This window comes from Streptomyces sp. NPDC003027 (genome assembly GCF_053591435.1).
In genome coordinates this window covers 224,513-335,123 of record NZ_JBSFTU010000001.1, presented here as the reverse complement: position 1 = coordinate 335,123, position 110,611 = coordinate 224,513, and the positions used below count along the sequence as shown (strand labels likewise).

At 72.6% G+C, this 110,611-nt stretch carries 112 protein-coding genes, 1 tRNA gene, 1 other RNA gene, 4 pseudogenes and 1 riboswitch (2 of these 119 cut by a window edge); of the genes and pseudogenes, 64 read left to right on the top strand and 54 right to left on the bottom strand.

Translation table 11 applies throughout. From position 1 onward, the window contains the following. Both map and ACWDX6_RS01625 read left to right on the top strand, forming a co-directional pair. Positions 1-87: the end of a type I methionyl aminopeptidase gene (gene map / locus ACWDX6_RS01630; protein ID WP_451482921.1), read on the top strand. It extends 771 nt beyond the left edge of the window; the window shows 87 of its 858 coding nt (coding positions 772-858); its start codon lies beyond the left edge, outside the window; it ends in the stop codon at positions 85-87. Between the two features lie 120 nt (positions 88-207). Beyond that, the gene (locus ACWDX6_RS01625; protein ID WP_451482920.1) at positions 208-858 is read left to right on the top strand and encodes a biliverdin-producing heme oxygenase; all 651 of its coding nucleotides are present in this window, start codon (positions 208-210) and stop codon (positions 856-858) included. A 75-nt stretch (positions 859-933) separates the two neighbouring features. Here ACWDX6_RS01625 and ACWDX6_RS01620 read toward each other — a convergent pair whose 3' ends face one another. Beyond that, positions 934-1,623, bottom strand: coding sequence for a PhzF family phenazine biosynthesis protein (locus tag ACWDX6_RS01620; protein ID WP_451482919.1), 690 nt, complete (start codon positions 1,621-1,623; stop codon positions 934-936). A gap of 171 nt (positions 1,624-1,794) precedes the next feature. Here ACWDX6_RS01620 and ACWDX6_RS01615 point away from each other — a divergent pair, with 171 nt between their 5' ends. Beyond that, positions 1,795-2,790, top strand: a complete 996-nt coding sequence (locus tag ACWDX6_RS01615; RefSeq protein WP_451482918.1) for a hypothetical protein — start codon at positions 1,795-1,797, stop codon at positions 2,788-2,790. Between the two features lie 90 nt (positions 2,791-2,880). On the opposite strand, the gene ACWDX6_RS01610 is transcribed toward ACWDX6_RS01615, so the two are convergent. Next, entirely contained in the window at positions 2,881-3,657 is a 777-nt protein-coding gene (locus ACWDX6_RS01610) for a bifunctional DNA primase/polymerase (protein ID WP_451482917.1), read from the bottom strand. A 125-nt stretch (positions 3,658-3,782) separates the two neighbouring features. Beyond that, complete coding sequence (locus ACWDX6_RS01605) at positions 3,783-4,421, bottom strand: TetR/AcrR family transcriptional regulator (RefSeq protein ID WP_451482916.1); 639 nt, start codon at positions 4,419-4,421, stop codon at positions 3,783-3,785. A 196-nt stretch (positions 4,422-4,617) separates the two neighbouring features. Between ACWDX6_RS01605 and ddaH the strand changes: the two genes are divergently transcribed. Then, a complete protein-coding gene (gene ddaH, locus ACWDX6_RS01600) occupies positions 4,618-5,442 on the top strand; it encodes a dimethylargininase (protein WP_451482915.1) in 825 nt (274 codons plus the stop codon). 24 nt (positions 5,443-5,466) lie between these two features. Here ddaH and ACWDX6_RS01595 read toward each other — a convergent pair whose 3' ends face one another. Both ACWDX6_RS01595 and ACWDX6_RS01590 read right to left on the bottom strand, forming a co-directional pair. Continuing rightward, positions 5,467-6,441: a small ribosomal subunit Rsm22 family protein gene (locus ACWDX6_RS01595; protein WP_451482914.1), complete on the bottom strand. Its 975-nt coding sequence runs from the start codon at positions 6,439-6,441 to the stop codon at positions 5,467-5,469. Between the two features lie 47 nt (positions 6,442-6,488). Next, on the bottom strand, positions 6,489-7,754 hold the full coding sequence (locus ACWDX6_RS01590; RefSeq protein ID WP_451482913.1) for a Bcr/CflA family multidrug efflux MFS transporter: 1,266 nt from the start codon (positions 7,752-7,754) through the stop codon (positions 6,489-6,491). A 78-nt stretch (positions 7,755-7,832) separates the two neighbouring features. Between ACWDX6_RS01590 and ACWDX6_RS01585 the strand changes: the two genes are divergently transcribed. Continuing rightward, positions 7,833-8,849: a Gfo/Idh/MocA family protein gene (locus ACWDX6_RS01585; protein ID WP_451482912.1), complete on the top strand. Its 1,017-nt coding sequence runs from the start codon at positions 7,833-7,835 to the stop codon at positions 8,847-8,849. Here ACWDX6_RS01585 and ACWDX6_RS01580 read toward each other — a convergent pair. After that, positions 8,836-10,467 (bottom strand): alkaline phosphatase D family protein, encoded by a 1,632-nt coding sequence (locus ACWDX6_RS01580; RefSeq protein ID WP_451482911.1) that lies wholly within the window; start codon positions 10,465-10,467, stop codon positions 8,836-8,838. The two genes, ACWDX6_RS01585 and ACWDX6_RS01580, sit on opposite strands and share 14 nt — an antisense overlap. Before the next feature lie 135 nt (positions 10,468-10,602). Here ACWDX6_RS01580 and ACWDX6_RS01575 point away from each other — a divergent pair, with 135 nt between their 5' ends. After that, on the top strand, positions 10,603-11,346 hold the full coding sequence (locus ACWDX6_RS01575; RefSeq protein WP_451482910.1) for an SDR family oxidoreductase: 744 nt from the start codon (positions 10,603-10,605) through the stop codon (positions 11,344-11,346). Between the two features lie 96 nt (positions 11,347-11,442). Here ACWDX6_RS01575 and ACWDX6_RS01570 read toward each other — a convergent pair whose 3' ends face one another. Further along, complete coding sequence (locus tag ACWDX6_RS01570) at positions 11,443-11,766, bottom strand: nuclear transport factor 2 family protein (RefSeq protein WP_451482909.1); 324 nt, start codon at positions 11,764-11,766, stop codon at positions 11,443-11,445. Positions 11,767-11,887: 121 nt separating this feature from the next. On the opposite strand from ACWDX6_RS01570, the gene ACWDX6_RS01565 reads away from it, so the two are divergent. Continuing rightward, on the top strand, positions 11,888-12,202 hold the full coding sequence (locus ACWDX6_RS01565; protein ID WP_451482908.1) for a MazG-like family protein: 315 nt from the start codon (positions 11,888-11,890) through the stop codon (positions 12,200-12,202). 309 nt (positions 12,203-12,511) lie between these two features. Continuing rightward, positions 12,512-13,156, top strand: coding sequence for a TetR family transcriptional regulator (locus ACWDX6_RS01560; protein WP_451482907.1), 645 nt, complete (start codon positions 12,512-12,514; stop codon positions 13,154-13,156). 115 nt (positions 13,157-13,271) lie between these two features. On the opposite strand, the gene ACWDX6_RS01555 is transcribed toward ACWDX6_RS01560, so the two are convergent. The 3 genes from ACWDX6_RS01555 to ACWDX6_RS01545 form a co-directional block, all read right to left on the bottom strand. Beyond that, positions 13,272-14,027 carry an SDR family NAD(P)-dependent oxidoreductase gene (locus tag ACWDX6_RS01555; RefSeq protein ID WP_451482906.1) on the bottom strand — a complete coding sequence of 252 codons (756 nt, stop codon included), beginning with the start codon at positions 14,025-14,027 and terminating at the stop codon, positions 13,272-13,274. Between the two features lie 83 nt (positions 14,028-14,110). Beyond that, positions 14,111-15,010: an NAD(P)H-binding protein gene (locus ACWDX6_RS01550; protein ID WP_451482905.1), complete on the bottom strand. Its 900-nt coding sequence runs from the start codon at positions 15,008-15,010 to the stop codon at positions 14,111-14,113. After that, a complete protein-coding gene (locus tag ACWDX6_RS01545) occupies positions 15,007-15,636 on the bottom strand; it encodes a ScbR family autoregulator-binding transcription factor (protein ID WP_451482948.1) in 630 nt (209 codons plus the stop codon). Before ACWDX6_RS01545 ends, ACWDX6_RS01550 begins: the two co-directional genes overlap by 4 nt. Before the next feature lie 120 nt (positions 15,637-15,756). On the opposite strand from ACWDX6_RS01545, the gene ACWDX6_RS01540 reads away from it, so the two are divergent. Further along, complete coding sequence (locus ACWDX6_RS01540; protein ID WP_451482904.1) at positions 15,757-16,776, top strand: ScbA/BarX family gamma-butyrolactone biosynthesis protein; 1,020 nt, start codon at positions 15,757-15,759, stop codon at positions 16,774-16,776. A 276-nt stretch (positions 16,777-17,052) separates the two neighbouring features. On the opposite strand, the gene ACWDX6_RS01535 is transcribed toward ACWDX6_RS01540, so the two are convergent. Continuing rightward, entirely contained in the window at positions 17,053-17,406 is a 354-nt protein-coding gene (locus tag ACWDX6_RS01535) for a hypothetical protein (protein WP_128983462.1), read from the bottom strand. 16 nt (positions 17,407-17,422) lie between these two features. Continuing rightward, on the bottom strand, positions 17,423-18,679 hold the full coding sequence (locus tag ACWDX6_RS01530; RefSeq protein WP_451482903.1) for a helix-turn-helix domain-containing protein: 1,257 nt from the start codon (positions 18,677-18,679) through the stop codon (positions 17,423-17,425). Between the two features lie 347 nt (positions 18,680-19,026). Between ACWDX6_RS01530 and ACWDX6_RS01525 the strand changes: the two genes are divergently transcribed. The 6 genes from ACWDX6_RS01525 to ACWDX6_RS01500 all read left to right on the top strand — a co-directional run bounded on the left by ACWDX6_RS01525 (position 19,027) and on the right by ACWDX6_RS01500 (position 22,758). Next, complete coding sequence (locus ACWDX6_RS01525; RefSeq protein WP_451482902.1) at positions 19,027-19,233, top strand: hypothetical protein; 207 nt, start codon at positions 19,027-19,029, stop codon at positions 19,231-19,233. A 79-nt stretch (positions 19,234-19,312) separates the two neighbouring features. Next, positions 19,313-19,573 carry a putative ATP-grasp-modified RiPP gene (gene tgmA / locus ACWDX6_RS01520; protein WP_351101981.1) on the top strand — a complete coding sequence of 87 codons (261 nt, stop codon included), beginning with the start codon at positions 19,313-19,315 and terminating at the stop codon, positions 19,571-19,573. A gap of 5 nt (positions 19,574-19,578) precedes the next feature. After that, positions 19,579-20,538 (top strand): ATP-grasp ribosomal peptide maturase, encoded by a 960-nt coding sequence (gene tgmB / locus ACWDX6_RS01515; RefSeq protein ID WP_451482947.1) that lies wholly within the window; start codon positions 19,579-19,581, stop codon positions 20,536-20,538. Beyond that, a complete protein-coding gene (gene tgmC, locus ACWDX6_RS01510) occupies positions 20,535-21,698 on the top strand; it encodes an ATP-grasp peptide maturase system methyltransferase (RefSeq protein WP_451482901.1) in 1,164 nt (387 codons plus the stop codon). The genes tgmB and tgmC overlap by 4 nt, the downstream gene beginning before the upstream one ends. A 17-nt stretch (positions 21,699-21,715) precedes the next feature. Then, positions 21,716-22,012, top strand: a complete 297-nt coding sequence (locus ACWDX6_RS01505) for a DUF6087 family protein (protein WP_451482900.1) — start codon at positions 21,716-21,718, stop codon at positions 22,010-22,012. 98 nt (positions 22,013-22,110) lie between these two features. Then, the gene (locus ACWDX6_RS01500) at positions 22,111-22,758 is read left to right on the top strand and encodes a hypothetical protein (RefSeq protein WP_451482899.1); all 648 of its coding nucleotides are present in this window, start codon (positions 22,111-22,113) and stop codon (positions 22,756-22,758) included. A 63-nt stretch (positions 22,759-22,821) separates the two neighbouring features. Here ACWDX6_RS01500 and rnpB read toward each other — a convergent pair. Next, positions 22,822-23,225: RNase P RNA component class A (rnpB, locus tag ACWDX6_RS01495), an RNA gene on the bottom strand. Between the two features lie 89 nt (positions 23,226-23,314). On the opposite strand from rnpB, the gene ACWDX6_RS01490 reads away from it, so the two are divergent. The 3 genes from ACWDX6_RS01490 (at position 23,315) to ACWDX6_RS01480 (ending at position 24,948) form a co-directional block, all read left to right on the top strand. Further along, positions 23,315-24,079, top strand: coding sequence for a MerR family transcriptional regulator (locus ACWDX6_RS01490; protein ID WP_451482898.1), 765 nt, complete (start codon positions 23,315-23,317; stop codon positions 24,077-24,079). Positions 24,080-24,166: 87 nt separating this feature from the next. Then, positions 24,167-24,460 carry a hypothetical protein gene (locus tag ACWDX6_RS01485; RefSeq protein WP_451482897.1) on the top strand — a complete coding sequence of 98 codons (294 nt, stop codon included), beginning with the start codon at positions 24,167-24,169 and terminating at the stop codon, positions 24,458-24,460. Then, complete coding sequence (locus tag ACWDX6_RS01480; protein ID WP_451482896.1) at positions 24,409-24,948, top strand: hypothetical protein; 540 nt, start codon at positions 24,409-24,411, stop codon at positions 24,946-24,948. The genes ACWDX6_RS01485 and ACWDX6_RS01480 overlap by 52 nt, the downstream gene beginning before the upstream one ends. Here ACWDX6_RS01480 and ACWDX6_RS01475 read toward each other — a convergent pair. Continuing rightward, positions 24,893-26,335 (bottom strand): RNB domain-containing ribonuclease, encoded by a 1,443-nt coding sequence (locus ACWDX6_RS01475; RefSeq protein WP_451482895.1) that lies wholly within the window; start codon positions 26,333-26,335, stop codon positions 24,893-24,895. The genes ACWDX6_RS01480 and ACWDX6_RS01475 overlap by 56 nt on opposite strands. A 155-nt stretch (positions 26,336-26,490) precedes the next feature. On the opposite strand from ACWDX6_RS01475, the gene yaaA reads away from it, so the two are divergent. Further along, positions 26,491-27,255, top strand: coding sequence for a peroxide stress protein YaaA (gene yaaA, locus ACWDX6_RS01470; protein WP_451482894.1), 765 nt, complete (start codon positions 26,491-26,493; stop codon positions 27,253-27,255). Positions 27,256-27,317: 62 nt separating this feature from the next. Next, positions 27,318-27,968 carry a bifunctional 4-hydroxy-2-oxoglutarate aldolase/2-dehydro-3-deoxy-phosphogluconate aldolase gene (gene eda / locus ACWDX6_RS01465; RefSeq protein ID WP_451482893.1) on the top strand — a complete coding sequence of 217 codons (651 nt, stop codon included), beginning with the start codon at positions 27,318-27,320 and terminating at the stop codon, positions 27,966-27,968. Between the two features lie 181 nt (positions 27,969-28,149). On the opposite strand, the gene ACWDX6_RS01460 is transcribed toward eda, so the two are convergent. The 4 genes and pseudogenes from ACWDX6_RS01460 to ACWDX6_RS01445 all read right to left on the bottom strand — a co-directional run. After that, positions 28,150-29,736: a bifunctional RNase H/acid phosphatase gene (locus ACWDX6_RS01460; RefSeq protein ID WP_451482892.1), complete on the bottom strand. Its 1,587-nt coding sequence runs from the start codon at positions 29,734-29,736 to the stop codon at positions 28,150-28,152. Next, positions 29,736-30,479, bottom strand: a complete 744-nt coding sequence (locus ACWDX6_RS01455) for a zinc ribbon domain-containing protein (protein ID WP_451482946.1) — start codon at positions 30,477-30,479, stop codon at positions 29,736-29,738. The genes ACWDX6_RS01460 and ACWDX6_RS01455 overlap by 1 nt, the downstream gene beginning before the upstream one ends. Next, positions 30,476-31,291, bottom strand: coding sequence for a Nif3-like dinuclear metal center hexameric protein (locus ACWDX6_RS01450; protein ID WP_451482891.1), 816 nt, complete (start codon positions 31,289-31,291; stop codon positions 30,476-30,478). The genes ACWDX6_RS01455 and ACWDX6_RS01450 overlap by 4 nt, the downstream gene beginning before the upstream one ends. A 159-nt stretch (positions 31,292-31,450) precedes the next feature. Further along, a pseudogene (locus ACWDX6_RS01445) lies at positions 31,451-31,726 on the bottom strand (hypothetical protein); the annotation flags it as partial. Between the two features lie 191 nt (positions 31,727-31,917). On the opposite strand from ACWDX6_RS01445, the gene ACWDX6_RS01440 reads away from it, so the two are divergent. Further along, positions 31,918-33,069, top strand: coding sequence for a hypothetical protein (locus tag ACWDX6_RS01440; RefSeq protein WP_451482890.1), 1,152 nt, complete (start codon positions 31,918-31,920; stop codon positions 33,067-33,069). 270 nt (positions 33,070-33,339) lie between these two features. Here the strand turns inward: ACWDX6_RS01440 and ACWDX6_RS01435 are convergent. Both ACWDX6_RS01435 and ACWDX6_RS01430 read right to left on the bottom strand, forming a co-directional pair. Then, positions 33,340-33,564: pseudogene (locus ACWDX6_RS01435) on the bottom strand (SDR family NAD(P)-dependent oxidoreductase); the annotation flags it as partial. 130 nt (positions 33,565-33,694) lie between these two features. Beyond that, a complete protein-coding gene (locus ACWDX6_RS01430) occupies positions 33,695-34,549 on the bottom strand; it encodes a MaoC/PaaZ C-terminal domain-containing protein (protein ID WP_451482889.1) in 855 nt (284 codons plus the stop codon). Positions 34,550-34,915: 366 nt separating this feature from the next. Here ACWDX6_RS01430 and ACWDX6_RS01425 point away from each other — a divergent pair, with 366 nt between their 5' ends. Continuing rightward, the gene (locus ACWDX6_RS01425) at positions 34,916-35,560 is read left to right on the top strand and encodes a LysE family translocator (RefSeq protein WP_451482888.1); all 645 of its coding nucleotides are present in this window, start codon (positions 34,916-34,918) and stop codon (positions 35,558-35,560) included. A gap of 49 nt (positions 35,561-35,609) precedes the next feature. Here ACWDX6_RS01425 and ACWDX6_RS01420 read toward each other — a convergent pair whose 3' ends face one another. Continuing rightward, positions 35,610-37,040: an MFS transporter gene (locus tag ACWDX6_RS01420; RefSeq protein WP_451482887.1), complete on the bottom strand. Its 1,431-nt coding sequence runs from the start codon at positions 37,038-37,040 to the stop codon at positions 35,610-35,612. A gap of 267 nt (positions 37,041-37,307) precedes the next feature. On the opposite strand from ACWDX6_RS01420, the gene ACWDX6_RS01415 reads away from it, so the two are divergent. Further along, positions 37,308-38,372 (top strand): hypothetical protein, encoded by a 1,065-nt coding sequence (locus ACWDX6_RS01415; protein WP_451482886.1) that lies wholly within the window; start codon positions 37,308-37,310, stop codon positions 38,370-38,372. Between the two features lie 65 nt (positions 38,373-38,437). On the opposite strand, the gene ACWDX6_RS01410 is transcribed toward ACWDX6_RS01415, so the two are convergent. The 3 genes and pseudogenes from ACWDX6_RS01410 to ACWDX6_RS01400 form a co-directional block, all read right to left on the bottom strand. Beyond that, the gene (locus ACWDX6_RS01410; RefSeq protein ID WP_451482885.1) at positions 38,438-38,872 is read right to left on the bottom strand and encodes a hypothetical protein; all 435 of its coding nucleotides are present in this window, start codon (positions 38,870-38,872) and stop codon (positions 38,438-38,440) included. Between the two features lie 53 nt (positions 38,873-38,925). Next, positions 38,926-39,210, bottom strand: a complete 285-nt coding sequence (locus tag ACWDX6_RS01405) for a DUF397 domain-containing protein (protein WP_451482884.1) — start codon at positions 39,208-39,210, stop codon at positions 38,926-38,928. Then, positions 39,170-39,669: pseudogene (locus ACWDX6_RS01400) on the bottom strand (Scr1 family TA system antitoxin-like transcriptional regulator). The gene ACWDX6_RS01405 and the pseudogene ACWDX6_RS01400 overlap by 41 nt, the downstream one beginning before the upstream one ends. 84 nt (positions 39,670-39,753) lie before the next feature. Here ACWDX6_RS01400 and ACWDX6_RS01395 point away from each other — a divergent pair. From ACWDX6_RS01395 to ACWDX6_RS01380, 4 genes are all read left to right on the top strand, one after another. After that, positions 39,754-40,161, top strand: coding sequence for an ATP-binding protein (locus ACWDX6_RS01395; RefSeq protein ID WP_451482883.1), 408 nt, complete (start codon positions 39,754-39,756; stop codon positions 40,159-40,161). Positions 40,162-40,211: 50 nt separating this feature from the next. After that, complete coding sequence (locus ACWDX6_RS01390; RefSeq protein WP_451482882.1) at positions 40,212-40,859, top strand: class I SAM-dependent methyltransferase; 648 nt, start codon at positions 40,212-40,214, stop codon at positions 40,857-40,859. 352 nt (positions 40,860-41,211) lie between these two features. Next, positions 41,212-42,552, top strand: a complete 1,341-nt coding sequence (locus ACWDX6_RS01385) for a peptidase inhibitor family I36 protein (RefSeq protein WP_451482881.1) — start codon at positions 41,212-41,214, stop codon at positions 42,550-42,552. 94 nt (positions 42,553-42,646) lie between these two features. Beyond that, positions 42,647-43,873: a glycosyltransferase gene (locus tag ACWDX6_RS01380; RefSeq protein ID WP_451482880.1), complete on the top strand. Its 1,227-nt coding sequence runs from the start codon at positions 42,647-42,649 to the stop codon at positions 43,871-43,873. A gap of 102 nt (positions 43,874-43,975) precedes the next feature. Here ACWDX6_RS01380 and ACWDX6_RS01375 read toward each other — a convergent pair whose 3' ends face one another. After that, on the bottom strand, positions 43,976-44,560 hold the full coding sequence (locus ACWDX6_RS01375; RefSeq protein ID WP_451482879.1) for an RICIN domain-containing protein: 585 nt from the start codon (positions 44,558-44,560) through the stop codon (positions 43,976-43,978). 174 nt (positions 44,561-44,734) lie between these two features. Here ACWDX6_RS01375 and ACWDX6_RS01370 point away from each other — a divergent pair, with 174 nt between their 5' ends. From ACWDX6_RS01370 to ACWDX6_RS01360, 3 genes are all read left to right on the top strand, one after another. Next, positions 44,735-45,586, top strand: a complete 852-nt coding sequence (locus ACWDX6_RS01370) for an N-acetylmuramoyl-L-alanine amidase (RefSeq protein ID WP_451482878.1) — start codon at positions 44,735-44,737, stop codon at positions 45,584-45,586. Positions 45,587-45,676: 90 nt separating this feature from the next. Continuing rightward, a complete protein-coding gene (locus ACWDX6_RS01365; protein WP_451482877.1) occupies positions 45,677-46,531 on the top strand; it encodes a DUF5336 domain-containing protein in 855 nt (284 codons plus the stop codon). Positions 46,532-46,784: 253 nt separating this feature from the next. After that, on the top strand, positions 46,785-47,078 hold the full coding sequence (locus tag ACWDX6_RS01360; RefSeq protein ID WP_356895709.1) for a hypothetical protein: 294 nt from the start codon (positions 46,785-46,787) through the stop codon (positions 47,076-47,078). A gap of 183 nt (positions 47,079-47,261) precedes the next feature. Here the strand turns inward: ACWDX6_RS01360 and ACWDX6_RS01355 are convergent, their stop codons facing one another. From ACWDX6_RS01355 to ACWDX6_RS01345, 3 genes are all read right to left on the bottom strand, one after another. Next, the gene (locus ACWDX6_RS01355) at positions 47,262-48,338 is read right to left on the bottom strand and encodes a prenyltransferase (protein ID WP_451482876.1); all 1,077 of its coding nucleotides are present in this window, start codon (positions 48,336-48,338) and stop codon (positions 47,262-47,264) included. Further along, on the bottom strand, positions 48,335-49,099 hold the full coding sequence (locus ACWDX6_RS01350) for a class I SAM-dependent methyltransferase (RefSeq protein WP_451482875.1): 765 nt from the start codon (positions 49,097-49,099) through the stop codon (positions 48,335-48,337). The genes ACWDX6_RS01355 and ACWDX6_RS01350 overlap by 4 nt, the downstream gene beginning before the upstream one ends. A 151-nt stretch (positions 49,100-49,250) precedes the next feature. Then, positions 49,251-50,570, bottom strand: a complete 1,320-nt coding sequence (locus ACWDX6_RS01345; protein WP_451482874.1) for a glycosyltransferase family 4 protein — start codon at positions 50,568-50,570, stop codon at positions 49,251-49,253. A gap of 227 nt (positions 50,571-50,797) precedes the next feature. On the opposite strand from ACWDX6_RS01345, the gene ACWDX6_RS01340 reads away from it, so the two are divergent. From ACWDX6_RS01340 to ACWDX6_RS01295, 10 genes and pseudogenes are all read left to right on the top strand, one after another. Beyond that, entirely contained in the window at positions 50,798-51,421 is a 624-nt protein-coding gene (locus tag ACWDX6_RS01340; RefSeq protein ID WP_451482873.1) for a TetR family transcriptional regulator, read from the top strand. A 91-nt stretch (positions 51,422-51,512) separates the two neighbouring features. Beyond that, positions 51,513-51,629: pseudogene (locus ACWDX6_RS01335) on the top strand (MBL fold metallo-hydrolase); the annotation flags it as partial. A 121-nt stretch (positions 51,630-51,750) separates the two neighbouring features. Continuing rightward, positions 51,751-51,821: riboswitch (cobalamin riboswitch) on the top strand. Between the two features lie 98 nt (positions 51,822-51,919). Further along, positions 51,920-53,185 carry a prenyltransferase/squalene oxidase repeat-containing protein gene (locus ACWDX6_RS01330; protein WP_451482872.1) on the top strand — a complete coding sequence of 422 codons (1,266 nt, stop codon included), beginning with the start codon at positions 51,920-51,922 and terminating at the stop codon, positions 53,183-53,185. Next, a complete protein-coding gene (locus tag ACWDX6_RS01325) occupies positions 53,182-53,901 on the top strand; it encodes an SCO2322 family protein (protein ID WP_451482871.1) in 720 nt (239 codons plus the stop codon). Before ACWDX6_RS01330 ends, ACWDX6_RS01325 begins: the two co-directional genes overlap by 4 nt. Then, the gene (locus ACWDX6_RS01320) at positions 53,898-54,986 is read left to right on the top strand and encodes an energy-coupling factor transporter transmembrane protein EcfT (protein ID WP_451482870.1); all 1,089 of its coding nucleotides are present in this window, start codon (positions 53,898-53,900) and stop codon (positions 54,984-54,986) included. The genes ACWDX6_RS01325 and ACWDX6_RS01320 overlap by 4 nt, the downstream gene beginning before the upstream one ends. Positions 54,987-54,992: 6 nt before the next feature. Further along, the gene (locus tag ACWDX6_RS01315; RefSeq protein ID WP_451482869.1) at positions 54,993-56,795 is read left to right on the top strand and encodes an ABC transporter ATP-binding protein; all 1,803 of its coding nucleotides are present in this window, start codon (positions 54,993-54,995) and stop codon (positions 56,793-56,795) included. Further along, the gene (locus tag ACWDX6_RS01310) at positions 56,792-57,661 is read left to right on the top strand and encodes an ECF transporter S component (RefSeq protein WP_451482868.1); all 870 of its coding nucleotides are present in this window, start codon (positions 56,792-56,794) and stop codon (positions 57,659-57,661) included. Before ACWDX6_RS01315 ends, ACWDX6_RS01310 begins: the two co-directional genes overlap by 4 nt. Before the next feature lie 285 nt (positions 57,662-57,946). Then, positions 57,947-58,348: an aggregation-promoting factor C-terminal-like domain-containing protein gene (locus ACWDX6_RS01305; protein WP_451482945.1), complete on the top strand. Its 402-nt coding sequence runs from the start codon at positions 57,947-57,949 to the stop codon at positions 58,346-58,348. A gap of 340 nt (positions 58,349-58,688) precedes the next feature. Beyond that, complete coding sequence (locus ACWDX6_RS01300; RefSeq protein WP_451482867.1) at positions 58,689-59,747, top strand: DUF2330 domain-containing protein; 1,059 nt, start codon at positions 58,689-58,691, stop codon at positions 59,745-59,747. Further along, positions 59,744-60,412, top strand: a complete 669-nt coding sequence (locus ACWDX6_RS01295) for an O-methyltransferase (RefSeq protein ID WP_451482866.1) — start codon at positions 59,744-59,746, stop codon at positions 60,410-60,412. The genes ACWDX6_RS01300 and ACWDX6_RS01295 overlap by 4 nt, the downstream gene beginning before the upstream one ends. Positions 60,413-60,440: 28 nt before the next feature. Here the strand turns inward: ACWDX6_RS01295 and ACWDX6_RS01290 are convergent, their stop codons facing one another. Continuing rightward, positions 60,441-61,544, bottom strand: coding sequence for a serpin family protein (locus ACWDX6_RS01290; protein ID WP_451482865.1), 1,104 nt, complete (start codon positions 61,542-61,544; stop codon positions 60,441-60,443). A 12-nt stretch (positions 61,545-61,556) separates the two neighbouring features. Between ACWDX6_RS01290 and ACWDX6_RS01285 the strand changes: the two genes are divergently transcribed. Next, on the top strand, positions 61,557-61,907 hold the full coding sequence (locus ACWDX6_RS01285) for an antibiotic biosynthesis monooxygenase family protein (protein ID WP_451482864.1): 351 nt from the start codon (positions 61,557-61,559) through the stop codon (positions 61,905-61,907). 70 nt (positions 61,908-61,977) lie between these two features. Further along, complete coding sequence (locus ACWDX6_RS01280; RefSeq protein WP_451482863.1) at positions 61,978-62,454, top strand: GNAT family N-acetyltransferase; 477 nt, start codon at positions 61,978-61,980, stop codon at positions 62,452-62,454. An 84-nt stretch (positions 62,455-62,538) separates the two neighbouring features. Here the strand turns inward: ACWDX6_RS01280 and ACWDX6_RS01275 are convergent, their stop codons facing one another. Then, positions 62,539-64,593 carry a DHA2 family efflux MFS transporter permease subunit gene (locus ACWDX6_RS01275; RefSeq protein ID WP_451482862.1) on the bottom strand — a complete coding sequence of 685 codons (2,055 nt, stop codon included), beginning with the start codon at positions 64,591-64,593 and terminating at the stop codon, positions 62,539-62,541. 804 nt (positions 64,594-65,397) lie between these two features. On the opposite strand from ACWDX6_RS01275, the gene ACWDX6_RS01270 reads away from it, so the two are divergent. Together ACWDX6_RS01270 and ACWDX6_RS01265 are read left to right on the top strand one after the other, a co-directional pair. Next, positions 65,398-66,213 (top strand): peptidoglycan-binding domain-containing protein, encoded by an 816-nt coding sequence (locus tag ACWDX6_RS01270; protein ID WP_451482861.1) that lies wholly within the window; start codon positions 65,398-65,400, stop codon positions 66,211-66,213. 134 nt (positions 66,214-66,347) lie between these two features. Next, on the top strand, positions 66,348-67,016 hold the full coding sequence (locus tag ACWDX6_RS01265; RefSeq protein WP_451482860.1) for an HAD-IA family hydrolase: 669 nt from the start codon (positions 66,348-66,350) through the stop codon (positions 67,014-67,016). Between the two features lie 76 nt (positions 67,017-67,092). On the opposite strand, the gene ACWDX6_RS01260 is transcribed toward ACWDX6_RS01265, so the two are convergent. Continuing rightward, positions 67,093-67,836 carry an ABC transporter permease gene (locus ACWDX6_RS01260; RefSeq protein WP_451482859.1) on the bottom strand — a complete coding sequence of 248 codons (744 nt, stop codon included), beginning with the start codon at positions 67,834-67,836 and terminating at the stop codon, positions 67,093-67,095. Between the two features lie 195 nt (positions 67,837-68,031). On the opposite strand from ACWDX6_RS01260, the gene ACWDX6_RS01255 reads away from it, so the two are divergent. From ACWDX6_RS01255 to ACWDX6_RS01240, 4 genes are all read left to right on the top strand, one after another. Next, positions 68,032-68,694, top strand: coding sequence for an HNH endonuclease family protein (locus ACWDX6_RS01255; protein WP_451482858.1), 663 nt, complete (start codon positions 68,032-68,034; stop codon positions 68,692-68,694). 170 nt (positions 68,695-68,864) lie between these two features. After that, entirely contained in the window at positions 68,865-70,634 is a 1,770-nt protein-coding gene (locus ACWDX6_RS01250; RefSeq protein WP_451482857.1) for a DUF7800 domain-containing protein, read from the top strand. Positions 70,635-70,783: 149 nt separating this feature from the next. Then, the gene (locus ACWDX6_RS01245; RefSeq protein WP_451482944.1) at positions 70,784-71,233 is read left to right on the top strand and encodes a DoxX family protein; all 450 of its coding nucleotides are present in this window, start codon (positions 70,784-70,786) and stop codon (positions 71,231-71,233) included. 251 nt (positions 71,234-71,484) lie between these two features. Continuing rightward, on the top strand, positions 71,485-72,096 hold the full coding sequence (locus tag ACWDX6_RS01240) for a DedA family protein (protein WP_451482943.1): 612 nt from the start codon (positions 71,485-71,487) through the stop codon (positions 72,094-72,096). Here ACWDX6_RS01240 and ACWDX6_RS01235 read toward each other — a convergent pair. Continuing rightward, positions 72,056-72,349: a DUF2277 domain-containing protein gene (locus tag ACWDX6_RS01235; RefSeq protein ID WP_451482856.1), complete on the bottom strand. Its 294-nt coding sequence runs from the start codon at positions 72,347-72,349 to the stop codon at positions 72,056-72,058. The two genes, ACWDX6_RS01240 and ACWDX6_RS01235, sit on opposite strands and share 41 nt — an antisense overlap. A 236-nt stretch (positions 72,350-72,585) precedes the next feature. Continuing rightward, positions 72,586-72,810 (bottom strand): hypothetical protein, encoded by a 225-nt coding sequence (locus ACWDX6_RS01230; RefSeq protein ID WP_451482855.1) that lies wholly within the window; start codon positions 72,808-72,810, stop codon positions 72,586-72,588. A gap of 191 nt (positions 72,811-73,001) precedes the next feature. On the opposite strand from ACWDX6_RS01230, the gene ACWDX6_RS01225 reads away from it, so the two are divergent. After that, entirely contained in the window at positions 73,002-73,760 is a 759-nt protein-coding gene (locus tag ACWDX6_RS01225) for a GntR family transcriptional regulator (RefSeq protein WP_451482854.1), read from the top strand. Here ACWDX6_RS01225 and ACWDX6_RS01220 read toward each other — a convergent pair. Next, positions 73,702-74,508 carry an MBL fold metallo-hydrolase gene (locus ACWDX6_RS01220; RefSeq protein ID WP_451482853.1) on the bottom strand — a complete coding sequence of 269 codons (807 nt, stop codon included), beginning with the start codon at positions 74,506-74,508 and terminating at the stop codon, positions 73,702-73,704. The genes ACWDX6_RS01225 and ACWDX6_RS01220 overlap by 59 nt on opposite strands. 188 nt (positions 74,509-74,696) lie before the next feature. Between ACWDX6_RS01220 and ACWDX6_RS01215 the strand changes: the two genes are divergently transcribed. Then, complete coding sequence (locus tag ACWDX6_RS01215) at positions 74,697-75,023, top strand: alpha-amylase (protein ID WP_451482852.1); 327 nt, start codon at positions 74,697-74,699, stop codon at positions 75,021-75,023. A 159-nt stretch (positions 75,024-75,182) separates the two neighbouring features. On the opposite strand, the gene ACWDX6_RS01210 is transcribed toward ACWDX6_RS01215, so the two are convergent. Next, positions 75,183-75,254, bottom strand: a tRNA-Val gene (locus ACWDX6_RS01210). A 175-nt stretch (positions 75,255-75,429) separates the two neighbouring features. Between ACWDX6_RS01210 and ACWDX6_RS01205 the strand changes: the two genes are divergently transcribed. The 3 genes from ACWDX6_RS01205 (at position 75,430) to ACWDX6_RS01195 (ending at position 77,856) form a co-directional block, all read left to right on the top strand. After that, the gene (locus ACWDX6_RS01205) at positions 75,430-76,194 is read left to right on the top strand and encodes a DUF4097 family beta strand repeat-containing protein (protein ID WP_451482851.1); all 765 of its coding nucleotides are present in this window, start codon (positions 75,430-75,432) and stop codon (positions 76,192-76,194) included. Between the two features lie 80 nt (positions 76,195-76,274). Then, entirely contained in the window at positions 76,275-77,627 is a 1,353-nt protein-coding gene (locus tag ACWDX6_RS01200) for a hypothetical protein (protein WP_451482850.1), read from the top strand. 10 nt (positions 77,628-77,637) lie between these two features. Continuing rightward, entirely contained in the window at positions 77,638-77,856 is a 219-nt protein-coding gene (locus ACWDX6_RS01195) for an FmdB family zinc ribbon protein (RefSeq protein WP_451482849.1), read from the top strand. Between the two features lie 236 nt (positions 77,857-78,092). Here ACWDX6_RS01195 and ACWDX6_RS01190 read toward each other — a convergent pair whose 3' ends face one another. The 5 genes from ACWDX6_RS01190 to ACWDX6_RS01170 all read right to left on the bottom strand — a co-directional run bounded on the left by ACWDX6_RS01190 (position 78,093) and on the right by ACWDX6_RS01170 (position 84,683). After that, the gene (locus ACWDX6_RS01190; RefSeq protein ID WP_451482942.1) at positions 78,093-78,740 is read right to left on the bottom strand and encodes a response regulator transcription factor; all 648 of its coding nucleotides are present in this window, start codon (positions 78,738-78,740) and stop codon (positions 78,093-78,095) included. Continuing rightward, positions 78,740-79,894 (bottom strand): sensor histidine kinase, encoded by a 1,155-nt coding sequence (locus ACWDX6_RS01185; RefSeq protein ID WP_451482848.1) that lies wholly within the window; start codon positions 79,892-79,894, stop codon positions 78,740-78,742. Before ACWDX6_RS01185 ends, ACWDX6_RS01190 begins: the two co-directional genes overlap by 1 nt. A gap of 110 nt (positions 79,895-80,004) precedes the next feature. After that, entirely contained in the window at positions 80,005-80,925 is a 921-nt protein-coding gene (locus ACWDX6_RS01180; protein WP_451482941.1) for an HAD family hydrolase, read from the bottom strand. A gap of 53 nt (positions 80,926-80,978) precedes the next feature. Continuing rightward, the gene (locus ACWDX6_RS01175) at positions 80,979-83,447 is read right to left on the bottom strand and encodes a phosphoribosyltransferase (RefSeq protein ID WP_451482847.1); all 2,469 of its coding nucleotides are present in this window, start codon (positions 83,445-83,447) and stop codon (positions 80,979-80,981) included. Between the two features lie 18 nt (positions 83,448-83,465). Next, on the bottom strand, positions 83,466-84,683 hold the full coding sequence (locus ACWDX6_RS01170) for an HpcH/HpaI aldolase/citrate lyase family protein (protein WP_451482846.1): 1,218 nt from the start codon (positions 84,681-84,683) through the stop codon (positions 83,466-83,468). Between the two features lie 178 nt (positions 84,684-84,861). On the opposite strand from ACWDX6_RS01170, the gene ACWDX6_RS01165 reads away from it, so the two are divergent. Beyond that, positions 84,862-85,803 carry a TerD family protein gene (locus ACWDX6_RS01165; protein WP_451482845.1) on the top strand — a complete coding sequence of 314 codons (942 nt, stop codon included), beginning with the start codon at positions 84,862-84,864 and terminating at the stop codon, positions 85,801-85,803. 22 nt (positions 85,804-85,825) lie between these two features. Here the strand turns inward: ACWDX6_RS01165 and ACWDX6_RS01160 are convergent, their stop codons facing one another. The 6 genes from ACWDX6_RS01160 to ACWDX6_RS01135 form a co-directional block, all read right to left on the bottom strand. Further along, on the bottom strand, positions 85,826-86,563 hold the full coding sequence (locus tag ACWDX6_RS01160) for a TerD family protein (RefSeq protein WP_451482844.1): 738 nt from the start codon (positions 86,561-86,563) through the stop codon (positions 85,826-85,828). 174 nt (positions 86,564-86,737) lie between these two features. Further along, positions 86,738-87,883, bottom strand: coding sequence for a DUF475 domain-containing protein (locus ACWDX6_RS01155; protein WP_451482843.1), 1,146 nt, complete (start codon positions 87,881-87,883; stop codon positions 86,738-86,740). A gap of 29 nt (positions 87,884-87,912) precedes the next feature. After that, a complete protein-coding gene (locus ACWDX6_RS01150; protein ID WP_403288990.1) occupies positions 87,913-88,488 on the bottom strand; it encodes a TerD family protein in 576 nt (191 codons plus the stop codon). Positions 88,489-88,676: 188 nt separating this feature from the next. Further along, a complete protein-coding gene (locus ACWDX6_RS01145; RefSeq protein ID WP_451482842.1) occupies positions 88,677-89,252 on the bottom strand; it encodes a TerD family protein in 576 nt (191 codons plus the stop codon). Between the two features lie 114 nt (positions 89,253-89,366). After that, on the bottom strand, positions 89,367-89,825 hold the full coding sequence (locus tag ACWDX6_RS01140; protein WP_403288987.1) for a peroxiredoxin: 459 nt from the start codon (positions 89,823-89,825) through the stop codon (positions 89,367-89,369). Positions 89,826-89,969: 144 nt separating this feature from the next. Continuing rightward, a complete protein-coding gene (locus ACWDX6_RS01135) occupies positions 89,970-90,392 on the bottom strand; it encodes a DUF3052 domain-containing protein (RefSeq protein ID WP_137989507.1) in 423 nt (140 codons plus the stop codon). 412 nt (positions 90,393-90,804) lie between these two features. On the opposite strand from ACWDX6_RS01135, the gene aceE reads away from it, so the two are divergent. Together aceE and ACWDX6_RS01125 are read left to right on the top strand one after the other, a co-directional pair. Continuing rightward, the gene (aceE, locus tag ACWDX6_RS01130; RefSeq protein WP_451482841.1) at positions 90,805-93,537 is read left to right on the top strand and encodes a pyruvate dehydrogenase (acetyl-transferring), homodimeric type; all 2,733 of its coding nucleotides are present in this window, start codon (positions 90,805-90,807) and stop codon (positions 93,535-93,537) included. 63 nt (positions 93,538-93,600) lie between these two features. Further along, positions 93,601-94,416 carry a potassium channel family protein gene (locus ACWDX6_RS01125; protein ID WP_451482840.1) on the top strand — a complete coding sequence of 272 codons (816 nt, stop codon included), beginning with the start codon at positions 93,601-93,603 and terminating at the stop codon, positions 94,414-94,416. Here ACWDX6_RS01125 and ACWDX6_RS01120 read toward each other — a convergent pair. Together ACWDX6_RS01120 and ACWDX6_RS01115 are read right to left on the bottom strand one after the other, a co-directional pair. Further along, complete coding sequence (locus ACWDX6_RS01120; RefSeq protein ID WP_451482839.1) at positions 94,397-94,774, bottom strand: peptidase inhibitor family I36 protein; 378 nt, start codon at positions 94,772-94,774, stop codon at positions 94,397-94,399. The genes ACWDX6_RS01125 and ACWDX6_RS01120 overlap by 20 nt on opposite strands. A 152-nt stretch (positions 94,775-94,926) precedes the next feature. Next, a complete protein-coding gene (locus ACWDX6_RS01115) occupies positions 94,927-96,549 on the bottom strand; it encodes an MFS transporter (RefSeq protein ID WP_451482838.1) in 1,623 nt (540 codons plus the stop codon). 129 nt (positions 96,550-96,678) lie between these two features. Here ACWDX6_RS01115 and ACWDX6_RS01110 point away from each other — a divergent pair, with 129 nt between their 5' ends. From ACWDX6_RS01110 to ACWDX6_RS01080, 7 genes are all read left to right on the top strand, one after another. Then, positions 96,679-97,308 (top strand): TetR/AcrR family transcriptional regulator, encoded by a 630-nt coding sequence (locus ACWDX6_RS01110; protein ID WP_451482837.1) that lies wholly within the window; start codon positions 96,679-96,681, stop codon positions 97,306-97,308. A gap of 135 nt (positions 97,309-97,443) precedes the next feature. Further along, positions 97,444-98,655, top strand: a complete 1,212-nt coding sequence (locus ACWDX6_RS01105; RefSeq protein WP_451482836.1) for an alpha/beta hydrolase — start codon at positions 97,444-97,446, stop codon at positions 98,653-98,655. Between the two features lie 75 nt (positions 98,656-98,730). After that, positions 98,731-99,582, top strand: coding sequence for a DUF4429 domain-containing protein (locus ACWDX6_RS01100; protein ID WP_451482835.1), 852 nt, complete (start codon positions 98,731-98,733; stop codon positions 99,580-99,582). A 231-nt stretch (positions 99,583-99,813) separates the two neighbouring features. Next, the gene (locus ACWDX6_RS01095) at positions 99,814-101,148 is read left to right on the top strand and encodes a sensor histidine kinase (RefSeq protein WP_451482834.1); all 1,335 of its coding nucleotides are present in this window, start codon (positions 99,814-99,816) and stop codon (positions 101,146-101,148) included. Then, a complete protein-coding gene (locus ACWDX6_RS01090) occupies positions 101,145-101,831 on the top strand; it encodes a response regulator (protein WP_451482833.1) in 687 nt (228 codons plus the stop codon). Before ACWDX6_RS01095 ends, ACWDX6_RS01090 begins: the two co-directional genes overlap by 4 nt. A gap of 277 nt (positions 101,832-102,108) precedes the next feature. Continuing rightward, the gene (locus ACWDX6_RS01085; protein WP_451482832.1) at positions 102,109-103,089 is read left to right on the top strand and encodes an alpha/beta hydrolase; all 981 of its coding nucleotides are present in this window, start codon (positions 102,109-102,111) and stop codon (positions 103,087-103,089) included. Continuing rightward, positions 103,086-104,282 carry an acyltransferase family protein gene (locus ACWDX6_RS01080; protein ID WP_451482831.1) on the top strand — a complete coding sequence of 399 codons (1,197 nt, stop codon included), beginning with the start codon at positions 103,086-103,088 and terminating at the stop codon, positions 104,280-104,282. Before ACWDX6_RS01085 ends, ACWDX6_RS01080 begins: the two co-directional genes overlap by 4 nt. A 73-nt stretch (positions 104,283-104,355) precedes the next feature. Here ACWDX6_RS01080 and ACWDX6_RS01075 read toward each other — a convergent pair whose 3' ends face one another. Next, positions 104,356-105,366, bottom strand: a complete 1,011-nt coding sequence (locus ACWDX6_RS01075) for an aldo/keto reductase (RefSeq protein WP_451482830.1) — start codon at positions 105,364-105,366, stop codon at positions 104,356-104,358. A gap of 4 nt (positions 105,367-105,370) precedes the next feature. Further along, the gene (locus tag ACWDX6_RS01070; protein ID WP_403288972.1) at positions 105,371-105,784 is read right to left on the bottom strand and encodes a MerR family transcriptional regulator; all 414 of its coding nucleotides are present in this window, start codon (positions 105,782-105,784) and stop codon (positions 105,371-105,373) included. Between the two features lie 68 nt (positions 105,785-105,852). Between ACWDX6_RS01070 and ACWDX6_RS01065 the strand changes: the two genes are divergently transcribed. Then, positions 105,853-106,680, top strand: coding sequence for a serine hydrolase domain-containing protein (locus ACWDX6_RS01065; RefSeq protein ID WP_451482829.1), 828 nt, complete (start codon positions 105,853-105,855; stop codon positions 106,678-106,680). 9 nt (positions 106,681-106,689) lie between these two features. On the opposite strand, the gene ACWDX6_RS01060 is transcribed toward ACWDX6_RS01065, so the two are convergent. The 4 genes in view from ACWDX6_RS01060 to murJ are tightly spaced (at most 34 nt apart) and all read right to left on the bottom strand, a layout consistent with a single transcriptional unit that may run on beyond the window. Next, positions 106,690-107,292, bottom strand: a complete 603-nt coding sequence (locus ACWDX6_RS01060; protein ID WP_451482828.1) for a hypothetical protein — start codon at positions 107,290-107,292, stop codon at positions 106,690-106,692. After that, on the bottom strand, positions 107,289-108,830 hold the full coding sequence (locus tag ACWDX6_RS01055; protein WP_451482827.1) for an ATP-binding protein: 1,542 nt from the start codon (positions 108,828-108,830) through the stop codon (positions 107,289-107,291). Before ACWDX6_RS01055 ends, ACWDX6_RS01060 begins: the two co-directional genes overlap by 4 nt. Beyond that, positions 108,827-109,522 carry a response regulator gene (locus ACWDX6_RS01050; RefSeq protein WP_451482826.1) on the bottom strand — a complete coding sequence of 232 codons (696 nt, stop codon included), beginning with the start codon at positions 109,520-109,522 and terminating at the stop codon, positions 108,827-108,829. The genes ACWDX6_RS01055 and ACWDX6_RS01050 overlap by 4 nt, the downstream gene beginning before the upstream one ends. Before the next feature lie 34 nt (positions 109,523-109,556). After that, positions 109,557-110,611: the 3' portion of a murein biosynthesis integral membrane protein MurJ gene (gene murJ, locus ACWDX6_RS01045; protein WP_451482825.1), read on the bottom strand. 703 nt of this gene lie beyond the right edge of the window; only the last 1,055 of its 1,758 coding nucleotides appear in the window; the start codon falls outside the window, past its right edge; the stop codon is at positions 109,557-109,559.

The window sequence follows — 110,611 nt, the reverse complement described above, 5'->3', positions numbered from 1 at the left end:
GTGACCAAGGACCGGAAGCGGACCGCGCAGTTCGAGCACACGCTGGTCGTGACGGAGACCGGGGCCGAGATCCTCACGTTGCCCTGACGCGTTCGCGGGGTAGCGTTTTTACCGACAGGCAGTCGGGAACCATGGACTTACTAAGCCTAAGCAGCAGGATCGGAGCAAGGTTCCCGTCCCATCGGTCACCGGCCCCGGAGGCACGCCTTGGACACGCCCTTCTCGACGCTCATCCGCACGGCCTCGCACGAGCAGCACACCGAGGCGGAGACGTCGACCTTCATGAGCGACCTCCTCGGCGGACGGCTGGCCGTGGACGCCTACGCGCGGTACACGGAGCAGCTCTGGTTCGTCTACCGCGCCCTGGAGCAGGGTGCCGAGGCGCTGGAGGACGACCCGGTCGCCGGGCCCTTCATCCAGCCGGAGCTGTTCCGCACCGCCGCCCTGGAGCGGGACCTCGCCCATCTGCGCGGCCCGCACTGGCGCGCCGGTCTCTCCCCGCTGCCCGCGACGGCCGCGTACGCCCAGCGGGTGGCGGAGTGCGCGCGCGAGTGGCCCGCCGGATATGTGGCGCACCACTACACCCGGTATCTGGGCGACCTCTCCGGCGGCCAGATCATCCGCGACAAGGCGGAGCGGACCTGGGGCTTCGCGCGCAAGGGCGACGGGGTCCGCTTCTACGTCTTCGAGGAGATCGCCAATCCGGCGGCCTTCAAGCGGGGCTACCGCGAGCTGCTGGACCGGGTGAACGCGGACGACCTGGAGAAGCAGCGGATCATCGACGAGTGCAAGCGCGCGTTCGACTTCAACGGCGCGGTGTTCCGGGAGCTGGGCAGCGAGTTCCCGCTGACCGCGTGAGGAGACGCGCCGGCCGGTTCGGCCGGTGACCGGAATCGCGGGCGGCTCAGCCCGTGAGGGGACGGGCGGCCCGGTTCAGGCCGTGAGGGTGACGGTCCGCTCCAGGCGGACGCGGCCGCCGAGTTCGATCACGCCGTCGGGGCCGGGGGCGGTCAGGATCTGCGACCCACGGCCCTGCGTGATGTTCAGGGCCCGGCCCAGCTCGGCCGCCAGCAGAATCGCCGCCGCGCCCGTGGCCTCGTCCTCGTCGATGCCGTCCCCGCGCCCCGGGAACCCCCGCGCCCTGACGCGGCCGGCCGCCTCGTCCTCCCAGGCCCAGGCGTAGATCCACGTGCCCGGCTCGGGCACCTCCAGCGCGTCGACCTCCGCGGCGGAGCCGTAACGCCGCAGGACGCGCGGCGGCGCCCACTCGGCCCGGGCCTCGATCCAGGTGAACTCGCCGTCGCCGCGCACCCACACCTCCCCCGCCGGCGGACGGACGACCTCCAGGTCGAGCAGCCAGGCCGCGCCGACCAGGGGGTGACCGGCGAACGGCAGCCGCAGGCCCGGCGTGTAGATGTCGACGCTCCCTCGCTCGGGATCGTCCACGAACACGGTCTCGCTGAACCCGAGTTCCTTGGCGAGCGCCTGCCGGGACGCCTCGTCGGGGTGGCCGCGACCGTCGCGTACGACACCGAGAGCGTTGCCGTACCGGCCGTCGCCGGCGCAGAAGACGCGCAGGACGTCGATGTGGGTGGCGGCGCGGTCACGGGCGGTCGTGTTCATGGCGGAATTCAAGCATCCGAAGCGTCCCGCTCGTCGGCTCCGCCCGGAATCGGCCGTCGCGAGGTCACGGTGTGGGCGCACTGTCGGGTCCCGGCGCACGCCCTGTTCGCGGCCCCGGTAGGGTCGGGTCGTCCGTGCGGGGCGAGCGGGTCGAGGGGCAGAAGACAACCGATGAGAAGGCTGGGGCGGCGGCGACCGCTGACGGCGGTCGTGGCGACGACGGTGCTGGCACTGACGGCTAGCGGCTGCGTGACGGTGCACGGCGAGCTGGAGCTGCTGCCGGCGGCGACGAGAGCCGAGGCCGAGCAGGCGCTCGCGGACTTCACGGTCGCCTACAACAAGGCGGACAAGGCCAACGACCCCGCCCTGTCCGCGGGCCGCGTCACCGGTCCGCTCGGTGAGATCAACCAGGCGGGCCTGAAATCCCGTTCGGTCATCAGTCCGGGGAACAACGCGCGGCACCGTCCGCTGGAGCTGACGGACGTGAAGTTCGTCCTGCCCAGGAAGGCGGGCTGGCCGCGCTGGTTCGTGGCGGACACCGACTCCAACCAGGACACCGACCAGGGCCGGGGGGACAACCGCTGGCTGCTGGTCTTCGTGCGCAACGGCGCCGAACAGCTGTGGGAGGCCGCCTATCTGGCGATCCTGACGCCGGACGAGATCCCCGCGTTCAGGATGGACGGCAGCGGGTACGCGGTGCCGGTCGCCGCGGACTCCGGGCAGCTCGCGGTCGCGCCGAAGGACCTGGGCGAGAAGTACGCCGCCTTCCTCGCGGGCGGGGAGCAGGGGCAGTTCGCCGCGGGCCCGCACACGACCGTGTGGCGCGAGCAGCGACAGCGGTCGGCGAAGCGGGCGGGTCTGGCGACGCAGTACGTCGACCGGGCCGAGAACTCCGGGGACTTCGCGCCGCTGGCGCTCGCGACGCGGGACGGCGGGGCGCTGGTCTTCTTCGCGACGCGGTACTTCGAGCGGCAGACGGCCGCGCAGGGCTACCGGCCGAAGGTCGGGCCGGAGGTGAAGGCGCTGATGACCGGTGAGATGAAGAACACGGTCACCAAGGAGTGGGTGTCGAGCCAGACGGTCCTGGTGAAGCCGGCGGGCGCGGAGCGCGACGGGGTCACGATCGCGGGCCGGCTCCAGGGCGTGACGGCGGCGGTGGGTTCGTAGACCGTCCCCGGCCGCGTCCGGGAGGGACGGCCGGGAGCCGAGGCCGGCACCCGGAGCCTCGCCGCCGGGCGGCCGCACCGCCGGGCGGGCTCAGCGGCTCAGCGGCCAGGCCGACTCCTCGTCGGAGCGGCGCTCCTCCTCGGCCTGGACGGCCGCGTGGCGGGCGCAGGCGTCGGTGAGGGCTTCCAGCAGGTTCAGCGGGTCGGGAAGGGCGTGTTCGGGGCCGCGGACCCAGGCGACGGCCGGCTGCGCGTCCTCGTCACCGAGGAGCCGCGCCGGCGGTACGAGCACATAGCTGCCGCGGCAGTGCCAGCGCAGCCCCGGGTGCTCGTCCATGGTCTCGGGATGGCAGTCCAGCTCGCAGGGCCACCACTCGTCCTCGTCCTCGGGGGTGCCGCGGGTGGCGGTGAAGAAGAGCATCCGCCCGCCGTCGCCGGCGCTCTCCGCGGCCTCGGCGACCGGGCCGACCTCGACGTCCTCGGAGAGGAGCCGCCGCAGCGCGGCGCGGCCCGCCTCCAGGGGGACGTCGAGGACGTCGTGGACCATGCCGGTGGCGGTGATGAAGTTCGCCTCGGGCTCCGCGTCGGCCCAGCGCTGGATCTGGGCGCGGTCCGTGGTCGACTGGGTCTGCCAGGCGAAGGAGACCGGGTGCCGGGCGGGGGTGGGACAGCCGACGCGCTCACAGGAACAGCGGTAGCCGACGGGATACGCGGCGGGGGCGAGGGGCATTCCGGCGGCGGCGGTGGCCAGGAGGAGCGTCTCGCGGCGGTTCTCGTCGTCGGCGGCCGCGGTGCGTTTGGGGCGCCTGCGCAGCCACTGTGCGAGTTTGCTCTCCGTGCCGCGGTAGCGGCCGATACCGTCGCCCATCTATCCCCTCACACCTCATGCTCGCCCGTTCGGCTCTGCCCATGGTCCCACCATCCTGCGCTCCGGGTGACCGGACTCCGCAACCGGGGGGCGGATCCGGCGGCGGATCGGCGGTGGATCCGGGGTCAGCCTCGGGGTGCGAGTCCGCGCAGCGCGTAGTCGACGACGGTGTCGGCGTAGGCGTGGGTCAGCGGAAGCGTGCGGTGCAGCCAGCGGTGGTTCAGGGGGCCGACGAGGAGTTCGAGGGCGATCTGCGGGTCGACGGCCGGGTCGATGTCCCCGGCGGCCTGGGCGGCCTCGATCCGGCGTACGTAGTACTGGAGCTGGGGTTCCAGGAGCCGCTCCACGAACGTGGCGCCGAGTTCCGGGTTGACGATGCCCTCGGCGGCCAGGGCGCGGGAGGGGGCGTCGTAGGTCGGGTTGTTCAGCTCGTCGACGGTCGCGCGGAGCACGTGCTTGAGGTCGGCGGCGAGGTCGCCGGTGTCGGGGATCTCACTCTCCCCCTCCCCTCCGGGGGCGTCGTCGCCCCGGGCCGCCTCGTGGGCCTGGGCGGCGAGGTCGAGGAAGGCGTCGAGGAGGACGGCGGCCTTGGAGGGCCACCAGCGGTAGATGGTCTGCTTTCCGACGCCGGCGCGGGCGGCGATGCCCTCGATGGTGGTCTTGGCGTAGCCGGTCTCGGAGACGAGGGCGAGGGCGGCGTCGAAGATGGCGCGGCGGGAGCGTTCGCTGCGGCGGGAGGCGTCGGGGGCCTTGGTGTCGGACATGGAGCCAATCTAGCAGCGGACGAGACGCCACGTCTCGCCTGTGGTGGGCCAGGGGAACCCCAAGCCTGTCCGGCGCGTCAGGGCCGAGACCCACCGGACGGGCCCCGCCGGGGAACCACCCGAACGGCCCACTGCGCGGACGCCGGAGAGGGCGGACCATGGGGTCCACCTGACCCACGTCCGTGAGGAGCCCTCATTGCGCCCGACTCCGCGCGAGGCTTCGCCCCGCCGTTATCTGATGTGCCCACCCACGCACTTCAAGGTGACGTACTCCATCAACCCCTGGATGGATCCCACCAAACCGGTCGACCTGCCGCTCGCCCTGGCCCAGTGGGAGGACCTGCTGGACCGCTACCGCTCGCTCGGCCACACCGTCGAACTGCTCGACCCGCGCCCCGGTCTGCCGGACATGGTCTTCGCCGCCAACGGCGCGACCGTGGTGGACGGGCTGGTGCTCGGCGCCAGGTTCGCCCACCCGGAGCGTACGGAGGAGGCGGCGGCGCACCTGGACTGGTTCCGCGCGCACGGCTTCACGCGGGTGCGGGTGCCCGAGCACGTGAACGAGGGCGAGGGCGACTTCGCCGTGACCTCGTCGTGGATCCTGGCCGGCCGCGGCTTCCGCTCCAGTCCCCTCTCGCACGACGAGGCACAGGAGTTCTTCGGCCGCCCCGTGATCGGCCTGGAGCTGGTGGACCCGCGCTACTACCACCTGGACACGGCCCTGTGCGTCCTGGACGCCGCGCGCGACGAGATCATGTACTACCCCGGCGCCTTCTCGCCCGGCAGCCGGGCCGTGCTGGCCCGCCTCTTCCCCGACGCGCTGCTCGCGACGGACGAGGACGCGGCCGCCCTGGGCCTGAACTCGGTGAGTGACGGGCGGCACGTGCTGCTGCCGCAGGCGGCGGTGGGACTCTTCGCCCCTCTGCGGGAGCGGGGCTTCGAGCCTCTGGGCATGGACCTGTCGGAACTCCTCAAGGGCGGCGGCAGCGTCAAGTGCTGTACGCAGGAGCTGCGCTCCTGACCCCGCGACGGCGGCGCCCCGGCCTCACTCCGGAGGCCAGGCGTCGCCCCACTCCGCGTCCCGGGCCGCCTTGTACAGGGCCCCGTGCCGCTTGGTGACCGTCTCCTTGGCGAGACCCTCGGGTCCGCAGAGGTCCAGGAGGACCTGGCCCTTGCGGATCTGCGGCCTGCGGATGACCCTGGAGACCGCCGGGACAGCCGGGAACCTCGTCGCCGCGACATAGCTGAACTTCTCGTCCTCGTACGGCAGTGATCCGCCCTTCACCTGCCGGTGCAGCGACGACCTGCTCACCCGCGCCGCGAAGTGGCACCAGTCGGTGCCCGGCTGGATCGGACAGGCTCCGCTGTGCGGGCAGGGCGCCGCCACGGTCAGCCCCGCCTCGACGAGCAGCGTGCGCGCCGCGATGATCCGTTCGTAGCCGTCGGGCGTGCCCGGCTCCACGATCACGACCACCCGCGCCACCCGCGCCGCCTCGGTCACGACCGCCGCGCGGTCGGCCTCGGTCAGCTCCTTCAGGACGTACGACACCGTCACCAGGTCCGTGTCGTCGAGCCGCAGGTCGCCGCTGATCCTGGCCCGCCGCCACTCCGCGTCGAAGACGCCGTCCGCCAGCTCCCGCCCCAGGGTGAGCGCCGGCTCCGCCCAGTCGAGCACCGTGGTGCGCGCTCCCGCGTCCCAGGCCTCCGCGACCGCCCAGCTCGCCGCGCCCGTGCCGCCGCCGATGTCGGTGTGCGTGGCCGGCTCCCAGTCGGGCGCCGCGTCCCGCAGGGCGCCGAGCGCGGCCCGTACCGCCTCGAACGTCGCCGGCATCCGGTAGGCGGCGTACGCGGCGACGTCGGAGCGGTCGCGCAGGACCGGGGCGTCGGTCGGGGTGGTCCCCCGGTAGTTGGCGATCAGCCGCTCGACGGCCTGGGTGGCCTGGCGCGGCGGCAGCCCGTCGAGGAGCCCGGCGAGGGCGGCGCGCAGCGCGTCGGCGGAGGGGAGCGAGATGGCGTTCACCTCCATATTTTAGGCGGGGTCGCCCGGGGGGCGTATGCGGCGCCTGGTCAGGCGGCGTCCCGAGCCCGCCAGGGACGGCACATGCCCAGGAAGCAGGCGAGGGCGAGGGCCGCGCACACCAGCTGCACCACCGCCATCGGCACCGCCGTCGCCTCCCCCGCGATGCCCACCAGCGGCGAGGCGACCGCCCCGACGAGGAAGGAGGAGGTGCCGAGCAGCGCGGAGGCCGAGCCGGCCGCGTGCGGGGTGCGCATCAGCGCCTGCGCGTTGGTGTTGGGCAGGGCGAGGCCCATCGCCGACATCAGTACGAACAGCGCGGCGGCGACCGCCACCAGGCCCGGCTCGCCGAACACGCCGCTGGTCATCAGCACCAGCGCCACCGCCGCCAGCAGGATCACGCCGAGACCGGTTCCCAGCGCCTTGTCCAGGCTGATCCGTCCGACGAGCAGCTTGCCGTTGATCTGGCCGACGGCGACGAGCCCGACGGAGTTCAGCCCGAAGAGGAGGCTGAAGGTCTGCGGCGAGGCGCCGTAGATCTCCTGGACGACGAACGGCGAGGCGGAGATGTACGCGAAGAGCGCGGCGAAGGCGAGTCCGCCGGACAGCATGTAGCCGGTGAAGACGCGGTCCGCGAGCAGTCCGCGCATGGTCCGCAGCGCCTGGCCGACGCCGCCCGCGTGCCGGCGCTCGGGCGGCAGCGTCTCGCCGAGGAACCTCCACACCACCACGGTGAGCAGGATCCCGATGACGGTGAGGACGTGGAAGACGCCCCGCCAGTCCGTCAGCCTGAGGATCTGTCCGCCGATGAGGGGCGCGATGATCGGGGCGACGCCGGAGATCAGCATCAGGGTGGAGAAGAACCGGGCCATCTCGACGCCGTCGTACAGATCGCGGACGACCGCCCGGGCGATCACGATGCCGGCCGCGCCGGCCAGGCCCTGGAGCAGCCGGAAGGCGATCAGCAGCTCGGCGGAGGGCGCGAGCGCGCAGACGGCGGTGGCGGCGACGTACACGATCATGCCGATGAGCAGCGGGCGGCGGCGTCCCCACCGGTCGCTCATGGGGCCGACGACGAGCTGGCCGAGCGCCATGCCGGCGAGGCAGGCGGTGAGGGTGAGCTGGACGGTCGCGGCGGGCGAGGCCAGTGACTCGGTGACCTCCGGCAGGGCGGGGAGGTACATGTCCATGGAGAGCGGCGGCAGGGCCGTCAGACCGCCCAGGACGAGGGTGACGAGCAGTCCGGTGCGCCGAGCGGCGGTGACCGGGGTGGTGGCTATGTGTCCTTGCGTCGTGGTCTGGCCGCTCTCCGGCATCGACTGCCCTCCCTTTCGTTGAATCCTTGCCTATGCTCTCAGCTCGTCCGGAGTGGTCGAGACCTTTTGGGGTGGGGCATGAGCGGAACCGTGCGGTGGGGCGTGCTGGCGACGGGTGGGATCGCGGAGCGGTTCACCACCGATCTCCTGGCGATGGAGGAAGCGGAGGTCGTCGCCGTGGCGTCCCGGACGGAGGCGTCGGCGCGGGCCTTCGCCGACCGCTTCGGGATAGCGCGGGCGTACGGCTCGTGGGCCGGGCTGGCCGCCGACCCGGACGTGGACGTGGTGTACGTGGCGACGCCGCACCACGCGCACCGGGCGGCGGCCGGGCTCGCCCTGGAGGCGGGAAAGGCGGTCCTGTGCGAGAAGGCCTTCACGCTCCACGCGGGCGAGGCGGAGGAGCTGGTCCGGCTCTCCCGGGACCGTGGTCTCTTCCTCATGGAGGCCATGTGGATGTACTGCAATCCGCTGATCCGGCGGATGCGGGAGCTGGTCGCGGACGGGGCGATCGGTGAGATCCGCACCGTCCAGGCGGACTTCGGGCTGGCCGGCCCGTTCGCACCGGACCACCGGCTGCGCGACCCGGCGGTGGGCGGCGGGGCGCTCCTGGACCTCGGGGTCTACCCCGTCTCGTTCGCGCACCTGCTGCTCGGCGAGCCCGACTCCGTCCAGGCGCACGCCCTGCTCTCGCCGGAGGGCGTGGACCTGAACACGGCCATGCTGCTCGGCTGGTCGGACTCGGGGGCGTCCGCGCTGCTGTCCTGCTCGATCGTCGCGGACACTCCCGTGACGGCCTCGGTGACGGGCACGCGCGGGCGGATCGACCTCCCGCGCGGCTTCTTCCACCCGGAGCGCTTCACGCTGCACAGGGACGGCCGCGACCCGGAGGAGTACGTGGTCGAGGGCCACGGCCCCGCCGAGCGGCACTCCTTCCGGTACGAGGCGGCGGAGGTCATGCGGTGTCTCCGGGCGGGCGAGACGGAGTCCCCGCTGGTGCCGCTGGACGGTTCGGTGGCGGTGATGCGGACGCTCGACGCGGTACGGGACCGCGTCGGCGTCCGCTACCCCTCCGAACTCGCGGCTACGCGGGCTTGAGGCCCGGATTGCCCGCCTCGGTCACATACGACCCGGCGGTGGTGACCGGGGCGCCCGGGGTCGTCACCGCCGAGACCGTACGGAAGTCGGCGCGGGCGCTCTGCTCGCCGAGCGCGACCGTCACATAGCCGCGCCGCCCGTTGTAGAACCGCATGTGCGGGTTGGCGGTGGTGAGGTCGTCGTAGTTGGGGGGCCGGTCGGTGCCGTCCCTGCCGCTGCTGATGGAGGTGGTGACGATCTCGGTGCCGACGGTCCGGGACGCCGGGTCGCGGAAGTCGGCCTTGATGTCGAGGCCGTAGCAGACGTGCACGTCGCCGGTGAGCACCATCAGGTTCTCGACGCCTGCGGCGGCCGCCCCGTCCAGGACGCGCTGCCGGGACGCCGGGTAGCCGTCCCAGGTGTCCATGGAGACGGTGTAGCCGGGGGTCGGGTTGCTGCGTCGCTCGGAGAAGACGACCTGCTGGGGGACGACGTTCCACACGGCGTCCGAGGCTTGCCAGCCGTCGAGCAGCCAGCGCTCCTGGGTCGCACCGGTGAGGGTGCGGCTCGGGTCCTGGGACTCGGGTCCTGGCGGCCGCCAGCCGTCGCCGTACGCCTGGTCGGAGCGGTACTGGCGGGTGTCGAGGATGTCGAACTGGGCCAGCCGGCCGAAGGTCAGACGGCGGTAGAGCTGCATGTCGGGACCCTGGGGCTGCTGGGCTGTCCGCAGCGGCTGGTTCTCCCAGTAGGCGCGGTAGGCGGACGCGCGGCGGAGCAGGAACTCCTCCGGCGGCACGCCGTTCTCCGGGATGTCGTCGGCGTAGTTGTTCTCGGTCTCGTGGTCGTCCCAGGTGACGACGAAGGGGTGCGCGGCGTGCGCGGCCATCAGGTCGGGGTCCGACTTGTAGAGGGCGTAGCGCAGCCGGTAGTCGTCCAGGGTGAGGGTCTCCCGGTTGAAGACGGCGGGCAGCACCCGGTCGGTGTAGTTGCGGGCGCCGCCGGTGGCGTTGACGGCGTACTCGTAGAGGTAGTCGCCGAGGTGGAAGACGACGTCGACGTCCTCCTCGGCGAGGTGGCGGTAGGCGGTGTAGTAGCCGTCGTGGTACGCCTGGCAGGAGACGGCGGCGATCTTGAGTTCGGACGTCAGGGTGCCGGCGGCGGGTGCGGTGCGGGTGCGGCCGACGGGGCTGATCCAGGCACCCGCGCGGAAGCGGTAGAAGTACACCCGGTCGTGGTCGAGGAGGTTGATGGCGACGCGCAGACTGTGGTTGTACTCGGGGTGGGCGGTGGCGATGCCGCGTCGGACGATCTGGGTGAACGCCGCGTCGTGGGCGAGCTCCCACTGGACGAGGACCCGCTCGGGGGGCAGTCCGCCGCCGACCTCGAAGGGCTTGGGCGCCAGCCGGGTCCAGATGAGGACGGAGCCGGGCAGCGGGTCGCCGGATGCCACCCCCAGGGTGAACGGGTTCTCGATGATCCGGCGGCCGCGGAGCTCGGTGGCGCTCGCCGCGCCGGTGGCGGGCAGGTTGACGGCGAAGGCGAGCGCGGCGGCGGCCGCCGTGCCGGTCAGGAATCGGCGGCGGCCGAAGTGGCGGGCCGCGGCGCGGAGTTCGGGTGCGTGCTGCGATGCGGTGGTCATGTACCCCTCCCCAGACGGATGTGGTGCCCCCGGCATTGCAGCGGGGCGGCAAGGCCCCGCGTTGTCGGGTACAGAACATCCGCGTGTCGGACAGATGAGTTCCCTGTGCACCGATCTGCCGTACGCTGCCCGCCCATGAGCATCGCTGTAGTGACGGGAGCAGGTTCGGGCATCGGTCGGAGCGTGGCGCTGGCTCTCGCGGAGTCGGGCTGGTCGGTGGCGCTCGCGGGCCGGCGGGCGCCGGCCCTTGAGGAGACGGCCGCGTCCCTCTCCTCCGGAGACGCCCTGTGCGTCCCCACCGACGTGACGTCACCCGACGAGGTGGCGGCGCTGTTCGACGCGGTACGGGACCGGTTCGGCCGGGTCGACCTCCTCTTCAACAACGCGGGGACGTTCGCGGGCGGCGGGGTCCCGGTCGAGGACCTTGAGTACGAGACCTGGCGCTCGGTCGTGGACGTGAACCTGACGGGCGCTTTCCTGTGCGCACAGGCCGCCTTCCGGGCGATGAAGGAGCAGGACCCGCAGGGCGGCCGGATCATCAACAACGGCTCCATCTCCGCCCATGTGCCGCGCCCGCACTCGATCGCGTACACGGCGACGAAGCACGCCATGACCGGGATGACGAAGTCGCTGTCGCTCGACGGGCGGCCGTACCGGATCGCCTGCGGGCAGATCGACATCGGCAACGCGGCGACGGAGATGACGGCGCGCATGCGGACAGGAATCCTCCAGGCCAACGGCGAGCTGGCGGTCGAGCCGGTGATGGACGCGGCGGACGTGGCGGCGACGGTGGTGCACATGGCGGGCCTGCCGTTGGAGGCGAACGTGCAGTTCGCGACGGTCATGGCGACGGCGATGCCGTACATCGGGCGGGGTTAGGGGCTCGGACGGGGTCAGAGGCTCGGACGGGGGCGCTGTTCCGCGGGTCCCCGCGGCCGATTCCCGCGGCCGTGCGTCCCGCCGCCCACGCGCCGGTTACGCCTGGCCCGTCTCGAAGCGGACGACCTTCCCGCCGTCGACGACGAAGCGCCAGCGGGTACGCATCTCGCCCCACGTGTCGTTGCGGAAACGGGCGATGAGGACGTGCCCGTCTTCCTTCACGGACTCGATCTCCATATGGCCGCGCGAGGCGAAGATCTCCTTCTCCGTCCACTCGTCCAGGTCGCGGTCGGAGCCGTCGTCGGACATGGTGGCGCCGGGAGCCAGGGCGGCCATGAAGGCGTCGCGGTCGTTGGCGTTCAGCGCGCCCACGAAGGCGCGCACGGCTGGGTCGCTGAGCTTGTCCACGGGGATGGTCATGGGTTACCCGTACACCGGCCGACCCCGATCACCGTGGACCCCGGCCGCGAGTGTGGCGCGCGTCGGTGGACGGACTCGGCCACCTGGGCGAGCGGGGCGCCCGCCTGGCACGCTGAGCCTCATGACCGACACCTGGGACACCGTCGACCGCCTGTGCGCGTGGATCGCCGCGCACCACGACCTTCCGCCGCAGCAGGACGTCCTGTTGCGCGTTCTGAAGCTCTCGGAGGAGGTCGGCGAGGTGGCCCAGGCCGTCATCGGGGCGACAGGCCAGAACCCCCGCAAGGGCACCACGCACACCTGGCAGGACGTCGAGGCCGAACTGTGCGATGTGATCATCACGGCGATGGTGGCGCTGCGCACGCTGACACCGGAGGCGGCGGAGGTCTTCGCGGGGCATGTACGGCGGGTGGCGGAGCGGTCGCTGGAGCGGTGAGTGGAGAGCGGCGAGCGAAGAGCGGCGCTGGATCGGTGAGCCGTGAGCGGCGTTGGAGAAGCGAGCGGCGCTGGATCGGTGAGCCGTGAGCGGCGCTGGAGCGGGGAACGGCGCTGGAGCGGCGAGCGGGCGGACCGGGCCGGGGCCGGGTTGTGTCGGGGCAGCCGATTCACGCCGAATTCGCGCCGTGATCGGCATGCCGGGGTTGCACCGGCGGCCATCGGCACCGATAAATGATCGCGAGCGCTATCTTTCTTCTGCGGGGTCAGCGGGTTCCGCGCCCATCCAACGTGCGGAGGCCAGGAGTCAATGGTCAGTCAGGAGCGTGCCGAGCGGACGCGGCAGCGTCTGCTCCAGGCGGCTGCCACGGAGTTCGCGCAGCATGGGTACGGCGGCACGTCGCTCCAGCGCATCAGCAGCGCCGCGGGGGTCACCATGGGGGCGCTCACCTTCCACTTCCCGACCAAGATCGACCTGGCGGGGGCCGTGCACGCCCATGGGTCCGCCCTGACGCGGGCGGCGGTGGAACACGTCGCGGCGGCCCAGGCCGACGCCGCCGACAGCGACCACGGCAGCACCCCGGTGCTCCAGCGGGTCATCGGCGTCACGCACGCCCTGGCGCGCCTGCTCCACGAGGAGGCGACCGTCCGGGCGGCCGGCCGCCTCAGCCGGGAGCGGACGCTGGGGCAGGTCGACTGGAACGACTCCTGGCTTCCTTGTGTCGACGAACTGCTGGAGCGGGCGGGCGAGAAGAAGGAGTTGCGGGCCGGCGTGGACCCCGCGATCGTGGCGCTCCTGACGCGCTATCTGGTCTCGGGCCTGGAGGCGTCGGCCCAGCCCACCGGGGGCTGCCCGAGCCATCTGCGCAGACTCGGCGAGGTCTGGGACGTGGTGCTGTCGGGGGCCACCGGAGCCGACCGGAGAAGGCCGCGGACGCGAGACAGAGCGTGCTGAGGCACTGAGCGCCCGAGCAGCCTTGGCCCCAGGCGCCCCCCCACTCCCGCGATCACCCTCCGCGGTCAGACCGCGCTGCGGCCGCCATCCACCGGAACCGCCCCGCCCTCCGCGGTCAGACCGCGCTGCAGCCGCCGTCCACCGGAACCGCCGCGCCCGTGACGAAGGACGAGTCGTCGCTCAGCAGCCAGGCGGCGGCGCGGGCGATCTCCAGCGGTTCGGCCATGCGCCGCTGGATGGTGCGGGCGACCGCCTGCTTCTCGACCTCGGGGTACTGCTCGATGACCCCCTCCATCAACTCCGTACGCGTGGTGCCCACCACGAGCGCGTTGACCCGGATGCCCTGCTCGCCGTACTCGGCCGCGGCCGCCTTCGTCATACCGATCACGGCGTGCTTGGCCGCGACATAGGGGGCCGCGGCCCCGGTGGCGAACTGCCCCGCGATACTGGAGGTGTTGACGATGGCGCCGCCGCTGTTCCCGGCGAGCATCACCGGAATCTGCTGGCGCAGGCAGTTCCACGTGCCCCGTACGTTGACGTCCATGATCTGGTCGTAGACCTCCTCGGGCAGCTCGTGCAGCCTGGCGCCCGCCGTCCCCCAGCCCGCGTTGTTGAACGCGGCGTCCAGGGAACCGAAGGAGTCGACGGCGGCGGCGACCACTTCCCGTACGTCCCGCACCGATGTCACGTCCCCCGGGCAGGCCAGGGCCCGCCCTCCCGCGGCGGTTATCTCACCGGCCAGCGCCTTGAGCGCGTCCTCGCGGCGTGCCATCAGCACCACCGCCGCGCCCTGCGCGGCGACGTACCGGGCGGTGGCGGCGCCGATCCCGCTCGACGCCCCCGTGATCATGACGGTCCTGTCCTTCAGCACTGCGCATCCCCTCCCTGTCACTTCGGACCACCCCGCTCGGTACCGGCGTGGAGACCCCGGCGCCTTCCCCCGACAGCCGTGCGTCAGCCGAAGAGTCCGGCGTGGTCCGCGGCCCATGCGGCGAAGGTCGCCGGTGGCCGTCCGATCAGTCGCTCCAGTGTCCCGTCGCCGCGGCCGGCCGCTCCTCCGGCCCGCCGCCGGGCGCCCTCCAGCAAGGCCTGGGCGATCCGGTCGCCGTAACGCCGGCTCCATCCCTCCCTCGCCTCCTCCTCGGTGATCTCCTCGAACACCAGCCGTCGGCCGAGGACTTCGGAGAGCGCGTCGGTCTGCTCGCGCGGCGAGAGCGCCTGAGGGCCCGTCAGCGCGTAGACCTGGGAGGCGTGCCGGGGTTCGGTCAGCGCCCGCACCGCCACCTCGGCGACGTCGCGGGGGTCCACGCAGGCGGTGCGCGCGTCCCCGCCGAGGGACCGCACCACGCCCTTCTCACGGATCGACGGCGCCCAGGCGAGGGCGTTGGACATCGGCGTACGGATGCGCAACACGGTCCAGGACAGGCCGCTCTCGCGCAGTGCCTCCTCGCTCCGCAGGTTCCAGCGGGCGACCAGATCGTCGGCGCCCGGGTCCGCGACGCCGAGCCAGGAGAGCTTCACGGCGTGCCGCACCCCGCCGGCGCGGGCGGCGGCCAGGATGTTCTCGTCGTCCTCGGGGCGCAGCGGGTTCGCCGTCACGACGAAGACCGCGTCGGCCCCGTCGAGCACCTCGCGCAGCCCGTCGCGGTCCTGGTAGTCACCCTGGACGACCGTTCCGGCGAGTCCGAGCGCGGCGGCCTTGTCCGGGTCCCGCACGAACAGGGTCGGGGTCGCGGGTCCGGGCTCCCGGGCCGCGAGGAGTCGTGCCACCTGGCGCCCGACGGCTCCGGTGGCCCCGGTGACGACGATCTTCGGATGCGCCGCGCCGGAGGACGCGGCGGGGGCGCGAGTCACTCGGACTTCCCCCGTGAGTCGTCGAGTTCGAGACGCTTCATCGCGCTCGGTGTGGCGATGGTGGGCAACAACACGTTCCACATCTCTCTCACTCGCTCGGGCAGATCCTCACGGCCGCTCTCCAGATGGGCATGCATCTGCGCGCCCGTACAGGCGTTGACGACCAGCCGCGCCACCGGGACGACATCGACGTTCGCGCGGACCTCGCGTTCGCGCTTGGCGAGAGCGAGGTCCTGGGCCATCACCTCGGTCCACTGCTGGTGCGAGTTCTCCGCGGGGCCGACGAAGGAGTCCTGCTCCATGACAAGACGGGCACCAGCCAACAGGAAAGGATCATCGAGGAGTCGGTGCGCCCAGGTCAACGTGACGTCGATCGCATGCTGGAGCCCGTGGGACGGATGGGGCGGTGTCACCCGGGCGGGCTGGTCCCGCACGATCTCGCGCGCGAGGGCTTCCTTGCTCTCGAAGTGGAAGTACATCGCCCCGAGCGTCAGCCCGGCCCGCTGCGTGATCTTCGTGACGCTCGCGCCGGAGAACCCGAGCTCCGCGAAGACCTCGGCGGCGGCGCGGGCGATGACCGCCCTCGTGCGAGCGGCGCGCTCCTGCTTGATCTCCCGCTTGCCCATCAGGTCGGCCATGGACGGCTCCTTCTTCACTCGAGAAAAAGAATAATCTCTCTTATGGTCATGACGCCGACGGCTTCGGGCCGTCCTGACGTCACGTCAACATCCTTACGGAGGAACCCGATGGCTCCGCGCACTCTGCACAGAATCGTCGATCTCGATCCCCGCTCCGCCGCCCCCGAGCCTGCCTCTGCACCTGACGTCGCGCGGTACGTGGGCAAGGTCGACCTCGCCGAGGTGCTCGTCACCGGGTGGCGCCGACTGGGCGACCTGACAGACTTGGTGACGGTTCACTGGCCGCGCCATCACGACTTCTACGCGCCCGCGCCGCACGGTTACGGCCTCATGCTGTTCACCGAGAGCGTCCGCCAGGCCCTGGCCGTGGCCAGCCACGCGGGGCTCGACATACCCGTGGGCCACCGGATGGGCTGGGAGACGCTGTCGTGCGCGGTGGCGCCGGACGCCCTGGGCACCGGACCGGGCCCGGCCGCCGTGGAGTTGACCGTCACCCATGAGACCGTCGCCCGCCGCAGGTCCGGCCTGGTCCGGCTGACCGCCCAGGTGCGGGCCACCCGGGACGGCGTGCACCTCGGGACCGCCCGGGTGCACTACACCGCCTATCCGTCGTCGCTGTACGACCGGCTGCGCGGCTCCCACGCCGACGCCAAGGAGGCCTTCGCCCGCGCCCTGCCGCCGGGTCCCGCGCTCGATCCCGCGCTGGTGGGCCGTACCCACGCACGCGATGTGACGCTCGCCCCCGACACCTCGCGGGGCGTGGACGGCGCGCGGCGACGGTGGATGCTGCGGGCCGACACCACCCACTCCGTCCTCTTCGACCACCCCCACGACCACATACCCGGCATGGTCCTGCTGGAGGCGGCGAGCCAGGCCGTCCAGGCCGACGCGGCACCGGCGCGCGTGGTCCCGATCGCGCTCGACACCACGTTCTACCGCTACGTCGAGTTCGACCTGCCGTGCACGATCGTCGCGGGCGGGGCGGAGACCGGGGACGCGGGGCTCCGCCGCCAGCTCGTCAGCGGAATCCAGGACGGGGAGACGGTCTTCACGACTGAGGTCACCAGCGTCATGGCGGACGATCTCTCCGTCACCGAGTCACGGCAGGACCGGACCACGCTCGCCTGAGGCGCGCGTCCGAGGGGGAAGGCGAGTCGGCGGCGACTCCGACGGGGGCACCCGGCGACGGCCGGGTGCCGAGGGGGAGGGGCCCCTGACCTGCCGTTTCGCGGGTCAGAAGCCCTGAGGGGCAGACGAGTCGGGCTGTACGCCGGGGACTGTCGGCGCAACGCTATGACCTGCACAAACGTGCAGGGATGGTGCTTCCGTGGCTACTTTGACGGCTACGTAACAAGACATCCCCGCCCGGATCGGCCCGGACGGGGACGTCGTCGCTTCTGAGATTCAGACGGTCCCTTCGATGCGTTCGAAGATGTCCGCGTCCGTCTCCCGCTGCCAGACCGGCAGGTCGGACCAGTCGGCAACATATCCGGGCTTCGGGTCTTCGAAGTGCCTGAACATCTGGGCGGTCCAGCAGATCGCGACGAATCGGCCCTTCTGCTCGCGGGTGAGCCTCGCCGCATGCCCGCCGCTGACCTCGATGAAGTCGCGCACCTGCCCGTACACGGCGGTGGCCGCTTCGCGCTCCCACGCGGGCGTGTCGTCCCACGGCGTGACGTAGCCAGGCTTGGGCTCGCCGGGGTAATGCTTGTTCACACCGTCGATCCACGCCTCGCGGAAGATCCGGCCGTCATTCATGCGCGTGTCCCTCTCGTCATGCGGTGCGCGGAAGCGCCGCGATTCGGTGATCAAGAGTCGAGACTCGGTCATCGGACATGAGCGGGGCAAGACGCCCCCGAAGCCCGTCCAGCTTCTTGCCGATGAATCCCGAATTCGACCGGTCGGCCAGTCCGAGTGCTTGCTCCGTGTAGTACACGACCAGGTCGATGTCCCGTCTGTGCGCCCCGAGCACGGCGAGGTCGCTCAGGACGGCAGCGCGGCGACGCAGGGACAGAGGCTGGGCAAGGGCTGCGGTGAGCGCTTCATCGGCGAGATCAGGGCGGCCCAGTTGGAGGTAGCAGGCACCTCTCTCCTCTGCCAGGCGGGAGCCGTCGAAGCGGAGCCAGCCGCCGTTATGGGAGTGAGCGCTGTCGAGGGCGTGCACTTTCTCAGCTTCGTCAAGAGCCCGGTTGCACGCATCGAGATCGCCCACGGCCGCGTACGCCTGCGCCTGGACGGCCGCGACCCAGTGACGGGTGGAGAGAGTGTCGTCGCCCCTCCGGGCGATGCGGAAAGCTGCCGCGAGCAGGGGCTGGGCAGCGTGCGCGCGGCGCGCGTACAGCTCGACGTACGCGTGGCGGGTCATGGCACAGGCCCACAGGTCGTGGTCGCCACCGGCATAGGCCGCGTGGGCGGCCAGTGTGTAGCACTGCGCGGCGTCGGTGTACCGGTTGGCGTCGAAGAACAGCTCGCCGACGAGCTGGTAGAGATCGGCCGTCATCCGACACAATCGGGACCGATCCACAGCAGTACGGGTCTCGGTCAGTCCCTTCGCCATCACATCGAGCTGTGCGCGCACCGCAGGGAAGACGACCTGCTTGGTGTCCGATAGCGCGTAGACCTGCCAGAGGCTGCGATGCAGGGCGTCCCCCGTCTCCGAGAGCGTCGACGCTGCGCGCCCTCGGGCGGCATCACCGGGATCGGGAAGTGCGACCAGCGCACCCGTAACGGCGAGCAGACCCAGGACTTCGCGGCGCTTCATGTCGTCATCATCACCATGGAGGAGGGGTGGAGCAGCGGAGAGCCCGGCTGTCTCGGCCGGCTGTTCGTCGGAGAGAAGGGCTTCCAGCTCGGGGAGGGTCACTCCCAACAGCCCTGCGATCTTCGGCCGTTGATGGGGACGCGGGGTGGCACGACCACTTTCCCAACGGACCACGGTGGACGCGGCCACCGAGAGCGCTTCTGCGAATTCCTCCTGAGAGTAGCCCCGGGCCGCGCGCCGTTCCGCAAAGTGCCTTCGCCTCGACGTCATAGGTCTCCCCTCACGAGAACCCTTTCACGCGCTCATACCCGCCACGCGCCAACGCCTGGAAAAAGCCCGGGTATTGCGCGAGGTCCGCTCTGGGAGAAGGTAACGGATCGTCGTTGACTGGTCACACGCCGCTCGGAGACCGAAGGACCCTCCGGGCGGCTCCCCACGGAGAGGAGCGACCGAGTGACAACCTCCGGACTGCCCCGCAGGAACCCTGGCGCCAGTGGCCGTACGTACACGCCGCCGGAGCCCCGGCCGGGTGCGCCGAGCCGGGCTCTTCGGGTGCGAGCGGCCGGCGGCTGGGAGAGGTTCATGCGCCGCATCGAGGCCCGGCAGGAGCCGGAGGAGTGAAGCTGGTCGGTTCCGACGGCTACGAGCACCACCCGCTCCTGAACACGCTTGTCCGTGACATCGCCTCGCGTGGGGAGGGTGTGCTCGTCGCCGTCACACACGAGCTCCACAGCCACGGCACGGTCCGCATCGCGCACATCCGGTCCGCGTCCGGAGTCGAGTGGACGACCGCGGCCGACAACATCCAGGCCGCTCGCCCCTGAGCCGCGGCCCGCAGATCGCCGTCCGCGCCTCCTGGCGCAGACGGACTCCCGCACCACACCCTTCAACCCAAGGAGTCTCATGACCACCTCTGTCGCACTCCCCTCCCCCACGCGGCCGTGGGGCGCGGGCCGACTCGCGCCCTACCCGACGGTCATCCGCCGACCCCACGCCACGGTCGCCATCGACCCCACGACGCAGCTCGGGGTGTTCCGCGACCGCGTCGGGCAGGTGGTCGAGATGGGCAAGCACGGCACCAGCTCGGGCACCGAGACCTCCACGACGACGAACTCGGACTCCCGGAACGACCAGGGTCACGATCAGGACAGCACGCAGGACTGATGACCATGACCGAGGAGAGGCCGGTTCTGGTGGCCACCGAGGCGGACGACATCACCGCCGACATGGTGATCACCGAACTCAACCGGCGAGATGTGCCGGTGGTCCGGTTCAACCCCGCCGACATGGGCGAAAACCTCACGGTCTCGGCTCGGTTCGGCACCTGCCCGGCCCCGGTGGTCGGGCAGGTACGCACCCCGTCGAGAACCGCTGATGTGACCCACGTCCGGTCGGTGTACTGGCGCCGCCCGGAATGGCCCACGTTTCCCCACCTGTCCGCTGACGACTCCCGGTTCGCGGCGGCGCAGGTCCGCTCCGGACTCGGTGGCACCCTCTTCGCCCTGGGCGGCCCTCTCTGGGTCAACCACCCCCTGCGCGTTACCGCAGCCGACTACAAGCCCGCGCAGCTCGTTCTCGCCCAGCAACTCGGCTTCACCATCCCTCCCACCCTTGTCACCAACGACCCGGACGAGGCCCGCGAGTTCGTCCAGGCTCAGGGGCAGGCGATCTTCAAGACGCTGCGATGGACCCCCTACACGCGTGACAGCGTGCCGATGACGGGATGGACCGCCCCCGTCACCCCTGACGAGATCGACGACAGCGTTCGGGTCGCGCCCCACCTGTTCCAGGCCCGCGTGGACAAAGTCGCCGACGTTCGCGTACTGCTCGTAGGCCGGCACACGTTCGCCGTACGCATCGACTCCGACCTTCTGGACTGGCGCAAGGACTACAGCGCCCTGACTTACACCGTGGAGCACCTTCCCGACCGGGTGGCCAAGGGACTGCATGCCTACCTGGACCGGCTGGATCTGGTATCGGGAAGCTTCGACCTCGCGGTCGACCGGGCGGGGGCCTACTGGTGGCTGGAACTGAATCCCAACGGACAGTGGGGGTGGCTGGAGACCGAGACTGGCCTCCCGATGTCCGCTGCCTTCGCCGACCTACTCGCACAAGGAGATCGCCGATGACCGATCCGGCATCCGAGCGACGCCGCATGGCGACCGTTCTCATGAATGAAGGGGTCCTGAAATCCCCGTGGCTGCGTGAGGCCATCGAGTCCGTCCCCCGCGAGCGGTTCCTCCGCCCGGGAATCTTCCTGGACGAGGGGCGGACCTGGCGGCCCGTCACCGCCACCGACACGAATCCGGACGAGTGGCTGAAGATCGCATACAGCGTCGACACCTTCACCACCCAGCTCGACGGCCACCTCACCGCCGACCAGGCCGACGAACCCGTAGTGGGCGTGCCCACGTCCTCCTCGACCGACCCGGCCACCGTCGTCGGCATGATCGAGACCCTGGACCTCGTGACGGGCCACCGAGTCCTGGAGATCGGCACAGGCACCGGCTACTCCACAGCCCTGATGTGCCACTACCTCAGCGAGGACAACGTCGCCACGGTCGAGGTCGACGCACAGGTGGCCGCACGCGCCGATGCCGCTCTCGAAGCCGTCGGCTTCTCGACGTGGACGGTGACGGGCGACGGGCTCCTCGGCCACCCGTACCGGGCACCGTACGACCGGGTCATCGCCACCTGCGCGGTTCGCCGCATCCCGTACGCCTGGATCAGGCAGACGAACCCTGGAGGCATCGTCCTCGGCACGGTCGGCTCGTGGCCGTGGGGAACCGGCCTCGCGAAACTGACCGTCGGCGATGGCGGCACCGCCGAGGGCTCGTTCGTCGGGCGCTCATCCTTCATGCAGGCGCGTGCCCAGGCAGTGGCCCCCGCGGCTGGCGATCTCTCCGCCCGGACCGCGTACGCGGACAGTGAGCGGCGCACTCAGGTGTCTCCTCTTGTCCTGGAGGAATGGATGCCCGCCTTCCTTGCGCAGCTGGCGGCGCCCGGCGTTCAGTTCGTCCGCGCGACGGGCGGTGACGGCTCGCCCTTGCGGTACCTGTTCGATCCGGAGAAGGAGTCGTTCGCCGAGTTCCTCGCCGACGGCGAGAACTGGACCGTCCGCCAAGGCGGTCCGGTGGCCCTGTGGGACGACGTGGAACGTTCCCTCGTCGCCTGGCAGGGCGCCGGGGCGCCGGAGATCGACTCCGTACGGCTCCACGTGACGCCCACGACCCACCGGTACTGGATCGACCAGGCGCCCTCCCTGCGCTGGAAACACCGGATCACCTGACCCACTACGCTCCGGACATGGACGACGAACCGCTCTCCCAGTGGGCCGAGCGTCGCGATGCGAGGATCGGGCAGCTCCGCGCCGTACCCCTCGTCACCGGCGACGGCCCGAGGGCATCGCATCTGAACCCCGATGCTCCCCGCGCGATCCAGCGGTGGAACGGCCATCTGTGGGAACCGCACGGCTTCGCGGCGAACCTCGCGGAAGCACGACGCATCCTGTTTCCCCACACCGAGGCCGCCTCCACCCGTGAGGCAACACCGAAGCTCGTCCCCGGGACCGGCAGGCATCGGAAGCCTCCGACTTCCTCATGATTCTCTGGCGTCCAAGCCATACCTCTGAAACCGGCCCCCAGCCGGTAGACCACCTGCGGCACACTGGCGCCCGTGAGCAACGACATATCCGATGACCCATGGGCACAGCGGGTGTATTTGACGTGGCTGGCCCGCGATATCGCTACGCTCTGGCAGCCCTGAACGCCCTGATTGGCTATGCGCAGACCACTCCGGTCCCACCAGCCGCCTGGGTCCGCTTCGAGGACTTCCTTTCCTTCGTGGGAAAGGTCTCCCGGACTCTGTGGCCTGCCACAGGAAAGAGCCCGAAAGGGACCGATGAGGGCCTGGAGTGGCGGACGAAGCGAGGTCCGTTTCTACGAAGGATTCTTGAGGTGGAGGACTCGTCCCCACTGAAGGCCCGCGAAGTCCGTAACGGAAGCGAGCACTTCGACGAGCGCCTTGACGAGTGGATCGTCAGCCTGCCTCGCTCCACCGTCGAGGAGTGGCAGGCGGGCACCGAGCCCACATTCCCAGCTCCCCCCATGCGCCTCATCAACGTAGAGGCGGGAACGCTCCAAGTCGCCGGCGCGCACCTGGATCTGCGTTTCATGGCTGCGGAACTTCAGCGACTCCTGACCAAGATCGAGGAGCTTGAGGGACACCTAGGCGTAGACGCATCACGCGGAGGGCCCCGACTCAGCCAACACCCACACCAAGCCGCCCAGCGTGGCTACCTTCATAGCCGCGAGGTCCGGTCAGAGCCGGTACGGAACGGGGTGAGGTGACGCCCACGATTCCCTGAGAAAAGGCCCCTGGCCTGCAATTTTGCAGGCCAGGGGCCTGAGGGGCAGACGAGTCGGGCTGTACGCCGGGTTCTGTACCCCGGGACCTCGCGGTCGTCGGGGTGACGGCCATCCATCTAGGACCGGCGTCGCCACCGGTCTCGTGCGGTCTACCCGCGAACTCGGGCGGGCAGCCCTCGAGCGTTCGCGCAGAGCCGCCTGTTGCCAAACGGCCCCTCTTGACCTTGCTCCGGGTGGGGTTTACCTAGCCGCCTGAGTCACCTCAGGCGCTGGTGGTCTCTTACACCACCGTTTCACCCTTACCGAGGACCGAGGTCCCCGGCGGTCTGTTTTCTGTGGCACTGTCCCGCGGGTCACCCCGGGTGGCCGTTAGCCACCACCCTGCCCTGTGGAGCCCGGACGTTCCTCGGGAGGATCCAGGATCCCCACGCGGCCGCCCGCCCGGCTCGTCTGCCGTGCCGACCATGCTACCTGGCGCCGGGGAGGGGGAACGGCCGCGCTTGACCTTGTCGTAGCGTCAGGGTTTGTACTGGGGCTCATGCGAATCGGCGAGATCGCCGCGCTCGTCGGGGTCACCCCGCGGGCCGTGCGGCACTACCACCGGCTGGGGCTGCTGCCCGAGCCCGCGCGGCGGGCCAACGGATACCGGGAGTACGGCCTCCGCGACGCCGTGCTGCTCGCACGGGTCCGGCGGCTGGCCGAGCTGGGGCTCGGGCTCGACGAGGTGCGGGACGTCCTGGCCGACGACGAGGGGCGGGAGCTGGTCGAGGTCCTGGAGGAGCTGGACGCCGACCTCGGGCGGCAGGAGGCCGTGATCCGGGAGCGGCGGACGCGCCTCGCCGAGCTGCTCGGGGAGGCACGGGCCGGCCGGATCACCGCCGAGGGTCCGGTCTCCCCCCAGCTCGCCGGTCTGCTGGCGGGTCTCGGCGAGGTCCCCGCCTCCGCCATGGCGGCCAAGGACCGGGAGCTGCTCGCCCTGCTCGACACCGTCGCCCCGGAGGAGGAGCGGGGGCGGCTGATGGAGGCCATGCGCGGCATGACCGAGACCCCGGAGGCGCTGGAGCGCGCCCACGACGTGTACGCCCGGCTCGACGCGCTCGCCGAGGCCGACCCGGACGACCCGCGTGTGGTGGCGGCGGCCCAGGTCCTCGCCGACTGCGTGCCGGACGAGGCCGTCGCGTCGCTGGACGGCGGGGAGCTGCCGGAGGGCGGGTTCATGGACGCGTTCCTCGCCGACCTCTCCCCCGCCCAGGCCGCCGCCGTCCGCGGCGCCCTGCGGCTGGTCCAGGAGCGTGCCCGGTGACCGGTTCCTCCGCGCCCGCCGCCCCGCCCGCCGTCCGGTCCCGGGTGCTGCGCGCCGCCGTGCCACGCCGTCCTGCCCGCCGAGATCGTGCTCGTCGTCTGTCTCGTCGGCGGGCTGACCCTCCCCGGTCCCGTGCTCGTCGGCGCCGAGATCGCCGTCCTCGTGCTCCTCGTCGCGGAAGGGGTCGCGTACGCGCGTCTGCGGCGGCGCGGTCTCTCCCGGCGCGAGGTCCTCGCGGAGCTGGTGCCGGAGCCCGTGCGCCGGCTCGCCGGGCACGAGCTGCGGCTGATGGGAGCCTGGGCCTGTGGGCCGCCCGCCGCCGGAACGGGGTGGGCGCCGGCGGGCGGGCGTTCTCGCACGCCCGCGACCAGGCCGCCCTGATGTACGGCTTCGCCTTCGTCTGCCTCGTCGAGACCGTCGGGATGTCGTACCTGCTCGCGGACCTGCCGGCGGTCCACGCCGTCGTCCTCGTCCTGGACGTCTACACGGTGCTGTTCGTGCTCGGTCTGCACGCCGCCTCCGTCACCCGCCCGCACGTCCTCACCTCGGGCGCGCTGCGGCTGCGGCAGGCCGCTCACGTCGATCTGACGATTCCGCCGGCCACGATCGCCGCCGTCCGGCACGAGCTGCGCTTCACGCACGAGAAGGCCGACGGCGAGCTGAACCTCGCCGTCGGCTCCCAGACCTCCGTCACCATCCAGCTCACCGAACCGGTCGATGTGCCCCGGCTTCTCGGCGGGGCCCGGCCGATCCACACGGTGCGCTGTCACGCGGACGACGCCCGGGCCCTCGTCCAGGCGCTCGTACCGGCCCTCACACGGGAGCGAACAGCACCTTCGCCCGCCCAGGGTCCGCCTGCGTCAGCCTGACCCGCAGCCATTCGCCCAGCGGCAGCCGCGCCCCGCCGCCCTCGACGCGGGCCACGACCGCGGGGTCCTCCAGATGGACGGTGCCTACGGACGGATCGCGCTCCTTCACATCGATCACGTACGCGTCGAAGACCTCGCCGATCCGCCCGCTCATCAGCGCGGCCTCCACGATGTCGACGGTCTCGCGCTCGACGGTGTTGGCCCGCCGCGAGCCCTCGGCCATCTCCTGGGGGAGGGCGTCGAGCGCCGCCCGCACCCACTCCGGGGGTTCCTGCCCCGCCACGGCCGCGACGCACAGCTCGCCCGCGTACCGGTCGACGAGCCGCCGCAGCGGCGCGGTGCAGTGCGTGTACTCGTCGGCGACGGCGGCGTGGACGGCGGGCGAGGGGACACCGCCGTCGGTGAAGACCGTGTAGCCCGCGCCGCGCAGCAGGGTGGTGCAGTCCTGGAGGAAGGCGGCGTGGCGGGGGTCGGTGGGGTCGACGGAGCGGACGACGTCCGCGTACGAGACGTGGTGCGGCCAGTCGACCCCGAGGGCGTGCGCGGAGCGGCGCAGCCGGGCCACCGCCCCGTCGGGGGCGGTGGGCAGCGTACGGAGGATCCCGGTGCCGGCGGCCGTCATGAGGTCGGCGGCGGCCATGCCGGTCAGGAGGGAGATCTGGGCGTTCCAGCCGTCGGCGGGGAGCGGGGCGCGGTAGGCCAGGGAGTACGAGTGGTCCTGGTCGACGATCTCCTGCTCGGGGACGGTGAGGGAGATCCCGCCGCGCTCGGTCTCCAGGGCTTCGCGGAGCTGCCCGATCTCGCGCAGCAGGGCGAGGGGTTCCTCGGCCGTTCCGGAGTCGATCCGCTGCTGCGCGCCCGCGTAGTCGAGCTTGGCCCGGCTGCGGACGATGGCCCGGCGTACGTCGGTGGCGACGCGGCGGCCCTCCGCGTCGAGGTCGATCCGCCACAGCAGGGCGGGGCGGGTCTCGCCGGGCAGGAGGCTGGCGGCGCCCTCGGAGAGGACGGCGGGGTGGAGGGGCACCTTGCCGTCGGGGAAGTAGAGGGTGAGCACGCGGCGGTGTGCCTCGGCGTCGAGGGCGGAGCCGGGCGCGACGAAGGCGGCGACGTCGGCGATCGCGTAGTGGACGCGGTAGCCGCCGTCGGCCCGGCGGGCCAGGTGCATGGCCTGGTCGAGGTCGGTGGAGGTGGGCGGGTCGATGGTGAAGAAGGGGATGTCGGTGGCGTCGTGGCCGGGAAGCGTCGGCGCCTTCGCCGCGGCCTCGGCCTCGGCGAGGACGGCGGGCGGGAATGCTTGCGGGATCGTGAGCTCGGTACGCAGTGCGCGCAGGGCGGCCCGCAGCGGAGCCTCGGCTGCGCCGGTCACGTGAATGTGGCGGCGGGGCATGGACCGAGCCTAGGGCGGAAGTGCTCGGAGCGGCACGTCGTGGGAGCCATGGGACTTCCGGCGGGGTCGGCGCCGGGTCGGGCGGTGCTCGGGGGTTTGTAGGCTGAACAGCCGGGGCCGCACCCCCACCCCCGTACGTACGAAGGAGAACCGCCGTGCTCGTGCTGTTGCCGCCCTCCGAAGGAAAGGCCTCCTCGGGCCGCGGTGCGCCGCTCGAGCCGGAGTCGCTGTCGCTGCCCGGTCTGGCCGGGGCGCGGGCGGCGGTCCTGGACGAGCTGGTCGAGCTGTGTGCCGGCGACGAGGAGAAGGCCCGCGAGGTGCTGGGTCTGAGCGAGGGGCTGCGTGGCGAGGTCGCGAAGAACGCCGAGCTGCGGACGGCGGGGGCCCGGCCGGCCGGTGAGATCTACACCGGCGTGCTGTACGACGCGCTCGGCCTGGCCACGCTCGACGCGGCGGCGCGCGAGCGGGCGCGGCAGTCGCTGCTGGTGTTCTCGGGGTTGTGGGGTGCGGTGCGGGTGGACGACCGGATTCCGTCGTACCGCTGCTCGATGGGCGTGAAGCTGCCGGGTCTCGGGGCGCTGGGTGCGCACTGGCGCGGGGCGATGGCGTCGGTCCTGCCGGAGGCGGCGGGCGACGGTCTCGTCCTCGACCTGCGCTCGGCGGCGTACGCGTCGGCGTGGAAGCCCAAGGGCGAGGTGGCGGCGCGGACGGCGTCGGTGCGGGTGCTGCACGCGCCGACCCGGAAGGTGGTCAGCCACTTCAACAAGGCGACGAAGGGCCGGATCGTGCGGAGCCTGCTGACGTCGGGAGCGGAGCCGGCGGGGCGGGAGGAGCTCGTGGAGGCGCTCCGCGATCTGTCGTACGTGGTGGAGGAGGGCAAGGCGGGGGTGCTCGACGTGCTGGTGGACGAGATCCACTGACCCGCGTTGCAATATGCGCAACGCGCGTTGCGCGTGACGCTCACGCTCGGCACGATGGGGCCATGCCGAGCGTGCTGGACCTCGCCCCAGAAGCCCCTGTCGTCCCTGTCGTCGTGATCGAGGACGCCGCCGACGCCGTGCCCCTGGCCCGCGCCCTGGTCGCCGGGGGGCTGCCCGTGATCGAGGTGACGCTGCGGACCTCCGCCGCGCTCGACGCGATCCGCGCGATCGCCGCCGAGGTCCCGGACGCGGTCGTCGGCGCGGGCACCGTCATCTCGGCGGCCGGCGTCGCGGACGCCGTCGGGGCGGGGGCCCGCTTCCTGGTGAGCCCCGGCTGGACGGACGGGCTCCTGGACGCCATGCGGGCGTCGGGAGTGCCGTTCCTGCCCGGGGTCTCGACCGCCTCGGAGGTGGTCGCCCTCCTTGAGGGCGGGGTGCGCGAGATGAAGTTCTTCCCGGCGGAGGCGGCGGGCGGCGTTCCGTATCTGAAGTCGCTCGCCGGGCCGCTCCCCCAGGCCCGCTTCTGCCCGACCGGTGGCGTCTCGCTCGCCTCCGCGCCGTCCTACCTCGCCCTGCCCAACGTCGGCTGCGTCGGCGGTACGTGGATGCTCCCGGCGGACGCCCTCGCGGCCCGCGACTGGGCCCGCGTCGAGACCCTGGCCCGTGAGGCGGCGGGCCTGCGCACGGTGTGCCCGGGAGTGCCGGCGGCGTGAGGGGGCGAGCCTGCGCACGGTGTGCCCAGGAGTGTCGGCGGCGTGAGGGGGCGGGGCCTGGGCCGGGCGCCCGGACGCGCCGGCGACGACGGGCGGCCGGGGTGCGACTTTCCGGCCTGGCGACAGCGCGGGCGGGCGGGGCCACCGACTCGCCCGGCCCCGCCCGCCGCACCGTCGCCGGTCACCTCAGATGCGAGGTGTCGTTCAGAAGGCGTACGGAGGCGTTGCCGTCGGCGTAGTACGCCACCGCCGACAGGGAGGCGGCCGAGAGCTCCATCCGGAACAGCGACTCCGGCGGGGCGCCGAGCGCCAGCCGGACCAGGGTCTTGATCGGCGTGACGTGCGTGACGAGCAGGACGGTACGGCCCGCGTACGCGGTCGTGAGCCGGTCCCGGGTGGCGGCGACGCGTCGCGCGACGGTCGCGAAGCTCTCCCCGCCGCCGGTCGGGGCGGCCTTCGGGGAGGCGAGCCAGGCGTCGAGGTCCTCGGCGTACCGCTCCCGCACCTCGGCGAAGGTCAGCCCCTCCCAGGCGCCGAAGTCGGTCTCGCGCAGCCCGTCCTCGATCCGTACGTCGAGGCCCAGGCGGGCGGCGACGGTCTCGGCCGTCTGGCGGCAGCGCTTGAGCGGGGAGCTGACGATCGCCTGGACCGTGCCGCGCGCGGCGAGCGCGGCGGCCACCGCGTCGGCCTGCCGCAATCCGGCGGCCGACAGCTCGGGGTCGGTCCCCCCGCTCCCCGAGAACCGCTTCTCGGGGGTCAGCGCCGTCTCCCCGTGCCGCAGCAGCACGAAGGTCGCGGGTACCCCCATGTCGGCCGCTCCCCAGCCGGGCGCGGCGGCCTCCCCGCGCGGGGCGGCGGGAGCGTGGACGGCACCCGGGCCCGGGTGCCCCGAGGCTGCCGCCTCGGCCTCGAAGTCACCGCTCGCCACGGCGGAAGCGCCCGCCCGCGCGGTGTCCCTCTCCGGGTCCGTGCCCGTGTCGGCCGCCTCGCGGCGGGGCGCCGTGCCGCCGCCGGTGGCGTCGCGCTCGGCGGTGCCGGTGGCGTCGCGCTCGGCGGTGCCGGCCGCGGCGAGCGAGGCACGCGCCTGCGCCGCGATCGCCTCGTCGGCGGCGAAGAGCCCGCCGTCGGACGGGGAGGCCGCACCGCTGCCCGCACCGGCGCCGAGCCCCGCCCCACCGCCGCTCGCACCTGCGTTCGTGCCCGCAGCGCCGCCGCCCGCGAGGGCGGCCCGGGCGCGGGCCGCGCCCGCCGTCGCGTCGCCGGGCGGGCCCGACGGGGGCGGCGTCGCGGCGTTGCGGGCGGCGGCCGCGTCGAAGGCCGCCGAGGAGGCAGCGGGCTCCCACTGCCTGCCCCGCTTGCCCGCGTCCATCGCCTCGTTCGCGAGCCGGTCCGCGTGCTTGTTCTGCTCGCGCGGAATCCATTCGTAGCGGACGCGGCCCGCCGGGAAGACCCGGGCGGCCTCCGCCGCGAGCGGCTTCATGTCGGGATGCTTGATCTTCCAGCGGCCGGACATCTGCTCGACGACCAGCTTGGAGTCCATCCGGGCATGGATCAGCGCGTCGGGGAACAGGTCGCGCGCCGCTTTCAGGCCGGCGATCAGGCCCTTGTACTCGGCGACGTTGTTCGTGGCCACGCCGATGTAGGCGGCCGTCTCGGCAAGCGTCTCGCCCGTCACCGGGTCGAGGACCACGGCGCCGTAACCGGCGGGACCCGGGTTGCCCCGGGAGCCCCCGTCGGCCTCGACGATCAGTTCCCTCACAGGCGTCATTACAGGCCGGACTCCGACGTACGGACGAGGATCCGGCGGCAGTTCTCGCACCGCACCACCGTGTCGGCCGCGGCCGCCCGGACCTCGTTCAGCTCGGTGATGTTCAGCTCGATGTGGCAGCCCTCGCACCTGCGCTGGTACAGGCGCGCGGCGCCGACCCCGCCCTGCTGCTGGCGCAGCTTCTCGTACAGCTTCAGCAGGTCGGCGGGGATCGTCGCCGCCACGAGCTCGCGCTCCTTGCCGACGGATGCGGCCTCGCTGTCCAGCTCGGCCTCGACGGCGTCGCGCCGGGCGGTGGCGTCGTCGGCCTTGGTCTGGACGGCGGAGGCGCGCTCGGTCAGCTCGGCGACCCGCTCCTGAGCGGACTCGCGGCGCTCCATGACCTCCAGCACGATGTCCTCGAGGTCGCCCTGGCGCTTGGCGAGGGAGGCGATCTCCCGCTGGAGGCTCTCCAGGTCCTTCGGCGAGGCGACGGCGCCGGAGTCCAGGCGCTGCTGGTCCCGCGCGGCGCGCTGGCGCACCTGGTCGACGTCCTGCTCCGCCTTGATCTGCTCGCGGGCGCAGTCACTCTCCTCCGTCTGCGCGGCGACGAGCAGATCGCGCAGCTGGGTGAGGTCCTTGTTCAGCGACTCGATCTCGGCGTGCTCGGGCAGGGACCTGCGCTTGTGGGCGAGCTGCTGGAGGCGAACGTCCAGGGCCTGGAGGTCGAGAAGTCGGATCTGGTCGGCGGGCGCGGCGTTCAGTTGGGGGCTCCAGAAGTGTGGTGGGAGGACCATGGGTCGGTGACCGTCTTCGAGACGTGGACGCGGAGGTCCCAGCCGTGGCGGTCGGAAATCTCGTCGAGCTGGGCGGCGGCCTGCTCGCACCAGGGCCACTCGGTGGCCCAGTGGGCGGCGTCGACCAGGCCCAGCGGGGAGCGCTGGGTCGCCTCGGACACCGGGTGGTGGCGCAGGTCCGCGGTGAGGAAGGCGTCCACGCCCGCGGCCCGTACGGCGTCGAAGAGGCTGTCGCCCGAGCCGCCGCTGACGGCGACCCGGTGCACGGTCATGGTGGGGTCCCCCGCGACGCGGATGCCCTGCGCGGTGGCGGGGAGCCGCCGCGCGGCGCGGGCGGCGAACTCGCCGAGCGTCTCGGGGTGGGTGAGCTCGCAGATCCGGCCGAGGTTGTTCTCGGGGACCAGGGGGCCGACGACCCGCAGGTCGAGGGCGCCGGCGAGGGCGTCGGACACACCGGGGTCGGCGGTGTCGGCGTTGGTGTGCGCCACGTGCAGGGCGATGTCGTGCTTGATCAGGCCGTGCACGACCCGGCCCTTGAAGTGGGAGGCCGCGACCGTCGTCGTACCCCGCAGATAGAGCGGGTGGTGGGTGACGATCAGGTCGGCGCCCAGCTTGACCGCCTCGTCGGCGATCTCCTGGACGGGGTCGACCGCGAACAGGACGCGGGTGACCTCGGCGTCGGGGTCGCCGCAGACCGTGCCGACGGCGTCCCACTGCTCGGCCCGCTCGGGCGGCCAGAGGGCGTCGAGCTCGGCGATGACTTCAGACAGACGGGGCACGGAGGAAAGGCTACCTGTCCTCCGCGCCCCGCCGCCCTGCCCTGTGGGCAGGGATGATTCCGCTTGGCTCACGGGGCCGGGCCGTGGCCCGCGCGGGGCGGGCCGCGGGCCCGTCCGCCCGTCCCCGCGGCCCGCCCGCCCGCTCCCGGACTCCTACTTCTTCAGGTTGGTGATCGCCTCGAGGTTGAGGTTGTTGATGGTGCCGAAGGACCTGGGGGCGCCTGCGTCCTTCTTCAGGTACCCGGGGATGCCGTCGTCGCCCTCGGCGGGGGCGTAGCCGACCGGCTTGGCGCCGCCCTCCTTCTTGGCACTGTCCGAGGCGCCGTCGCCGCTTCCGCAGGCCGCGAGGGAGAGCGCGGCGGTGAGGGCGACGGCGGCGGAGGGACATAAGGGTTCTCCTGTACGGGACGGGGACGGCGGCTCGTCGGCCGGCACGGGGTCCCGTGCTCGGAGCCACAGACTCCGCTTAGGGGGCCTTATTACGCGTCCCGCGTCCGCCCAGCACAACCGCCTCCCTCGCCTCAGTCGAATCGCGGAACGGCCACCCTTATGTGTGAAGTGACATGGCTCGTGTTGTTCGGCTGGAAGTGCGAAAACTAGCTTCGGTGGCCGGAGGTGACGAGTCGATGACAGTCTGTGCCATCGAGACCGCGACGGAGGACGGCGGCGCGGTGTGGCCGACGGGGTTCACGATCACGGCGAACGGGGCGTACGCGGCGCGGCTCGCGGGTGCCGGGGACGCGCTGTACGCGGAGCGGTGGACGCTGGACGGGCCCGAGCCGTACGCCGTACCGCTCCCTCTCGACCAGCCCGAGGACCCCGGCGCGCGGCTGCTGCCGCTGGCGGACGGCCGGGTGCTGATCGGTCGGCGGGTGGACGGCCGCCGGCACACGTTCTCGCTGCTGTACCCGACAGGACCGGGGACCGGGCAGCTGCCGTTGGGGGCCGTCGAGTCCGTCGAGCCGTCCGGGGAACTGACCCTGCTGCCGCCGTCGCCGGACGGCATCTGCGCGTACGCGATGTGCGTCGGCCCGGAGACGACCACGCTGTGGCTGGTGGCGGGCGGGGCGTTCGGTCCCGAGCAGGTCGCGGAGGTCCGGGGGCGCTGTACGGGCGGGGTGTGGCTGGACCGCACCGGCCGGATGCTCGCGCTCGACCGGCGGTTGGACGGCGGCCCGGTGAAGGCGGTGGCGGTCGATCTGGAGCGGGGCGGGGAGGTGACGCCGCTGCTCCAGATCACCGAGGGGAGCGACGACCGGCTGCTGCTGGCGGACCCGGACAGCGGGCTGCTGCTGATCCGCTCGGACGCCCCGTCGCCGGGGCACGACCGGCTGGGGTGGGGTGTGCTCGGCAGCCGGCTGCCGATCCGCTTCCCGGAGTGTCTGCGTCTCGACGACGCGGCGGTGACGCCGTTCGCTGTGCAGCCGGGGCAGGTGCTGCTGCCGGAGCACTGCGCGGTGGCGCTGCGGATCGACGCGGCGGCGGGCAGCTGGGTGGGGGTGTGGCGCCCCTCGGGACGCCGGATGCACCAGGTGGCGGCGCCGGCGGGGTGGCTGGCGGGGGCCGGCCTCTGGACGCCGCAGGGGGTGCTGAGGCTGCCGTACGCGACCCGGGAGGTGCCGTGCGGCCTCGCGGAGCTGGGGGCGCCACCGGACCAGGAGCCGGAACCGGAGCAGGCACCGGCACGGGAAGCGGAAGCCGCTCCCCCGGCGCGGGCCGTGTGCCGGCCGGTCCCGCTGCAACAGGCACCCCTCGCTGACCGGAAAGTGGCTGGCTAGACTCTTGTTCGCAGCACAACAGCGAACAGTACGGGGTGAGTTCCAGCATGTCGGAAGCACGCACGGAGGGGTCGGAGCCGCACGGCTCCGGAAGGCATCGCGGCGAGGCGGCGCCGTCGGAGGAGGACTCCACGTCCTCCCCTCGCGGCCGCCACCGTCGCGACCCGCAGGCGCGATGACACCGCGCGGGCCCCGGGAGACCCCCGGGGCCCGCGCGCTTCCCGGCCCGCGCGTTTCCCGCGCCGCGCGCTTCCCGGCCCCCGTCCGCTTCCCGGCCCATACGTTTCCCGCGCCGCGCTTCCCGGCGCGTGCGTGTCCCGCCCGTCCGCTTCCGCCGTACTCCGCCAGAGCCGGCGCCGCCGACGTCGCCAGGCCCGCGATCCCGCCCTTCGCCGCCGCGTAGTTCGGCCGGCCCGCCGAGCCCGCGAGGAACGCCTCCGAGGAGGTGTTCACGATGCGGCCGTGCACACCGCGCTCCCCGCGCGGTCCCGAAGTCGGCGACGCCGCCCTGATGGGGGACGGTCCGGCCGCCCGCCGCGCGCACGACGTCGTCGAGGACCTCCAGTCCGTCCTGGCCGATCTCGTGCAGCACGGCTGCGCGCACGGTGCGGCTCCTTCGGGATGGCTACGAGTGTTCGACGATGGTGTCGGCGAGGACAGGGGCGTCCTCCCGCTCCACCGCGGTCACCGACACCTGGACGCGGCCTTCCCCGGTCCACATGCGGACACGCAGGGTCTCGCCGGGGAAGACGACCCCGGCGAAGCGCGTGCGGTACGAGCGGACCCGGGCGACGTCCCCGCCGAGCACCGTGTCGACCACCGCCTTGAGGGTCATGCCGTACGAGCAGAGTCCGTGCAGGATCGGCCGGTCGAAGCCGGCCAGCTCGGCGAACTCCGGGTCGGCGTGCAGCGGGTTCCAGTCGCCCGACAGGCGGTACAGCAGCGCCTGGTTCTCCCGTACGGGACGCTCCACGGTCCTGTCGGGCGCGCGGTCGGGCAGTTCGACCCGCTCGGAGGGGCCTCGGTCGCCGCCCCAGCCGCCCTCTCCCCGGACGAAGATCTGGGCGTCGCTGGTCCACAGGGGGCCGTCGTCGTCGGCGGCCTCGGCGCGCAGGACGAGTACGGCGGCCTTGCCCTTGTCGTGGACGGCGGCGACGCGGGAGGTGGTGACGGCCCTGCCCTGGACGGGGATGGGGCGGTGCAGGGTGATCGCCTGACCGCCGTGCAGGACGGCGGCGAGGTCCACGTCGACACCGGGGGCGGAGAGGCCGCCGACGATGCCCATTCCGGCGCCGGCGACGGTGGCGAAGCTGGGCAGGACGTGGAGCTTCGATTCGAGGGTGTAGCGGAGTTCGTCGGGGTCCGTGGCGGGGACTCCCGCGCCGAGGCCGAGGTGGTAGAGCTGGACGTCCTTGTGGTCCCAGACGATCTCGGCGCTGCGGGGCTCGGCGGCGACGGCCTTGGCGGCATCAATGGGCATCGGGATGCTGCTCCTTGGAGATCCGGTGTGGATCCGTGAAGAGGGAGGACCTCGGCGCGACCGTCCGCACCGTCGGCCGCACCGAGGCCGTTGCGGGGACCGTCCCGTACGCGCCCGCCCTTCTCTTCGCTCTAGAACGCGTTCTAGGTCGGTGATCCTCATGTATAGCCCAGGGGGGATCACTTGAAAAGCCCTGACGCCACGTCAGATACTGGTGCCGCGGGGGCCGGGGCGGAGACACCGAACGGCAGAGCCGTATCCTGAGGCGGCGGCGCAGGCACTGCCGATGCGTCGCAGCCGTCCGTCGCCGCCTGGCGCCGCCCCCGCCGGGTACCGGGTACCCGACGAACGATCGGGAGTTGACCAGTGATCAGTCTGGCCGCAGTGGGCGGAGTGGCCCTGGTTGAACTGGGCATGGCCCTGACCCCCGGACCGAACATGATCCACCTCGCCTCCCGGGCGATCACCCAAGGACGCAGGGCGGGTCTGGTCAGCCTGAGCGGGACCGCCGTGGGATTCGTGTGCTATCTGCTGGCCGCGGCCGCCGGCCTGTCCGCGTTGTTCGCCGCCGTGCCGCTGGCGTTCACGGTGGTCAAGCTCGCGGGGGCCGCCTACCTGGCCTACCTTGCCTGGGACATGCTCAAGCCCGGTGGCCGCTCACCCTTCGCTCCGGCCCAGGACCTGCCTCCCGTCTCCGACGCCCGCCTGTTCTCGATGGGGCTCCTGACCAACCTGCTCAACCCCAAGATCGCCCTCATGTACGCCGCTCTTCTGCCCCAGTTCATGGATCCGCAGGCGGGCCCGGCCTGGGCGCAACTGCTGCAGCTCGGCGGTGTGCAGATCCTCGTGGGGCTCTCCGTGAACGCTCTGATCATGCTCGGCGCGGCACGGGTGTCGGGGTTCCTGGCCGCCCGGCCGCGCGTGATGACCGCTCAACGGTTCGCGGCAGGCGGCTTGCTCGGTGTCTTCGCGCTGCGCACGGCCCTGACCCGTACGCCTGTCTCCGCCTGAGCCATGCACGTGCGCCTGTGAGTCGATCATGTGATCAGGCTGGAAGCCGTCACCGACGCTCCGGCCTCGGCAGCCACAGGAGCATCAGCGCCGCGCCCGCCAGCAGCACCCCCGTCGCCGTGCGGAACGCCAGCGCGTAGCCCGCTGTCAGGGCCTCGGGGCTGGTGGCGCCGTCGGTGCGGGCCGCCGCGACCGTCGACAGGATGGAGAGGCCGAGGGCGCCGCCCATCGTGCGGGAGGTGTTGACCAGGCCCGAGACGAGGCCCGCGTCGCCCGGGCCGGCGCCGCTGGTGGCGAGGGCGGCCAGGGGGGTGATCAGCAGGCCCATGCCGGCCATCATCAGGATGCCGGGGCCGAGGATGGTCGTCAGGAAGGTCCCGTCGGCGGTCATCGTGGACTGCCAGCCGAAGCCGGTCGCCGCGACGAGGGCGCCGATGACGGCGAGGTTGCGGGCGCCGGTCACGGGCATCAGGCGCGGGCCCAGCTTGGAGCCGACGATGACGCTGACCGAGCTGGGTATCAGGGCGAGACCGGCCTGGAGCGGGGTGTAGCCGAGGACGTTCTGGGCGTAGACCGTCATGAAGAACCACATGCCGAACGAGGTGGAGGCGCAGAGCAGCAGGGTCACGTTGGCCGCCGAGACCGCCCGCGAGCGGAAGACCTTCAGCGGCACCAGCGGCTCCGCCGTACGCGCCTCGACGGCGACGAAGACTCCGAGGAGCGCGAGACCGCCGAGCAGCGGGACGAGGGTGGCCGGGGCGGCCCAGCCCACCTCCTCCGTCTGCACGATGCCGTACGCGACGGCCGCGAGCCCGCCGGTGACGAGGACCGCGCCCGGCAGGTCGAGCCGCCGTCCTCCGGAGCCCCGGCTCTCGCTCAGCCACAGCACGGCGCCCACCAGGACCAGGACGCCGACGGGCACGTTGATCAGGAGCACCCAGCGCCAGGAGAGGAGGTCGACGAGCACTCCGCCGACGAACCCGCCCGCCGCGCCGCCGGCCGCGCCGACCGCCGTCCAGGTGCCGATGGCCCTGGTCCGCGCGGGCCCGGCGGGGACGGTGGCGGTGACGATGGTGAGCGTCGCGGGCGCGAGGACCGCCGCGCCGAGTCCCTGTACGGCGCGGGCGGCGACGAGCTGCCAGCCGTCCTCGGCCAGGCCGCCCGCCGCCGAAGCGGCGGTGAAGAGCCCCAGGCCGAGCAGGAACATCCGCTTCCGGCCGAAGAGGTCGGCCGCCCGGCCACCGAGCAGCATGAACCCGGCGAAGGTGATGGAGTACGCGTTGAGGACCCATTGCAGTCCGAGGGCCGACAGCCCGAGGTCGGTCCGCATCGACGGCAGCGCGACGTTCACCACCGAGACGTCGAGGACGACGAGGAACTGCCCGGCGCAGGCGGCCAGGACGACGAGCCAGGTGCGGCGGTCGGGTCGTACGGACGCGGGCTTCTCGGTGACCGACTCGGTGGGTTGCATGCCCGTCATGGTCGCAGAGCGGCTGCGGCCCGTACATCGGGATTCGGTCCTAGGACGGGGGCCTGCGCAGGGACCGTCGGGCAGAGTCAGGAGCCGGCAGGAGCACCGCTCTACGGCCTCCGCGGCATCGTCACGACAGCCGCGCTGCCAAGCGGTGCCGGATCCGGAAGGGAGGCGGCCCCAGGATCGGCGGGAGGCGGCTCACGAACCCCACCGAGGTCCGGGAAGGAGCCGGCGGCTCACGGAACCCCCCGCGCCCCGGCGATAATCGCGCACATGTTCCGTACCGCACGCACACTTCTGATGGCCTTCCTGATGGCCGTCGCGGCGACCGCCGCATCCGCCCTGCCGGCCCAGGCGGCCGCCGAGCTGCCCGGCGGCAAGGCCAACTTCGTCGTCTCCCTCGGCCACCTCAAGGACGGCGCCCGCAACAACTGGGTGCGCCTCGGCACCTACGAGTTCGACGCCGCCGCCGGCACGGTCTCGGCCCGCATGTACGTCTGGGACCACGCCGTGCCGAAGGCCCGGGAGGGCACCGGCACCGTGCCCGACAGCAGCTGCTCGTCCACCGACCTGAAGAGCACCACGCACGTGCTCGCCTGCCAGATCAAGACCGCGGGCGGCTTCACCGGCTCCCCCACCGAACTGCGCACCGGCATCTACACGCTCCAGAACGACACGATCGACGGCGTGTCCACGCCGACCGTGTGGATCAAGTGGAACCACACCACCGCCTGGACCGAGAAGTGGGCCATCGAGACCGGCACGAACCTCGCCCGCCTGTCCTTCCTGCACAACACCAAGGCCACCACGGGTTACGGCTACGGCAGCAACGCGGCCCTGACCACGCGCCGCGCCATGACGACCGTGCAGGCCCACCCGTCGACGATCCGCCTCCAGGGCACGACCTGGGCCAAGGACGTGACCAGCACCAGCAGCGGTGTCTTCCACCACGAGAACTTCCGCACCTGCGAGACCACGACGTGGTGCCTCACCTACCTCCAGCCGACCTCGTCGACCGCCTGCCAGAAGGAGGGCGGCTGCCCGAACTACGGCGGCGGCACGGCGTCGAACATCTCGTCCATCCAGTACTACCTGCAGAAGTTGAGCAACACCGACCGCCGCGACACCCTGTGGCACTGGTGCACCTGCCTGGCCGTGGAGCGGAACGAGCTCTGCTACACCGGCAACTCGCACGTGAAGCCGATGTACCAGATCATCGACGACACCGGCACCTTCCGCGGCTGGGTCGGCGTCGAGGCGTCGTACTACCCCGGCAACATCACGGACCCGCGCAAGAGCGACATGTTCAGCGTCTTCCGCCTGGCCGACTGGACGTAGACCGCAGCCCCTTGGTGACGACGGGGTGTGCCCCGGCTCGATTCGAGCCGGGGCACACCCCGTCCTCAGTCCTGCTTCCGGGCGCCGGGGCGCAGCGCCAGAGCGGCCCACGCGACCGCCGCCACCAGCGCGGCCGCGATGACCGCGAGCAGTACGGGCGCCTCCGGACGCCAGCCCAGGCAGACCCGGGTGCCGAGGAGGGTGAGGACGACCGCGATCCGGCCGGGTGCGTAGACGGGGACGCGGGCGGCGGTGGCGCGCAGCACGGCCGCCACCGCGACGCCCGTCGCCGTCCAGGCGGCCACGTACGGCCAGACGTCCCCCGAAGCGGCGGGCGGCAGGCCGTACTTCGTGGAGCCGATAGGGAACAGGGCTCCGGCCCAGCCGAGGCCGACCCCGAGCACGGCGATAGCCGCCACCCACCAGGCGTGGCGCCACCAGGGGCCGGGCGCCAGTCTCTCTTCGTCGTCGGAGCCGGAGAAGTCGAGCAGTTCGATCACGCCCAGAAGGACGTGACCGAGCGGGCGGACGTTGCCTCCGGCCGCCTACCGCCTCACCGGGCGCGCAGACGCCCTTCGGCGGCGGCGGCGACGAACGCGGTGAAGGCGGCGGGGACGGCGAGGAAGACGGGCCCGTCGGGGTTCTTGGAGTCGCGGACGGCGACGTGGGCCGTGAGGTCGGCGACTTCGACGCATTCGCCGCCGCTGGAACCGCTGTACGAGGACTTGCGCCACGCGGCGGTGCCGACGGGGGCGCACTCGATGCACTGGCCACCGGTGTCACCGCTGTACGACGACTTACGCCAGTGTGCGCCCGTCAGGTTCTGGTTGGTCCCCATAGCGTTCCTCCATTGCACGGGCGATCAGTGCGGCCGAATCCTCCACGGAGAGCGCGGCGGCCTGCAGGTGATCGTAACGGAGCGAACCCTCCCTGATGGCTGTCGGATTGGCGGTCATACGGCCCTGAACAAAGTCCTCGGTGTAGACGATGTCCGGGTCGCCCTCGCCTCCAGCTCCGCGTACGGCTGGAACCACGTCGGCAGCTGGCTCTTCAGCACCAGCCCCACCAGCCGCGAGAACAACCCGCCCGTCATCAGCCCCGCGTCCAGCCGCTCCGAGAACTGGCGCGTCGGCACCTTCTTCGCCGTCTCGATCTGGCCGACCAGCGATCCCGTGCAGAACAGGATCTTGCCCAGCTGATCCTGGTTCAGCCCCGCCTCCTCCCGCAGGCGGCGGAGTTCGGAGCCGTAGTAGTCCAGCGGGGACGCGCTGGGGTCGAGGCTGCGGATGTTGACCACGAGGAGGTCACCCCCAAGTTCACGCGGTGAAGCGTTGTATTCGGTCCGTAGCCGAGCGTAACGACGGCGCTCCATTCTGGCGGCATGAATCAGGTAACTGACCTCTATCCGGCCGAACTTCCCACGAGCTACCGCATGGGGTTCACCGTCGGTGAGCACTCGGCCGGTCACATGCGCCGCATCCTGCGCATGTTCCTCACGCGCTGGGGGATGGAGCGGGTCACCGACCCCGCCCAGCTCGCGCTGACCGAGCTGGTCGCCAACGTCGTACGGCACGTGCCCGGGCGGCGGTGCACGGTGCTGATCCTGCGGGAGCCGTTCGGTCTGCGGGTGGAGGTCGCCGACGCGGTGCCGGGGACGGTGGTGGCGAAGCCCGCCGGGGCGCTGGACGAGGGCGGGCGCGGGCTGGTGCTGGTGGAGGCGGTGACGGACCGGTGGGGGGTGGTGGAGTCGGGCAAGGGGAAGACGGTGTGGTTCGAGTGTGACGCGTAGGGCACGATGGGCGCTCGCACACGCGTACCCGCCAGTAGGAGGACCCGCCCATGGCCGCCGAGCCCGCCGCCGCGCCGAAGCCCGAGATCCTTGCCGCCTTCGAGGCCGCCAAGGGCTTCATGCCCGTCAGGGAGGGGCTCGCGCTGTACGAGGCGGCTGCCGAGGCCGCCGCGCTCGGGCTGCCCCTGCTGGAGGTGGGGACGTACTGCGGGCGCTCCACGATCCTGCTGGCGGACGCGGCCCGGGCGGCCGGGACGGTGGCCGTGACCGTGGACCATCACCGGGGCAGCGAGGAGCAGCAGCCGGGGTGGGAGTACCACGATCCGACGGTCGTCGACCCGGAGATCGGGCTGATGGACACCCTGCCCGCCTTCCGCCGGACCCTGCACAGGGCGGGCCTTGAGGAGCACGTGATCGCGGTCGTCGGGCGCTCGCCGCAGGTGGCGAAGGTGTGGGCGGGCGAGCTGGGCCTCGTCTTCATCGACGGCGGCCACACGGACGAGCACGCGACGGCGGACTTCGAGGGCTGGGCGCCGAAGGTCGCCGCCGGTGGTCTGCTCGTCATCCACGACGTCTTCCCGGACCCGGCGGACGGCGGCCAGGCTCCGTACCGGATCTACCTGCGGGCGCTGGAGTCGGGCGACTTCGAGGAGACCTCGGTCACCGACTCCCTCCGCGTCCTGCGCCACCGCGCCTAGGGTCTTTCGTTTGGATCAGGCCGGATCAGGGAGCGGGGTCCGGTGCATGGGGTCTCCCCAGGCCCGCCAGGGCCGAGGGGACGGATCGCAAGGCGGAGGAGGGAGTCAACGCGGAGCGTTGGCGACCGACGACAACGCGGCGAGGCGCGGCACCAGAGCCGGCGAGCCCGGCATGATCCAAACGAAAGGCCCTAGGGGGCGGCTTGCGGAAGCGTGGGGACCGGTCGTGCGCCACGCCCCTGGCGGCCGGGGACGGCCCGCTTGTCGTGGTGGGTGATCGCCGGTCTACCATGACCGCTTCTGTTCCCCCAAGAGGGCGGTTTTGATGGGTATTTCTCGTATATCCCGAAGAGTGGCGACGGCGTTGTCGGCGGTGGGGCTCGTCTTCTCCGGCCTCACGGCCACGGCCTCGCCGGCCGCCGCGGCGGAGCCGTGTCCCGCCGAACGCCTGTGCCTGTACTCCGGAACGGGCCTCGAAGGTCTCCAGTTCGTGGCGGGCAGCACCCAGACCTGCTTCTGGCTGGGCCGGTACGGCCTGGGCGAGGGGTCAGGAGGGATCAACTCGTACGTCAACAACCTCCCCGTCACGGCGCAGGTGTACCAGTTCGACACGTCGGGTCTCAGCTCCGCCGACCACGTCCTGCGCGGCAGCATCCGGTCCGGAGGGGCCAGCAGCAACACCGGAGCCTCGGACCCCGCCTCGCCCTGGCACCGGCTGGACAAGGTGTGCACGGGCGGTGCGGACCCCATGACGTCTCCCTCCTTCACCTTCGGCGCTGAGGACGACGCCGATCCCCTGCGCTACGCGGACGTCCCGGGAACGAAGCTCGAGTTCGACGCCACGCAGGGGCAGGCGTCGTACCTGTGGACCCGCAACGTGTCGGTCGGCAACGTCCCGGCGCTGGGCGAGCACAAGAACATCGGTGTGACCGGCGCGATCCGCTGCATGTACGCGGACGGGCGCGCGCTTCCCACCGACAGGGAGACCGGAGCGTACTGGGCGGCGAACCTCGTGCCGCCCGGTGAGACGGCCCTGGCGCCCTCGGTGCGGTGGACGTTCGTCGCGCCGACGACGGACCGCTACCGGTGCCGCGTCTCGGTGCTCGGCTACGCGACCTGGATCGGCGCGGGGAACTCGGTGGCCATGCAGGTCGCGGCGGGCGCGGGTCTGTCCCGGGCCGTGTACAGCGACACGGCCGGGTGGACGCAGGCCGACGCCGTGGAACCGCCCGCCCTCACGCCGGGGACCACGAAGAGCTTCCTCGACCACGTGTACACCCCGCAGGGGGCGGACCGGATCGCGATCGTCCTGGACGCCAACATGACCAGCTGCAACAACGACAAGGACGGCATCACGCCCAACTACGGGATCGACAAGTGCGCGGGCGAGAACGACCCGACCGCGCACCACACGGACGCCTCCACCTGGATCGAGGCACAGCCCGTCAGGGCCGACGGCTCCACCTGCGGCGGCCCGCTGAAGAGCGCCGTGGCGCGCTGGTACATCACCGAGCGCAAGCACCACCAGACCGCGACGAACACGCTGTACCTGACGACCGCCGAGCTCGGCGGATGCGACCGCGTCCGCGCCACGCTGAAGGTGTCGAACCACGCCGGCAACCGCCTGCAGGTGCATACCGGGTACGCCTCGCAGCGCATCGCCAAGACACACGGCACGGCCTTCACCTACTAGGACGAGTGGAACAGGCCGAGCCGAGCCCACGGGCGAGACCTCCGCGCCGGCCGCCGGGGTCATGCGCGCTCGGGCGAATCAATGGAGACAGGAGATGTGCGACGTGCGTGTGCTGTTGTCGACGTATGGGTCGCGTGGGGACGTCGAACCACTCGTGGCCCTCGCGGTGCGGTTGCGGGAGCTCGGCGCGGAGGTGCGGGTGTGTGCGCCGCCGGACGAGGACTTCGCGGAGCGGCTGGCCGGGGTCGGCGTGCCCATGGTGGGCGTCGGGCAGTCGGCACGCGCGCTGACGACCGCTGCGCCACCGCCGTCGAAGGCCAATCTGCCCCAGCGCGCGGCCGAGTTGATCACCAGTCAGTTCGAGGTGATTCCGGCGGCGGCCGAAGGGTGCGACGTGCTGGTGGCGACGGGCGCGATGCCGGCCATCGCCGGGGCGCGGTCGGTGGCCGAGAAGCTGGGCATCGGCTACGTGTCCGCGATCTTCCAGCAGCTGACCCTGCCGTCGCCGCTGCGCCCGCCGCTGGCGTACCCGGGGCGGCCGTTCCCGCCGGAGGTGACCGACAACCGGGCCCTGTGGGAGCTGGACGCCGAGAGCATCGACGCGCTGTTCGGTGAGGCGCTCAACACCAACCGGGCGTCGATCGGCCTGCCCCCGGTGGACAACGTCCGCGACTACGCCTTCGGTGACCGGCCGTGGCTGGCGACCGACCCGGCGCTGGACCCGTGGCGGGAGACGCCGGACCTCGACGTCGTACAGACCGGCGCGTGGGTGCTGCCCGACGAGCGGCCGCTCCCGGCGGAGCTGGTGGCCTTCCTGGATGCGGGCGCGCCGCCGGTGTACGTGGGCTTCGGCAGCATGGCCGTACGCGCGGGGGAGGACGCGGCCCGGGTCGCGATCGAGGCGGTTCGCGCGAACGGCCGCCGGGTGCTCGTCGGGCGCGGGTGGGCGGATCTGGGCCTGGTCGACGACCGGGACGACTGCTTCGCCGTCGGCGAGGTCAACCACCAGCGGTTGTTCGGACGGGTGGCCGCCGTCGTGCACCACGGTGGCGCGGGAACGACGACGACGGCCGCTCGGGCCGGCGCTCCGCAGGTGGTGGTGCCCCAGTTGGCGGACCAGCCGTACTGGGCCGGCCGGGTGGCCGAACTCGGCATCGGCGTGGCCCACGACGGTCCCGTGCCGACCGTCGAGTCCCTGACGGGTGCGCTCAAGACCGCCCTGACGCCCGAAACGGGCGCCCGGGCCAAGGCGGTGGCCGGCACGGTCCGCACCGACGGGGCGATGGTGGCCGCGAAACTGCTGCTCGACGCCGTCGGCTGAGAACGGCGGAAACGGCCGAGACGGCCGAGAGGGCCGAGAGGGCCGCATCGGCCGAGAGGGCCGAGACGAGTCCGCGGGAACCACGCGGACTCGTCTGCGCCGTCAGGTCGCCGAGCCGCCGAGGCGGATGACCCAGCGGCGGGAGTTGTCGGTGTCGCAGGTGAACTGGACCATCTGCACGTTGTTCTCGGTCGACCGGCCGCCGGCGACCGTCGCGCACTTGTTCGTCTGGACGTTCACCACCTGGTAGGAGGTGCCGCCCCAGTTGGTCAGGCGCCAGCGGCGTGAGGGGTCGGAGTCGCAGGTGAACTGGACGAGCGGGTGGTTGTTGGCGGTGGACCGGCCGCCGGCGACCGTCGCGCACTTCCCGCTGTGGAGGTTGACCAGCTGGAAGGAGTCGCCGTTCCAGTTGGTGATCCTCCATCGGCGTGACCGGTCGGTGTCGCAGTCGAACTGGAGCAGTTCGAGGTTGTTCTGGGCGAGGCTGCCACCGCTGAAGGTCATGCACTTGCCGGTCTGGAGGTTCCGGAACTGGAAGGCGGCTCCGGAGATCCGGGCTTCCGAGGCGGTGGTGTCCGCCGCGGGGTGGGCGACCGCGGGGAACGGCAGGAGCAGAGTGCCTCCGGCCAGGAGGATCGTCGACGTCGTCAGGAGACGACGGGACCGCGTTTCCTTGCGTAGACGCATGGGACCGCTCCTCTCGTGTGGATGAGAAGGGAGGGGACGGCGGCCGCCTTAACCACTATCAGCGGGTCCCGTTCGCCGCGCAAACGCGGGGAACGGGACCCGTTGCACGCTCAACCAGTCGGTCCGGGGCCGCCGGTACGGGCAATCCGGCGCCGGAACGCCTACAGTCACGGGGTGCCGTACGACCACCGCAAGCTTCTCGCCCTCCCCCTTGCCCTGACCGCCTGCGCCGCCCTCTCGGCCTGCGGGGGCCCCGGATCGGCCGCGCAGTCCCCCCGTAGTGCCGACGCGAAGGCCACGGCCACGGGCACGGGCGAGGCGACCGCCACCGGCCCCGCCGGGCCGCCGCCGAAGGTGCTGGCGGGGCGGACGGTCGTCATCGACCCCGGCCACAACCCCGGCAACTTCCGTCACCCCGAGGAAATCAACCAAAAGGTGGATATCGGGACGCACCGCAAAGAGTGCGACACCACCGGCACCTCCACGGACGCGGGGTACACCGAAGCCGCCTTCACCCTCGACGTCTCCCACCGCCTGCGCGATCTCCTCAAGGCCCAGGGCGCCGAGGTGGTCCTCACCCATGACGCCGACCGCCCCTTCGGGCCCTGCATCGACGAGCGCGCCAGGACCGGCAACGCCGCCCGCGCGGACGCCGTCGTCTCCGTGCACGCCGACGGCTCCGCGGCCGGCAACCGCGGGTTCCATGTGATCCTGCCCGCCCGCGTGCGCTCCGGCACCGCCGACACCACGGCGATCGTCGGCCCCTCCCGTATCCTCGGCGAGGACATCGCCCGGCACTTCGCCCGGGCCACCGGGACCGCGCCCGCCAACTATCTGGGCTCCGGCACGGGGTTGGACGTCCGCGACGATCTCGGCGGACTCAATCTCTCAACCGTCCCCAAGGTCTTCGTCGAATGCGGCAATATGCGTGATCCGAAGGACGCCGCACTGCTGACCGATGCGGCGTGGCGCCAGAAAGCGGCGCGGGGAATCGCGGACGGCATCAGGACCTACCTCAAGGGGTAGAACCGGCGGGCGATAGATTCGCTCCGTACGATGGGGCCGCCCCCGTGCTTCGCGCCACCCCGACGAGACGACCCGACGAAGGATTTTTACGTGAATATCCGCTCCCTCACTCGAGGCGATGGCGTGGTGATCGGTGCAGCGGTGGTGCTGTTCATCGCCTCGTTCCTCGGCTACTCCAGCTGTGAAGGCCCTTACTGCGACACGGTCGGCTCCCCGTTCTCCTGGGAGTTCTCCCCCCTGGGCTGGGGCGCCTTCCTCCTCGGCATCGTGGGCGCCGCGCTGGTGGTCCTCTCCCACGCGCTTCCTCAGCCCCTCAAGGTCGCCGGCCTGGAGCTGCGTCAGATCGGCGTCGCGTTCACCGTGGCCGCGGCCTGGACCCTGCTGATGTGGATCTTCGAGTCGGAGAACGCCGGTATCGGCCTCATCCTCGGCGTGATCGCCTCCCTGGTCCTCGCCGGTGCGGCCGTCGCCGCTCCGCTGGTGCCCGCCCTGAAGGCCCCGCTGCTCGGCGCCCCGAAGCCGCAGACCGCGCAGCCGTACGGCATGCACCCCGGCCAGCCGGGCCCGCAGGGCGTCGCCGGGGGCTACGGCTACCCGGGCGCTCAGCAGCAGCCCTACGGCGCCCAGCCCCACCAGCCGTACGGTGGCCAGCAGCCGCAGCCCGACCCGCAGGCCGCCCAGGCGCAGCAGCCGGCCCCGGTGCAGGCGCAGCAGCCGGCGCCGGCGCAGAGCGAGCAGCCCGCGGCCGACTTCGCGCCGTTCTGGTTCGCCGTCCCGGTCGCCCGCCCGCTGTACGCGGAGGACGGCTCCCCGACGCCGATCGCCGAACTGGCCCCGGGTACGTGGTACCTGGCGGTCGAGCAGCGCGGTCCCGGCCTGGTCGCCCAGACGCAGGACGGCCGCCGCGGCGTCCTCCAGGACACCACCGGCATCCAGCGCGGCTGAGCGCGCACCCGCTTCACCGACGACGGCCCCCCGCCCGGATCCCTTCCGGGCGGGGGGCCGTTGCCGTGCAGTCCCCCATCCACACCGGACGTGGCCCTGGTCCGCGCCCAGGTCTGCGACGACCCGGCGAGGGCCTGCTGATCTCATAGTTCCGGCCGTCGAGTTGAGCGGTCGCGACCACCTTGTCGGCGGTCTCGCCACCCTGGGCCACTCGAACGGGTTTCGAAGGACGGAACCCGGCAAGGCGAGCGGTATGACTTCCGGACGGAGTAACACCACGCAAGCGGCGCGGGTGATCGCGATCGTCGCCGATGTCTTCGCCGCCATCATCGGTCTCTGGATCCTGATGTATCTGCTGGACGCCAACCGGGGCAACGGGCTGGTGGAGTTCGTCCAGAGCGTGGCCCGCTGGCTGGCGGGCTGGTCGCACGATCTGTTCACCTTCGACGAGGCGTGGGCGCGTGTGGTGGCCGGTTACGGTCTCGCCGCCGTCGTCTACCTGGTCGTCGGGCACACGGTGGCGGGGCGCCTGCTGCGCCGCCACTGACCGGCCATCGGGCCGTCCGGGGTCATCCGGCCCCGGACGGCCGGGCGTTCACCCGCAGCGGTCCGGCTCCAGGTCACCGGACTCGCAGGCCGTTCACCCGCAGCAGCCCGGCTCCAGGTCACCGGACTCGCAGGCCGTTCACCCGCAGCAGCCCGGCTTCAAGTCACCGGACTCGCAGGCCGTTCACCCGCAGCAGTCCGGCTCCAGGCCCCTCGGCAGCCGTTCGCCGCCGAAGACGGCGACCGTCGCCTCGTCGCCGCCCAGGGCCGCCACCGCGAGCAGCAGCGACCCGGCCGTCCAGGCGGTGAGCTCCTCGGGCCATACGGCCCGGTTGCCCTCGAAGACGTACCCCGTCCAGTACATGCCGCCCTCGGCGCGCAGGTGCTGGATGGACTGGAGGATCTCCAGGGCGCGGTCGGACTCGCCCATCGCCCACAGGGCGAGGGCGAGTTCGCAGCTCTCGCCGCCGGTGACCCACGGGTTGGGCAGGACGCACCGCACACCGAGGCCCGGGACCACGAAGTCGTCCCAGTGCGCGTCGATCCGGGCCTTGGCCCCGGCGCCGGTCAGGGCGCCGCCGAGGACGGGGTAGTACCAGTCCATGGAGTAGCGGGACTTGTCGAGGAAGCGCTCGGGGTGGCTGCGGATCGCGTGGCCGAGGGCGCCCGCCGCCAGCTCCCAGTCGGGCTGGGGCTCCTCCCGTTCCTCGGCGATGGCGAGCGCGCAGCGCAGCGCCTGGTGGATGGAGGAGCTGCCGGTGAGCAGGGCGTCCTCGACGGGGGTGCCGTCGGGCTCGCGCTTCCAGCCGATCTGGCCGCCGGGGCGCTGGAGGGCGAGGACGAACTCGACGGCGGCGTAGACGACGGGCCACATCCGGTCGAGGAAGGAGTCGTCGCCGGTCGAGAGGTAGTGGTGCCAGACGCCGACGGCGACGTACGCGACGAAGTTGGTCTCCCGGCCCGGGTCGGTGACGTCGGCCGGGTCGCCGTCCTGGTAGGCGGCGTACCAGGAGCCGTCGGGGTTCTGGTGCCGGGCGAGCCACTCGTAGGCCCGCGCGGCGGCGGCGTGCTCGCCGGCCGCGTCCAGGGCCATGGCGGCCTCGGTGTGGTCCCACGGATCGAGGTGGTGGCCCCGGAACCAGGGGATCGCCCCGTCCTCCCGCTGGACGGCGAGGATCCCGGCGACGGTCTCGGCGGCCTGCTCCGCGGTGAGGACCCCGGGCAGGAGGAGGTGTTCGGCGATGCGCTCCGGAGAGGTCACTTGGCGACGTCCGCGGAGGTTCCGGAGGTGGCCTTCGGCAGGTGCGGCTTGGTCGCGTACGCCACGAAGCTCTTGCCGACGACCGGGTTGAGCAGCTGCTCGGCGACCCGGGTCAGGGCGGGCTTCTTCATGATGTCCCAGACCAGGAGCTTGTGGTACGCGCGGACCGGCAGCGCTGCGTCTTTACCGTCCCTGCCCACTCCGAAGGCGCACTTCAGCCACCAGTACGGCGAGTGCAGGGCGTGCGCGTGGTGGGTGCCGTACGGCCTGAGGCCCGCCTGGCGGATCTTGGACAGGAGTTCGTCGGCCTTGTAGATGCGGATGTGGCCGCCCTCGACCTCGTGGTAGGCGTCGGACAGCGCCCAGCAGACCTTCTCGGGGCCGTAGCGCGGGACGGTGATCGCGATCCGGCCGCCGGGCTTCAGGACGCGGACCATCTCGGCGAGCACGCCCTTGTCGTCCGGGATGTGCTCCATGACCTCGGAGATGATGACGACGTCGAAGGACTCGTCGGGGAAGGGCAGGTTGAGCGCGTCGCCCTCCATCGCGGTGGCGGTCGCGCCGGCGGGGGCCTCGCCGGCCTCCTTCATCGCGGCGAACCACGTGGCGACCTCGCGGATCTCCTCGCCGTTCCGGTCGAGGGCGACGACCTGGGCGCCGCGCCGGTAGCACTCGAAGGCGTGCCGGCCCGCACCGCAGCCCAGGTCGAGCACGCGGTCGCCGGGGGCGAGCGGGAAGCGGGTGAAGTCGACGGTCAGCACGGGGTCGTCCTGCTTTCGGTGTTGACGGGAGATTGTGGGCGATCGTCCCGCCGGGCGATGGGGGTGCTCCCTGATCGAACGCGGCCGAGAGCTCGGGGGAGGCTGGGCGCGACCGGACCACCGGGCCGCACCCGGCGAACGGGACGAGGCGTCACCGGGCGCCCCCGCGCACCCCGGCACCCTGCGCGGCGATCGCCTCCCGGTACAGCTCGGCGGTGCCCTGGGCGGCACGCGCCCAGGTGAAGCGGGCCAGGACCCGGGCGCGTCCGGCGGCGCCGAGACGGGCCCGCAGCTCCGGACCGCCGAGCATCCGGCCGAGGGCGGTGGCCAGCGCGTCCGCGTCGCCCGGGGGAACCGCGAGACAGGTCTCGCCGTCACGTCCCGCGACCTCGGGGATCGCGCCGCCGGTGGTGGCGACGAGCGGGGTCCCGGTGGCCATGGCCTCGGCGGCGGGCAGCGAGAACCCTTCGTACAGCGACGGCACGCAGGACACCTGGGCCGAGCGCACGAGGTCGACGAGTTCGGCGTCGGTGATGCCCTTGACGAACTCGACGGCGTCCGTGAGTCCGTACCGCTCGATGGCCTGGGCGACCGGACCGTCCTCGGCGCGCCTGCCGACGACGACGAGGTGGGCGGCCGGGTTCTCGGTACGGAGTTTGGCGAGCGCCTCGACGAGGTGGACGAGGCCCTTGAGCGGCACGTCGGCGCTGGACGTGGTGACGATCCGGCCGGGGACCTCGGCAACCGAGGGGTCCGGTGACCACAGGGCGGTGTCGGCGCCGATGTGGACGACCCGGATGCGGTCGTCGCGTACGCCGAGGTGGTCGACGATCTCCTGCCGGGAGGTGCCGGAGACGGTCAGCACGGACGGCAGCCGGCGGGCGACCCGCTTCTGCATCCGCGTGAAGGCGTACCAGCGGCGTACGGAGGCGCGGCGCTTCCAGTCGGCGGCGGCGTCGAGTTCGAGCTGCCGGTCGACGGTGATGGGGTGGTGGATCGTGGTGACGAGGGGCGCGCCGAGGTCGCCGAGCAGCCCGTAGCCGAGCGTCTGGTTGTCGTGGACGACGTCGAAGTCGCCGCGGCGGGCGGCGAGCATGCGCCGGGCGCGCAGGGAGAAGGTGAGCGGCTCCGGGAAGCCGCCGGTCCACATGGTGGCGACTTCGAGGGCGTCGATCCAGTCGCGGTACTCGTCGCGCCCGGGGGTCCGGAAGGGGTCCGGCGAGCGGTAGAGGTCGAGGCTGGCGAGCTCGGTGAGCGGGACGCCCTCGTCCAGGACGGGGTACGGCTGCGAGCCGATGACCTCGACGCTGTGGCCGAGCCGGGCGAGCTCGCGGGAGAGGTGCCGGACGTAGACGCCCTGGCCGCCGCAGAACGGGTTGCCCTTGTACGTGAGGAGAGCGATCCGCAACGGACGGTCACCGTCGTCGGTGACGCCCTGGCGGGGGCCTGACTCTATGGCCTCAGCGGTCACTCGCTGCCCCCTTCGAGCGTGCGTTTCGCGGGAGCGTAACCGCTCGCGCTAATCTAGAACAAGTTACAGACTTGATCGCTGTTGATCGTCCGAGGTGCACTGAATCTACCGGCAGGTAGGCCCCCCGCAGGAGCCGCGTCAGGTGATTCGCGCCACGGCGGGCACCCCGCCACACTGTCGCTCCCCCACCGCCGTCGCGCTCGGCGGTCCGCACGGAACGGGACTCCATGACCGCGGAAGACAGACCCGCCTCGCCGCCCCTGACAGAGCGCCAGGAGGCGCGTCGCCGCCGGATCCTGCACGCCACCGCGCAGCTGGCCGGGCGGGGCGGCTTCGACGCCGTACAGATGCGCGAGGTCGCCGAGGCGGCCGGGGTGGCGCTCGGGACGCTGTACCGCTACTTCCCTTCCAAGATCCATCTGCTGGTCGCGACGATGCAGGACCAGCTCCAGCACTTGCGCACGACCCTGCGGAAGCGGCCGCCCGCGGGCGACAGTGCGGCGGAGCGGGTGGCGGAGACGCTGATGCGGGCGTTCCGGGCGCTCCAGCGGGAGCCGCAGCTGGCGGACGCGATGGTCCGGGCGCTGACCTTCGCGGACCGGAGCGTGAGCCCCGAGGTGGACACGGTGTCGCGGCTGACGACGGCGATCATCCTGGACGCGATGGGGGCGGAGCACCCCACGCCGGAGCAGCTGTCCGCGGTGCGGGTGATCGAGCACACCTGGCACTCGGCGCTGATCACCTGGCTGTCGGGCCGCGCCTCGATCGCCCAGGTGAAGACAGACATCGAGACGGTCTCCCGGCTGATCGACCTGACCGCGCCGGCCGGGCCCGCCCGGACCGCCGGCTGATCGAACCGACCGCGCCGGGCGGGCCCGGCGGGCCCGTTCGGTCCGCCGGTCGGCCGGTCGGCCGGTCGGCTGGTCCACCTGACGGCACCGGCCGCGCTCCCCGCGGAACATCGCGGTCGGCGAGGCCGAGGCGCGTGTGCGCCGGCTGGTGAAGCCGGGCCGCGCGGAGGCCGTGCCGGGCACGGACCCGGTGGCGTACGCGGCGGTCCGCCGGCCGTCCCCGGGGCGCCGGAGGGCTCGCGCCGGGCGCGGTGTGAGGCGCCTCGCACCCACCGGCCGTCCGGGGTACGGCCCGGTAGAGTGTGCGAGTCGTCATCATGCCCGTACGGGGGGAAGCCGGTGCGAATCCGGCACTGACCCGCAGCCGTGAGCCGCCTCCGCGTGGTGAGTCGGAATGCCCCGCCCGGGACGTGACCGCCGGCACCGTCGAGGAATACGGAGCCGAGCCTGGTGCCCCGAGCGTGCCTGTGCCCGGCCCGCAGGAGAGGCACAGCACGCATGACCACCGTCCGCCGCGGCGCCGCCGCGTTCGCAGCCGCCGCGCTGCTCTGCACCGGAACGGCTTCCGTCGCATCCGCCGCGCCTTCCCCTTCGCCCACCCCCGCGCCCGTGATCCCCTCCGGGCTCTACGGCACGAAGGACCCGACGTACGACGGTGTCTGGCGCCAGTCGCTCGCCTTCATCGCCCAGCGGACCAACGGCGTCCAGCCCGCCGAGAAGTCCGTGACCTGGCTGCTGCGGCAGCAGTGCGGCAGCGGCGCCTTCCCCTCGTACCGCCCGGATCCCGCCAAGCCCTGCACCCCGGCCACGATGCTGGACACCAACGCCACCGCCGCCGCCGTGCAGGCCCTCGCCGGCGTCAAGCGCGACAGCGCCGACCCCGATCGGCTGGCCAAGGCCGCCCAGGCGGGCGCCGGCTGGCTGAAGGGCGTCCAGAACAAGGACGGCGGCTGGGGCTACAACCCCGGCAGCCCCAGCGACGCCAACTCCACCTCCCTGGTGATCGGCGCGCTCGCCGCCCTCGGCGAGAAGCCCGGCGAGGTGAAGTCCGCCGAGGGCAGGACTCCGTACGACGCGCTGCTCGGCTTCGCGATCCCCTGTGCCGCGAAGGACGGCGCGGGCGCGTTCGCCTACCAGCCGGACAAGTCCGGCAAGCTGCTCGCCAACGCCGACGCCACCGCGGCCGCCACGCTCGCCGGACTCGGCAAGGGCCTCACCGCGCGCGGCGTGAAGCCCGCGCAGACCCCCACCTGCACCGACCTGCCCGAGCCCACGATCGAGCGGGCCGCCCTCAACGGCGCCTCCTATCTGGCCGGGGCGCTCGCGAAGACCGGCCACCTGAACACGCCGCCGATGCCTGGCGCCGCGAACCCGTCCGAGCTGCCCGACTTCGGCAACACGGCCGACGCCGTCGTCGCGCTCGCCGCGAGCGGCGCGACGAAGGAGGCCGCCGGGGCGCTGGCCTGGCTCCAGCAGAACTCCGCCGCCTGGGCGAAGGAGAACGGCCCGGCCGCCTACGCCCAGCTGATCTTCGCCTCCAACGCGATGGGCGTCGACCCGCGCGCCTTCGGCTCGGCCGACCTCCTCAAGGGGCTGGGCGCCACCGGCCCCGCGCCGCAGTCCGCTCCCTCGGCCGCCGCGCCGGCGAGCGACGAGGACGAGGAGAGCGCGGACTCCGGCTCCTTCGACCTCTGGTGGATCATCGGCATCGGCATGGTCGTCGGTGTCGGCATCGGCTTCCTGCTGAGCGGCCGCAAGAAGTGAGGACGCGGCTGCGCCGGGCCGCGGCTTCCGCCACCACCGCCGTCGCGGCCGCCGTCCTGACCCTGGCCGTCGCCGTCCCCGCCGAGGCCGCCGGATACCGCTACTGGTCGTTCTGGGAGAGCCAGGGCGGCGGCCGGTGGGCCTACGGCACGCAGGGCCCGGCGACCGCGGTCCCCGCCGACGGCGACGCGATCGGTTTCCGCTTCGCGGTCAGCGAGGACGCGAACGACGCCGCCCCGCCGTCCGCCGCCCCCGACTTCGCGTCGATCTGCGCCGGTACGGAGGGGAAGGCCGGCACCAAGCGGGTGGCGGTCGTCGTGGACTTCGGCGGTCCGCGGGACGCCCCGCCGGGCGAGACGCCGCCGGACCCGCCGGTCAGGACGGGCTGCGCGCAGGTACGGGACGACGCGACGAGCGCGGAGGCGCTGGCGGCGGTGGCGAAGCCGCTGCGGTACGACAGCGCGGCGCTGCTGTGCGGGATCTCCGGCTACCCCGCGAAGGGCTGCGGCGAGCAGGTGGCGGGGACGGCGCCGTCCGCCGGACAGGCACGGCCTTCCGCGTCCACGCCCCAGACCGCGCCGACCACCCCGACCGACCCGACCGCCGCGAGTGACGGCGAGGGCGGCGGCGGCCCGTCCGTCGGGATCGTCGCGGGCGGAGCGGCCGTGCTCGTACTCGGTGGCGCGGCGGTCTGGAAGGCCCGCCGCCGCACATGATCCCGGCCCCCGAGGCGAACCGTTCCAACGCCCTGCACGCGGGCGCCTGGTGGCTCTGGGCGCTCGGTCTGGCCGTGGCCGCCTCCCGTACCACCAACCCGCTGCTCCTCGGTCTGATCGTCGGCGTCGCGGGCTATGTCGTCGCGGCGCGCCGCACCGACGCGCCCTGGGCGCGCTCGTACGCGGCGTTCGTGAAGCTCGGCCTGTTCGTGGTGGTGCTGCGGGTGGTCTTCTCGCTCGTGCTCGGCTCTCCGATCCCGGGTACGCACGAGCTGTTCGCGCTGCCCCGGGTGCCGCTGCCCGACTGGGCCCAAGGAGTACGGATCGGGGGCCGGGTCACCGCCGAGCAGCTGGTCCACGCGGTGTACGACGGGGCGAAGCTGGCGACCCTGCTGATCTGTGTGGGCGCGGCGAACGCGCTCGCCAACCCGGCCCGGCTCCTCAAGTCGCTGCCCGGCGCGCTGTACGAGGCCGGGGTCGCCGTCGTGGTGGCGATGACGTTCGCCCCGAACATGGTCGCGGACGTGGCGCGGCTGCGCACGGCGCGGCGGCTGCGGGGCCGCCCGACGGGGGGCGTGAAGGCGGTGCTCCAGATCGGACTGCCGGTGCTGGAGGGGGCGTTGGAACGCTCGGTCGCGGTGGCGGCGTCGATGGACGCGCGCGGGTACGGCCGTACGGCGCGGGTCCCGGCGGCCGTGCGGCGGACGACGAACGTGCTGACGCTGGGCGGGCTGCTCGGGGTGTGCGCCGGTTCGTACGGGCTGCTGGCGGCGGAGGGCGCGGGGTACGGGCTGCCGCTGGTGGGCGCCGGTCTCGTCGCCGCCGTGGCAGGGCTGTGGCTCGGCGGGCGGCGGACGGTCCGGACCCGGTACCGGCCCGACCGGTGGGGGGTCCGGGCCTGGCTGGTCGCCGGCTCGGGTGCGGCGGTCGCGGCGCTCGTGATCGCGGCGAACGCGTACGCGCCCGAGGCGCTGCACCCCGGGGTGGTCCCGCTGGTGGCGCCGCAGCTGCCCGTATGGCCCGCCCTCTCCGTACTGGTGGGCCTGGTGCCCGCGTTCGTCGCCCCCGCCCCCAAGGAGTCCTGAGATCCCGTGATCCGCTTCGAGAACGTCTCGGTGACGTACGCGGACGCCGACGCGCCCACCCTTCGGGAGGTGGACCTGACCGTCCCCGAGGGCGAACTGGTCCTCCTCGTCGGCCCCTCCGGGGTCGGGAAGTCGACGCTGCTCGGCGCGGTGTCCGGACTCGTCCCGCACTTCACGGGCGGGACGCTGACAGGCCGGGTCACGGTCGCGGGCCGCGACACACGGACGCACAAGCCGCGTGAACTGGCCGACGTCGTCGGCACGGTGGGCCAGGACCCGCTCGCGCACTTCGTCACGGACACGGTCGAGGACGAGCTGGCGTACGGGATGGAGTCCCTGGGCCTGGCGCCGGGGGTGATGCGGCGCCGGGTGGAGGAGACGCTCGACCTGCTGGGCCTGGCGGAGCTGCGCGACCGTCCGATCGCCACGCTGTCGGGCGGCCAGCGGCAGCGGGTGGCGATCGGCTCGGTGCTGACTCCGCACCCGAAGGTCCTGGTACTCGACGAGCCGACGTCCGCGCTCGACCCGGCGGCGGCGGAGGACGTCCTCGCGGTGCTGCAGCGCCTGGTCCACGACCTGGGGACGACGGTCCTGATGGCCGAGCACCGCCTGGAGCGGGTGGTGCAGTACGCGGACCAGGTGCTTCTGCTGCCGGAGGGGGCGATGGGCCCGCCGGCGGACATCATGGCCGTCTCACCGGTCTGCCCGCCGGTGGTCCAGCTGGGCCGCCTGGCGGGGTGGTCCCCGTTGCCGCTGACGGTCCGGGACGCGCGACGGCGTGCGGGCGCGTTGCGGGAGGCCCTGGCGGGCCGGGAGCCGGGAACGGACCGGGAGCCGGGGACTAGCCGAGAGCCGGGGGCGGACCGGGAGCCGGGGACCGGCCGAGAGCCGGGCACGGACCGGGAGCCGGGGACGGGCCCCGTGGGGCTTCTCCCCCACCCCGCCCCTTCCCGTAGCCGGGGGCTCCGCCCTCCGACCCCCGCGCCTCGAACGCCGACGCGGCTGAGACTGCCCCGGCTGCGGCGACGGCCGGACGGCCCCGTCGCGACCGACCACCTCGTCGAGGTCCACGCCCTCGGCGTCCGGCGCGGCCGCGTGGAGGCCCTGCGGCGCGTGGACCTCCGCCTCGACGCCGGAGAGACCGTCGCCCTCATGGGCCGTAACGGCGCCGGGAAGTCCACGCTGCTCGGCTCCCTCGTCGGCATGGTCGCGCCGACCTCCGGGGCCGTCCTCGTCGGTGGGCGCGTCCCGCACCGGACCGACCCGCGCGAGCTGATCCGCCAGGTCGCTCTCGTACCGCAGGAGCCGCGTGACCTGCTGTACGCCGACACGGTCGCCGCCGAGTGCGCCGCCGCCGACCTGGACGCGGGCGTCCGGCCGGGGACCTGCCGGGCCCTGGTGTCCGAGCTCCTTCCGGGGGTCGCGGACGACACGCACCCGCGTGACCTGTCCGAGGGGCAGCGCCTCGCGCTCGCCCTCGCCGTCGTCCTCACCGGGCGCCCCCCGCTCCTCCTCCTCGACGAGCCGACCCGGGGGCTCGACTACGCCGCGAAGGCCCGTCTCGTCGCCCACCTGCGCACACTCGCCGCCGAGGGGCACGCCATCGTCCTCGCCACGCACGACGTGGAGCTGGCCGCCGAGCTGGCGCACCGGGTGGTGATCCTCGCGGGCGGCGAGGTCGTCGCCGACGGGCCGACCGCCGAGGTCGTCGTCTCCTCCCCCGCCTTCTCCCCGCAGGTCGCGAAGATCCTCGCCCCGCAGCCCTGGCTCACGGTCGAGCAGGTCGCCCCGCACCTGGCGGACCTGTGAGCACGTCGTCGCGGCCGATCCGTCTCGGTCCCCGCTCGATCGCCGCCCTCGTCCTGATCTCCGTCGTCGGTGTCATCGCGTTCGGCTGGCCGCTGCTCGCCGACTCCGGCTCGGCCGTCGGCTCGCACTCCGCCGACGCGCCCTGGCTCTTCGCCGCCCTGCTCCCGCTTCTCGTCGCCGTGGTCGTGGCGACCATCGCCGACGGCGGCCTGGACGCGAAGGCGGTCGCGATGCTGGGAGTGCTGGCCGCCGTGGGGGCGGCCCTGCGCCCCCTGGGCGCCGGTACCGCCGGTCTGGAGCCCATGTTCTTCCTGATGGTCCTCAGCGGCCGGGTCCTCGGGCCGGGCTTCGGCTTCGTCCTCGGCTCGATGACGATGTTCGCGTCCGCCCTGCTCACGGGCGGTGTGGGGCCCTGGATGCCGTTCCAGATGCTGTCGATGGGGTGGTTCACGATGGGCGCCGGGCTGCTGCCGGGCGCGGACCGCCTCCGCGGCCGCGGCGAGCTGCTGATGCTGTCGCTGTACGGGTTCCTGGCGGCGTTCGCGTACGGCACGGTCATGAACCTGTACGGCTGGGTGCTCGTCCCCGGTCTGGCCTCGGGCGTCTCGTTCCAGCCGGGTGATCCGCTGGGGGAGAACCTGGCGCGGTTCGCCGCGTACGTCCTGGCGACCTCGCTCGGCTGGGACCTGGGCCGGGCCGCGCTGACCGTCGTCCTCACGCTGACCGTCGGCGGCCCCCTTCTCAAGGCGTTGCGGCGGGCCACCCGACGCGCGAACTTCGAGGCCCAGGTCACATTCGAGGCCGCTCGCAGGCCCCCGGACGGTGAGGCGCCCCACAGGACCTACGTCACGTACGGCCCGGAATAGGAGATGGACACACCACCCATATCACCCCATATAGGCGCTTGACCTGTGAAAAGGCCCGGACTATGGGTCCCGGGCCGTTCGCCGGGAGTGCGATGGGCGGTAGTACACGGGGTCGTTGCCACGGCCTGCCGAGCCTGCTTGTCTGGTGGACGTCGCCAGGCAGCCGGCGCTCAGCGCAGCTCCTCGGACAGGCCGATTCCTCACGGTTCCCGGATTCCCGGGCTCTGGTTCCGGCTTGCCTGAAACGCCCGGCGAAGACCATGTTCCCGACGTTAGGTGTCTACGTTGTTCCGCTCCATCGCCACTCGTGTCTCCGCCCGCAAGAAGACCTTCGCCGCCTCCGCAGCCGTGCTGCTGGGCGCCTCGGGCGCGGTGCTGGGCACGACGGCCTCGGCCTCGGCCGCGACCCCGCAGGAGATTGCCAAGCAGATCGTCCCTGCTTCGCAGTACCAGGCGTTCAGCAAGATCGTGTCGCACGAGTCCGGCTGGAACCACACCGCGACCAACTCCTCCAGCGGCGCCTACGGCCTGGTCCAGGCCCTGCCGGCCACGAAGATGGCCTCGGCCGGCTCCGACTGGAAGACCAACCCGGCCACGCAGATCAAGTGGGGCCTGAACTACATGAACGAGCGCTACGGCAGCCCGAACGCCGCCTGGGCGTTCTGGCAGGCCAACGGCTGGTACTAAGAGACAGCCGCCTTCCGCACGGCCCCGCCCTCCTTCCGGAGGTGCGGGGCCGGCCGCGTTCTCCGGCCACCCGGCCCCGAAGCCCTGCAACCACTACAGCCCTTGCAACCGCCGGATGATGGTGCCGGTGGCCAGCGCCCCGCCCGCGCACATGGTGATCAGCGCGGACTCCTTGTCCGTAGGACAACGACCCCGAGGTCTTCGAACGCCCGGAGATCGAGCTGATCCCACGCCCGGCCCCCGCTCCCGCGCTGCGGCGTCGGGGCGTTTCGGGCCGCGGAACCGGACCTGTGTGCGTCGCGTCTGACCTCGCATGCGGGGGAAACACAGAATTCTGGCCATGATCGTCGCGCTGCTGGCGCTCCAGCTCGGCTCACTCGTGGCCCCGGCGTACGCCTGCGGCTGCGGAGCCATGGTCTCCGACCGCGCCCAGCGCATCGGCGTGGACCGGGAGACCTCGGCCGTGCGCTGGGACGGCCGTACGGAAGAGATCGTCATGCGCTTCACCGTGCGCGGGAACGCCGAGCGGGCCGCCTGGATCATGCCCGTACCGAGCCGGGCCGACGTCGCACTGGGCGACGGCGCGCTCTTCGACGAGCTCGAACGGCTCACCCGGCCCGAGTACAGGGACCGGTACTACTTCTGGCCTCGCGGGGACGACTGGCCCTTCGCCGACCGCGACCTGGACGGCGCGGGCGCCGCCCCGCCCGGCGCGAGCGCCGCCGACGTCGGCGTCGTCGGACGCGAGCGGCTCGGCCCCTTCGACGTGGCGCGGCTGACCGCGACGGACCCGAAGGCGCTCAGCGGCTGGCTGGAACAGAACGGCTTCGAGCTCTCCGACCGGCTGGCGACCGAACTGAAGCCGTACGTCGAGAAGGAGTGGGAGTACGTCGCCGTGCGCCTCGCACCCGACGACGAGGGAACGGTGCTGCGAGGCGAGCTCGACCCCTTGAAGATCCGTTTCACCAGCGACACGCTCGTCTACCCGATGCGGCTCTCCCGGCTGGCGAAGACGCCCCAGTCCCTCGGCCTGTACGTGCTCGCGGACCACCGCATGGAGCCGCGAGGCACCATCGGCGGGGCGCGGCCCGAGGTGCGGTTCGCGGGCCCGATCGAACCGGAGGGCGCGGTCGCCGGCCTGGCCGGCGGCGCGGGCCGGGTCTATCTCACCGCCCTCGACCAGGAGTTCCCCGAACCCTCGCGGATCGACGGCGACCACGAGCTGCGGACGGTCTCCGACACCCCCTACCGGGAGATCGTCCACACGGACCGGCTGCTCACGGTCGGCGGCATCCCGGTCTGGCTCCTGACGGTGTCCGGCGTCCTGATGGCGGGCGTCGCGACAGCCGTGGCGGTACGGGTACGGCGGCAGCGCGCCGGGGTACGTTCGGCCGTATGACCAACGACCAATGGACCAGTGTCGACCGCTACTTCACCGATCTGCTCGCCCCGGCCGACGAGGCGCTCGCCGCCGCCCTCGCGGACTCCACGGCCGCCGGGCTGCCGGAGATCGCCGTCGCCCCCAACCAGGGCAAGCTGCTGAACCTGCTCGCCACGACGCTGGGCGCGCGCACGATCCTGGAGATCGGCACGCTCGGCGGCTACAGCACGATCTGGCTGGCCCGCGCCCTGCCCGCCGACGGCAGGCTGATCACCCTGGAGTACAACCCGGCCCACGCCGACGTGGCCCGCGCCAACATCGCCCGCGCCGGCCTCGACAAGAAGGTCGAGGTCCGCACGGGCGCGGCCCTGGACACCCTCCCGCGGCTGGAGGCGGAGGGCACGGGCCCGTTCGACCTCGTCTTCATCGACGCCGACAAGGCGAACAACGCCCACTACGTCTCCTGGGCGCTGAAGCTCTCCCGCCCGGGCGCGCTGATCATCGTCGACAACGTGGTGCGGGGCGGGAAGGTCGCCGTCGCGCACCCGGACGACGCGGCGATCACCGGCACCCGCGAGATGATCGAACTCGTCTCGCGCGAGCCCCGCCTGGACGCGACCGCCGTCCAGACGGTGGGCACCAAGGGCTACGACGGCCTGCTCCTGGCCCGCGTGGTGGGGTAGGGGCCGGCGCCCGGTCGGCAGGCGCCCCTCAGGGCCTCGTCGCGGCGGGAGCGCTCGATCGCCAGCCGGTGAAGAGCGGCACCTCGCCCGAGGCGTCCAGCACCACGACGCCGAAGGGACGGTCGAAGGCGATCTTCTCGACCACCTCCCGCCGGGGCGAGGCGGCGCTGCGGGACATGGCGACGACCGTGACCGCGGCGGCCTCCACCCCCTGCTCCGCGATCTCGACGAGGGCCTCCTGAACGACCTTGGCGAGAAAGAGCCCGTGCGCCGAGAGGCCGGAGAAGTCGGCGTCCGGGCGGACGGCCCGGGTGATGCCGAGCGCGGGCAGCTGCTCGTACACATCGGTCCTCGTACGCAACGAGAAGCGCGGCAGGGCGAGTTCCACACCGTCGGCCCTCAGCCGCTCGCGCGCCCCAACCCCCGCCCAGGCGGCCGCCAGCGCCTCGGCGGGGCCGTCGCCGTCCGCGCCGAGGACGAACCGCACCCGCACGGCGCCGCCTTCCTCGCCCGCGCACGGCAGCTCGACGACGGTCGCCCCGCCGACCCGCCACGCCCACGACGCCGGGATCCGCCGGTGCATGGTCGGTACGGAGGTGGTGGCGCCGCGCCCGTCCGTGAACGGTTCGTCCCGCGTCCCCGCGACCGGGAACGCCGTGAGCCAGGACGCCCGGAGCGCGAGGGCGTCGACCAGCACCAGGTCCTCGGAGCCGTCCAGGTCGAGCGGCAGCCGGTCGATCAGGCCGCCGGTGGCCCGCGCCACCCAGGAGTCGAGCGCGCTCTGCGCGGTCCCGTCGGCCAGGGTGCCGAAGCCGACGCCGGGCAGCCCCCGGCGGAAGGCGGGCAGCACCGGCACCCTGCTCCACACGCCGGTAGCCACCGCGAGCCCGTCGGTCCGCGCCAGCCGCCGTACCGCAGCGGTCACCGTCTCGGCGGCCGCCTCGCCCTCGACGCCGAGCAGCTCCCGCAGCTCCTCGGCTGTCCGGGTACGGGCGCCGGAGGCGACGGCCGCGAGGCCCAGCCACAGGCCGGCCGGCGAGCAGACGAAGTCGTCGTCGCCCAGCCGGGGCAGCCACCGCGCGGCGAGCGCCCGAATGGCATCCGTATGCGTCGCCAGTTCCGCGCCGGCCATATCCTGCCCCCCATGAGCATCGTGAAGATCAATGTCCTGACCGTGCCGGCCGAGCAGCGTGAGGTGCTGGAACAGCGCTTCGCCTCGCGGGCCGGGGCCGTGGAGGGCTCCGACGGCTTCGAGTGGTTCGAGCTGCTGCGCCCCGTGGAGGGTACCGACCAGTACCTGGTGTACACCCGCTGGCGCAGCGAGGAGGACTTCCAGAACTGGATGAACGGTTCCATGAAGGCCGCCCACCAGGGCACTTCGGGTGGTGGCGAGGGCGGTGGCCCGGGCGAGGGCGGCGGAGAGCGCCCGAAGCCCGCGGCGACCGGCTCCACGCTGTGGTCGTTCGAGGTCGTCCAGCAGGCGTCTGCGAAGTAGCCCGCGCAGGCCATCGGCCGCGGCCGCAAAGGGGAGGCGCGGCCGGACCCGCACCACCCACAATGGCGCCATGACCTGGAACTTCTCCCCCGAGCGCGTCGACACTCCGGCCGCCACCGCCCTTCGCCGCGACTACTACGACGAGGTCGCGAGCCGCTACTGGAAGCGGCCCTCGACCGCGGCGGAGATCGACGAGGGCCTGACCAACGACGGCGTGGAGCTGCTGACTCCGCCGACGGGCGGGTTCCTGGTCGGTAGCTTCGCGGACGAGCCTGCCGCCTGCGGCGGGGTACTGATGCTGGACGAGGAGCGCGCCGAGCTGACGCGCGTGTACATCCGGCCCTCGTTCCGCGGCAACGGCGGTGCGGGGCTTCTCCTCGGCGGGCTGGAGACGGCCGCCCGCGAGCTGGGGGCGCGCCGGATGGTCCTCAACACCCGTCTCGATCTCATCGAGGCGCGCACGCTGTACACCCGGCACGGGTACGCGGAGATACCCGCTTACTGCGAGGGTCCGTACATGGACATCTGGTACGGCAAGGAGCTGTAGACGGGCGCCGTGGGGGCGCGGGCGCGGCGGGTGGCAGGCGGCGGCCCGGGCCCTGCGGCAAGGGGCTCCCTGGGACAGGCGCCGTCAGGCGTGGTGGTCGCGGGGCGGCGCGGGCGCGTGCGGCCGTTCCGCGTCCGAGCCGCTCAGTTCGGCCGTCAGCTCCTCCACCAGTTTCACCAGATCCGTGGGCCGCTCCGGCCCCCACCAGTCCCCGAGCAGCTCCGCCAGCGACTCCTCGCGCGCCTTGGCCAGCCTGGCCGCCGTCTCGACCCCCTCGTCCGTGAGCATCAGTTGCAGTCCCTCACGGCGGGCCAGCCGTCGCCCCTCGACCTCACGGGCCGCCTCGGTGATGAACCGCAGCGGTACTGGCGTGGTCTCGGCCAGCCGGGCGGGCTCGACGGTGCCGTGGCGGCGGATCCGCAGCAACAGCCAGCTCGACGCGGGCAGCAGGTCGAGCCCCGCCTTCGCGGTGATCTTCTCGTAGATCGCCTTGCGTCCCTCGCGGGAGCCGAGCACCGACAGGGCGCGGGCGCACTCGTCGTACGAGGAGCGCTCCACCGGGTTGGAGGCCAGGGTCTGGCTGGGGTCGGGGGCGGTGACGGAACCGCGCAGCTTGTCCTCCTTCAGGAACCAGGCGACCACGAAGGCGATGACGACGACCGGCGCCGCGTAGAGGAACACGTCGGTGATCGAGGTGGCGTACGCGTGCAGGACGGAGGGGCGCAGCCCGGGCGGGAGGGCGGCGATGGCGCGCGGGTCGGCGGCCAGCTGGTCGGGACCGGTTCCGGGCGGCACGTTCTGTCCGGCGAGGGCGTCGTCGAGCTTGTGGGTGAGCCGGTTGGTGAAGATCGTGCCGAAGATGGCGACGCCGAAGGAGGCTCCGATGGAGCGGAAGAACGTGGCGCCGGAGGTGGCGACGCCCAGGTCCCGGTAGGAGACGGCGTTCTGCACGACGAGCACGAGGACCTGCATGACCAGGCCGAGGCCGGCTCCGAAGACGAAGAAGTAGACGCTCATCGCCCAGGTGGAGCTGGTCTCGGTCAGCTCGTTGAGGAGGAGCAGCCCGAGGGCGGTGAGGGCCGTTCCGGCGATGGGGAAGACCTTCCAGCGGCCGGTGCGGGAGACGATCTGGCCGGACGCCGTGGAGGTGATGAGCATGCCGAGGACCATCGGCAGCATGTGGACACCGGACATCGTCGGGGTGACGCCCTGGACCACTTGGAGGAAGGTCGGCAGATAGGTCATCGCGCCGAACATCGCGAAGCCGATGACGAAGCTGATGACCGAGACGAGGGTGAAGGTCCTGATCCGGAACAGCTTCAGGGGCAGGACGGGCTCGACGGCGCGCTTCTCGACGTACACGAACCAGGCCAGGAGTACGGCTCCGAGGACCGCGAGCCCGATGATCTGCGGGGAGCCCCACGCCCAGGTGGTGCCGCCGAGCGAGGCCACCAGGACCAGGCAGGTGGCCACGGAGGCGATGAGGAAGGTGCCGAGGTAGTCGATGGTGTGGCGGGTGCCGCGGGCCGGGATGTGCAGCACGGCGGCGATCACGAAGAGGGCCACCACGCCGATGGGCAGGTTGATGTAGAAGACCCAGCGCCAGGAGAGATGCTCGGTGAACAGCCCTCCCAGGAGGGGTCCGAGGACGCTCGTGGCACCGAAGACGGCGCCGAAGAGACCCTGGTACTTTCCGCGTTCCCGTGGGGAGACGAGGTCGCCGACGATCGCCATCGACAGGACCATGAGTCCGCCGCCGCCGAGGCCCTGGACGCCGCGGAAGGCGATGAGCTGCGGCATGTTCTGGGCGATGCCGCAGAGGGCGGAGCCGAGGAGGAAGATGACGATGGCGGCCTGGAAGAGCTTCTTGCGGCCGTACTGGTCGCCGAGCTTGCCCCACAGCGGGGTGGCGGCGGTCGACGCCAGCATGTAGGCGGTGACGACCCACGACAGATGTTCCATGCCGCCGAGTTCGCTGACGATGGTCGGCAGGGCGGTGGAGACGATGGTCTGGTCGAGCGCGGCGAGCAGCATGCCGAGCAGCAGCGCACCGATCGCGACGACGACGGTGCGGTGGCTCAGCCCCTCTCCCGGCGCGGGGCCGCCGCCGACGTCCGGCGTGCGTACGTCCTGGGCCATGGGCACTTACCTCCGAGGGTCCTCAGTACCCCCCATCCTGATTGCTATGTCCGGTTATGGCCTGCCGAGGAGAACGGCTGTTCAGGTGGAGGTGTGAGGCGGCCTGCATAATCGCTCGCAGTTGAACTGGGGAGGGAACCCACGGTGCTCGGACACGTCTGTCCTGAATGCGGTGCACGGAGACCGGGCTGCGGCTGCGCCCAGGCGGAGATCGCGGCGGCGGAGGACTTCGACCCGTTGCGGATTCGCCCGTACGTGACACTGGAGCCGCCGCCGGCACGACCGGCGGGGGCTGCGGGGGCTGCGGGATACGGGGCCGCTCCGGTTCCGCCGCAGGGAGTACGGGATACGGCAGCGGAAGCGGGCCCGGCGAACGCGGGGGCGGGGCCGGTCGGGCCTGTGGCGGCCGGCACCGGGCCGGTCGGGCCTGTGGCGGTCGGGGCGGGACCGCTCCCGCCGGAACGGACGGGGCTGGGGCCGGTCGGGCCGATACCGGCTGACCCGGCGCCGCGGCGGACGAGCGCGATGCCGCTCCCGCCGCAGCAGGCCGCGCCGGGGGCGGGCGGACCGGTACCGGGCGGCGCAGGGGCACTCCCGCCGCAGCGGGCCGTGCCGGGGCCGGGGCCGGACGGCGGACCGGTACTAGCCGGCCCGATACCGGGCGGCGCGGGGCCGCTCGGGGGTGCGCCGGTCGCTTCGGTGAGGCTTGAGTCACCGCAGTCACCGCAGTCGCCACATTCGCCGCAGTCACCGCAGTCACCGCAGTCGCCGGAGTCGCCTTCGGAGCGGACCACGCCGCTTGCCGTGATCGTTCCGGCGCCGCCGCCCGGCCCCGCGCCCACCCCGGCAGCCGCTCCCGCCCCCGCTCCCGCCCCGGCGCCGCAGGAGGCGTACCCCACCGACCCGTCCGAGACGATGACGCTGCTGCTGCGCGGGGTCGTCGGTGATCCGGCCGCCCACGGGCGGCTCGCGGACGGCTTCGGGGACGACGACCGGCCCGAGCTGCCCGCCACCCGTCGGCGCGGCGCGCTCGTCGCGCTGGCGGCGGCCGTCGCCGTCGCCGTGATCGGCACGGCGGCCCTCGCCGCCGGGCTCCTCGACGGTGACGGCGAGACCGAGGACCGGGCGGCCGTGCCCACCGTCACCACGAGCGCGTCCGAGAACGTCGCCGTCTCCGAAGCACCGTCCCCGTCCTCCTCGACCTCCACCCCGGCCACGTCCCCCTCCCCCACCGCCTCACCGTCCGCGCGGACGACGGCCTCTTCGGCCTCGGCCCCGGCCGCCGGCTCGGGGACCGCGACGGCCGCCTCCACCGGTGCGGCCGGGCCACCGCCGCCGTCGCCGTCGACGAGCCGGAGCGGCACCGCCCCGGCCGTCGCTCCGACCCGGACCACCGACGAGCCGACCCTGCGCCGCGGGGACAGCGGGGCCGAGGTCAGGGAGCTCCAGAAGCGCCTGCGCCAGGTGGGGCTGTACGAAGGCCGGGCGGACGGCGTGTACGACAGGGACGTCGAGGTCGCCGTCGCGCGCTACCAGTCGTACAAGTACATCCCGGAGGACCCGGAGGGCGTGTACGGGCCCCACACGCGCCGCGCCCTGGAGGCCGACACGCGCGGGTGAGTTCCGTCATGCGGGACGGGGTGGCGCGCCGGCATCTCGTTTTGTATCGTGGAGGAACAAAGTGGCCCCGCTCGCACTCCCTGACCGGTGAGCGGGTCCACTTCGTTTTCTCCCACCCCCTTCGGAGACCCTCGATGCACGCCACCACCCCGGCAACGCTCACCGCTCGCGCCCTGCTCCTCGACATGGACGGCACCCTCGTCAACTCGGACGCGGTCGTCGAGCGCTGCTGGCGCCGGTGGGCCGTGCGCCACGGACTCGACCCGGAGCAGGCACTCAAGGTCGTCCACGGCCGCCAGGGGTACGCGACGATGGCCGTCCTCCTTCCCGACCGGCCCATGGAGGAGAACCACGCGGACAACCGCGTGATGCTGGCCGAGGAGACCGCCGACCTGGACGGTGTCGTGCCGATCCCCGGCGCCCCCGCCTTCATGGACGCGATAGCCGCCCTGCCGCACGCGCTGGTGACCTCGGCCGACGCGGCCCTCGCCCGGGCCCGGATGGGCGCCGCGGCGCTGCGGATGCCGGAGACCCGGGTCACTGCGGAGTGTGTCGGCGCGAGCAAGCCGGACCCGGAGGGCTTCCTCAAGGGTGCGGCGGAACTGGGCTTCGACCCGGCGGACTGCGTGGTCTTCGAGGACTCCGAGGCCGGTATCCAGGCGGGCCGCGCGGCGGGCATGCGGGTGGTCGGCGTGGGCCCGCGAGCGGCCGCCTTCGCCCCGGACGTCCACGTCGAGGACCTGACCTCCCTGCGGGTCACCGCGGACGCGGCCGGCACGATCCGGCTGACGTTCCTGGCGTAAGCCACCTCGCGGGCCCGCGCCCACCACCCGCGCCGGCCCCGCCCGCCCCCTCCTGGCGCCGACACGCGCCCGCCCGTCACTCCCCTCGCGCCAGTCGCCCCCGCGCCACCAGTTCCAGGGCCACCGCGGTCGCCACCGCCTGGACCACCATCAGGGCCACCAGGACGAACAGCTGCACCGCCCCCGCCTCCCACGGGGACGCGCCGCCCAGCAGCATCCCCACGAACGCGCCGGGCAACGTCACCAGACCCACCGTCCTCGTCTGGTCGAGCCCAGGGAGCAGCGCGTCCGAGGCCGCCTGCCGGGCCACCTCCAGACGGGCCTCCCGTGCCTGGAGACCGAGCGCGAGCCCCGCCTCCACCTCGCCTCGCCGCGTCTCCAGTTCGTCGAGCGCGCGCCGCCCCGCGAGCACCGTGGCCGTCAGCGCCCCGCCGATGAGGATGCCCGTCACGGGGATGAGCGCCACGCCGCGCACCGGTACGAGCCCGGTGAGCACGAGCGCCCCCACGACCGGCGCCACACCCGCCCCGAGGGGCACCCCGGCCCACCACCAGCCGCGCCCCGGCGCGGGGACGATCCGCCGCCCGGCCGTCCACACCGCGACGCCGTACATCAGCAGCAGGAACCCCAGCAGCAGCGGCACATGGCGCATCACCCAGCCGATCACCAAGGAGACGGCCAGGAGTTGAACGGCCGCCCGCCCGCCGGCGACCAGGCTGTCGCGGGCGCGCCCGAGCCGGGCGACGGCCACCACCCCCGCGGCCACGGCGAGCAGAACGGTGAGAACCACCCCGAAGGTGACATCGACGTCCAGAAGCACGCGCCAACCCTAGGCCCCCGGCGGGAACCTGTCGTTCCGTCACCCTCTCCCCACCCCTTGATGTGACGTGCTCATGTCGTCACGCTGTTACCTGGCGCACCCCCCACCGCAACCTGGCGCCGCCACGATGACCGGGCCGCCCGGCACCCGCCCGCGGACGGCAGGTCAAAGATCCCCCACCTCAAGGGAGTTCACATGCTCGCCGCCACCGTCTACGCGCGTCGAATCGCCCGCCGCGCGGGCGTTCTCACCGCCACCGCCGCCCTCGCCTTCACCGGCCTCCTGGCCACCGCCCCCGCCGCCCAGGCCGCCCCGCCCACCCCGGTCAGCGCCGCCACCGCCCGTACGTACCTCGCCTCCCTCACCGTGAAGGCGGAAGGTTCCTCCAGCGGCTACAGCCGGGATCTCTTCCCCCACTGGATCACCCAGTCGGGCGCGTGCAACACCCGCGAGGTCGTCCTCGAGCGGGACGGCGTGAACGTCGTGCGAGACTCCAGCTGCGCGGCCGTCAGCGGCAGTTGGTACTCCGAGTACGACGGCGCCACCTGGACGGCCGCGTCCGACCTCGACATCGACCACGTCGTGGCGCTCGCCGAGGCCTGGCGCTCGGGCGCCAACTCCTGGACGACCTCCCAGCGGCAGGCGTTCGCCAACGACCTGACCCGTCCGCAGCTCATCGCGGTCACCGACAACGTCAACCAGGCCAAGAGCGACCTCGACCCGGCGGAGTGGATGCCGTCACGCACCGCGTACCGCTGCACGTACGCCCGTATGTGGGTGCACGTGAAGTACTACTGGAAGCTCAGCGTCGACTCGGCCGAGAAGAGCGCCCTCCAGTCCGTCCTCAACGGCTGCTGAGACGACCGCCGGATCGGCCGTCAGGCCGACTGCCGAGCCGGCGGCTGAGACGGCTGCCGAGTCGGCTGCTGAGTCGGCTGCTGAGTGGCTACTGAGACCGGACGGGGAACGCTTCCCGGCTCCCTCCGTCGTTCCGTACCGTACGGCGGGACGACGGAGGGGGATCAACGATGGCGGCAGGACTCAGACTCGGACCACTGCTGCGGTACGTGGACGGGGTGACGGGCGACAGCGCGACGGTGTGGGTCGAGGCCGACCGCCCGTGCGGGGCGGAAGTCCGGTGCGAGGACGGCGCCGGCGGCCGGACGCGTACGTTCCAGATCGCCGGACACCACTACGCCCTGATCCCGGTGACCGGCCTGACGCCGGGCAAGGCGACACCGTACGAGGTACTGCTCGACGGCCGCCGCGTCTGGCCCCTGCCGGGCTCGCCCTTCCCGCCGAGCACCATCCGCACCCCCGCCCACGGCCCGGACGCCGATCTCCGGGTCGTCTTCGGCTCCTGCCGCTGGGCGGCGAAACCCGCGACCGGCCGCGACCCCGTCGGCCCGGACGCGCTCGACACCCTGGCGGCGGTCCTGTCGACGGCCTTGGCCACGGCCCCGGCCACGGGGCCCTCGGCCGCCGAACTGCCCGACGTGCTGCTGCTCCTGGGCGACCAGGTGTACGCGGACGAGACCTCCGCTCCCACCCGCCGCCGGCTCGCCGCCCGCCGCGATCCCCGCGACCCTCCGGGGGCGGAGGTCGGGGAGTACGAGGAGTACACCTGGCTCTACGACGAGTCCTGGCGCGACCCCGAGGTCCGCTGGCTGCTCTCCACCGTCCCCAGCTGCATGATCTTCGACGACCACGACATCATCGACGACTGGAACACCAGCGCCGCCTGGCTGGCACGGACGCGCCGCACGCCCTGGTGGCGCGAGCGCGTGCTGAGCGGGCTGATGTCGTACTGGGTGTACCAGCACCTCGGCAATCTCTCCCCGGCCGAACTGGCGGCGGACCCTCTGTACGCGGAGGTGTGCGCCGTGCCCGACGGCACCGAACGGCTTCGGCGGTTCGCGTCGGAGGCGGATTCCGATCCGGCGGGGGTGCGGTGGAGTTACCGCAGGGACTTCGGCCGGACCCGGCTGCTGATGATCGACACGCGGGCCGCGCGCGTCCTGCGGGAGGACGCGCGCGCGATGCTCGACCCGGCCGAGGCCGACTGGGTACGCGCTCAGGCGCTCGCCGACCCGGGCACGTACGACCATCTCCTCGTCGGCACCTCGCTGCCCTGGCTGCTGCCGCCGCTCGTCCACGACGCGGAGGCGTGGAGCACGGCGCTGTGCCGGGGCGAGCGGGGCGGACCCGACGGCCGCTGGGCGCGGTTCGCCGAAGCTCTGCGGCAGCGCGCGGACCTGGAGCACTGGGCGGCGTTCCCGTCGTCCTTCGACGCGCTGACGGCGCTGCTGGCGGAAGCGGGGAGCGGGCCTCAGGCGCCGGCGACGGTCTGCGTGCTGTCGGGGGACGTCCACCACGCGTACGTGGCGGAACCGCGGTGGCCGGAGTCGCCGGAGTCGCCGGAGTCGCTGGAGTCGCTGGAGTCGCTGGAGTCGCGGGCAACCCAGGCGCCCGCCATGGGTTCCGCGCCTGCGCCGCCTCCGGTGGCGCGCGTGGTGCAGCTGACCTGTTCCCCGCTGCACAACGCGGTCCCGGCCTCGATACGTCTCGGTTTCCGCTTCGGCTGGAGCGGCGCGGGGCGGCTCCTGGGCCGGGGGCTGGCCCGGCACGGCCGGGTGGGACGGCCGGTGATCGACTGGCGCAGGACCGGCGGACCGTGGTTCGGGAATCAGCTGATGACGCTGGTACTCCGGGGGCGCCAGGCGCATCTGAGGCTGGATCAGGCGCGGCGCGGGGGGCGGCTGGTGACCGTCGACGAGCGACCGCTCGGCGAGGAGTGACGCTCGTCACACAAACAGTCTCGGCCAAATGTTGAACTTGCAAGTACTAGTGAGGGGTGCCTAACCTGACGGCCTCATCGGTTCCGTCCCCCGCGCTCCGTTCCCCGTGAACGGGCAAGACCGAAGGAGTCCCACCCCCCATGAACACTCTGGTCACCCGCTTGGATCAGGCCCAGCCGTACGCGCTCGGGCTGTTCCGCGTCGTCATCGGCCTGCTCTTCGCCTGCCACGGCGCCGCCTCGCTCTTCGGCGTCCTCGGCGGTGCGATGGGCGGCGGCACGATAGAAGCCGGCATCTGGCCGGGCTGGTACGCCGCCGCGATCCAGCTCGTCGCCGGTGTCCTGGTCCTGGCCGGCCTGGGCACCCGTACCGCCGCGTTCATCGCGTCCGGCTCGATGGCGTACGCGTACTTCACGGTCCACCAGCCCGAGGCGCTCTTCCCGCTGCAGAACAGCGGCGAGACCGCGGCGCTCTTCTGCTGGGGGTTCCTGCTGCTGGTCTTCACCGGCCCGGGCGCGCTGGCCCTCGACCGGCTGTTCGGCGCCCGGGGCGCCGAGGCGCCCCGGAGCGAGGAGAAGCACGCGCCGGTCGCGGCGTAACGTTTCCGCACCGCCACAGGGGCCGCCGGACCGCGGGAGCGGTTCCCGGCCCCTGTGCCGTACGCGATCAGGCCCCAGCGCTCGCGCCGTATCCCCTGTACGCGATCAGGCTCCCGGACGCCCGTGCCGTACCCCCTGTACGCGATCAGGCTCCCGGACGCCCGTGCCGTACGCGCGGCGCTGCGCGACCCCGTCCCCCACCGCCCGCACGGCCCCGCGTACGCTCTGGCTCTGTGAACGTGCTCGACAGCATGGGGTCACTGAGGTCACTGACCGCGGGCCCGTGGATCTACGCGGCGGTGGCGGCGTCGGTGCTTCTCGACGTCTTCCTGCCCGTGCTGCCGAGCGGGGTCCTGGTGATCACGGCCGCGACGGCGGCGGCGACCGCCACGGCGGCGTCCCCTGACGTGCCCTCCGTACTCCCGTTGCTGCTCTGCGCGGCCGCGGCCTCGGTCCTCGGCGACTTCGTGGCGTACCGGCTCGCCTGGCGGGGCGGGGCGCGGCTCGACCGGGCCATCGCGCGGTCCCGGCGGCTGACCGTCGCGCAGGAACGTCTCGGCGCGGCGCTGGCGCGGGGCGGCGGTCTGCTCGTGGTGATCGCGCGGTTCGCCCCGGCGGGCCGGTCGGTGGTCTCCTTCGGCGCGGGCGCGACCAAGCGCCGGATCGAGGAGTTCCTTCCGTGGTCGGCGCTGGCGGGCGTGGCCTGGGCCGGCTACAGCGTGGGCCTGGGCTGGCTGGGCGGGCAGTGGCTGGGCGCGACCTGGTTCAGCGCGGGGGTCTCCGTCCTCGCACTGTTCCTGGCCGGAACGCTGGCGGCCTACGTCATACAGCGTCCGGCTGCGGCTCCCGCTCCGGCTTCCTGAGCCCGGGCGGGTCGGCGGCGCGGTGGGCCCCATGGGCGCTGTGCGCGCCACGTACTTCGAGGCCGTCGAGGAGTCGGGCGGTGGCGCGGGCGATCTCGTCCACGGCCCGGTCGAAGACCTCGCGGTTGTGCGCGGCGGGCGCACGGAAGCCGGAGACCTTGCGGACGTACTGCAGGGCGGCGGCGTGGATGTCGTCCTCGGTGGCCTCTTCGGGCAGGACGGGCGGACGGAGGGTCTTGATGCTGCGGCACATGCCTCCAGTGTGACGCGGCCCACTGACAACGGTCGGCTGCCGAGGACAGCGGTCGACTGTCAGCTGACAACAGTGGCCGCCGAGGGCAACGGTGCTGCCGGCCGACCCCGGTCGCTGCCGGCCGACCCCGGTCGCTGCCTGCCGACCCCGGTCGCTGCCTGCCGACCCCGGTCGCTGCCTGCCGACCACGGTCGCAGCCGACCACGGCGGGCCGGTCGCCTGCCTGCCGGAGCCGCTCAGCTGCCCAGAGCGCGCCTGCTGCGGGCGTTGATCTCCGCCGCGCGGGCCCGCAGCTCCCGGAGGGGCGTGGCGAGCTGCACGTCGGCAGGCTCGGCCTCCCACGCGCGGCCGCCGCTGACGGGCCGGATGAGGAACCGGTCGGCGACGCTGTCCACGTAGAACCCGACCCGCCCGGTGGCGGTGTCGCGGACGAGGTCACCGACCTCGGGCAGTGGCTCCACGAAACCCCTCCGTCCCGGATCCCAGGTCTCTAGAGATACACCCAGAGAAACCTCGTGACCCCTCACTGTCAACGTATCTCTAGAGAAGTCCCCCGATGGGCGGATCGGCCGCTCAGGTCGGCGCACACGTGTGCTCCACCGCGAAGAAGCGCGCCGTAGGGTGTCCCGCAGACGAAGGGAGTGGTCCACCCATGACTGACCAGGACAGCGGTCGTCGGCCGAAGTACCAGCGCATCGCCGACGAGTTGAGAACCGCCATCCAGTCAGGCGCCTTCGCCCCCGGCGACCGGCTCCCGGGCGAGAACGATCTCATGACGCGGTACGAGGTGGCCCGGATGACGGCCCGCCAGGCGTTGTCCGTGCTGCGGAACGAGGGCCTCGCCGAGGCGCGGAGGGGTGCGGGGGTCTTCGTCCGCGCCTTCCGCCCGCTGCGCCGCCGGGGCATCCCCCGGCTGGCGCGGGAGCACTGGGGCACGGGCCGCTCGGTCTGGTCGGCGGACATCGAGGACCGCGCGCTCGCGGTGGACCAGATCGAGGTCGGCGAGGCCGCCGCGAGCGCCGGGGTCGCCGAGGCGCTGGCGCTTCCCCCGGAGTCACCGGTCTGCGTCCGCAGCCGCCGCTTCGTCCTGGACGACAAGCCGGTGCTGCTCTCGGTGTCGTACCTCCCGGCCGCCCTCACCCACGGGACGCCCATCGCGGCGGCGGACACGGGACCGGGCGGCACCTACGCGCGGCTCGCCGAACTCGGACACCAGCCGGTCCACTTCCGTGAGGAGATCCGCTGCCGGATGCCGACGGCCGACGAATCGGCCCGGCTCGCGCTGGAGCTGGGGACGCCGGTGATCCTCATCCGGCGTACGGCCTTCACCGAGGCGGGTGTCGCGGTGGAGCTCAACGAGATGACGCTGGACTCGGCGTCGTACGTCCTGGAGTACGACTTCGACGCGTGACGGTGAAGACGCCGCCGGGCGCGGCGTACGCCACGCTGCCGGAGAACCTCTCGGCCGCCTCCCTCACCGCCTGTTCCGGCTCCGCCCGGGGCCCGACATGGGTCAGCACGAGGCGTCCGGCACCGGCGTCGTGGGCGGACCGCCCGGCCTGCGCGGCGGAGTGGTGCCCGGGCCCCTCGCCGTCGGCCTCACAGATGAACAGCTCGCAGTCGCGGGCGAGTTCGACGAGCGCGGGACACGGCTCGCAGTCCCCGGAGTACGCGATCCGCCGCCCCGCCCCGTCCTCGACGCGCAGCCCGAAGGCGGGCATCCCGTGCTCGACGCCCCTGCTCCGCAGCACCAGACCGCCGACCCGGGCCTCGTGCCCGTCGTACAACTCCTCGACGGCGAAGGCGTCTTCGACCGGACTCCGGCGGGGCCCGTTGGTCAGGAACCCGGCCAGCCGGTCGGCGATCCCCGGCGGCCCGTAGAGGGGCAGGGGCGCGTCGAGGCGGATGTCGGCGTAGAGGAGTCCGTAGTACGCGGTGAGCAGGTCGGCGCAGTGGTCGGCGTGCAGATGCGAGATCCACACGGCATCGACCTGCGCGAGCCCGGCGTACCGCCGCAACTCCCCGAGCGTCCCACTCCCGGCATCCACCCACACCCGGACGCCACCCCCTTCGAGGAGGTACCCGGAGCAGGGATTCCCGACCTGGGGGTAGGGCGTGGCGGACCCGAGCACGGTGATCCGCAGAGAGTCATCGTCCATCCGCGGAGTCTACGGCGGGGACGGATAGGCTTCCGGAGGCCGCTGACCGTAAGCCCTGCAAGCCCTTTCAAACCTGAAAGCCGCCCTGACCTGCTATTACTAACCCCCATCGAACCTTGACTGAAAACCTATGCAGAAACTTGCGCAAGGACGTCCCGCGCCTCGATGATCCGGCCATGGCAAACCTCATGACGCGCGTATCCCGCCCCGTCGCCCTCGCCGCCGGGGCCGCGGCCGGCCTCCTGACCGCCGTGACCGTCGCCCCGTCCGCTGCGGCGGTCGCCGAATCCGCGCCTCCGGAGTGCGTGCGGTACCACTCGGGCTGGCGCTACACCCATGTCGTCAACGACTGCGACGTCACCGTCGCCGTCACGGTCGAGTACACCGACGGCCAGGCCGCCCCGTGCCGCGTCATCGACCCCGGCGCGTGGGCGACCTTCGCCGGATACGGATCGCAGCTCAACTACGTCACGGGACTGAGGACCTGCGATCCCACCACGACGAGCGGCGCCTGAGCCCCAACGTCTCCGAGACCGCCTGCGGCACCGGCCGACAGAGTCCGACGAGGCAACTGGCACGACGCCTCTCCCCCGCCTCCGCGGCCGGGGAACGGACAAGGCCCAGGCTCCCGGTTCAGTACCGGTGGCCTGGGCCTTTGTCGTATATCAAGCGAGTGGGCGCGGACGGTTTCGAACCGCCGACATCTGCTTTGTAAGAGCAGCGCTCTACCCCTGAGCTACGCACCCGTGGAATGAGGCAACAGCGTACATGGCCCATGGGTGGGTCCCGCAAACCGATACCCGTGCGTAGCGGGGCGGGGGGTAGCCCCACCATCGGGGCGGTGGGTCGCCGGATCGTCGTGGGGTGGGGGCGGCCGTACGGTGAGGGGACAGTCAGCGCGTTACCTGGGGGTTTGTCGTCATGGCCGCTCGTCGTCGTATCCGTACGCTCCTCGCCGTCGGCGGAGCCGTCGTCGCTCTCGGGGTCGCCGGTTGCGGGGGTGCGGATGTCGAGGGAGCGCCCGAGGAGCGGAAGAGCTTCGCGTTCTCCGGGGGGACGCTCACGATCGACGCCGGGAACTCACGGCTGGAGATCGTGCCCGCCGACATCGACGACGTGCGGGTGAGCCGGCGGGTCGACGGGTGGGTGTTCCTGGGGTCCGGGCCCGACGCGACGTGGCGGATGGAGGGCGGCACCCTCACCTTGCGGGTCGAGTGCGACGCCCTGGCCAGCGACTGCGGCTCCGTCCACCGGGTCCAGGTGCCGCGCGAGGTCGCCGTCACCGTGGAGAACGGCAACGGGGAGGTGACGGCCGACGGCTTCGCCACCGCCCTGACGGTACGGGCCGACAACGGCTCCGTCCTCGTGCGCGACGCGTCCGGTCCGCTGGAGCTGACCAGCGACAACGGGGAGGTCGTCGTCGGGGGCCGGACCACCTCCCGGCAGATCGTCGCCCGGGCCGACAACGGGGCCGTACGGCTCGCGCTCAGCGCCGTGCCGCGCCGGGTGGAGGCCACCAGTGACAACGGGGAGATCGACATCGCCCTGCCGAAGGCGACCTACGACGTCGACGGGCGCAGCGACAACGGCGAGGTCCGCGTCGACGTGCCGACCGCGAAGGGCAGCGGCCATGTCGTGACCGCGCGCAGCGACAACGGGGAAGTCGTCGTCCGCAGCGCGAACTAATGGACCCGTGTGTTCGTCCTTACCTGGTGGGAGAATGAACCGGACCGACCAGCGCGGCGATCACAGCACGGGAGAGGGACGTGGCGGCGACTCACGCAAGAGGCACGTCCACGCTGCGGCTCGCACTCGCGCTTCCGCTGCTCACGCTCGCGCTCCTGCCCGGCGCCTTCGCCGGAGGCGGCACCCGGCGGTGGTTCGGTGGGCGCGGGGAGAGCCAGCGGGCCGAGGCGCAGGCCGCCAAGGACGCGGCGGCGGCCGCGTTCTACGAGCTCGACACCGCCCAGCGAGATCTGCGGATCTCCATCGAGACGATCACAGCCGTCGACAGCTCCCCCGGGGCCCGTAGCGCCGTCGACGGCTTCGCCGCGCTCGGGCGCCGGATCGACGAGGTCAGCCACGCCTACATCACCGCCGTCGACGCCCACGATCTCGACCGGGACGAGCTCGACACGGGGACAGCCCAGCGGGCCCGGACCGAGCTGACCCGGGCCAAGGACGAGCTCGTACGGGTCAAGGGTGAACTGGACCGGTTCGAGCAGGGGCTCGGGCCGCTGCTCGACAAGGCCGAGACGCAGCTCGCCCGGCTCGCCCCCGCCGTCGAGCGGGCGCGGGCGGCGCTGCGGGCCGCCGGCACCGCCCTGGACACGGCACGGCGCGCGGGTCTGCGCGCCGACGAGCTCGCCGCGCGGCTCGCCGCCCTCGGCCCCGAGCTCACCAAGCTCAACGAAGGCGCCGGGCGGCACGGCGTCCCGGAGACCCTCCAGCGCGCCGACCGTGTGCTGCGGGACGCCGAAGCCGTACGCGTCGAGGCCGAGCGGCTCCCCGAGCGCGCCGCCGAGACCGACAAGCGCCTGGTCTCCCTCCGTACCCGCGCCGAGGCGCTCACCACCCGGGCCGAGGCCGTCGAGCCCGTCCTGTCCGAGCTCCGCCGCCGTTTCTCGGCCGCCTGCTGGCAGGACCTCCAGCACGTCCCCGAGCAGGCCGCCGAGAGCGTCCGCCAGGCCGAGGAGAGGCTCAAGGAGGCCGCGGCGGCCCGCGCGGAGCAGCGCTGGGCCGACGCCACCAGTTTGCTGGCCACCGCCCGTGCCCTGCTCGACAACACCGCCGAGGCCGTCTCCGCCGCCGGTGAGCGGCTCCGCCGTCTCGACGCCGTCGCCAAGGACCCCCGGCAGGAGATCGAGCGCGCCCGATTCGCCGTGCGCGACGCGCAGCGCCTCGCCATGGCGGGCCGCCACACCCCCGACCCGCGCCACGCCCGCCCCCTCGACGACGCCGTCGCCCGCCTCGACCGGGCGGTCGCCGCCCTCGACAGCGGCCGCCACCCCGACTACTGGCACTTCCTCACCGAGCTCGAGGCCGTCCGCGCGACCGCCGCCCGGGTCGTGGAACTGATCAGGGAGGACCGGGGCGGCGGCGGGGGCGGCGGCCGTTAGCCTGGTCCGTATGCCTCGTTACGAATACCGCTGCCGGACCTGTGGCGACACGTTCGAACTCAGCCGGCCCATGGCCGAGTCCTCCGCCCCCGCCGCCTGCCCCGAAGGGCACGACGACACCGTGAAACTGCTGTCCGCCGTCGCGGTCGGCGGTACGGCGACAGCCGGCCCCGCGCCCGCCGCGAGCGGGGGCGGCGGTGGCTGCTGCGAGGGCGGGTGCTGCGGCTGACCAGCCGTACCGGGCCGGGGAACCGAGACCAGGCATTCTCGGCCCGGGACCCGAGACCAGGCGTGTCTCGGCCCGGGACTCGAGACCAGGCGTTTCTCGGCCCGGGACCCGAGACCAGGCGTTTCTCGGCCCGGGACCCGAGACCGTGCGTTCTCTCGCGTCCGCGGTCCGCGCAGGACCGCCGGACAGGCGGCTGACCGGCCCTCGACGGCCGGGCCGGTCCACCACCCGGCCGGTCAGCTGCCCAGGTAGCGCAGCACCGCCAGCACCCTCCTGCTGTAGCCCTCGCCCCGGCCCGTCAGCTCCAGCTTGTCGAAGATCGCGTTGATGTGTTTCTCGACCGCGCTCTGCGAGACGTGCAGCCGGCCCGCGATCGCCGCGTTCGTGTGCCCCTGCGCCATCGCCGCCAGGACGTCCCCCTCCCTGGGCGTCAGCCGGGACAGCGGATCGGTGTGGGAGGAGCGGACCAGGAGGCGGCGGACGACCTCCGGGTCGAACGCCGTCCGTCCCTCCCCCACCCGTTCCAGCGCGTCCAGGAACTCGTCGACCTGCGCCACCCTGTCCTTGAGCAGATAGCCGACCGCCCCCTGCCCCGCCGACTCGCCGGTCAGCAGCTCGGTCGCGTAGCGCCGCTCCACGTACTGCGAGAGCACCAGTACGCCGATCCTCGGCCAGGCCCGCCGGATCTCCAGTGCCGCGCGCAGCCCCTCGTCCGTGTGGGTCGGCGGCATCCGGACGTCGGCCACGACCACGTCCGGCGGGTCGGCCGCCACCGCCGCGAGCAGTTCCACCGCGTCGCCGACGGCTGCCGTGACCTCGTGGCCCTCCTCCGCCAGGAGCCGTACGAGCCCTTCCCGCAGCAGCGTCGAGTCCTCCGCGAGCATCACGCGCACGGCAGCTCCGCCCGCACGACCGTCGGCCCGCCGACCGGGCTGTCCACCGCGAACCGCCCGTCCAGCGCCGCCGCCCGGCTCGCGAGACCCGCCAGGCCGCTGCCGGAGGCGTCCGCTCCGCCCGTTCCGTCGTCGTTCACACTCACACGCAACACACCGTCCTCCCGGGTGACTTGTACGTCGATACGGGTCGCTCCCGCATGCTTGACCACATTGGTGACCGCCTCGGAGACGACGAAGTACGCGACCGTCTCCACCGCCCTCGGCAGCGGCCCGGACACGTCGTACGCGAGTCCCACCGGCAGCGGGCCGCGCTCCGCGACCGCCTCGAGGGCCGCCCGCAGGCCCGCCTCGTCCAGGACCGTCGGATAGACCCGCCAGGCCACCTCGCGCAGTTCGGCCAGTGCGCGGCGGCTCTCCTCGTGGGCCTGGAGCAGCAGGACGTCGGCGCCGTGCGGGTCGCGGGCGCGGATACGGCGGGCCCGGCCGAGGAGCATGCCGAGGGCGACGAGCCGCTGCTGGACGCCGTCGTGGAGATCGCGTTCGATACGGCGCCGTTCGTCGTGCACGACGTCGATGACCTCGGCGCGGCTGCTGGCGAGTTCGGCGATGCGGGCTTCCAGGGCGTCGGCGTGGCGGGGGCCGAGCAGGCGGCGGGCCAGGCGGCTCTCCAGGGAGACGACGCCGAGCGCTCCCTGGACGGCGAGGAAGAGCAGGAAGAAGCCGCCCGCGCTGCTGAAGGCGACGAGCCAGGGGTGTTCGATATCGGTGATCAGCCAGCCGTAGAGGACGAAGGTGCCGAGGCCGAGGCCGTAGGCGGCGCAGACGAGGACGACTCCGCCGAGCAGCCCGAGCGGCCAGCGGGCCGCGAGATGGCGCAGGGCCGCGGCGTCTGCCTGGGCGCCCGGGAGCCGCACGCCGAAGAAGCGGTCGAGCCGCCGCCGCTCCAGCCGGAGCAGGCGGTGGGCGACGCCGGTCAGAGCGCCCAGGACGGCGCGGCGCCCGCGCGGCCAGGCGAGCACCGGCAGCAGCGCCAGTCCGGCGGCGATCAGGGCGAGCGGTCCGACGACGGCGGTGGCGGCGCCGAGCGTGAGACCGGCCGCCATCCGCAGTCCGTGCGCGACAGGCCCGGCGAGGATCCTCATGATCGGCCACGCTAGCCGGAGCCGCCGCCCGGGCGCACTGCGGAAAACCGCACCGCGAAAACCGTGTGCTTCGTCGTCGGAATACCGTGTGTTCGTCGTCGTGCGGCTGATCAGGCCGGGTCGGCGAGGGCGGCGGGGGTGGCCGTCCGCTCGGCGGGCAGGGTCGCGCGGTGGTCGCGGACAGCGGTGAGGAAGCGGCGCAGGATCTCCTCGCCGGCCGCCACTCCGCGCTCGGCCAGGACGTCGAGGTGGGGGGCGGTCCAGCCGGCGTCGGCGAGTTCGCCGTGGCCCGGCCGCCAGGCGCGGTCAGCGGCGAGCAGCAGGTCGGCGTCGAGGAGGGAGTCCCCGGCGGCCAGGGTGAGGCCGGCGCCGGTGCGGCGGGCGACCTCGCGCATCGCCGCGCTCTTGGTGAGCGGCTTCGGTACGGCGTACACCTTGCGGCCCTGGAGGGAGACGGTCCAGCCGCGGTCGTCGGCCCAGTCGCCGAACCGCTTCAACCACTCCTCGGGCAGCCGCTCGCGCTCGACGACCAGGTACGCGAAGAGGTCCTCGGCGACCCGGTGCTTGCGCACCCAGGACAGGTCGGTGGTGGCGGTGAAGTAGGCGCGGATCTCGGCGAGCGGCGCGCACTCGTCGCCGAGCCGGCGCAGCACGCTCTCGTGCCAGTCGCGGTCGGTGACGCCGTCGACGAGGAGGTGTCCGCCGTTGGCGCAGATGGCGTACTTCGGCGCGGGGCCGGGGAGTTGGATGCGCTGGTACTGCTTGCGGGTACGGGTGGTGGTGGGGACGAAGACCGTTTCCGCGGCCACCTCCGCCAGGAGCACGGCGGCGTCCTCGGTCATGTAGGACAGCGGCTTGGACTCGTGGACCTCGATGCTGAGCAGGCGGGGCGCCTGCGCGTCGGGCATGCCGAGGGCGAGGGCGGCGGCGGAGTAGATCAGCGTACGGTCGAGGTCGCTCGCGACCATCACGGCGGGCGTGGCGGCGTTCGTCACCGCTGGCGCGGCGGCCGTGGGGGCTGCCGGGGCCATGGGGGCCGTCGGGGCGTTCATCACCGTGGGCGTGGTGCCGTTCGTCGCGGTACTCACTGGGAGACCACCGCCTTCCCGTCGGCGCCGGTGGCGCCGCGCGTGTACTGGGGGTGGATCAGTCCGACGCAGGTGTACGGGAGTTCGTCGACCTCCTCGACGGGTACCCCGCGCTGTGCGGCGAGGAGGCGGACGTGGTCCAGGTCGGCGCCCGCGCCGCGCTGGGCGAGGATCTTCCAGGGGACGCGGCGCAGCAGCACCCGAGTGGTCTCGCCGACGCCCGGCTTGACCAGGTTGACGTCGTGGATGCCGTACTCCTCGCTGATCCGCTCGACAGCCGCCCAGCCCTCCCACGTGGGGTCGCGGTCGGCGCCCAGCAGTTCCTTGACCTCGGCGTCGACGGTTTCGCCGACCTTGTCGAAGCGGGCGGCGACCGCGTCGAGGAAGGCGTTGGACACGTCGGCGCCGGTCAGCTCGCGGTAGAACTTGCCGCCGTGGAAGTCGTCGGGTCCGACCAGGTCGGCGCGGAGGACCGTGCGTGATATCAGCCCGGACACGGTGGAGTTGAGGCAGGCGGACGGGATGAGGAAGTCCTCCCGGGTGCCGTAGGTGCGCACACAGGAGCCGGGGTCGGCGAGGACGGCGATCTCCGGGTCGAAGCCGGGGAAGTCCTTCAGTGCTTCGGCGAGTTCGCGGGTGATGGCGCCCTTGCCGGTCCAGCCGTCGACGAAGACGACGTCGGCGGGGTCGTGGTGGGCGGCGAGCCAGCGCAGCGCGTTGGCGTCGATGCCGCGGCCGCGCACGATGGAGACGGCGTAGTGCGGCAGTTCGAGGCCGTGGCGGGCCTGGGCCCAGCGGCGCATCAGCACTCCGACGGGGGTGCCGGCCCGGGCGAGCGAGACGAGCACGGGCCGCCCGCTGCCCCGGCCCGACCGCTCGGCGAGGACCGTCTCGGTGACGGTGCCGACAGCGCGGGCGATCCGGGTGGCGGACGTCTTCAGGGCCGCGTGGAAGAGCTCCTGGTACTGGGCGCTGGGCTGGTACTCCACGGGCAGCGACTCGGCGTAGTGCGCGCCGCCGCTCTGGATGGCCTCCTCGCGCTCCTCGGTCGGGGCCTCCAGCTCGACGTCCGAGAGGTCCTGGAGCAGCCAGCCGACCTCCTCGGGCGCGTACGAGGAGAAGGCGGGGCCGCGGAGGGGCTCGGGCAGCATGGAGGCCCTTTCGGGAGGCGTGGGCGGCGTGTAGGTCGGTACGACGGCGAGCACGACGTGCGGGATGTGCGCCGCGAGCTGGGCCAGCAGGCCGTCGGGGGCGTGGAGTGCGGGGGTGTCGGCGGCCGAGTCGACGACGGCGACGACCGCGTCGAAGCCGGCGCCGGCGACGTTGTACGCGTACCGCTCGCCGGGTCCGTCGGCGGGGGCGTCGTGGGCGGGGAAGACCAGCCGGGTGCGTATGGCGTAGCCGGGGTCGTCGACGGCGAGGACCGGCGAGCGGGTGGTGGTGGAGTACGACACGTCGTGTCCGGCGCGCTCCAGCTCGACGGCCAGCCGCAGCGGCGCGTACATCAGCTCCTCGAAGCCGAGGACGAGAACGCGACCGCCCGTACGGCCCGCTCCGCCGAGGGCGGCGGCCAGGCGCTCCGCCATGGCGGGCAGGGCGCCTCGCAGCGCGGCGGCGTGGGGCGCGGTGAAGCCGTGGCGGCCGCCGTCCGGGACGCCTTCGGGCCATCCGAGGTCGACCCGTACGGGAGACACACCGGGCGAGGCGCCCGCACATGCCTCCGCCGACGACCCCGGCGCTCGCGGGTCCGGCACTCGTGCCGTCTCCCGTTCGTACTCCGCCACCAGCGCCTGGCCCTTCTCCAGGACGCCGTCGGGGAGCCGTACCGTGCCCGCCGCTCCGGCCACGAGATCGATGCGGGCGCCGATCTCCTCGGCGAAGGCGTCCAGACGGCCCAGGTCGGCCGCGGAGCGCATGTCGACGAGGGCGACGACCACGTACCGGTCGCGGGGAGAGCGCTCGTGCAGGTCGCGGACGGTGTTGAGGACGGTGTTGCCGGTGGAGAACTCGTCGTCGACGAGGACCAGGGGCCCGTCGCCGGCCAGCAGCTTGGGGTCCTCGGGGAGGAGGAGGTGCGAGGTGGCGTGCGAGTGGGACTCCTCGAAGCCGCCCGCCGGTGCCACTCCGTCCACCGGGCGCCGGGTGGAGTGCAGGTACGGCGCGAAGCCGAGGCCGTCGGCGACGGAGTGACCGAGCGCGGTCGCCGTCTCCGCGTACCCGACGACCACGGCACGCGCGGCGTCCTCGGGCCCGAGGAGGTCCCGTACGCGCTCGCCGAGGGCGAAGCCCGCCTCGTAGACGACGGTGGGGCGCTGCGGCACGTGCTTGCCCAGCACGTGGGAGACGAGCAGATGCGCCCGTTTCGGGTTGCGGCGCAGTGCGAGGCCCAACAGGCCCGGGAGCTTCTCGTCGCCGACCAGTTCGACACCGAGTCGCTCGGCGACCCATGTTCCCGACCACACCACGTCGTCAATCACCCTTCGTCAGCCGGCCAGTCCGGCGGTCAGCAGATCCACGAAGCCGATGTCCTCCTTGGCGACGCCGAACACCTCGGCGCGCAGCAGGGTGCGCTCGGCCCACGCGCGATGCGGCTTCACTTCGTTCATCTTGTTCGTGTACGCGGAGCGCATCACTCCGCCTCCGCCCCGCTCCGGCCGCAGGATGTCCTGGGCGTCGCTGAACTCCTCGTGGCTGACGACGGAGAGGGCGTGCACCGGCACCACGTGGGTGGGGTGGATGCAGGTCTTGCCGAGCAGGCCGTTGGCCCGGTCGAGTTCGATCTCGCGCAGCAGCCCGTCGAGGTCGTGCTCGATGAGGGCGGTCCGCAGGTCCTCCGCCCGGCCCTCCAGGAAGGGGCTGCGGCGCAGCTGCGGCTTGAACATGCGCTCGCCGAGCCGGAAGTACTCCCAGACGGGCCCGGTGATGGTGAAGCCGGTGCCGTCGGAGCGGCCGAGGACGTTGACCACGTCGGCGATGACATGGGCGACGAGCTGGACGTCGTACGCCGTCATGTCGGGCGAGCGGCGCAGTCCGTAGGCGGAGCAGAAGTCGGTGACGCCGAGCCGTAGCGCGAGCACCCGGTCCCGGTACTTGTCGACGGTCGTGGCGATGCCGGCGAGGGTGTCGGCGCGCGTCTCGAGGTGGAGCAGTTCGGGGGACTCCAGGACGGGCATGGCGAAAAGTCGCCGTCCACAGGCCGTCTCGGCGGCGGTGAGCGCTTCGAGGAAGGCGTGGCCGCGGGTCTCGGTGAACTTGGGCAGCACGAATCCGGACAGCAGGCGGACGGTGTCGCCGAGCCGTGCGACGAGGTCGGTGATCTGGCGGGGCTCACGGACCCGGATGAAGAGCAGGGGCCGGTCGTCCCCGCCGCCCCCGTCTCCGCCCGCTTCGGCGCCCGCTTCGGCTTCCGCTTCCGCTTCCGCTTCCGCGAGGAGGCTGAAATGGCGGACCAGGTTCGCCTCGGCGGCCCGCACGTCCGCGTCGGCGATGGAGTCCTCCAGGCACAGCACCATGGAGACGACCCCGCGTGCGGCCTGTTTGCGGACGTCGTCGGCGAGCCGCGGCCGGGTGGCAGGGCTGTAGAGCGTGGCGCCCAGGGCCACGGCGAGCGTGCTCGCGGGTGAGTCGGCCGTGAACTCGGCCGGCTCCTGGTGGAACAGCCTGGCGCGCGAAGCGGCCGGGATGTGCCCGAAATGACGCATGTAACTCCCCCGACTGCCTTTGCGGGCCCTGATGACATGTGGCCGGTAATAGTACGTAGGTGCTGGTGTCCGTAGTTCCCCCCTCGCATGAAATCCAGGTAACTCGTCCGCATCCGATCGGTCTCTCCCCGATCGGACGAGGCCCCCGCGTTGTCCGGCGCCCGGCCGGGAAGGCAGGATGACGGTCATGACGCACGCGATGCTGAAGGGCTCCAACGTCCCTCTCGACACCGCGGCCGTACGGGCCGTGCTCCGCTGGACCCCGGGCCCCGGGGTCCCTGACGTGGACGCCTCGGCCCTGCTCCTGGGGGTGGACGGGCGCGTGCGCTCCGACGAGGACTTCGTCTTCTACAACCAGCCGCGCCACCCCTCGGGTCTGGTGCGCCGGCTGCCGAAGAAGCGGGTGGCGGAGGGACTGACCGACACGGTCGAGGCCGATCTCGGCGGGCTGGACCCGTCCGTGGACCAGGTGGTGATCGCGGCATCCTCGGACGGCGGCACCTTCCGCCGCGTCTCCGACCTGCGGATCCTGCTGTACGACGCGGGAGCGCCGGACCGGGAGCCGCTGGCGCTGTTCGATGTGACGGCGGAGACCGGCGAGGAGACGGCGATCATCTGCGGCGAGCTGTACCGGCGCGGCGACGCCTGGAAGTTCCGCGCGGTCGGCCAGGGCTACCCCACCGGGCTCGTCGGTCTCGCGACCGACTTCGGGATCTCGGTGGACGAGGCCGCGGAGGGCGAGGGCGCCGACGCCACCGCCGACCGGGACACCGCGGCGAGCCAGGACGCTTCCGCCGGCCCGGACACCGACGCGGCCCCGGACACGACCGCGGCGCCGGACACCGACGCGACGGTCGTCCATGCACCCGTGACCGCTCCCGTGCCTCCCGTGGCGCCTCCCGCCGTACCGCCCCAGCCGACGGCTCCTCCGGCGTACGGCTATCCGCAGCCCGCGTACGGCTACCCCCAGCCGGCCTCTCCCCAGCCCGCCTACGGCTATCCGCAGCCGGCCTCGCCGCAGCCCGCGTACGGCTACCCCCAGCCCGCTCCGGCCGCCGCGCCCGCTCCGGACCCGAACTTCCGGCTGCCTCCCATGGGGCCGCAGTTCGTGCGCCCCTGAGGGGTTCTCCGGGGCCACCCGGTCAGGCCTTCGTCTTGTAGCCGCGCCCCCACTGCAGGCCCCACCCGTACAGGCGGTCCAGCTCCGCCTGGAAGCCGTAGACGAACTTCACCTGGCGGCGGACGATCAGCTCGCCCTTCACGTTCTCGACGGTGAGGACGGCGCAGGAGCGCGCCTGCGGGGCGCGCTCGTCCAGTTCGATCTCGATCCGCGGGCCGTTGCTCGGGTAGAGCGTGACCTTGGCGTGGGTGCGGTCGAACGCCGGCGTCTGGTCGTAGATGTAGACGAAGAACAGCAGCCGCTTGATGGTGTCCTTGTGGTCGAGATTGACGAAGATCGTCTCGCCGGACGACCCGCCGAACCGGTCGTCACCGCTCAGATTCACGTACGGCGGCGCGTTCAGGGCACCGAAGAAGCCGCCCAGCGGCTGCACCACGCCCTTGCTGCCGTCGGTCAGCTCGTACATGCAGCCGAGGTCCAGGTCGACGTTGACGACGCCCAGGGTGTGCGCCTGGACGACCTCGGGCTTGAACAGCTGGGAGGGGTGGCGCAGCAGCCGGCCGCTCTGCCGGGAGCGCCCCTCGATGTCCGAGGTGCGCATCCGCCAGGAGAGGTTGACCCTCAGGTTGCCGGTGGCGGCGCCCTGCTTGGTGAGCGAGACCGACGGGTGTCTCTTCGTCAGGTCGATGGAGTTCGTCGAGGCGCTGCCCGAGTCGAACGGTGCCGCCCTGCCCGGAAACAGGCTGTCCCAGAAGGCCATGGCCCTCCCACCCCCCTTGTCCCTGGCCCCCCTGGGCCTGCCGATACGGCCTGTTGCCCAGGCCTGCCGATACGGCCGCCGTCGTGGCCTGCCGATACGGCGTGTTCGATACGCCGAGGGGCGGCCGGGTGCACCGGCCGCCCCTCGGTGAAGCGTTCCTCGTTGCCGCCCGTGTCACACCCCTGACGACACCTCGGTCTTGTCGTCCGGGGAGCCGGCCTTCCCCTCGGCCGCCGCGAGCCTGCGGTTGCGCTGGACGGAGGAGAGGAAGGACGCCGCGATCAGGAAGACACCGATGGTGCCGGTGATGAGCTCGCTGATCTCGTGCTCGATGGTGATGAGCAGGATGACGGCGAGGGCGCCGATCGCGTAGTGCGCGCCGTGCTCCAGGTAGACGTAGTCGTCGAGGGTGCCCTGGCGGACCAGGTACACCGTGAGCGAACGGACGTACATCGCGCCGATGCCGAGGCCGAGCGCCATCCAGAAGATGTGGTTGGTGATGGCGAAGGCGCCGATGACGCCGTCGAAGGAGAAGGACGCGTCGAGGACTTCCAGGTACAGGAAGAGGAAGAACGCCGCCTTTCCGGCCAGACCGACCGCGGAGACCGGCTTGCCCTGCGCCTTGGCCTTCTCCTCCTCCTCGTGCTCGCGCTCCTCCTCTTCCTCGAGCTTGTTCTCGAAGAAGCCGGAGAGCCCGCCGACGATGAGGTACGTGATGAGTCCGGCGACGCCGGCGAGCAGGACGGTCGCCGACTTGTCCTGGTAACCGGTGCTGGTGTGCGCGTGGGTGGCGAAGCTCATCGCGGAGAGGAGCAGGGCGATCAGCGCGATGCAGACCGACAGCATGTCGACCTTGCCGAGCTTGGCCAGCGGACGCTCCAGCCAACTGAGCCACTTGATGTCACGGTCCTCGAAGATGAAGTCGAGGAAGATCATGAGCAGGAACATGCCACCGAAGGCGGCGATCGCCGGGTGCGCGTCGGTGACCAGTGCCTCGTACCGCTCGGGCTGGTCCATCGCGAGCTCGATCGCCTCGATGGGGCCGACCTTGGCGCTGATGGCGACGATGGCGACGGGGAAGACCAGCCGCATGCCGAACACGGCGATGAGGATGCCGATCGTGAGGAAGATCTTCTGCCAGAAGGCATTCATCTTCTTCAGGATTCCGGCGTTGACCACCGCGTTGTCGAAGGACAGCGAGATTTCGAGGATGGACAGGATCAGTACGACCCCGAACGCCTCCCACCCCCACTGCCACGCGGCGAAAGCGAGGCCGAGCGCCGTGATGGCGAACGACCACCCGAAGGTTTTCAGAACCACTGTCTACCCCATCGTGTAAGTACGCGGCTTTACGAAACGTTGACCCCGAAGTCTAGAGCGATGCCCCGAAGGCCGGACGCGTACCCCTGTCCGACCGCCCGGAACTTCCATTCGCCGCCGTACCGGTAGAGCTCACCGAAGATCATGGCGGTCTCGGTGGAGGCGTCCTCGGAGAGGTCGTAGCGGGCGAGTTCCTGACCGTCCGCCTGATTCACCACGCGGATGAAAGCGTTGCTGACCTGGCCGAAGGTCTGGCCTCTGTTGTCGGCCTCGTGGATCGAGACCGGAAAAATGATCTTGTCACAGTGCGCCGGGACCTTGACCAGGTCCACGATGAGCGACTCGTCGTCGCCGTCGCCCTCGCCGGTGAGGTTGTCCCCCGTGTGCTCGACGGAGCCCTCGGGGCTCTTGAGGTTGTTGTAGAAGACGAAGTACTCGTCCCCGAGCACGCGTCCCGACTGGCACAGCAGGGCGCTGGCGTCGAGGTCGAAGGGGGCTCCGGTGGTGGAGCGCGCGTCCCAGCCGAGGCCGACCAGCACCTGGGTGAGATCGGGTGCGGCCTTGGAGAGGGAGACGTTGCCTCCCTTGGCGAGCGTGACGCCCATGATGTGGTTCCTCCCCGGTGAGTACCGCTGACGCTGCTGACGCTGCTGATACCGCTGATACCGCTGATACCGCTGCCGCTACCGCCCCCGACAGCTGATACGGCTGCTGAGGCTGCCGATGAGGCACGTCCGGCGCCGCACGGAGGGTGCGGCGCCGGACGGCTCGGTCACTTCGTGCTGCGGACGGCTCAGACGTTGACGCCGAAGTCCGCCGCGATGCCGCGCAGGCCGGAGGCGTACCCCTGGCCGACCGCGCGGAACTTCCACTCGTCGCCGTTGCGGTACAGCTCGCCGAAGACCATGGCGGTCTCGGTCGAAGCGTCCTCGGAGAGGTCGTACCGGGCGATCTCGGCACCGCCGGCCTGGTTCACGACGCGGATGAACGCGTTGCGGACCTGGCCGAAGGACTGCTGGCGGTTCTCGGCGTCGTAGATCGACACCGGGAAGACGATCTTGGCGACATCGGCCGGCACGGTGGCCAGGTTGACCTTGACCTGCTCGTCGTCGCCCTCGCCCTCACCGGTGAGGTTGTCACCGGTGTGCTCGACCGAGCCGTCGGCGCTCTTCAGGTTGTTGAAGAACACGAAGTCCTGGTCGTTGCGGACCTTGCCCTCCGCGTTCACCAGAATGGCGCTGGCGTCCAGGTCGAAGTCCGTCCCGGTGGTGGTGCGGACGTCCCAGCCCAGACCGACCATGACGGCGGTCAGGCCAGGGGCCTCCTTGGTCAGCGAGACGTTGCCGCCCTTGCTGAGGCTGACTCCCACGAGTCCCTCCATTGGTTTCCAGGGGCAGCGCCCCCGTCGTGCGTTGGCATCGGATCAACGACTGGATCCTAGTGACGGGTTCCCGGCCGGGACAGACGATTCGCCCCGACACACCTAGAGGGTGTCGAGCGCCTTGAGGTAGTCGTTGAGGTCGCGGGCGTCCGGGAGGGCGTTGACGACGCTCCAGCGGACGACGCCGTCCTTGTCGATGATGAACGTGCCGCGCACGGCGCAGCCCTTGTCCTCGTCGAAGACGCCGTAGGCGCGCGAGGCCTCGCCGTGCTTCCAGAAGTCGGAGAGCAGCGGGTACTCCAGGCCCTCCTGCTCGGCGAAGATCCGCAGGGTGTGGATGGAGTCGTTGGAGACGGCCAGGAGCTGGGTGTCGTCGTTGACGAACTTCGGCAGGTTGTCACGCAGCTCGCACAGCTCACCGGTGCAGACGCCGGTGAAGGCGAAGGGGTAGAAGAGCAGCACCACGTTCTTCTTCCCCTGGTAGTCGGAGAGCCTCACGGTGCGCCCGTGGTTGTCCTTGAGCTCGAACTCCGGGGCCTTGGTGCCGACCTCGATCGCCATGCGTACGCGTCCCTTCCGCTGGACCTTCACTGGACTTCACTGGGCTTCACTGGACCGAACAGGTGAGGCCCCAGCTTAGACACCGCCACGCACAGAGCCCCCGCCGACGGGTGTCGGCGGGGGCTCCTGCTGCTTGGGGGGAGATCAGCGCTTGGGTGCCACCAGTCGGCTGCCCGACCAGTCCTTGGCGACGCTGATGCTCTTGGTCTGGGAGAAGCCGGCCGTCTGGGCGGCATCACTGATGTCGCTCGGCTCGACGTAACCGTCACGGCCTGTCTTGGGCGTCAGCAGCCATACGACTCCGCCGTCCTCCAGCAGGCCGATGGCATCGACCAGGGAGTCCGTCAGGTCTCCGTCCTCGTCGCGGAACCAGAGCACGACGGCGTCGGCGACGTCGTCGTAGTCCTCGTCAGCGAGGTCCGACCCGATGATGGACTCGATGCCTTCGCGGAGATCGAAGTCGACGTCGTCGTCGTAACCGATCTCCTGGACCACCTGTCCGGGCTCGAACCCCAGCCTCGCTGCCGGGTTGGTCCGCTCCTCCGCGTGGTCCGCGGTCGCGCTCACGGCTTGCCTCCTGATCGTGTATCGGAAAATGCTTGGGCCGCGCGCGTACGCGCGGCGCTGGCCGTAGTCCACACGGGCTGGGCGGATCGCGCAAGTACCCGGCCGTCGAGACCGCCGAAACGGTGACGTTTGGGGCCGTCTCGCCGAAACTTCCGGACTGGAACCACTCCGCTCCGTGATGCAGGGCACACGCTTCGTACCGGTTTATGGTCTTCCGCGGTTTCAGTCTGCCGAACGCGCTGACGAAACGCATGCGCGGGTTGGGCGTAAGGTTGCGATTTGACCCAACCAAGCGCCCCCGGGGGGTTACCCCTCGGTAGAGATGACGGGTGACACCGACGGGGTACACGATGGACGTCCCCGGCTTCCCCGTGGGCTCCACCGAAGCTCCACCGAACAGCGAAGGAACAGCGTGGCTTCCGGATCCGATCGCAACCCGATCATCATTGGCGGCCTTCCCAGCCAGGTCCCGGACTTCGATCCGGAGGAGACCCAGGAATGGCTCGACTCCCTCGATGCCGCCGTCGACGAGCGCGGCCGCGAGCGGGCCCGCTACCTCATGCTCCGCCTGATCGAGCGGGCCCGCGAGAAGCGCGTGGCCGTGCCAGAGATGCGCAGCACGGACTACGTCAACACCATCGCCACCAAGGACGAGCCGTTCTTCCCGGGCAACGAGGAGATCGAGCGGAAGGTCCTCAACGCGACCCGCTGGAACGCCGCCGTGATGGTCTCGCGCGCGCAGCGCCCGGGCATCGGGGTCGGCGGCCACATCGCCACCTTCGCCTCCTCCGCCTCGCTCTACGACGTCGGCTTCAACCACTTCTTCCGGGGCAAGGACGAGGGCGACGGCGGTGACCAGATCTTCTTCCAGGGGCACGCCTCCCCCGGCATCTACGCCCGCGCCTATCTGCTCGACCGGCTGAGCGAGACGCAGCTCGACGCCTTCCGCCAGGAGAAGTCGAAGTTCCCGAACGGCCTGTCGTCCTATCCCCACCCGCGGCTGATGCCGGACTTCTGGGAATTCCCGACCGTCTCGATGGGCCTCGGCCCCCTCGGCGCGATCTACCAGGCCCGGATGAACCGTTACATGGAGGCGCGCGGCATCGCCGACACCTCGAAGTCGCACGTCTGGGCGTTCCTCGGCGACGGGGAGATGGACGAGCCGGAGTCGCTCGGCCAGCTCACGATCGCCGCCCGCGAGAACCTCGACAATCTGACCTTCGTCGTCAACTGCAACCTGCAGCGGCTCGACGGACCGGTGCGCGGCAACGGCAAGGTGATCCAGGAGCTGGAGTCGGTCTTCCGCGGCGCCGGCTGGAACGTGATCAAGCTGGTGTGGGACCGGTCCTGGGACCCGCTGCTCGCCCAGGACCGCGACGGTGTGCTCGTCAACAAGATGAACACCACGCCCGACGGCCAGTTCCAGACGTACGCCACCGAGACCGGCGCGTACATCCGCGACCACTTCTTCGGCGACGACCACCGGCTGCGGGCGATGGTCGAGAACATGAGCGACGACCAGATCCTGCACCTGGGCCGCGGTGGTCACGACCACAAGAAGATCTTCGCGGCGTTCTCGGCGGCCAAGGCGCACACGGGCCAGCCGACGGTGATCCTCGCGAAGACCATCAAGGGCTGGACGCTGGGCCCGAACTTCGAGGGCCGCAACGCCACCCACCAGATGAAGAAGCTGACGGTCGACGACCTCAAGCGCTTCCGCGACCGGCTGCACATCCCGATCACGGACAAGCAGCTGGAGGACGGCCTTCCGCCGTACTACCACCCGGGCCGGGACTCCGAGGAGATCCAGTACATGCACGACCGCCGCAAGGCGCTGGGCGGGTACGTCCCGACCCGTGTCGTGCGGGCGAAGCCGCTTCCGCTGCCGGAGGACAAGACCTACGCAGCGGTGAAGAAGGGCTCCGGGCAGCAGTCGATCGCCACCACGATGGCGTTCGTACGGCTGCTCAAGGACCTGATGCGGGACAAGGAGATCGGCAAGCGCTTCGTGCTGATCGCGCCGGACGAGTACCGCACGTTCGGCATGGACTCGTTCTTCCCGAGCGCCAAGATCTACAACCCGCTGGGCCAGCAGTACGAGGCCGTGGACCGCGAGCTGCTGCTCGCGTACAAGGAGTCCCCGACCGGGCAGATGCTGCACGACGGCATCTCCGAGGCCGGCTGCACCGCCTCGCTGATCGCGGCGGGTTCGGCGTACGCCACGCACGGCGAGCCGCTGATCCCGGTCTACGTCTTCTACTCGATGTTCGGTTTCCAGCGGACCGGCGACCAGTTCTGGCAGATGGCCGACCAGTTGGCGCGCGGCTTCGTGCTCGGTGCCACCGCCGGCCGTACGACCCTGACCGGCGAGGGCCTCCAGCACGCGGACGGCCACTCGCAGCTGCTCGCCTCGACCAACCCGGGCTGTGTCGCCTACGACCCGGCCTTCGGCTTCGAGATCGCGCACATCGTCCGGGACGGCCTGAAGCGGATGTACGGCCCCGACGCCGAGGACGTCTTCTACTACCTGACCGTCTACAACGAGCCGATCCAGCACCCGGCGGAGCCCGAGGACGTGGACGCCGAGGGCATCCTCAAGGGCATCTACCGCTTCAAGGCGGGCGAGTCGGGCGAGCTGCCCGCGCAGATCATGGCGTCCGGCGTCGCCGTGCCGTGGGCGGTCGAGGCGCAGCGGATCCTCGCCGAGGAGTGGAACGTCCGCGCGGACGTCTGGTCGGCGACGTCGTGGAACGAGCTGCGCCGCGAGGCCGTGGAGGTCGACCGGCACAACCTCCTCCACCCGGAGGAGGAGCAGCGCGTCCCGTACGTGACGCGGAAGCTCTCCGGCTCCCAGGGCCCGTTCGTGGCGGTCTCGGACTGGATGCGCTCGGTACCGGACCAGATCTCCCGGTGGGTGCCGGGTCCGTACACCTCGCTGGGCGCGGACGGTTTCGGTTTCGCGGACACGCGTGGTGCGGCCCGGCGCTACTTCCACATCGACGCCCAGTCGATCGTCCTGGCCGTCCTCACCGAGCTCGCCCGCGCGGGCAAGGTCGACCGCTCGGTCCTGAAGCAGGCCGTGGACCGCTACCAGCTGCTCGACGTGTCGGCGGCGGACCCGGGCGCCGCGGGCGGCGACGCGTAGAACGTCCTGGTGGGCCGGGTGTGGGGGCGGAGACGCCCCCGCGTCCGGCCTACGATGCCCGGCATGAAGGAACGCTGGGAGAAGCACACCCAAACGCCACTGCTGGCTCTGGCAGTGGCGTTCGGCGTCGCGTACGCGGTACCGATCGTGGCGCCGGATGCCGAGCGCTGGGTCCACGACCTGTGTCTGGCCGTGGAGTGGGTCGTGTGGGGTGCGTTCGCCGTCGACTACGTCGTACGGCTGGCTCTGGCACCCGCCAGGTGGGCATTCGTCCGCACGCACCCGCTGGATCTGCTGGCGGTGCTGCTGCCGCTGGTTCAGCCGCTGCGGCTGCTGCGTCTGGTCTCGACGCTCCTCCTCGTGGGTCGGCGGTCCCGGATGGCCCCGCAGATCACGCTCACCACCTATGTGGGGGGCGCGGTGGTCGGGTTGATGATGTTCGGCTCCCTGGCCGTCCTCCATGTGGAGCGCTCGGCTCCCGGTGGGAACATCAAGACGCTCGGTGACGCGGTGTGGTGGTCGTTCACCACGATGACGACGGTGGGCTACGGCGATCACGCCCCGACCACCGGTCTCGGCCGGGTCCTGGCGGTGGGTCTGATGCTGTCGGGGATCGCCCTGCTGGGTGTGGTCACCGCCAACATCGCGGCCTGGTTCATCTCCCGCTTCGAGCGGGACGACGCGGCCGAACGCCGGCAGACGGAGCTGCTGGAGGCGCTGGCGTGCGAGGTGAGGGAGCTGCGGGCCGAGGTGGCCCGCCTCTCGGCGCCCGCCGCCGCGACTCCAGCCGTGCCCGCCGCCGCACCGGCCGCCGTGCCCGCAACCGTTACCCCGGCCGTGCCCGAGCAGGCCGGACCGGCTACCGCTCCCAGATCTTGAAGGCTCTGACCTGGTACGGGGTCTGCGGCACCCACACGCCGCGGCCCGGGTAGGTCTCGAACTCACCGGTCTCCGCGCACTCGGCCGACTGGTAGACGGTGACAGGCCGTCCGGTCCGGTTGGCCAGGGCGTGGGCCGTGGCGCCCGCGGCCAGCGGCACGCAGCTCTCGATGTCGGTGTCGGACAGCTCGTGCGTGTGCGCCTTCCCCTTGAACTCGGCCTTCGGCCACAGGCAGAGCTGGCCGGGCGCGCAGGCGCCGAGCCTGGGCGCCGGCGCGGCGGTGGCCGGCGCGCCCGCCGTGAGCAGGGTGAGGAGGGCCGCCCCCAGGACGGCCGTGAGAAACGTCTTCGTACGCATATCGGTGAACCCCCCGTTTTCGTCACTCTCTGTGATCAGAACTCTGGATCACCTCGCCGCCCGAGGGGAAGAGGCTCAGGGCCGGTTCACCCGGATAGGTGAATGCCCCCGCCGGACCGGGTCCGGCGGGGGCACGCGTACGCACAGTCGGCTCAGATGTGGGCGCCGCCCGCACCCGCCTCCGCGTTCTCGCCGCGCTTGGTCAGCGTGGCGACCAGCGCCGCGACGACGGCGACGACACCGGCCACGGTGAAGGCCAGCCCCATGCCCTGCATGAACGTGTCGTGGATGACGCCCCCGATGGTGTCGAACAGGTCGGGGGTCATACCGGGCGCCTTGGCCAGCTCCGGCGGGACCATGCCGAACTCGGCCGCCTGTTCCAGCTGGGGGTCGGCCGGCACGGGGATGCCGGCGTCCTTCCAGTTCTCCTCGAAGGCGCTGGAGACCTTGGACGACATGACCGCGCCGAGCACCGCCGTACCGAGCGCGCCGCCGACCTGCATCGCGGCCTGCTGCAGACCGCCGGCGACGCCGGAGAGCTCCAGCGGGGCGTTGCCGACGATGACCTCGGTGGCGCCGACCATGACCGGGGCGAGACCCAGACCGAGGAGGGCGAACCAGAGGGACATGGCGAAGGTGCCGGTCCCCTCCGAGAGGGTGATCATGCCGAACATCGCGGCGGCCGTGCAGACCATGCCGCCGACCAGCGGGATCCGCGGACCGAACTTGGTGATGAGCGCACCCGCCAGCGGCGAGGAGACGATCATCATCGCGGTCAGCGGCAGCAGGTGCAGACCGCTGTCGACCGGGCTGAGGCCCTTGACGCCCTGGAGGTAGAAGGTCACGAAGAACAGGCCGCCCATGAAGGCGAAGGCCATCAGGACCATCAGCACGACACCCGCCGACAGCGGGATCGAGCGGAACATCGCCAGCGGGATCAGCGGCTCCTTGACCTTGGTCTCCCAGAGCGCGAAGAGCGCGAAGAGGAGCACCGCGCCGCCCAGGAAGCCCCAGGTGTTGCCGCTCGCCCAGCCCCAGGACTCACCGGCCTTGATGATGCCCCAGATGAGGGACCCCATCGCCGCGGAGAGCAGCAGGATGCCGAGGACGTCGAAGGAGCGCGGGGCGTTCTCGGCCCGGTGGTCCCTGAGGATCACCACGCCGAGGACCAGCGCGAGGACGCCGACCGGCACGTTGATGAAGAAGACGGACTGCCAGCTGACGTGCTCCACGAGCAGGCCGCCGACGATCGGGCCGCCCGCGGTGGAGGCGCCGATGACCATGCCCCAGATGCCGATGGCCATGTTCAGCTTCTCGGCGGGGAAGGTGGCGCGGAGCAGTCCGAGCGCCGCGGGCATCAGCAGGGCGCCGAAGAGGCCCTGGAGGACGCGGAAGGCGACCACGAGCCCGATCGAGTCGGAGAGGCCGATCGCGCCGGAGGCGGCGGCGAAGCCGGCGATGCCGATGAGGAAGGTCTGGCGGTGCCCGAAGCGGTCACCGAGCTTCCCTGCGGTGATGAGGGCGACGGCCAGCGCCAGCAGATAGCCGTTGGTGATCCACTGGACCTGGGCGAGCGAGGCGCCGAGGTCCGTCTTGATGGCGGGGTTGGCGATGGCGACGATCGTGCCGTCGAGCGCCACCATCATCACGCCGACAGCGACGGCGAACAGGGTCAGCCAGGGGTGGCCTCGCAGTCCCTTCGCCGGGGCCTGCGCGGGCTCCCTGGCATCCCCCTGACCCTGCGGGGCCTTATCCACGGTGGTCTGACTAGTCATACCGATGAGGCTAGTGTCAGTCGCTGACAATTGACAAAGCGATTCATGCGTCGGTAACTGTCACGTAGCTCACAGGTACGCTGAGCTGCACACACAGCGGCGGAAAGCGGGCGGAAAGAGGACCATGCGGTGACGGTTTCCGGGCTGCGGGAGCGAAAGAAGCAGCGCACGCGCGACGCGCTGCTGCGGGCGGCCCTGGAGCTGTTCACGACCCACGGGTACGAAGAGACCACCGTGGACGAGATCGTCGACGCGGTCGAGGTCTCCCAGCGCACCTTCTTCCGCTACTTCGCCTCCAAGGAGGACGCGGCCTTCGCCGTCCAGAAGATGGTGGAGGAGCGCTTCGTACGGGCTTTGGCCGAACGGCCCGCCGAGGAGGGCCCGCTCGAGGCGATGCGCAACGCCGTGCTCGGCTCCTGGGACACCATCGGCGAGGCGATCATGGAGGTCGTCCCCGTCGAGCTGTACCTGCGGACCTTCCAGATGATCGAGTCGACACCCGCCCTGCTCGCCACCCATCTGCGCCGGGCCACCGAGATGGAGGAGAGCATCGCCCGGCTGATCGCCGAACGCGAGGGCCTGGACGTGGACGAGGACCCGCGCCCCCGCATCGCGGTGGCGGCGTTCAGCGGCGTCATGCGGGTCACGGGCCAGCTGTGGGGTCGCGGCACGGACCCGACCCTGGATGCGATCCGCGCGCTGACCGAGCGCTACCTCGACCACCTCGGTCCGGCGCTCGAACCGCACTGGCGCGACTGACGTTCCATCAAGAACCGTGAGCCGGGCGGGGCGTGCGCCCGCGCGCACGGAGCGTCACCCCCCCCCCCGGGCCACACTGTGATCCCGGTCACCGCGCGCACGGCGCCCTCCACGCGTCTTCTAGGGTGTGGCGCAGTGACTTCTTTCGACTCCTCCCCCGCTCTCTCCCTCTGGCGCCTGCTGCTCGCGCTCGCCGTGGCCTTCGTCCTCCTGGCGACCACCGGCTGGACGACCCTGCGTGATCAGCGCGGGCCAGAGGGGATGCGCGAGACAGCGCTCGCCTCCTGGGCCCACGGCAGGATCGGACACCGGGCGCTGCCCGACCCCGCCGCCCCCGCCCGTACGATCGCCGCGTTCTTCCGGTCGATCGGCCCGGCGCAGGGCGCCCGGCTCGCCGACGCGCACCCCTTCGTCGTCGGCAACCTCAACGGCGCGCCCCTCACCCTCCGCTACCGCGCCAACCGGCTCTCCCTCGCCCGCGCCCTCGGCGCCGAGCGGGGCAGGGTCGACGATCCCCGGCTCTCCGCGACCGGACGCCACGAAGCCCTGCGCCGGGTGCACCGCTTCACGTCCCTCATGCGGCAAGGCCGCCAGATCCTCGCCTTCGACCCGACCGGCCCCGGCCGTACGGCCGAGGTGCTGGGCGATCTGGAGCGGGCGCAGCGGGTCTCGGTGATCGTGCCCGGCGTCGACACCAACCTGCTCACCTTCCAGAAGACCCACCGCAAGTACTCGGCACCGGCCGGGATGGCCGAATCGCTGTACGCCGCCGAACGCCGGGCCGCGCCCCGTACGCGTACCGCCGTCATCGCCTGGGCCGACTACACCGCGCCCGTCGGGGTGGGCATCGACGCGGCGATCGGCCGACTCGCCGCCATCGGCTCCGTACGCCTGGTGGACATGGTCACGGCCCTGCCCGGCGGCTCGCGCGTCAGCCTCTTCTGCCACAGCTACGGCTCCGTGCTGTGCGGGGTCGCCGCCCCCCGGCTCCCCGCCCGGGTGACGGACGTGGCGGTCGCCGGAAGCCCCGGCATGCGGGTGGAGAGCGCGGCCGAACTGGCCACCCGCGCCCGCGTGTGGGCGATGCGGGACGCGGACGACTGGATCGGGGACGTACCCAACCTGCACCTCGGCGGGGTGGGGCACGGAGCGGACCCGGCGGAGCCGGGCTTCGGGGCACGGCTGCTGTCGGCGGCGGGGGCGACCGGACACGCGGGCTATTTCGAGCCGGGCACGGACAGCCTCGACAACTTCGCCGCGATAGGCACCGGTTCGTACCGCGGCCTCATCTGCGCGAGCGCCGACAGCGCCTGCCTCAGCGGAATCTCCGGTGCGGAAGGTGTCTGACGCGCGTAGAGCCCGCGAATTCCGGGCCACCGCTGAGGGGCGACGCGCGGGCGCCCGCCGCATACGATGAGGCACATGGGTGATGTGCTGGCCGGAATTCATGCCACCTGGGAGTTCGAGAGCGACGCCGTCGTCATCCGCTTCGAACGGGGGATCCGCACACCGAAACTGTTCCAGACGCTGCGCGAACGACGCATCCCGCACGAGGCGTTGGCGTCGGTGACGCTCGCCCCGGGCAAGCGGGGCACGGTCGTGCTGCACGCGGTGCCCAGACCGGGCGCCGATCCCCTGATGGAGGCGGCCGCGGGGCAGCTGAAGGAAGGGCGCGACCCGTACCGGCTGGTGCTGCCGGCCGAACGGGAGACCTTGGCGGAGTACTACGGGGACGAACTGAGAGCGCTGCTCACGCCGGACGCGGGCCCGGCGGACAGGTTCCTGGTCGCGGCGCCGGAAGGACCGCAGTCCTTCAAGGCCTTCGACGGGAAGGCGATCTTCGACGGTTCGTCGGAGGTCTCGTTCCGCTGGTTCGGCACGGGCGCGTCCTCGGAGAAGTGGAAGGCGGGTGACCAGACCTTCTCGGTACGGGAGCTCAGCGGAGTCGAATGGCGCTCGCCGGACGTCTTCGACGGGTACCTGCGGCTGCTCCCCCGGGGCGGCGGGCCGCGCCACGCGCAGGCGGACCGGGACCCGGCGGCCGTCGTCTTCGGCCTCGGATACGGCCTGGTCCACGAGTCCCTGCCGTTCGCGGCGGCGGTCCTCGCGGCGATCAGGGGCGCGGGGCGGGCGGCGGCACCCCTGGAGGCGGAACGGTTCGACCCCGCGGGGGTGGCCGAACGGATCCGGCATCTGGGGGAGCTGCACGAGGCGGGCCTGGTGACGGACGAGGAGTTCACGGCGAAGAAGGCGGAGCTGCTGGCGCAGCTGTGACGGGGGGCGGCGGCGGGGGGCTCGCGGCGGGGCGCACAGGCGGCGGCGGGGGGCTCGCGGCGGGGCGGCACGAGCGGGCGGCCTCGCCCGTGGGCGGTCGTCCTTCGGGAGCGGCGGGCGGCCTCCCCGGTGGGCGGTCGCCCCTGCCCGCCTCATACCCCGGTACCCGTCCGGGTCCAGCACCTCGGTATGACGCTCCGCCGCGTCCGTTCTGCCTAACCTGAGCGGGCCATGCGTACCGACACCCCTGACACCGCGCCCCCGGAGCCCGCCCCGCTCCCGTCCCGCGCCGCGCGCGCCGCGCGGCTGCTCGTCCCCGCCCGGGACGTCATGCAGGCCTTCGGCCTGGCGCTCGCGACGCCCACCCAGCCGGGCGCCCCGCTGCTCGCGCAGGCGCGGAAGCGCTGGCTGCGGCAGCTCCCCTACGGTGTCGCCTTCGCCTTCGTCGCCACCCTGCTCCCCGTCACGATCACGGTCCTCGTCCAGGACTACCAGGTCAACGGCGCCCTCGCCGGTGCCCTCGCCACCGCGCAGGCCGCGCCCCTGCTGCTCGCCGTGACCCGCCCCCTCCAGGCGTGGTGGATCATCGGGACCGCCGACATCGCCGGCGCGCTGCTGATGCTTCCGGCGGACGGCCTCGACGGGCGCTCCTGGCCCTGGACGCCGATGGTCGTCATCGGCTATCTCGCCCTGATGCTCGCCCTCGGACTGCGCGAGTCGCGCCGGGCGCTGCTGGGCGTGTGGCTGGTGACCGGCGCCGCCGGGTTCCTCTTCGAACTGCTCTCGCGGCAGCACAGCGACGGCATCCACATCCTCCTCTTCGTGCTGAGCGGGGTCGTCCTGCTCATCACGGCGGCGCTCCGCGAGCGCGGTGACGCCGAGCGCCGGACGGCGGAGGAACGGGCCCGCAGCACCCTCCTGGAGGAGCGGGCCCGCATCGCACGGGAGTTGCACGACATCGTCGCCCACCACATGTCGGTGATCACGGTCCAGGCGGACTCGGCGCCGTACCGGATCCCCGGCCTGCCGGAGGCGGCGCGGGAGGAGTTCACCTCGATCGCGGCGAGCGCGCGGGAGTCGCTGGCCGAGATGCGGCGGCTCCTCGTGGTGCTGCGCAACGAGGGCGCGGAGGGGGAGCGTGCCCCGCAGCCGGGGCTCGACCGGGTGCAGCAGCTGATCGAGGCGACGGTACGGGCGGGGGTGCCGGCCGAGCTGTCGATGGCGGCGGACCTCCGGGACCTCGGCGAGGTGCCGCAGGCGGTGGACCTGTCGGCGTACCGGATCGTGCAGGAGGCGCTGGCCAACGTCGTACGGCACGCGCCGGGCGCCCGGACCCGGGTGTCGGTCCGCGCGGAGGACGGCCGGCTGGACGTCCTCGTCGTCAACGCGCCTGTACCGGGGCGCACTTCGCCACTGGAGGGCGGGACCGGGACCGGCCACGGACTGGTCGGGATGCGGGAACGCGTACGGTTGACCGGCGGCACGCTGGACACCGGGCCGCTGCCGGACGGCGGCTTCCGGGTCGCGGCCAGGCTCCCGCTGCGTACGGAGGACGAACGCCCGTGACGATCCGCGTGATCATCGTCGACGACCAGGCCATGGTGCGGGCGGGGTTCGCCGCGCTGCTCTCGGCGCAGGCCGACATCGACGTGGTGGGCGAGGCGCCGGACGGGCGCGCGGGCGTGGAGGTGGCCCGGTCGACCCACCCGGACGTGGTGCTGATGGACGTGCGGATGCCGGAGCTGGACGGGCTCGCGGCCGCGCGGGAGATCCTCTCGCCGCCGGCGGGTGTGGCGCGTGTGCCGAAGGTGCTGATGCTGACCACGTTCGACGTGGACGACTACGTGTACGAGGCGCTGCGCGCCGGGGCGTCCGGCTTCCTGCTGAAGGACGCGCCGCCGGCCGACCTGATCGCGGCGGTGCGGGTGGTGGCGGGGGGCGAGGCGCTCCTCGCGCCGTCGGTGACGCGCCGCCTGATCGCCGACTTCGCCGCGACGCGCCCGGCACCGCGCGCGGACCGGGCGGCGCTCCGGCTCAACGGCCTGACGCCCCGCGAGACGGAGGTGCTGGAGCTGATCGCCCGGGGTCTTTCGAACCAGGAGATCGCGGCGCGTCTGGTGCTCGCCGAGCAGACGGTGAAGACGCACATCGGGCGGGTGCTGGCCAAGCTGGACCTGCGGGACCGGGCGCAGGCGGTGATCTTCGCGTACGAGTCCGGGCTGGTGACCCCGGGGGACGCGGGGCGCTGACGCGACGGCTGCGCGCGGGCCGGGGCGGGAGCGCCGGCGCACTGGCCTCGCGCGGGGCGGGGCGCTGACGCGGCAGCCTCGCGCGGGGCCGGCGGCCGCTTGCGCGGGGACCTCTCCCCGGAGGTAAACCCCACCCCCGTGCGGGGGTTCCCGCCCCGTACACCCCCTACCGCGGTAGCAGCGCCGAGTTGGCGCCCCGGTGTGACGTGTCGTCACCCCTGGTCTTCCTACCTTCCTCTCGCCACGAACGAGAGACAGGAAGAGGGAGGGCAGCCATATGCGCCGCTATGCGAGGACCCTGGTCACCGCCGCGCTCACCACCACGGTGGTGGCCGGGACGGCCGGGTGGGCGTCCGGGAGTGCGCAGCAGGCCGTGACCGGGGTACCGGCCGGGACGGAGGCCTGGCGGGCGGAGGGGCTGCCCGATCCGGCCCGCATGACGGCCGCGCAGGTCGCCGCGTACTTCCGGGGGCTGAGCCCGGCCCGGCAGCGTCGGCTCGCCCGCGCGCACCCCTCCGTCGTCGGGAACCTCGACGGCGCCCCCCTCTCCCTCCGGTACGAGGCCAACGCCCTGAGCGCCGGACCCCGGTACGCGGGGCGCCAGATCCTCGCCTACGACCCCCGCGGCCGGGGCCAGGTCGCCCTCGTCCAGGGGGACCTGGCCGGGGCCGAGCACGTGGCCGTCGTCGTACCGGGGTCCGACATCGACGCCGGGAACATCGCTCCTCTCACCGACAAGGCCGACGCCCTGCGCCGCGCCGCGGGCGACGACACCGCCGTCGTGGCCTGGGCGGGCTACACCACCCCCGTCGGCGTCGGCGTCGACGCCGCCACCGGGAAGCTCGCCGAGGCCGGGGCGGAGCGGCTGACGCGGTTCGCCGACGGGCTCGACGCCGTCGGCGCCGCCGAGCCGGCCGTCTTCTGCCACAGCTACGGCTCCGTCGTCTGCGGCCTCGCCGCCCACGGCCTCAAGGCCAGGGACCTCGTCGTCCTCGCCTCCCCCGGCATGCGCGCCGACAACGTCCGCGCACTGCGCACCACCGCTCGGGTCTGGGCCGCCAAGGACCCCTCCGACTGGATCGGCAAGGTCCCGAACGTCCGCTTCGGGGGGCTCGGCCACGGCGAGGACCCCACCGACCCCGCCTTCGGTGCCCGCCGAGTCCCCGCCGACGACGCCCGGGGCCACGACGGCTACTTCGCCGCCGGCACCCGTTCCCTGCGTACCTTCGCCGCCATCGCCCGGGGTGAGGTCCGATGAACCGTCTCGCCGAGAAGATCGAGGCCCGTACGCCCGCCCATCGCGACCGGGCCGTGGACGGCCTGCGAGCGCTCGCCCTGCTCGCCGTGCCGACCGGGCACTGGCTGCTCGGCGGCTTCACCCTCTCCCCGGACGGAGCTCTGCACAACGCCAGCCCGCTCGCGGCCTTCGGCGCCCTCGCCCCGGTCAGCTGGATCCTGCAGATGCTGGGGATCTTCTTCCTCGTCGGCGGCTACGCCTCCGTCCTGTCGTACGCCGCAAGGAAGGGCTCCACCGGCGACTGGCTCACGGCGCGCCTCGCCCGCCTGGGCCGCCCGGTCCTCGGCGTCACCGCCGTCTGGGCGCTGCTGCTGCCGCTGCTGCACCACGGGTTCGGGGTTCCCGGCGACACCCTGCGGACGGCGTCCACGCTCGTCATCCAGCCGCTCTGGTTCGTCGGGGTGTACACGGTCGTCACCGCCCTCACCCCGCTCTGCGTCCGGGCCGCCCGCCGGGCGGGCGCCTGGGCCGCCGCCCCGCTGCTCGGCTCCGTCGCCGTCGTCGACCTCCTGCGCTACGGGCCGTACGCCGAGGCCGTGCCGTCCTGGCTGAGCACGCTCAACATCCTCCCCGGCTGGCTCTTCGCCTACCAGCTCGGCGTCTGCTGGGCCGAGGGCCGGATCACCCGGCGGCACACCTGGGGGCTGCTGCTCGGCGGCGCGGCGCTCTTCGCCACCCTGCTCCTCGCCTTCGGCTACCCCGCCTCGATGGTCGGCGTTCCCGGCGAGGCCCGTACCAACTCCCATCCGCCGTCGCTGCTCGTCCTCGCCCTCGCAGCCACGCAGAGCGGCGCCGCGATCCTCCTGCGGGACCGGCTGGGGAGGCTGCTGAAGCGGCCCGCGCTGTGGGCGCCGGTCGTCGTGATCAACCTGTCGGCGATGACGATCCTGTGCTGGCACCAGACGGCGATGCTCGCCGCCGCGATCCCCGCCTCCTACGCGGGTGAGATCCCGGGCCTGGTCGGGGCGCCGGACACCGTCGGCTGGATCGCCGCCCGGCTGGCCTGGATGCCGCTCTTCGCCGGACTGCTCGTTCTCGTCGGGCGGTACGCGCGCGGCTTCGAGTCCCCGTGGACGCGGACCGGCACGGTGTCGCGGGCGGCGGCGGGCCTCCTCGCGGCGGGCTTCGCGGTCTTCGCCCTGGGGCTGGCGTGAGCGGGCCGCGCACCTTCACGGCGCGACCGCGGGATCGCGCGCGTGCGCCGTGCGGCGCGGGCCCCGGCCGGCGTTACTCCCGCGCCGCCGAGGTGAAGCCCATGTCCGGGTACCGGTCCCCCGCCACCTCGGCGGCGATCGGCTCCAGTTCCGCGAGCTCCGCCTCCGTCAGCGTGATCCGGGTGGCCGCCGCGTTCTCCTCCAGACGGGCGCGCTTGCGGGTGCCGGGGATCGGGACGACCGTCAGGCCGTGCACCGAGGACCGCTGCTGCACCCAGGCGAGGGCGATCTGCGCCGCCGTCGCCCCGTGCGCCGCCGCGATCTTCAGGACCGGCGTGAGGAGGGACGCGTTCCGCTCCGCGTTCTCGCCCGTGAAGCGGGGCTGGTACTGGCGGAAGTCGCCGCCCGAGAGGTCCTTCGAGGCGTCCACGAAGGCACCGGTCAGAAAGCCCCGGCCGAGCGGGGAGTACGGCACGAAGGTGACGCCGAGTTCCGCCGCCGCGCCGACGGCGCTGCGCTCCACGTCCCGCGAGAACAGCGACCACTCCGACTGGAGCGCGGCGATCGGATGCACGGCGTGCGCCTCGCGCAGCTCCGCGCCCGTGACCTCGCTCAAACCGAGGTGGCGGACCTTGCCCTCCCGTACCAGCTCCGCCATCGCGCCGACCGACTCGGCGAGCGGGACGTCCGGGTTCCGCCGGTGCATGTAGTAGAGGTCGATGGTGTCGACGCCGAGACGGCGCAGGCTGGCCTCGGCGGACTTCCTGATGTACGCGGGGTCGTTGTTGACGCCCCGGAAGTGCGGATCGTCGGCGCGGCGCTCGATGCCGAACTTGGTGGCGAGGACGATCTCGTCGCGGTGCGCGGCGACGAACGGGGCGAGGAACTCCTCGTTGGCCCCCTGCCCGTACACGTCCGCGGTGTCGATCAGGGTGACCCCGGCCTCCAGGGCCGCGTCGAGGGTGTCGCGGGCGGCGGCCTCGTCGGTGTCGCCGTAGAACTCGCTGATGCCCATGGCACCGAATCCCTGGACGCCGATCTCCGGCCCGTCCGTGCCCAGCCGGACCGTGGAAATCCTGCTCATCGGGTCATGCCTTTCCGTAGTGACTGATCTTGAGGTCCAGAACGGCGAGCGTGTCGTGGAGTTCCTCGATCCGGGACAGCACGTCCCGCCGGGTGCTCTCCAGGAGCTCGCGCCGTTCGGCGAAGGTGTGGTCGCCCTCCCGGACCAGTTCCGCGTACCGGACCATCGAGGCGACCGGCATCCCGGTCAGCCGGAGCTTGCCGACGAAGGTCAGCCAGCCCAGGTCGCGGTTGGTGAAGCGCCGCTGGCCGGTGTGGGAACGGTCGACGTGCGGCATCAGCCCGATCCGCTCGTACCAGCGCAGGGTGTGCGCCGAGAGCCCGGTCCAGGCGGCCACCTCGCTGATCGTGTAGCGGTCCTGACCGTCCGGCCGCGGAAACGCGGGGTCCTGCGAGCTGGTGCCCGTGATCACGCTCATGGCCCCACGCTAGAACCTTGGAGTGCACTCCAAGCAAGCGGGCTCGACGAGCAAGTAGGCTCGGCCGCATGCAGAGCCTGGCGTTGATCGAGAACTGGCCCGTCCCCACCGCGGCCGCCGCCGTCGTCCGCGCGGACGGCACCCTTGCCGGGTCCCACGGCCCCACCGGGCAGCGGTTCCCGCTCGCCTCCGTCACCAAGCCGCTCGCGGCGTACGCCGTCCTCGTCGCGTACGAGGAGGGGGCGATCGGCCTCGACGAGCCGGCCGGGCCCGAGGGCGCGACCGTCCGGCACCTGCTGGCCCACACCTCGGGCCTCGCCTTCGACGAGCCGAAGGTGATGGCCGCGCCCGGTGCCCGCCGGATCTACTCCAACAGCGGTTTCGAGGCGCTCGGCGACCATGTCGCCAAGGCCACGGACATCCCCTTCGCCGACTATCTCCACCAGGCGGTCCTGGAGCCGCTGGGCATGACGTCGACGACCCTGGAGGGCTCCCCCGCCAAGGACGCGGTGTCGACCGTCGACGACCTGGTGCGGTTCGCGGCGGAGGTGCAGGCGCCCCGGCTGCTCGACGCCCGCACGGTGCTCGACGCGATGACGGTGACGTACCCCGGCCTGACCGGCATCCTGCCGGGCTACGGCCATCAGAAGCCCAACGACTGGGGCCTCGGCTTCGAGATCCGGGACTCCAAGTCGCCGCACTGGACGGGGGCCTCGTCCTCCCCGCGCACGTTCGGGCACTTCGGCCAGTCGGGCACGTTCCTGTGGATCGACCCGGACGCGCGGGCCGCGTGCGTGGCGCTGACCGACCGGGCCTTCGGTCCCTGGGCGGTGGAGGCGTGGCCGCCGTTCACCGACGCGGTCCTGACGGAGCTGCGCGCGGCGGACGCCTCCTGAGAAAACCCTCTACTCGCAGCGGGCGGGCGGGAGTTCGCCGTCGGGGCCGCTCAGGACCACCTCCGGTGGAGCGGTGGGGTCCTCGGCGTACGCGACCGTGCAGACGACCTGCTGGACGGCGGTCCCTTCCAGTTCGCGGACGGGCATCGAGGTCCTGATCGAGGTCCTGCCGCCCTGGGTGCTCTGTTCGACGATCGTGACGGGGGCCTGCCCCTCGTCGGGCAGCCGGGAGTCGAGACCGGCGTCCCGTTCGGCGCCGGTCGGACCGATGGACAGGACGACGAGCGCCTTGGCGGCCTTCGTACGCGCCCTTTCCAGGCCCGCCACGGCGTCCGGGCCGGCCGTTTCGGCGGATGTCCCCGGCGTCTCGGTGCCGCTCCCGCTGCTGGGGCCGGTGTCCCAGTGCACCAGGGGCGCGCTCATCGACCGGGCCACCGGCCGCACCCTGCCGTCCCGGTCGACGAGGAAGAGCAGCAGCCGCTCCTCGCCGGGCGGGATGACGGTGACGGTCGCACCGGGGCCCGCCTCGACCACGTCGGTCTGCTGGATGCCGCAGCCGGTGGTGGCGAGGAGCAGCGCGGCCGGGGCGAGGGCCCCGCGCAGCCGGCTCACGACTCCTCCTCCCGTCCCGCCGTCAGCGGCATCTCGACCACGAACACGGCCCCGCCCGCGGGCGCGTTCGCGGCGCGGACCGTGCCGCCGTGCAGCCGTACGTTCTCCAGGGTGATCGCCAGTCCGAGTCCGCTGCCTGCCGAGCGGGTACGGGCCTGATCGGCCTTGTAGAAGCGGTCGAAGACGTGCGGCAGCACCTCGGGGTGGATGCCCGGGCCCCGGTCGGCGACCTCGGTGACGAGCCAGGTGCTCGCGTCATCCGCGCGCAACGCGGTGGAGAGCCGGACGGTGACCGGCGGGCGGCCGTGGCGCAGGGCGTTGCCGACGAGGTTGGCGACCACCACGTCGAAGCGGCGGGGATCGAGGCGGGCGCGGATGCCGTCGGGGAGGTCGGTGACGATCTGCGCCGGGTCCGTCCACCGTCTGCTCAGCAGCGTCCGGCGGATGGTCTCGGCCACGTCCACCTCGTCGGTGTGGAGCTCGGCGGCGCGCGCGTCGAACCGGGAGATCTCCATCAGGTCCTCGACGAGGACGGCGAGTTTGCCGGTCTCGGAGCTGATCAGCCGGACGGCGGCGGCCGTGTCCGGGTCGAGTCCGTCCGCGTCCTCGTCGAGGACCTCGGTGACGGCGAGCATGCCCGCGAGCGGGGTGCGCAGTTCGTGGGAGACGTCGGAGGCGAAGCGGCGGGCGCGGGCCTCGGCCTGGCGCAGTTCGACGACGGAGCGTTCGAGCTCGGCGGCGGACTCGTTGAAGGTGTGGGCCAGGTCGGCGAGTTCGTCGCGGCCTTTCACCTGGATCCGGGTGTCGAGCCTGCCCTCCCCCATGTTGCGCGCGGCCCGCCGCAGGTCGCGTACGGGGCGCAGCACGCTGCGGGCGGCGAACAGGGCGGGGAACAGGGCCACGGCGAGGGCGGGCAGGAAGCCGTCGCGGGCGGCGGTGACGAGCGCCCGGATGTTGGCCTCCTCCACGTCCAGCTCCATCACGGCGTAGAGGACGAGGCCAGAGGGTCGGGTCCCGCCGGGCGCCTCGCCCGGCGTGAAGACGACCGGCAGGGCGACGGTGAGCCACGTCCGGCCGGCGGCCGCGACCCGCTGGAAGCTGCCGTGCGGTGCGCCGAGGGCGGTCCGGCGCAGGGCGGGGGTGACCACGGTGGAGGTGGGGCTGGTGGTGGAGGAGACGCGGAGGGTGCCGTACTCGGCGAAGACCCGCCAGGGGCGCGGCTTGCCCTGGCGGGCGATGCGGCGGACCGCGTCCTGGAGCACCTCGCGGTCGACGGGCAGCCCGACCTGGACGGTCTCGACCTGCTCCCGGAAGTGGGAGACGGCGATGTCCTGGGTCTGTACGAGGATGGCGTTGCGAGCGGCCCGGTAGGTGAGCGCGGCGGTGGTGCCGCAGCCGGCGGCGGCGACGAGGAGGAAGGCGAGGACGAGGCGGGTGCGGAGCCCGAAGGCGCGGGGGCGGCCGCTTCGGCGGCGGGGCTTCGGTACGGCGGGGCGTGTCCCGTTCCCCGCCGCCTCGGATATCGGCTCCCGGCTCACGCCGGCCCGCGCAGCGGTCCGAAGCGGTAGCCGAAGCCGCGCAGGGTCTGGATGTAGCGGGGCTCGCCCGGTGTGTCCTCGATCTTGTTCCGCAGGCGGCGGACACAGGCGTCGACGAGGCGGGCGTCGCCGTGGAAGCTGTGCTCCCAGACGTGTTCGAGGAGTTGCTGGCGGCTGAAGACCTGCTCGGGGGCGGCCGTGAGGTGCAGGAGGAGTTTGAGCTCGGACGGCGCCAGGGCGAGGCGCTCACCGTTCTTGGCGACGGTCAGCCCGGCCCGGTCGATGGTCAGCTCCCCGTGGGACTCGACCGCCGGCCGCCCGCCGCCCGGCTCCTCGATGCGGCGCAGGACGGCGCGGATGCGGGCCTCGATGACCTCGGTACGGGCCGGCTTGACGATGTAGTCGTCGGCGCCGGCCTCCAGGCCGACGACCACGTCGAAGTCGTCGCCGCGGGCGGTGAGCATGATGATCGGCAGCTGGCTGTCCTCGCGCACCCGCCGGCAGACCTGCACCCCGTTCATGCCGGGGAGCATCAGGTCGAGCAGCAGCAGATCCGGCCGGAAGTCGCCGAGCGCGGCGAGGCCCGCCTCGCCGGTCGCGGCGGTACGGACCTCGTGCCCGCGGCGGCGCAGACCGAGCTCGACCCCTTCGCGGACGGAGGGGTCGTCTTCTATCAGGAGCACGCGTGGCATCTGTGGAGTGTCCCAAGGTCCTGGGGGCCGGCCGTCAGCGACGAGGGCGCAGGCGTCCGGCGGTGGTGGTCAGAAGGGTGTGGAGTTCGGTGAGGCGAAGGGGGCGGGCGAGGAGCGCGAAGACGGCGAGGATCGTCACCGCCCCGGCTCCGCCGGCGGCGAGCGGTCCCGCCGGCGCGACGGCGTCGACGACCCCGAGCGCGAAGCCGGCCGCCGGCACGGCCGCGACCAGCATCCGCGCGAGCGCCCGCCCGTCCCCCTCGGCCCCGGACGCTTCCGGCGCCGGGTGCACAGCGGGGGCGGCGGGGGCGACGCCCGACGCCGTATCGGCGCCGACCCCTGCCACGAGGCCGTCCGCCGCGCCGGGCACGCGCGGCGCCGCCTCGTCGGAGGCCCCCGCCGGGCTCACCGCGAGCCGGGCCAGGCGGCGGCGCAGGACGTACGCCGTGAGGGCCCAGCCCGCCCACAGGGCTGTGGAGTAGCCGAGGGACAGGCCCGTCACCGTCCAGCGGGCGGGCAGGAGGGTCGCGGCCGTCAGCGAGAGGGTGGCGTTGAGGGCGGCGATGACCAGGTTCAGGAGGAAGGGGGTACGGGTGTCGCGCAGGGCGTAGAAGGCGCGGGTGCAGACGTACTGGCCCGACAGGGCGATCAGCCCGGGCGCGAGGGCCATCAGGATCCAGGCCATCGACCGGACCGCCTCCGCGTCGGTCCTGCCGTACTGGAAGACGACCGCCATCAGCGGCACCGCCAGCGCGAACAGGGCGCACGCCGCCGGTACGACCGCCGCCGCGCTGGTGCGCTGCGCGTACGACACGTCCCGCCGCACCCGGGCGAGGTCGCCGTCCGCCGCCGCCGCGCTCATGCGGGGCAGCAGCGCGGTGACCAGCGCGACGGTGACGATGCCGTGCGGCACGGCCCACAGCAGGTAGGCGTTGTTGTACGCGGCGAGGCCCGCGCCCTCGGCGACGCGGCCCGCCGCCGTGGCCAGCCGGGTCGTCAGCCAGTACGCGGCCTGGTTGGTGAGGACGAGCAGCACCAGCCAGCCGGCCGACCGCAGCGGCGCCGCCAGCCCGCCGCCGCGCCAGTCGA

Coding starts and splice junctions, on each gene's coding strand:
- ACWDX6_RS01185 (WP_451482848.1), bottom strand. CDS start 79,894: ATGAGGATCCTCGCCGGGCCTGTCGCGCACGGACTGCGGATGGCGGCC.
- ACWDX6_RS01610 (WP_451482917.1), bottom strand. CDS start 3,657: ATGGGCGACGGTATCGGCCGCTACCGCGGCACGGAGAGCAAACTCGCA.
- ACWDX6_RS01360 (WP_356895709.1), top strand. CDS start 46,785: ATGACTTCCGGACGGAGTAACACCACGCAAGCGGCGCGGGTGATCGCG.
- ACWDX6_RS01265 (WP_451482860.1), top strand. CDS start 66,348: ATGCACGCCACCACCCCGGCAACGCTCACCGCTCGCGCCCTGCTCCTC.
- ACWDX6_RS01605 (WP_451482916.1), bottom strand. CDS start 4,421: ATGTCCGACACCAAGGCCCCCGACGCCTCCCGCCGCAGCGAACGCTCC.
- eda (WP_451482893.1), top strand. CDS start 27,318: ATGCCGAGCGTGCTGGACCTCGCCCCAGAAGCCCCTGTCGTCCCTGTC.
- ACWDX6_RS01535 (WP_128983462.1), bottom strand. CDS start 17,406: ATGAATGACGGCCGGATCTTCCGCGAGGCGTGGATCGACGGTGTGAAC.
- ACWDX6_RS01250 (WP_451482857.1), top strand. CDS start 68,865: ATGGCGGCAGGACTCAGACTCGGACCACTGCTGCGGTACGTGGACGGG.
- ACWDX6_RS01580 (WP_451482911.1), bottom strand. CDS start 10,467: ATGACCACCGCATCGCAGCACGCACCCGAACTCCGCGCCGCGGCCCGC.
- ACWDX6_RS01235 (WP_451482856.1), bottom strand. CDS start 72,349: ATGTGCCGCAGCATCAAGACCCTCCGTCCGCCCGTCCTGCCCGAAGAG.
- ACWDX6_RS01390 (WP_451482882.1), top strand. CDS start 40,212: ATGGCCGCCGAGCCCGCCGCCGCGCCGAAGCCCGAGATCCTTGCCGCC.
- ACWDX6_RS01280 (WP_451482863.1), top strand. CDS start 61,978: ATGACCTGGAACTTCTCCCCCGAGCGCGTCGACACTCCGGCCGCCACC.
- ACWDX6_RS01095 (WP_451482834.1), top strand. CDS start 99,814: ATGCGTACCGACACCCCTGACACCGCGCCCCCGGAGCCCGCCCCGCTC.
- ACWDX6_RS01180 (WP_451482941.1), bottom strand. CDS start 80,925: ATGGCCCCGGCAGCCCCCACGGCCGCCGCGCCAGCGGTGACGAACGCC.
- ACWDX6_RS01290 (WP_451482865.1), bottom strand. CDS start 61,544: ATGGCCGGCGCGGAACTGGCGACGCATACGGATGCCATTCGGGCGCTC.
- ACWDX6_RS01170 (WP_451482846.1), bottom strand. CDS start 84,683: ATGCGTCATTTCGGGCACATCCCGGCCGCTTCGCGCGCCAGGCTGTTC.
- ACWDX6_RS01215 (WP_451482852.1), top strand. CDS start 74,697: ATGACGCGCGTATCCCGCCCCGTCGCCCTCGCCGCCGGGGCCGCGGCC.
- ACWDX6_RS01330 (WP_451482872.1), top strand. CDS start 51,920: ATGACCACCGTCCGCCGCGGCGCCGCCGCGTTCGCAGCCGCCGCGCTG.
- ACWDX6_RS01575 (WP_451482910.1), top strand. CDS start 10,603: ATGAGCATCGCTGTAGTGACGGGAGCAGGTTCGGGCATCGGTCGGAGC.
- ACWDX6_RS01405 (WP_451482884.1), bottom strand. CDS start 39,210: ATGGGGACCAACCAGAACCTGACGGGCGCACACTGGCGTAAGTCGTCG.
- ACWDX6_RS01100 (WP_451482835.1), top strand. CDS start 98,731: ATGGGTGATGTGCTGGCCGGAATTCATGCCACCTGGGAGTTCGAGAGC.
- ACWDX6_RS01590 (WP_451482913.1), bottom strand. CDS start 7,754: ATGCCGGAGAGCGGCCAGACCACGACGCAAGGACACATAGCCACCACC.
- ACWDX6_RS01150 (WP_403288990.1), bottom strand. CDS start 88,488: ATGGGCGTCACGCTCGCCAAGGGAGGCAACGTCTCCCTCTCCAAGGCC.
- ACWDX6_RS01285 (WP_451482864.1), top strand. CDS start 61,557: ATGAGCATCGTGAAGATCAATGTCCTGACCGTGCCGGCCGAGCAGCGT.
- ACWDX6_RS01190 (WP_451482942.1), bottom strand. CDS start 78,740: ATGCTCGCGGAGGACTCGACGCTGCTGCGGGAAGGGCTCGTACGGCTC.
- ACWDX6_RS01415 (WP_451482886.1), top strand. CDS start 37,308: ATGTTCCGTACCGCACGCACACTTCTGATGGCCTTCCTGATGGCCGTC.
- ACWDX6_RS01620 (WP_451482919.1), bottom strand. CDS start 1,623: ATGAACACGACCGCCCGTGACCGCGCCGCCACCCACATCGACGTCCTG.
- ACWDX6_RS01430 (WP_451482889.1), bottom strand. CDS start 34,549: ATGCCCATTGATGCCGCCAAGGCCGTCGCCGCCGAGCCCCGCAGCGCC.
- ACWDX6_RS01420 (WP_451482887.1), bottom strand. CDS start 37,040: ATGACGGGCATGCAACCCACCGAGTCGGTCACCGAGAAGCCCGCGTCC.
- tgmA (WP_351101981.1), top strand. CDS start 19,313: ATGACCACCTCTGTCGCACTCCCCTCCCCCACGCGGCCGTGGGGCGCG.
- ACWDX6_RS01115 (WP_451482838.1), bottom strand. CDS start 96,549: ATGACTAGTCAGACCACCGTGGATAAGGCCCCGCAGGGTCAGGGGGAT.
- ACWDX6_RS01375 (WP_451482879.1), bottom strand. CDS start 44,560: ATGCGTCTACGCAAGGAAACGCGGTCCCGTCGTCTCCTGACGACGTCG.
- ACWDX6_RS01505 (WP_451482900.1), top strand. CDS start 21,716: ATGGACGACGAACCGCTCTCCCAGTGGGCCGAGCGTCGCGATGCGAGG.
- ACWDX6_RS01500 (WP_451482899.1), top strand. CDS start 22,111: ATGGGCACAGCGGGTGTATTTGACGTGGCTGGCCCGCGATATCGCTAC.
- ACWDX6_RS01225 (WP_451482854.1), top strand. CDS start 73,002: ATGACTGACCAGGACAGCGGTCGTCGGCCGAAGTACCAGCGCATCGCC.
- ACWDX6_RS01070 (WP_403288972.1), bottom strand. CDS start 105,784: ATGAGCGTGATCACGGGCACCAGCTCGCAGGACCCCGCGTTTCCGCGG.
- ACWDX6_RS01120 (WP_451482839.1), bottom strand. CDS start 94,774: ATGCGTACGAAGACGTTTCTCACGGCCGTCCTGGGGGCGGCCCTCCTC.
- ACWDX6_RS01615 (WP_451482918.1), top strand. CDS start 1,795: ATGAGAAGGCTGGGGCGGCGGCGACCGCTGACGGCGGTCGTGGCGACG.
- ACWDX6_RS01255 (WP_451482858.1), top strand. CDS start 68,032: ATGCTCGCCGCCACCGTCTACGCGCGTCGAATCGCCCGCCGCGCGGGC.
- ACWDX6_RS01540 (WP_451482904.1), top strand. CDS start 15,757: ATGGCTCCGCGCACTCTGCACAGAATCGTCGATCTCGATCCCCGCTCC.
- ACWDX6_RS01560 (WP_451482907.1), top strand. CDS start 12,512: ATGGTCAGTCAGGAGCGTGCCGAGCGGACGCGGCAGCGTCTGCTCCAG.
- ACWDX6_RS01165 (WP_451482845.1), top strand. CDS start 84,862: ATGACGGTCATGACGCACGCGATGCTGAAGGGCTCCAACGTCCCTCTC.
- ACWDX6_RS01065 (WP_451482829.1), top strand. CDS start 105,853: ATGCAGAGCCTGGCGTTGATCGAGAACTGGCCCGTCCCCACCGCGGCC.
- ACWDX6_RS01075 (WP_451482830.1), bottom strand. CDS start 105,366: ATGAGCAGGATTTCCACGGTCCGGCTGGGCACGGACGGGCCGGAGATC.
- ACWDX6_RS01320 (WP_451482870.1), top strand. CDS start 53,898: ATGATCCCGGCCCCCGAGGCGAACCGTTCCAACGCCCTGCACGCGGGC.
- ACWDX6_RS01565 (WP_451482908.1), top strand. CDS start 11,888: ATGACCGACACCTGGGACACCGTCGACCGCCTGTGCGCGTGGATCGCC.
- ACWDX6_RS01440 (WP_451482890.1), top strand. CDS start 31,918: ATGACAGTCTGTGCCATCGAGACCGCGACGGAGGACGGCGGCGCGGTG.
- ACWDX6_RS01340 (WP_451482873.1), top strand. CDS start 50,798: ATGACCGCGGAAGACAGACCCGCCTCGCCGCCCCTGACAGAGCGCCAG.
- ACWDX6_RS01460 (WP_451482892.1), bottom strand. CDS start 29,736: ATGACGCCTGTGAGGGAACTGATCGTCGAGGCCGACGGGGGCTCCCGG.
- ACWDX6_RS01160 (WP_451482844.1), bottom strand. CDS start 86,563: ATGGCCTTCTGGGACAGCCTGTTTCCGGGCAGGGCGGCACCGTTCGAC.
- ACWDX6_RS01395 (WP_451482883.1), top strand. CDS start 39,754: ATGAATCAGGTAACTGACCTCTATCCGGCCGAACTTCCCACGAGCTAC.
- tgmC (WP_451482901.1), top strand. CDS start 20,535: ATGACCGATCCGGCATCCGAGCGACGCCGCATGGCGACCGTTCTCATG.
- ACWDX6_RS01050 (WP_451482826.1), bottom strand. CDS start 109,522: ATGCCACGCGTGCTCCTGATAGAAGACGACCCCTCCGTCCGCGAAGGG.
- ACWDX6_RS01300 (WP_451482867.1), top strand. CDS start 58,689: ATGATCGTCGCGCTGCTGGCGCTCCAGCTCGGCTCACTCGTGGCCCCG.
- ACWDX6_RS01195 (WP_451482849.1), top strand. CDS start 77,638: ATGCCTCGTTACGAATACCGCTGCCGGACCTGTGGCGACACGTTCGAA.
- ACWDX6_RS01125 (WP_451482840.1), top strand. CDS start 93,601: ATGAAGGAACGCTGGGAGAAGCACACCCAAACGCCACTGCTGGCTCTG.
- ACWDX6_RS01205 (WP_451482851.1), top strand. CDS start 75,430: ATGGCCGCTCGTCGTCGTATCCGTACGCTCCTCGCCGTCGGCGGAGCC.
- ACWDX6_RS01490 (WP_451482898.1), top strand. CDS start 23,315: ATGCGAATCGGCGAGATCGCCGCGCTCGTCGGGGTCACCCCGCGGGCC.
- ACWDX6_RS01545 (WP_451482948.1), bottom strand. CDS start 15,636: ATGGGCAAGCGGGAGATCAAGCAGGAGCGCGCCGCTCGCACGAGGGCG.
- ACWDX6_RS01295 (WP_451482866.1), top strand. CDS start 59,744: ATGACCAACGACCAATGGACCAGTGTCGACCGCTACTTCACCGATCTG.
- ACWDX6_RS01570 (WP_451482909.1), bottom strand. CDS start 11,766: ATGACCATCCCCGTGGACAAGCTCAGCGACCCAGCCGTGCGCGCCTTC.
- tgmB (WP_451482947.1), top strand. CDS start 19,579: ATGACCGAGGAGAGGCCGGTTCTGGTGGCCACCGAGGCGGACGACATC.
- ACWDX6_RS01080 (WP_451482831.1), top strand. CDS start 103,086: ATGAACCGTCTCGCCGAGAAGATCGAGGCCCGTACGCCCGCCCATCGC.
- ACWDX6_RS01275 (WP_451482862.1), bottom strand. CDS start 64,593: ATGGCCCAGGACGTACGCACGCCGGACGTCGGCGGCGGCCCCGCGCCG.
- ACWDX6_RS01475 (WP_451482895.1), bottom strand. CDS start 26,335: ATGCCCCGCCGCCACATTCACGTGACCGGCGCAGCCGAGGCTCCGCTG.
- ACWDX6_RS01380 (WP_451482880.1), top strand. CDS start 42,647: ATGTGCGACGTGCGTGTGCTGTTGTCGACGTATGGGTCGCGTGGGGAC.
- ACWDX6_RS01140 (WP_403288987.1), bottom strand. CDS start 89,825: ATGGCGATCGAGGTCGGCACCAAGGCCCCGGAGTTCGAGCTCAAGGAC.
- ACWDX6_RS01530 (WP_451482903.1), bottom strand. CDS start 18,679: ATGACGTCGAGGCGAAGGCACTTTGCGGAACGGCGCGCGGCCCGGGGC.
- ACWDX6_RS01220 (WP_451482853.1), bottom strand. CDS start 74,508: ATGGACGATGACTCTCTGCGGATCACCGTGCTCGGGTCCGCCACGCCC.
- ACWDX6_RS01585 (WP_451482912.1), top strand. CDS start 7,833: ATGAGCGGAACCGTGCGGTGGGGCGTGCTGGCGACGGGTGGGATCGCG.
- ACWDX6_RS01240 (WP_451482943.1), top strand. CDS start 71,485: ATGGGGTCACTGAGGTCACTGACCGCGGGCCCGTGGATCTACGCGGCG.
- ACWDX6_RS01085 (WP_451482832.1), top strand. CDS start 102,109: ATGCGCCGCTATGCGAGGACCCTGGTCACCGCCGCGCTCACCACCACG.